This is a genomic window from Bosea vestrisii (assembly GCF_030144325.1).
GTDB classification, from domain to species: domain Bacteria; phylum Pseudomonadota; class Alphaproteobacteria; order Rhizobiales; family Beijerinckiaceae; genus Allobosea; species Allobosea vestrisii_A.
This window is the reverse complement of record NZ_CP126307.1, coordinates 1,072,062-1,182,244: the sequence shown is the minus strand read 5'-3', so window position 1 is coordinate 1,182,244 and position 110,183 is coordinate 1,072,062. Positions and strand designations below refer to the sequence as shown.

General features: G+C 66.5%; 111 protein-coding genes, 1 tRNA gene, 1 other RNA gene and 4 pseudogenes (2 of these 117 cut by a window edge). 77 read left to right on the top strand and 40 right to left on the bottom strand.

Annotated elements, in window-relative coordinates; translation table 11 throughout:
* On the bottom strand, window positions 1-894 hold the 5' portion of the coding sequence (pepT, locus tag QO058_RS05785) for a peptidase T (protein WP_284170969.1). The gene continues 342 nt to the left of window position 1, outside the view; 894 of the gene's 1,236 nt are visible here — the first part of the coding sequence; its start codon is at window positions 892-894; its stop codon lies off the left edge, out of view.
* A gap of 49 nt (window positions 895-943) precedes the next feature.
* Window positions 944-1,660 (bottom strand): fumarylacetoacetate hydrolase family protein, encoded by a 717-nt coding sequence (locus QO058_RS05780; protein ID WP_284170968.1) that lies wholly within the window; start codon window positions 1,658-1,660, stop codon window positions 944-946.
* 170 nt (window positions 1,661-1,830) lie between these two features.
* Here QO058_RS05780 and QO058_RS05775 point away from each other — a divergent pair, with 170 nt between their 5' ends.
* Genes QO058_RS05775 through QO058_RS05760 form a run of 4 tightly spaced genes read left to right on the top strand, consistent with a single transcriptional unit; the run spans window position 1,831 to window position 5,247 of the window.
* The gene (locus QO058_RS05775) at window positions 1,831-2,844 is read left to right on the top strand and encodes an ABC transporter substrate-binding protein (protein WP_284170966.1); all 1,014 of its coding nucleotides are present in this window, start codon (window positions 1,831-1,833) and stop codon (window positions 2,842-2,844) included.
* A complete protein-coding gene (locus tag QO058_RS05770) occupies window positions 2,841-3,641 on the top strand; it encodes an ABC transporter ATP-binding protein (protein WP_284170965.1) in 801 nt (266 codons plus the stop codon). The genes QO058_RS05775 and QO058_RS05770 overlap by 4 nt, the downstream gene beginning before the upstream one ends.
* Window positions 3,638-4,516, top strand: a complete 879-nt coding sequence (locus QO058_RS05765) for an ABC transporter permease (RefSeq protein ID WP_284170963.1) — start codon at window positions 3,638-3,640, stop codon at window positions 4,514-4,516. The genes QO058_RS05770 and QO058_RS05765 overlap by 4 nt, the downstream gene beginning before the upstream one ends.
* Window positions 4,517-4,530: 14 nt before the next feature.
* Window positions 4,531-5,247 (top strand): GntR family transcriptional regulator, encoded by a 717-nt coding sequence (locus QO058_RS05760; protein WP_284170962.1) that lies wholly within the window; start codon window positions 4,531-4,533, stop codon window positions 5,245-5,247.
* Window positions 5,248-5,257: 10 nt separating this feature from the next.
* Here the strand turns inward: QO058_RS05760 and QO058_RS05755 are convergent, their stop codons facing one another.
* A complete protein-coding gene (locus QO058_RS05755) occupies window positions 5,258-6,274 on the bottom strand; it encodes an AraC family transcriptional regulator (RefSeq protein ID WP_284170961.1) in 1,017 nt (338 codons plus the stop codon).
* 72 nt (window positions 6,275-6,346) lie between these two features.
* Here QO058_RS05755 and QO058_RS05750 point away from each other — a divergent pair, with 72 nt between their 5' ends.
* The 5 genes from QO058_RS05750 (at window position 6,347) to QO058_RS05730 (ending at window position 10,507) form a co-directional block, all read left to right on the top strand.
* Entirely contained in the window at window positions 6,347-7,558 is a 1,212-nt protein-coding gene (locus QO058_RS05750) for an MFS transporter (protein WP_284170960.1), read from the top strand.
* Between the two features lie 85 nt (window positions 7,559-7,643).
* Window positions 7,644-8,507, top strand: a complete 864-nt coding sequence (locus QO058_RS05745; RefSeq protein ID WP_284170959.1) for an AraC family transcriptional regulator — start codon at window positions 7,644-7,646, stop codon at window positions 8,505-8,507.
* Between the two features lie 10 nt (window positions 8,508-8,517).
* On the top strand, window positions 8,518-9,228 hold the full coding sequence (locus QO058_RS05740) for an AzlC family ABC transporter permease (RefSeq protein WP_284170958.1): 711 nt from the start codon (window positions 8,518-8,520) through the stop codon (window positions 9,226-9,228).
* Window positions 9,225-9,524 (top strand): AzlD family protein, encoded by a 300-nt coding sequence (locus QO058_RS05735; protein WP_284170957.1) that lies wholly within the window; start codon window positions 9,225-9,227, stop codon window positions 9,522-9,524. The genes QO058_RS05740 and QO058_RS05735 overlap by 4 nt, the downstream gene beginning before the upstream one ends.
* Before the next feature lie 20 nt (window positions 9,525-9,544).
* Complete coding sequence (locus QO058_RS05730; RefSeq protein WP_284170956.1) at window positions 9,545-10,507, top strand: PLP-dependent cysteine synthase family protein; 963 nt, start codon at window positions 9,545-9,547, stop codon at window positions 10,505-10,507.
* Between the two features lie 118 nt (window positions 10,508-10,625).
* On the opposite strand, the gene QO058_RS05725 is transcribed toward QO058_RS05730, so the two are convergent.
* The gene (locus QO058_RS05725) at window positions 10,626-12,545 is read right to left on the bottom strand and encodes an aminopeptidase P family protein (RefSeq protein WP_284170955.1); all 1,920 of its coding nucleotides are present in this window, start codon (window positions 12,543-12,545) and stop codon (window positions 10,626-10,628) included.
* Between the two features lie 300 nt (window positions 12,546-12,845).
* On the opposite strand from QO058_RS05725, the gene QO058_RS05720 reads away from it, so the two are divergent.
* Together QO058_RS05720 and QO058_RS05715 are read left to right on the top strand one after the other, a co-directional pair.
* A complete protein-coding gene (locus QO058_RS05720; RefSeq protein WP_284170954.1) occupies window positions 12,846-13,091 on the top strand; it encodes a hypothetical protein in 246 nt (81 codons plus the stop codon).
* A 59-nt stretch (window positions 13,092-13,150) separates the two neighbouring features.
* Window positions 13,151-13,279, top strand: a complete 129-nt coding sequence (locus QO058_RS05715; RefSeq protein ID WP_284170953.1) for a hypothetical protein — start codon at window positions 13,151-13,153, stop codon at window positions 13,277-13,279.
* Window positions 13,280-13,325: 46 nt separating this feature from the next.
* On the opposite strand, the gene QO058_RS05710 is transcribed toward QO058_RS05715, so the two are convergent.
* Both QO058_RS05710 and QO058_RS05705 read right to left on the bottom strand, forming a co-directional pair.
* On the bottom strand, window positions 13,326-14,273 hold the full coding sequence (locus QO058_RS05710; protein WP_284170952.1) for a 50S ribosomal protein L11 methyltransferase: 948 nt from the start codon (window positions 14,271-14,273) through the stop codon (window positions 13,326-13,328).
* A 178-nt stretch (window positions 14,274-14,451) separates the two neighbouring features.
* On the bottom strand, window positions 14,452-15,207 hold the full coding sequence (locus QO058_RS05705; RefSeq protein ID WP_284170951.1) for an SDR family oxidoreductase: 756 nt from the start codon (window positions 15,205-15,207) through the stop codon (window positions 14,452-14,454).
* Between the two features lie 124 nt (window positions 15,208-15,331).
* Between QO058_RS05705 and QO058_RS05700 the strand changes: the two genes are divergently transcribed.
* Complete coding sequence (locus QO058_RS05700) at window positions 15,332-15,721, top strand: winged helix-turn-helix transcriptional regulator (protein ID WP_284172826.1); 390 nt, start codon at window positions 15,332-15,334, stop codon at window positions 15,719-15,721.
* A gap of 9 nt (window positions 15,722-15,730) precedes the next feature.
* On the opposite strand, the gene QO058_RS05695 is transcribed toward QO058_RS05700, so the two are convergent.
* The 4 genes from QO058_RS05695 to QO058_RS05680 all read right to left on the bottom strand — a co-directional run bounded on the left by QO058_RS05695 (window position 15,731) and on the right by QO058_RS05680 (window position 19,765).
* Window positions 15,731-16,027 carry a type II toxin-antitoxin system HicB family antitoxin gene (locus tag QO058_RS05695; RefSeq protein WP_284170950.1) on the bottom strand — a complete coding sequence of 99 codons (297 nt, stop codon included), beginning with the start codon at window positions 16,025-16,027 and terminating at the stop codon, window positions 15,731-15,733.
* Between the two features lies 1 nt (window position 16,028).
* Window positions 16,029-16,223: a type II toxin-antitoxin system HicA family toxin gene (locus QO058_RS05690; RefSeq protein ID WP_284170949.1), complete on the bottom strand. Its 195-nt coding sequence runs from the start codon at window positions 16,221-16,223 to the stop codon at window positions 16,029-16,031.
* A 122-nt stretch (window positions 16,224-16,345) separates the two neighbouring features.
* Window positions 16,346-18,718, bottom strand: a complete 2,373-nt coding sequence (locus QO058_RS05685) for a UvrD-helicase domain-containing protein (protein ID WP_284170948.1) — start codon at window positions 18,716-18,718, stop codon at window positions 16,346-16,348.
* 120 nt (window positions 18,719-18,838) lie between these two features.
* Window positions 18,839-19,765, bottom strand: coding sequence for an alpha/beta hydrolase (locus QO058_RS05680; protein WP_284170946.1), 927 nt, complete (start codon window positions 19,763-19,765; stop codon window positions 18,839-18,841).
* Window positions 19,766-19,917: 152 nt separating this feature from the next.
* Between QO058_RS05680 and QO058_RS05675 the strand changes: the two genes are divergently transcribed.
* Complete coding sequence (locus QO058_RS05675; RefSeq protein ID WP_284170945.1) at window positions 19,918-21,558, top strand: acyl-CoA dehydrogenase family protein; 1,641 nt, start codon at window positions 19,918-19,920, stop codon at window positions 21,556-21,558.
* Between the two features lie 192 nt (window positions 21,559-21,750).
* Here QO058_RS05675 and msrB read toward each other — a convergent pair whose 3' ends face one another.
* Window positions 21,751-22,182, bottom strand: coding sequence for a peptide-methionine (R)-S-oxide reductase MsrB (gene msrB / locus QO058_RS05670; RefSeq protein WP_284172825.1), 432 nt, complete (start codon window positions 22,180-22,182; stop codon window positions 21,751-21,753).
* Window positions 22,183-22,397: 215 nt separating this feature from the next.
* Between msrB and QO058_RS05665 the strand changes: the two genes are divergently transcribed.
* From QO058_RS05665 to QO058_RS05650, 4 genes are all read left to right on the top strand, one after another.
* Window positions 22,398-23,648: a BtaA family protein gene (locus QO058_RS05665; protein ID WP_284170942.1), complete on the top strand. Its 1,251-nt coding sequence runs from the start codon at window positions 22,398-22,400 to the stop codon at window positions 23,646-23,648.
* Window positions 23,649-23,746: 98 nt separating this feature from the next.
* A complete protein-coding gene (locus QO058_RS05660) occupies window positions 23,747-24,364 on the top strand; it encodes a class I SAM-dependent methyltransferase (protein WP_284172824.1) in 618 nt (205 codons plus the stop codon).
* Between the two features lie 46 nt (window positions 24,365-24,410).
* Window positions 24,411-25,208 (top strand): potassium channel family protein, encoded by a 798-nt coding sequence (locus QO058_RS05655; protein WP_284170941.1) that lies wholly within the window; start codon window positions 24,411-24,413, stop codon window positions 25,206-25,208.
* A gap of 102 nt (window positions 25,209-25,310) precedes the next feature.
* The gene (locus QO058_RS05650; protein ID WP_284170939.1) at window positions 25,311-25,904 is read left to right on the top strand and encodes a YdeI/OmpD-associated family protein; all 594 of its coding nucleotides are present in this window, start codon (window positions 25,311-25,313) and stop codon (window positions 25,902-25,904) included.
* Window positions 25,905-25,940: 36 nt separating this feature from the next.
* Here QO058_RS05650 and QO058_RS05645 read toward each other — a convergent pair whose 3' ends face one another.
* Window positions 25,941-26,513: a thioesterase family protein gene (locus QO058_RS05645; protein ID WP_284170937.1), complete on the bottom strand. Its 573-nt coding sequence runs from the start codon at window positions 26,511-26,513 to the stop codon at window positions 25,941-25,943.
* A 153-nt stretch (window positions 26,514-26,666) separates the two neighbouring features.
* Here QO058_RS05645 and QO058_RS05640 point away from each other — a divergent pair, with 153 nt between their 5' ends.
* The 3 genes from QO058_RS05640 (at window position 26,667) to QO058_RS05630 (ending at window position 31,871) form a co-directional block, all read left to right on the top strand.
* Complete coding sequence (locus QO058_RS05640) at window positions 26,667-28,106, top strand: FAD-binding oxidoreductase (protein WP_284172823.1); 1,440 nt, start codon at window positions 26,667-26,669, stop codon at window positions 28,104-28,106.
* A 106-nt stretch (window positions 28,107-28,212) separates the two neighbouring features.
* Entirely contained in the window at window positions 28,213-29,109 is an 897-nt protein-coding gene (locus QO058_RS05635; protein WP_284170936.1) for an AsmA family protein, read from the top strand.
* A gap of 71 nt (window positions 29,110-29,180) precedes the next feature.
* Window positions 29,181-31,871 carry an AsmA family protein gene (locus QO058_RS05630; protein ID WP_284170935.1) on the top strand — a complete coding sequence of 897 codons (2,691 nt, stop codon included), beginning with the start codon at window positions 29,181-29,183 and terminating at the stop codon, window positions 31,869-31,871.
* A 99-nt stretch (window positions 31,872-31,970) separates the two neighbouring features.
* On the opposite strand, the gene QO058_RS05625 is transcribed toward QO058_RS05630, so the two are convergent.
* On the bottom strand, window positions 31,971-32,579 hold the full coding sequence (locus QO058_RS05625) for a LysE/ArgO family amino acid transporter (RefSeq protein WP_284170934.1): 609 nt from the start codon (window positions 32,577-32,579) through the stop codon (window positions 31,971-31,973).
* 92 nt (window positions 32,580-32,671) lie between these two features.
* Here QO058_RS05625 and QO058_RS05620 point away from each other — a divergent pair, with 92 nt between their 5' ends.
* On the top strand, window positions 32,672-33,580 hold the full coding sequence (locus QO058_RS05620; RefSeq protein WP_284170933.1) for a LysR family transcriptional regulator ArgP: 909 nt from the start codon (window positions 32,672-32,674) through the stop codon (window positions 33,578-33,580).
* On the opposite strand, the gene QO058_RS05615 is transcribed toward QO058_RS05620, so the two are convergent.
* The 6 genes from QO058_RS05615 to QO058_RS05590 all read right to left on the bottom strand — a co-directional run bounded on the left by QO058_RS05615 (window position 33,564) and on the right by QO058_RS05590 (window position 36,995).
* Window positions 33,564-33,806, bottom strand: coding sequence for a ribbon-helix-helix domain-containing protein (locus tag QO058_RS05615; protein ID WP_284170932.1), 243 nt, complete (start codon window positions 33,804-33,806; stop codon window positions 33,564-33,566). The genes QO058_RS05620 and QO058_RS05615 overlap by 17 nt on opposite strands.
* A gap of 10 nt (window positions 33,807-33,816) precedes the next feature.
* Window positions 33,817-34,017 (bottom strand): DUF4169 family protein, encoded by a 201-nt coding sequence (locus QO058_RS05610; protein WP_284170931.1) that lies wholly within the window; start codon window positions 34,015-34,017, stop codon window positions 33,817-33,819.
* 7 nt (window positions 34,018-34,024) lie between these two features.
* Entirely contained in the window at window positions 34,025-35,419 is a 1,395-nt protein-coding gene (gene fumC, locus QO058_RS05605) for a class II fumarate hydratase (RefSeq protein ID WP_284170929.1), read from the bottom strand.
* A gap of 16 nt (window positions 35,420-35,435) precedes the next feature.
* Window positions 35,436-36,056 (bottom strand): SspB family protein, encoded by a 621-nt coding sequence (locus tag QO058_RS05600; RefSeq protein WP_284170927.1) that lies wholly within the window; start codon window positions 36,054-36,056, stop codon window positions 35,436-35,438.
* Between the two features lie 163 nt (window positions 36,057-36,219).
* Window positions 36,220-36,605, bottom strand: a transfer-messenger RNA (tmRNA) gene (ssrA, locus tag QO058_RS05595).
* 93 nt (window positions 36,606-36,698) lie between these two features.
* Entirely contained in the window at window positions 36,699-36,995 is a 297-nt protein-coding gene (locus tag QO058_RS05590; protein WP_284170925.1) for a PepSY domain-containing protein, read from the bottom strand.
* Between the two features lie 234 nt (window positions 36,996-37,229).
* Between QO058_RS05590 and thyA the strand changes: the two genes are divergently transcribed.
* Window positions 37,230-38,132 carry a thymidylate synthase gene (thyA, locus tag QO058_RS05585; protein ID WP_284170924.1) on the top strand — a complete coding sequence of 301 codons (903 nt, stop codon included), beginning with the start codon at window positions 37,230-37,232 and terminating at the stop codon, window positions 38,130-38,132.
* A 56-nt stretch (window positions 38,133-38,188) separates the two neighbouring features.
* Here thyA and QO058_RS05580 read toward each other — a convergent pair whose 3' ends face one another.
* Window positions 38,189-39,514: an MFS transporter gene (locus tag QO058_RS05580; protein WP_284170922.1), complete on the bottom strand. Its 1,326-nt coding sequence runs from the start codon at window positions 39,512-39,514 to the stop codon at window positions 38,189-38,191.
* Between the two features lie 183 nt (window positions 39,515-39,697).
* Here QO058_RS05580 and cyoA point away from each other — a divergent pair, with 183 nt between their 5' ends.
* From cyoA to QO058_RS05520, 12 genes and pseudogenes are all read left to right on the top strand, one after another.
* Complete coding sequence (gene cyoA / locus QO058_RS05575; RefSeq protein ID WP_284170920.1) at window positions 39,698-40,780, top strand: ubiquinol oxidase subunit II; 1,083 nt, start codon at window positions 39,698-39,700, stop codon at window positions 40,778-40,780.
* 29 nt (window positions 40,781-40,809) lie between these two features.
* Window positions 40,810-42,810 carry a cytochrome o ubiquinol oxidase subunit I gene (cyoB, locus tag QO058_RS05570; RefSeq protein WP_284170919.1) on the top strand — a complete coding sequence of 667 codons (2,001 nt, stop codon included), beginning with the start codon at window positions 40,810-40,812 and terminating at the stop codon, window positions 42,808-42,810.
* 9 nt (window positions 42,811-42,819) lie between these two features.
* Window positions 42,820-43,449, top strand: coding sequence for a cytochrome o ubiquinol oxidase subunit III (gene cyoC / locus QO058_RS05565; protein WP_284170917.1), 630 nt, complete (start codon window positions 42,820-42,822; stop codon window positions 43,447-43,449).
* Entirely contained in the window at window positions 43,446-43,823 is a 378-nt protein-coding gene (gene cyoD / locus QO058_RS05560) for a cytochrome o ubiquinol oxidase subunit IV (protein WP_284170915.1), read from the top strand. Before cyoC ends, cyoD begins: the two co-directional genes overlap by 4 nt.
* 118 nt (window positions 43,824-43,941) lie before the next feature.
* Window positions 43,942-44,706, top strand: coding sequence for an SURF1 family protein (locus tag QO058_RS05555; protein WP_284170914.1), 765 nt, complete (start codon window positions 43,942-43,944; stop codon window positions 44,704-44,706).
* 103 nt (window positions 44,707-44,809) lie between these two features.
* Window positions 44,810-45,292, top strand: a complete 483-nt coding sequence (locus QO058_RS05550) for a GNAT family N-acetyltransferase (protein WP_284170911.1) — start codon at window positions 44,810-44,812, stop codon at window positions 45,290-45,292.
* A gap of 3 nt (window positions 45,293-45,295) precedes the next feature.
* Window positions 45,296-45,811 carry a dihydrofolate reductase gene (locus QO058_RS05545; protein ID WP_284170909.1) on the top strand — a complete coding sequence of 172 codons (516 nt, stop codon included), beginning with the start codon at window positions 45,296-45,298 and terminating at the stop codon, window positions 45,809-45,811.
* Between the two features lie 168 nt (window positions 45,812-45,979).
* Window positions 45,980-47,151, top strand: a pseudogene (gene hflK / locus QO058_RS05540) (FtsH protease activity modulator HflK).
* Entirely contained in the window at window positions 47,148-48,065 is a 918-nt protein-coding gene (hflC, locus tag QO058_RS05535; protein WP_284170908.1) for a protease modulator HflC, read from the top strand. The pseudogene hflK and the gene hflC overlap by 4 nt, the downstream one beginning before the upstream one ends.
* 20 nt (window positions 48,066-48,085) lie before the next feature.
* Window positions 48,086-48,271, top strand: coding sequence for a DUF2065 domain-containing protein (locus tag QO058_RS05530; RefSeq protein WP_057190973.1), 186 nt, complete (start codon window positions 48,086-48,088; stop codon window positions 48,269-48,271).
* A 168-nt stretch (window positions 48,272-48,439) separates the two neighbouring features.
* The gene (locus QO058_RS05525) at window positions 48,440-49,975 is read left to right on the top strand and encodes a Do family serine endopeptidase (RefSeq protein WP_284170905.1); all 1,536 of its coding nucleotides are present in this window, start codon (window positions 48,440-48,442) and stop codon (window positions 49,973-49,975) included.
* Window positions 49,976-50,115: 140 nt separating this feature from the next.
* On the top strand, window positions 50,116-50,457 hold the full coding sequence (locus QO058_RS05520; RefSeq protein WP_284170904.1) for a DHCW motif cupin fold protein: 342 nt from the start codon (window positions 50,116-50,118) through the stop codon (window positions 50,455-50,457).
* A gap of 3 nt (window positions 50,458-50,460) precedes the next feature.
* Here QO058_RS05520 and serB read toward each other — a convergent pair whose 3' ends face one another.
* Window positions 50,461-51,351 (bottom strand): phosphoserine phosphatase SerB, encoded by an 891-nt coding sequence (gene serB / locus QO058_RS05515; protein ID WP_284170902.1) that lies wholly within the window; start codon window positions 51,349-51,351, stop codon window positions 50,461-50,463.
* Between serB and miaA the strand changes: the two genes are divergently transcribed.
* The 9 genes from miaA to QO058_RS05470 all read left to right on the top strand — a co-directional run bounded on the left by miaA (window position 51,319) and on the right by QO058_RS05470 (window position 59,548).
* Window positions 51,319-52,314 carry a tRNA (adenosine(37)-N6)-dimethylallyltransferase MiaA gene (gene miaA, locus QO058_RS05510; protein ID WP_284170900.1) on the top strand — a complete coding sequence of 332 codons (996 nt, stop codon included), beginning with the start codon at window positions 51,319-51,321 and terminating at the stop codon, window positions 52,312-52,314. The genes serB and miaA overlap by 33 nt on opposite strands.
* 209 nt (window positions 52,315-52,523) lie before the next feature.
* Entirely contained in the window at window positions 52,524-54,287 is a 1,764-nt protein-coding gene (locus QO058_RS05505; protein ID WP_284170898.1) for an acetolactate synthase 3 large subunit, read from the top strand.
* Window positions 54,288-54,424: 137 nt separating this feature from the next.
* Window positions 54,425-55,132: an aspartate/glutamate racemase family protein gene (locus QO058_RS05500; protein WP_284170896.1), complete on the top strand. Its 708-nt coding sequence runs from the start codon at window positions 54,425-54,427 to the stop codon at window positions 55,130-55,132.
* The gene (locus tag QO058_RS05495) at window positions 55,129-55,842 is read left to right on the top strand and encodes a glutathione S-transferase family protein (protein ID WP_284170895.1); all 714 of its coding nucleotides are present in this window, start codon (window positions 55,129-55,131) and stop codon (window positions 55,840-55,842) included. Before QO058_RS05500 ends, QO058_RS05495 begins: the two co-directional genes overlap by 4 nt.
* Window positions 55,839-56,375, top strand: a complete 537-nt coding sequence (ilvN, locus tag QO058_RS05490; RefSeq protein WP_284170894.1) for an acetolactate synthase small subunit — start codon at window positions 55,839-55,841, stop codon at window positions 56,373-56,375. Before QO058_RS05495 ends, ilvN begins: the two co-directional genes overlap by 4 nt.
* Before the next feature lie 20 nt (window positions 56,376-56,395).
* A complete protein-coding gene (locus tag QO058_RS05485) occupies window positions 56,396-57,670 on the top strand; it encodes an FAD-dependent oxidoreductase (RefSeq protein WP_284170893.1) in 1,275 nt (424 codons plus the stop codon).
* Window positions 57,667-57,885 (top strand): hypothetical protein, encoded by a 219-nt coding sequence (locus QO058_RS05480; protein ID WP_284170891.1) that lies wholly within the window; start codon window positions 57,667-57,669, stop codon window positions 57,883-57,885. The genes QO058_RS05485 and QO058_RS05480 overlap by 4 nt, the downstream gene beginning before the upstream one ends.
* A gap of 79 nt (window positions 57,886-57,964) precedes the next feature.
* Window positions 57,965-58,711 (top strand): helix-turn-helix domain-containing protein, encoded by a 747-nt coding sequence (locus QO058_RS05475; RefSeq protein WP_284170889.1) that lies wholly within the window; start codon window positions 57,965-57,967, stop codon window positions 58,709-58,711.
* A 111-nt stretch (window positions 58,712-58,822) separates the two neighbouring features.
* Complete coding sequence (locus tag QO058_RS05470) at window positions 58,823-59,548, top strand: haloacid dehalogenase type II (protein ID WP_284170887.1); 726 nt, start codon at window positions 58,823-58,825, stop codon at window positions 59,546-59,548.
* On the opposite strand, the gene QO058_RS05465 is transcribed toward QO058_RS05470, so the two are convergent.
* The gene (locus QO058_RS05465) at window positions 59,549-60,103 is read right to left on the bottom strand and encodes a DUF924 family protein (RefSeq protein WP_284170886.1); all 555 of its coding nucleotides are present in this window, start codon (window positions 60,101-60,103) and stop codon (window positions 59,549-59,551) included.
* A 144-nt stretch (window positions 60,104-60,247) separates the two neighbouring features.
* Between QO058_RS05465 and QO058_RS05460 the strand changes: the two genes are divergently transcribed.
* The 7 genes from QO058_RS05460 (at window position 60,248) to QO058_RS05430 (ending at window position 64,275) form a co-directional block, all read left to right on the top strand.
* On the top strand, window positions 60,248-60,898 hold the full coding sequence (locus QO058_RS05460) for a TetR/AcrR family transcriptional regulator C-terminal domain-containing protein (RefSeq protein ID WP_284170884.1): 651 nt from the start codon (window positions 60,248-60,250) through the stop codon (window positions 60,896-60,898).
* 34 nt (window positions 60,899-60,932) lie between these two features.
* Window positions 60,933-61,952, top strand: coding sequence for a ketol-acid reductoisomerase (ilvC, locus tag QO058_RS05455; RefSeq protein WP_126109832.1), 1,020 nt, complete (start codon window positions 60,933-60,935; stop codon window positions 61,950-61,952).
* Window positions 61,953-62,141: 189 nt separating this feature from the next.
* On the top strand, window positions 62,142-62,327 hold the full coding sequence (locus QO058_RS05450) for a hypothetical protein (RefSeq protein WP_284170879.1): 186 nt from the start codon (window positions 62,142-62,144) through the stop codon (window positions 62,325-62,327).
* A gap of 28 nt (window positions 62,328-62,355) precedes the next feature.
* A complete protein-coding gene (locus QO058_RS05445) occupies window positions 62,356-62,577 on the top strand; it encodes a hypothetical protein (protein ID WP_284170878.1) in 222 nt (73 codons plus the stop codon).
* A 223-nt stretch (window positions 62,578-62,800) separates the two neighbouring features.
* Complete coding sequence (locus QO058_RS05440; protein ID WP_284170877.1) at window positions 62,801-63,628, top strand: helix-turn-helix transcriptional regulator; 828 nt, start codon at window positions 62,801-62,803, stop codon at window positions 63,626-63,628.
* An 89-nt stretch (window positions 63,629-63,717) separates the two neighbouring features.
* Complete coding sequence (locus QO058_RS05435; protein ID WP_284170875.1) at window positions 63,718-64,098, top strand: DUF1127 domain-containing protein; 381 nt, start codon at window positions 63,718-63,720, stop codon at window positions 64,096-64,098.
* A gap of 24 nt (window positions 64,099-64,122) precedes the next feature.
* The gene (locus tag QO058_RS05430) at window positions 64,123-64,275 is read left to right on the top strand and encodes a hypothetical protein (RefSeq protein WP_284170873.1); all 153 of its coding nucleotides are present in this window, start codon (window positions 64,123-64,125) and stop codon (window positions 64,273-64,275) included.
* A gap of 63 nt (window positions 64,276-64,338) precedes the next feature.
* Here QO058_RS05430 and QO058_RS05425 read toward each other — a convergent pair whose 3' ends face one another.
* Together QO058_RS05425 and QO058_RS05420 are read right to left on the bottom strand one after the other, a co-directional pair.
* Window positions 64,339-64,701 (bottom strand): ComEA family DNA-binding protein, encoded by a 363-nt coding sequence (locus tag QO058_RS05425; protein WP_284170870.1) that lies wholly within the window; start codon window positions 64,699-64,701, stop codon window positions 64,339-64,341.
* Between the two features lie 302 nt (window positions 64,702-65,003).
* Complete coding sequence (locus QO058_RS05420) at window positions 65,004-65,519, bottom strand: DedA family protein (protein ID WP_284170867.1); 516 nt, start codon at window positions 65,517-65,519, stop codon at window positions 65,004-65,006.
* A gap of 223 nt (window positions 65,520-65,742) precedes the next feature.
* On the opposite strand from QO058_RS05420, the gene QO058_RS05415 reads away from it, so the two are divergent.
* Both QO058_RS05415 and QO058_RS05410 read left to right on the top strand, forming a co-directional pair.
* Window positions 65,743-66,612: an ABC transporter ATP-binding protein gene (locus tag QO058_RS05415; protein ID WP_284170865.1), complete on the top strand. Its 870-nt coding sequence runs from the start codon at window positions 65,743-65,745 to the stop codon at window positions 66,610-66,612.
* Window positions 66,609-67,400: an ABC transporter permease gene (locus tag QO058_RS05410; RefSeq protein WP_284170864.1), complete on the top strand. Its 792-nt coding sequence runs from the start codon at window positions 66,609-66,611 to the stop codon at window positions 67,398-67,400. The genes QO058_RS05415 and QO058_RS05410 overlap by 4 nt, the downstream gene beginning before the upstream one ends.
* Here the strand turns inward: QO058_RS05410 and QO058_RS05405 are convergent.
* On the bottom strand, window positions 67,397-68,323 hold the full coding sequence (locus QO058_RS05405) for a LysR family transcriptional regulator (protein WP_284170862.1): 927 nt from the start codon (window positions 68,321-68,323) through the stop codon (window positions 67,397-67,399). The two genes, QO058_RS05410 and QO058_RS05405, sit on opposite strands and share 4 nt — an antisense overlap.
* A 92-nt stretch (window positions 68,324-68,415) precedes the next feature.
* Between QO058_RS05405 and QO058_RS05400 the strand changes: the two genes are divergently transcribed.
* Window positions 68,416-69,387, top strand: coding sequence for a carbon-nitrogen hydrolase family protein (locus QO058_RS05400; protein ID WP_284170860.1), 972 nt, complete (start codon window positions 68,416-68,418; stop codon window positions 69,385-69,387).
* Window positions 69,388-69,488: 101 nt separating this feature from the next.
* On the top strand, window positions 69,489-70,856 hold the full coding sequence (locus QO058_RS05395; protein WP_284170859.1) for a DUF3592 domain-containing protein: 1,368 nt from the start codon (window positions 69,489-69,491) through the stop codon (window positions 70,854-70,856).
* Here the strand turns inward: QO058_RS05395 and QO058_RS05390 are convergent.
* A complete protein-coding gene (locus QO058_RS05390; protein ID WP_284170858.1) occupies window positions 70,853-71,353 on the bottom strand; it encodes a hypothetical protein in 501 nt (166 codons plus the stop codon). The two genes, QO058_RS05395 and QO058_RS05390, sit on opposite strands and share 4 nt — an antisense overlap.
* Window positions 71,354-71,595: 242 nt before the next feature.
* Here QO058_RS05390 and QO058_RS05385 point away from each other — a divergent pair, with 242 nt between their 5' ends.
* Window positions 71,596-72,621 carry an ABC transporter substrate-binding protein gene (locus QO058_RS05385; protein ID WP_284170856.1) on the top strand — a complete coding sequence of 342 codons (1,026 nt, stop codon included), beginning with the start codon at window positions 71,596-71,598 and terminating at the stop codon, window positions 72,619-72,621.
* A 26-nt stretch (window positions 72,622-72,647) separates the two neighbouring features.
* Entirely contained in the window at window positions 72,648-73,169 is a 522-nt protein-coding gene (locus QO058_RS05380; protein ID WP_284170854.1) for a nuclear transport factor 2 family protein, read from the top strand.
* Window positions 73,170-73,265: 96 nt separating this feature from the next.
* Here QO058_RS05380 and QO058_RS05375 read toward each other — a convergent pair whose 3' ends face one another.
* Entirely contained in the window at window positions 73,266-73,901 is a 636-nt protein-coding gene (locus QO058_RS05375) for a cupin domain-containing protein (RefSeq protein WP_284170852.1), read from the bottom strand.
* Window positions 73,902-74,335: 434 nt separating this feature from the next.
* Between QO058_RS05375 and QO058_RS05370 the strand changes: the two genes are divergently transcribed.
* The 6 genes and pseudogenes from QO058_RS05370 to QO058_RS05345 all read left to right on the top strand — a co-directional run bounded on the left by QO058_RS05370 (window position 74,336) and on the right by QO058_RS05345 (window position 80,581).
* The gene (locus QO058_RS05370; RefSeq protein WP_347975932.1) at window positions 74,336-74,752 is read left to right on the top strand and encodes a hypothetical protein; all 417 of its coding nucleotides are present in this window, start codon (window positions 74,336-74,338) and stop codon (window positions 74,750-74,752) included.
* Window positions 74,753-74,888: 136 nt separating this feature from the next.
* Entirely contained in the window at window positions 74,889-75,737 is an 849-nt protein-coding gene (pdxY, locus tag QO058_RS05365; RefSeq protein ID WP_284170850.1) for a pyridoxal kinase PdxY, read from the top strand.
* A 5-nt stretch (window positions 75,738-75,742) separates the two neighbouring features.
* Window positions 75,743-76,864, top strand: coding sequence for an endonuclease/exonuclease/phosphatase family protein (locus QO058_RS05360; RefSeq protein ID WP_284170849.1), 1,122 nt, complete (start codon window positions 75,743-75,745; stop codon window positions 76,862-76,864).
* Window positions 76,861-77,761, top strand: a pseudogene (locus tag QO058_RS31350) (PhzF family phenazine biosynthesis protein). The gene QO058_RS05360 and the pseudogene QO058_RS31350 overlap by 4 nt, the downstream one beginning before the upstream one ends.
* Complete coding sequence (locus QO058_RS05350; RefSeq protein WP_284170848.1) at window positions 77,758-78,483, top strand: NUDIX hydrolase; 726 nt, start codon at window positions 77,758-77,760, stop codon at window positions 78,481-78,483. Before QO058_RS31350 ends, QO058_RS05350 begins: the two are co-directional and overlap by 4 nt.
* Window positions 78,484-78,505: 22 nt before the next feature.
* Complete coding sequence (locus tag QO058_RS05345; protein WP_284170846.1) at window positions 78,506-80,581, top strand: M3 family metallopeptidase; 2,076 nt, start codon at window positions 78,506-78,508, stop codon at window positions 80,579-80,581.
* A 108-nt stretch (window positions 80,582-80,689) separates the two neighbouring features.
* Here QO058_RS05345 and QO058_RS05340 read toward each other — a convergent pair whose 3' ends face one another.
* Entirely contained in the window at window positions 80,690-81,031 is a 342-nt protein-coding gene (locus QO058_RS05340; protein WP_284170845.1) for a hypothetical protein, read from the bottom strand.
* Between the two features lie 82 nt (window positions 81,032-81,113).
* On the bottom strand, window positions 81,114-81,755 hold the full coding sequence (locus QO058_RS05335) for a YoaK family protein (protein WP_284170843.1): 642 nt from the start codon (window positions 81,753-81,755) through the stop codon (window positions 81,114-81,116).
* Window positions 81,756-81,909: 154 nt separating this feature from the next.
* Here QO058_RS05335 and QO058_RS05330 point away from each other — a divergent pair, with 154 nt between their 5' ends.
* From QO058_RS05330 to QO058_RS05310, 5 genes are all read left to right on the top strand, one after another.
* On the top strand, window positions 81,910-82,395 hold the full coding sequence (locus QO058_RS05330; protein WP_284170841.1) for a hypothetical protein: 486 nt from the start codon (window positions 81,910-81,912) through the stop codon (window positions 82,393-82,395).
* Between the two features lie 310 nt (window positions 82,396-82,705).
* Window positions 82,706-84,268: a 2-isopropylmalate synthase gene (locus QO058_RS05325; protein WP_284170840.1), complete on the top strand. Its 1,563-nt coding sequence runs from the start codon at window positions 82,706-82,708 to the stop codon at window positions 84,266-84,268.
* A 366-nt stretch (window positions 84,269-84,634) separates the two neighbouring features.
* Window positions 84,635-86,632 carry a tetratricopeptide repeat protein gene (locus QO058_RS05320; RefSeq protein WP_347976531.1) on the top strand — a complete coding sequence of 666 codons (1,998 nt, stop codon included), beginning with the start codon at window positions 84,635-84,637 and terminating at the stop codon, window positions 86,630-86,632.
* A gap of 155 nt (window positions 86,633-86,787) precedes the next feature.
* Window positions 86,788-88,065, top strand: a complete 1,278-nt coding sequence (locus QO058_RS05315; protein ID WP_284170838.1) for a solute carrier family 23 protein — start codon at window positions 86,788-86,790, stop codon at window positions 88,063-88,065.
* Between the two features lie 187 nt (window positions 88,066-88,252).
* Window positions 88,253-88,328, top strand: a tRNA-Lys gene (locus tag QO058_RS05310).
* A 140-nt stretch (window positions 88,329-88,468) separates the two neighbouring features.
* On the opposite strand, the gene QO058_RS05305 is transcribed toward QO058_RS05310, so the two are convergent.
* From QO058_RS05305 to QO058_RS05270, 8 genes are all read right to left on the bottom strand, one after another.
* A complete protein-coding gene (locus QO058_RS05305) occupies window positions 88,469-88,834 on the bottom strand; it encodes a Csu type fimbrial protein (protein WP_284170836.1) in 366 nt (121 codons plus the stop codon).
* Entirely contained in the window at window positions 88,831-89,439 is a 609-nt protein-coding gene (locus QO058_RS05300; protein WP_284170835.1) for a spore coat protein U domain-containing protein, read from the bottom strand. The genes QO058_RS05305 and QO058_RS05300 overlap by 4 nt, the downstream gene beginning before the upstream one ends.
* A complete protein-coding gene (locus tag QO058_RS05295) occupies window positions 89,430-91,838 on the bottom strand; it encodes a fimbria/pilus outer membrane usher protein (protein ID WP_284170833.1) in 2,409 nt (802 codons plus the stop codon). The genes QO058_RS05300 and QO058_RS05295 overlap by 10 nt, the downstream gene beginning before the upstream one ends.
* Window positions 91,839-91,854: 16 nt before the next feature.
* Complete coding sequence (locus tag QO058_RS05290) at window positions 91,855-92,574, bottom strand: fimbrial biogenesis chaperone (protein ID WP_284170832.1); 720 nt, start codon at window positions 92,572-92,574, stop codon at window positions 91,855-91,857.
* Window positions 92,575-92,683: 109 nt separating this feature from the next.
* Entirely contained in the window at window positions 92,684-93,160 is a 477-nt protein-coding gene (locus QO058_RS05285) for a Csu type fimbrial protein (RefSeq protein ID WP_284170831.1), read from the bottom strand.
* Between the two features lie 317 nt (window positions 93,161-93,477).
* Window positions 93,478-93,984 carry a cupin domain-containing protein gene (locus tag QO058_RS05280; RefSeq protein WP_284170829.1) on the bottom strand — a complete coding sequence of 169 codons (507 nt, stop codon included), beginning with the start codon at window positions 93,982-93,984 and terminating at the stop codon, window positions 93,478-93,480.
* Between the two features lie 134 nt (window positions 93,985-94,118).
* Window positions 94,119-95,141, bottom strand: a complete 1,023-nt coding sequence (locus QO058_RS05275) for an alpha/beta fold hydrolase (RefSeq protein ID WP_284170828.1) — start codon at window positions 95,139-95,141, stop codon at window positions 94,119-94,121.
* Window positions 95,142-95,223: 82 nt separating this feature from the next.
* Complete coding sequence (locus tag QO058_RS05270; protein WP_284170827.1) at window positions 95,224-95,640, bottom strand: organic hydroperoxide resistance protein; 417 nt, start codon at window positions 95,638-95,640, stop codon at window positions 95,224-95,226.
* A 148-nt stretch (window positions 95,641-95,788) separates the two neighbouring features.
* On the opposite strand from QO058_RS05270, the gene QO058_RS05265 reads away from it, so the two are divergent.
* The gene (locus tag QO058_RS05265) at window positions 95,789-96,277 is read left to right on the top strand and encodes a MarR family winged helix-turn-helix transcriptional regulator (RefSeq protein ID WP_284170826.1); all 489 of its coding nucleotides are present in this window, start codon (window positions 95,789-95,791) and stop codon (window positions 96,275-96,277) included.
* A gap of 15 nt (window positions 96,278-96,292) precedes the next feature.
* Here QO058_RS05265 and QO058_RS05260 read toward each other — a convergent pair whose 3' ends face one another.
* Window positions 96,293-97,486, bottom strand: coding sequence for a pyridoxal-phosphate-dependent aminotransferase family protein (locus QO058_RS05260; RefSeq protein WP_284170825.1), 1,194 nt, complete (start codon window positions 97,484-97,486; stop codon window positions 96,293-96,295).
* A 148-nt stretch (window positions 97,487-97,634) separates the two neighbouring features.
* On the opposite strand from QO058_RS05260, the pseudogene QO058_RS05255 reads away from it, so the two are divergent.
* From QO058_RS05255 to QO058_RS05225, 7 genes and pseudogenes are all read left to right on the top strand, one after another.
* Window positions 97,635-98,337: pseudogene (locus tag QO058_RS05255) on the top strand (GntR family transcriptional regulator).
* Window positions 98,338-98,515: 178 nt separating this feature from the next.
* Window positions 98,516-99,499 carry a Bug family tripartite tricarboxylate transporter substrate binding protein gene (locus QO058_RS05250; RefSeq protein WP_284170824.1) on the top strand — a complete coding sequence of 328 codons (984 nt, stop codon included), beginning with the start codon at window positions 98,516-98,518 and terminating at the stop codon, window positions 99,497-99,499.
* Window positions 99,500-99,658: 159 nt separating this feature from the next.
* Window positions 99,659-100,159: a tripartite tricarboxylate transporter TctB family protein gene (locus tag QO058_RS05245; RefSeq protein ID WP_284170823.1), complete on the top strand. Its 501-nt coding sequence runs from the start codon at window positions 99,659-99,661 to the stop codon at window positions 100,157-100,159.
* 9 nt (window positions 100,160-100,168) lie between these two features.
* Entirely contained in the window at window positions 100,169-101,698 is a 1,530-nt protein-coding gene (locus QO058_RS05240) for a tripartite tricarboxylate transporter permease (protein ID WP_284170822.1), read from the top strand.
* A complete protein-coding gene (locus QO058_RS05235) occupies window positions 101,695-104,628 on the top strand; it encodes an FAD-binding and (Fe-S)-binding domain-containing protein (RefSeq protein ID WP_284170821.1) in 2,934 nt (977 codons plus the stop codon). The genes QO058_RS05240 and QO058_RS05235 overlap by 4 nt, the downstream gene beginning before the upstream one ends.
* A 44-nt stretch (window positions 104,629-104,672) precedes the next feature.
* The gene (locus tag QO058_RS05230) at window positions 104,673-106,007 is read left to right on the top strand and encodes a YncE family protein (protein ID WP_284170820.1); all 1,335 of its coding nucleotides are present in this window, start codon (window positions 104,673-104,675) and stop codon (window positions 106,005-106,007) included.
* 231 nt (window positions 106,008-106,238) lie between these two features.
* A complete protein-coding gene (locus tag QO058_RS05225; RefSeq protein ID WP_284170819.1) occupies window positions 106,239-108,611 on the top strand; it encodes a DNA translocase FtsK in 2,373 nt (790 codons plus the stop codon).
* Between the two features lie 9 nt (window positions 108,612-108,620).
* Here the strand turns inward: QO058_RS05225 and QO058_RS05220 are convergent, their stop codons facing one another.
* Window positions 108,621-109,250: a hypothetical protein gene (locus QO058_RS05220; RefSeq protein WP_284170818.1), complete on the bottom strand. Its 630-nt coding sequence runs from the start codon at window positions 109,248-109,250 to the stop codon at window positions 108,621-108,623.
* Window positions 109,251-109,301: 51 nt separating this feature from the next.
* Window positions 109,302-109,613, bottom strand: coding sequence for a hypothetical protein (locus tag QO058_RS05215; RefSeq protein ID WP_284170816.1), 312 nt, complete (start codon window positions 109,611-109,613; stop codon window positions 109,302-109,304).
* Window positions 109,614-109,735: 122 nt separating this feature from the next.
* Between QO058_RS05215 and QO058_RS05210 the strand changes: the two genes are divergently transcribed.
* Together QO058_RS05210 and QO058_RS05205 are read left to right on the top strand one after the other, a co-directional pair.
* Window positions 109,736-109,999: a hypothetical protein gene (locus QO058_RS05210; RefSeq protein ID WP_284170814.1), complete on the top strand. Its 264-nt coding sequence runs from the start codon at window positions 109,736-109,738 to the stop codon at window positions 109,997-109,999.
* 11 nt (window positions 110,000-110,010) lie between these two features.
* Window positions 110,011-110,183, top strand: a pseudogene (locus tag QO058_RS05205) (hypothetical protein) (it continues 156 nt past the right edge of the window).

The window sequence follows — 110,183 nt, the reverse complement described above, 5'->3', positions numbered from 1 at the left end:
CTCGTTTATGCGGCGCTTGCGGGCTTCAAAGCTCTGCCTGTCGAAATCGCGGATCAGCGCGCCGAGCCTGGCCTCGCTGGCATTGGCGGTGATGGTGTTGAACCAGACATAGCCCTCGCGGCCTTCGGTGTTCTCCGGCGTCTGCGCCCTGTCGAAGCGGCTGACGAAGTCCTGCGCCATCAGGACGGGGTTCACCAGCACGCCCTTGGCCGACATCGGATGGGTGCTGACGCCAGTCAGGGTGATCTCGGCGCTGGCCGCGTTGAAGTTCTCGATCACGACTTCGCCGAGCTCGCAGCAGTCGATCGTGTAGGCGAAATCGCAGGGGAAGCGGGCGAGGTCGAGCACCTTGGCGCCGCGCAGGCCGATCTCCTCGTCCGGGACGAAGGCGACGGCGATATCGCCATGCCGGTCCTGCGGGACGAGATTGGCGAGCAGGGTCATGATCACCGTGATCGCCGCCTTGTTGTCGGCGCCGAGCACACTGGTGCCGTCGCTGGCGATGATCTCGGCGCCAGCCCAGTCGCGCAGCTGCGGATGCTCGGCGACGCGCAGCCAGATGTCCTGATCGCGGTTGAGGCAGAGGTCCTTGCCCTCGAAACGCAGCAGCTGCGGGCGGATCTCGGGCGAGAGGCCGGCATCGAAGGTGTCGAGATGGGCGATGAAGCCGATCTTGGCTGCGCCCGGCACCGTGCCGCGCTTCACCGCCGTGACGGTGGCGTGCTCATCGATGACGACGTCGTCGAGGCCGAGCGCACGCAATTCATCGGCCAGCAGTTCGGCGAGGCGCTGCTGGCCCGGCGTGCTTGGGAGCGTCGTCGCCTTGATGTCGCTCTGGCTGGTGACAGCGAGATAGCGGAAGAAGCGCTCGATCAGTTGCTGGCGGATGCTCATCTCGTCGTCCGGGTCGATGGAGAATCGCCGAACGATAGAGCGCTTCGCCTCAGGCTGCGACCGCCGGCTCGCCGATAGTGACGGTGAGCGAGCCGAGCGTCTCGATGCTGCCGACGAGGACGTTGCCGGGCAGCACAGCGCCGACGCCATGGGGTGTGCCGGTCATGATCACGTCGCCCGGTTCCAGCGAATAGTAGTTCGAGAGCGTGGCGATGATCTCCGGCGTGCGCCAGATCATCAGCGACAGGTCGGAATCCTGGCGTGCGGTGCCGTCGACCTCGAGCCTGATGCTGCCGGACGAGGGGTGGCCGACCTGCTCGACCGGGTAGACCGGTCCGCAGGGCGCGGAATGGTCGAAGGACTTCTTCAGCTCCCAGGGAATGCGCGGCCCGTCCGGTGTGTTGAGCAGGCGGCGGCGGGTCATGTCGAGACAGATGCCGTAGCCGAAGATGTGCGACAGCGCCTCGTCCTGCGGGATGTTGTAGCCGCCGGATTTCATTGCGACCATGAGCTCGAGCTCGAAATGGAAGTCGTCGGTCATCGGCGGGTAGGGCACCGTGCCGCCATCCTGCACGACCGCATCCACCGGCTTCTGGAAGATCAGCGGGAAATCGCGCGTCTCGTCGCCACCCATCTCGCGGACATGGGCGACATAGTTGCGGCCGACGCAATAGATTCGCCTGACCGGAAAGCGCGCCGACGAGCCGATGATCGCCAGGGTCGGGCGGGTCGGGGCGGGGACAGCGAGATCTGCGAGCGTGGTCATCGAGCGGCCGTGGCTGGGTGGCGAACAGAGCCAGCATAGGGTGCGCTCATAGCGAGTCCATATAAATCTGCATATTTTTTCTATTTGTATCAGAATATGAATTTAATTTGACACGCCGCCGCGATGATGCATCGTTCTCCCGCTCGCGTCGAAAAACCAAGGGGAACGGGATGAAGCGTAGGCAGTTCATGGCGGCGGCTGCAGGGCTGCCCTTCGCGCTCGCGGCGCCGCAGGCCCTCTCGCAAGCGGTCGACGAGCTGACGATCGTCTATCCGAGCCCGGGCGGGCTCGGCTATTTCGCGCTTTATGCGGCGATCGGCGAGGGCTACTTCGCTGAAGAGAAGCTCAAGATCACGCCGCGCAGCGTCAACGGCTCGGCGGCTGCGATCCAGGCGCTGCTCGCGGGCCAGGCGCAACTCGCCCATCCCGGACCGGGGCCGTTGATGGCGGCGCGCGAGCGTGGCCAGGACCTCGTCTACATCTACAATTACTTCACGCGCAGCCAGTTCAACCTCGTCGTGCCGGAGACCTCCGCCTTCCAGAAGCCGGCCGACCTCAAGGGCAAGGTCATCGGCGTCGGCACCTCCGATGGCGCCGAGGTCGCCTTCGTTCGCTCGATCTTCGATGCCGAGGGCATGAAGGAGGGCGCCGATTACAAGTTCATCACGGTGGGCGAGGGCGGCATGGCGGTGGCCGGCTTCATGCAGAAGGCGATCGACGCCTATGCCTCGGACACCGCCGGCGCAGCGACGCTGAGCCTGCGCGGGATCAAGCTGCGCTCGCTGACGCCGCCGCGCTTCCAGTCCTATTTCGGTAACGGCTATGTCGTTACCCGCAAGTACCTCGACGAGAATCGTGGAATGCTGGAGCGCTTCGGCCGGGCGCTGGTCAGAGGCACCAAGTTCGGCCTCGATCCCGCCAACAAGGCGGCGGTGCTGAAGCATGCGCGCATGGGCAATCCGCAGCAGCTCGAGAACATGCCCTTCGCCGAGGCGCTGATGGAGGTCTATTACCGCCTGACGGCGCCGCTCGATGTCGCCAAGGGCTTTGGCTACAACAACCCCGAGGCCTGGGAGATGTGGCAGAAGACGCTGCTCGCCTCGGGCGATCTCAAGAAGCCGCTCGATGATTTGAGCAAGGCTTATTCGAACGACCTGGTCGCGGCCTGGAATGCGCCGAAATGACACTGGCGGCGACGCAAACGGCCGGGCAGCTCGCCCGGCCGGTCTATGAGCTCAGCGATGTCTCGAAGGTCTATGGCGAAAGCGTCGTCGCGCTGGAGAGCGTCGCGCTGACGTTGCGCCAGGGCGAATTCCATTCGGTGATCGGCTCCAGCGGCTGCGGCAAGTCGACCCTGCTCAAGATCATGGCCGGACTGACGCCGCCCTCGAAGGGCAGGGTGATGCTGGCCGGAACGCCGGTGCTCGGCGCGCGCGCCGATATCGGCATGATGTTCCAGCAGGCGACGCTGTTTCCGTGGCGCACCACCCTGCAGAACATCCTCCTGCCGATCGAGGTGCGCGAGGGCCGTGCCGCGGCCGAGGCCGCTGCGCCGCGTGCGAGGAGCCTGCTCGATCTCGTCGGTCTCAAGGGTTTTGAGGCGACCTATCCCTCGCAGCTGTCCGGCGGCATGGCGCAGCGCGCCGCGATCTGCCGGATGCTGATCTCCGAGCCTAATGTCCTCCTGCTCGACGAGCCGTTCAGCGCGCTCGACGAGATCACCCGCGATTTCATGAACATGGAGCTGCAGCGCATCTGCCGCGAGCGCAACGCCTCCGCCTTCCTGGTGACGCACTCGATCGCGGAGGCTGTGATCCTCTCCGATATCGTCCATGTGATGTCGGCCCGGCCGGGCCGGATCGTGCGCAGCATCGCGATCGACCTGCCGCGGCCGCGTACGCTCGAGATGACGACGCTGCCACAATTCGGCGCCTATGTCGGCGAGATCCGCGGCTTGCTCGACAAGGGGGCCTTCCTGTGAGCGGTGTCGTCGACAAATCAGCTGAAGCACTTCCCGCCGACACGGTCTGGGCCGAGAAGGTCTCGTTCGCCTCGAAGCTGCCGCGCTGGGTCTCGATGCTCGGCCTTCTCGTCCTCTTCCTCGGGCTCTGGCAGGGCGTTACCTCGTCGGGGATCGTCTCGCCGCTGATCCTGCCGACGCCGACCGACACGATCCGCGACATCGGCTTCGTCGGCCGCAACCTCTCCTCAGGCGACTACATGCTGCCGGCCTTCTGGGTCACGGCGAGCGAGGTCGTCTGGGGCTTCGTCGTCGCGCTCGCTATCGGCGTCTCCCTCGGTATCCTGGTCGGCGAGACCAGCTTCGGCGAGCGGGCCGTGATGCCCTATATCGTCGCGATCGACACCATGCCGAAGCTTGCCTTCGCGCCGCTGTTCGTCGCCTGGCTCGGCTTCGGCATCATGTCAAAGGTGGCGCTCGCGGCCTTCATCTCGGTGTTCCCGATCATCGTCGGCACGGCCGCCGGCCTGCACGCGGCGGACGAGAATGCCCGGATGCTGTTCAAGAGCATCGGCGCCTCGCGCCTGCAGACCCTGGTCAAGCTCAAGATCCCGACCGGGCTGCCACAATTCTTCACCGGGCTGAAGATCGCGGCGATCAGCGTGGTCTCGGGCGCGATCGCCGGCGAGTTCCTTGGCGGCGGGGCGGGTTTCGGCGAACTGATCCGCGTCGCCGCCTCGCAACTCGACACGCCGCGGGTGTTCTCGCTGATCATCTATCTCAGCCTGCTCGGCCTCGCGATGTTCGGCCTGGTGTCGTGGCTGCAATACCGGTTCGTGTTCTGGCAGCGTTCGCGTAACAGCATCTCCACCAAGACGCCGCGCCCAGCGGCCTGAACCCGAGAACCCGCATGGCCAAGGCGAGCGAAAAGACCACGCTGTCGACCACGGTCTACCAGAAGCTGCGCAGCGACATCATCCAGGGCGAGTTCCGCCCTGGCGAGAAGCTGCGGATCGAGCCGATCGCGGCGACCTATGGCGTCGGCAGCAACGCGGTGCGCGAGGCGCTGTCTCGTCTCTCGGCGGAGCGGCTGGTCGAACGTTACGAGCAGCGCGGTTTTGCCGTGCCTGCGATCGCGCTCGACGACTGGCGCGTGCTGGTGCGCACGCGCTGCTGGCTCGAGACCAAGGCGCTCGAAGAGGCGATGGCCAATCGCGACGAGCACTGGGAAGAGGGCATCGTGCTCGCCTTGCATCGCCTGTCGCGCTTCCGTTCCGACAAGCCCGAGGAGCGTGCCGGCTGGGAGGATGCACACCGCAATTTCCACCGGGCGCTGCTGGCCAATTGCGGCTCGCCCTGGCTGCTCGAATTCTGCGATATCCTCGCCGACCACGCGGCGCGCTACATCTCGATATCGCACGCCTATGGCGACACGCCGCGCAACGGCCAGAGCGAGCACGAAGCGTTGATGAAGATCGTGCTGAACGGCACGGCAGCAGACGCCTGTGCGCTGCTGGTGGCGCATTACACCAAGACGCTCCAGACCATCGAGGAGCTGTTCGCACAGGGCCGCTTCGCGCAGCTCACCGAGCCTCGCGGCGGGCGCGCCGATGCCCTGATCGACTGAGGGCGTTTGGTCAGGACGTCCCGGGAGGCTGTCCAGCCTCGCCGGACGGCGACGCATCGATCGGCCGTGCCGCTGGCACTGGCGGCTCCATGGCGCGGAAATGGCTCGGCGGCTTGCCGATCACCCGCTTGAAGGCCCGGCTGAAGGAGGCTTCCGAATCGTAGCCGAGGCGGCGGGCGACGGCGGTGATCCGGAGCTTGTCGCGTTCAAGCCATTGCCTCGCCTGGTGCATCTGGACCTGCAGGACATAGCGCGCCGGTGTCTCGCCGACGACACTGGCGAAGCGCTCTGCGAAAGCAGAGCGCGAGGCGTGCATCACCTTGGCGAGGGCATCGACCGTCCAGTCCTCGCCCGGATTGAGATGGATCGCGGCCAGCACGCGCCCGATATCGGGGTCACGCGCGGCGGCGACCCAGCCGGTGGCGCTGCCGCAGCCGCGCTCGACCCAGGAGCGGATCAGGGCGGCGGCGACGACATCGGCAAGGCGGGTGAGGATGCCGCCGGCGCCGACGCGGTCGAGAGCAAGCTCGCATGACATGGTGCCGAGCAGCGCCGGGATGGCGGGCTCGTGCACCGCCATCTCGTGCACCCACATCAGTTCCGGCATCATCCGTAGCATCGGGTGCTGGGCGTCGACGTTGAAGCAGAGGCTGGCGCTGAAGAACAGCGTCGCCTCCCCTTCGCCGCCGCCGCGCGCCTCAGCGATCTCGCCGCAGCATTGCTGGAAGGCGCAGTGCCCGAGCGGCGTCGCCGAGGCGCCGGGCTCGCTGGCCAGCGCATGTTCAACGCCACGTGGCATCAGCACGGCGTCGCCTTGTTCGAGCCGGACCCAGTCGCCCTCGGGCGTGCGCAGCCAGCAGCTTTGCTCGGCCATGAAATGGAACCGCGCTGCGGACTGGGCTGGAAACAGCAGGCACCAGGGCGCGGACATCTGGTAGCGGGCATAGTCGACGCCTTCGAGCCTCAAGCCGCGAAGCATCTCCGACAACGGATCCGGCGCCGATCTTCTGGACGATTGGTCAAGCATGCCGGGTTTTTTAGCATGGAAGCTCCAGGCGGTCACGCCTAACTCCGGTGTCCGATCTTCCTGGAGCGACCTATGTCGGATTCCTTGTCAGCCACAGCCGATGCCGAACTTGTCAGCATCGTGCCCGAAGAGCGCACGGCCGCCTGGCCGGCGGTCTTCGCCCTCTCCATGGGCGTGTTCGCGCTGGTCAGCGCCGAATTCCTGCCCGCCAGCGTTCTGACCTCGATCGCTGCCGACCTCTCGATCAGCGTCGGTGCCGCCGGGCAGACCGTCACGGTGACCTCGCTGGTCGGCGTCGCCGCGGCGATCTTCACGCCGATCCTCACCAGCCGGTTCGACCGGCGCCTCGTGCTCTGGACGCTGTTATCGCTTCTGGCGGTATCGAGCCTGGTCACGGCCATGGCCAACGGCTTTGTCATGCTGCTCGCGGCCCGCTTCCTGCTCGGCATTGCCCTGGGCGGCTTCTGGTCGATGGCGCCGGCGCTGACGCTGCGGCTCGTCCCGGCGCAGTCCGTACCGCGGGCGCTGGCGCTCATCTCGGCCGGCGTGTCGGCCGCCTTCATCGGCGGCGGGCCGCTCGGAGCCTATCTCGACGCGCTGATCGGCTGGCGCATGGTGTTCGGGCTCTCGGCCGGGCTTGCCGGCGTCGCTTTGCTGGCGCTGCTGGTGACGATGCCGGCCCTGCCGCCGCAGACTGCGCCGCGGCTGGGCACGTTGGGTGTCCTGCTCTCGCGCCCGAGCATTCGGCTGATGCTGATCTCGGTCCTTGTCATCATCTCCGGACAGTTCACCGGCTTCACCTATATCCGGCCCTTCCTCGAGCATGCGCCGCAACTCGGCGTCGCGGCGATCACCGTGGTGCTGCTCGGCTATGGCCTCGGCAATGTCGTCGGCAATTTCGCCGGTGGCGCGGTGGCGGGCCGTGGCGTCAAGCTGGCGATCGTCTCGTTCGCGCTGGCGATCGGCGTGCTGGCGCTGGTGATGATCCAGTTCGGCGCCTCGCCGATCGTGGCGGGGATCACTGTCGCACTCTGGGGCTTCGCCTTCGGCTTCGCGCCCGTCGGCTTCCAGACCTGGATGGTGCGCGTCGCGGCCGATCATGCCGAATCGGCGAGCGGGCTCGTGACGGCGGCCTTCCTGGTCGCGATCGCCAGCGGAGCGGTGTTCGGCGGCCTGCTGGTCAACCATGTCGGCGGCCTCGGCCCGATCGGATACATGGCGGTGGCGACGCTCGCCGGTGCGCTCCTGGTGCTCGTCGCCGGCAAGGAGCCGCCGCGTCCCTGAACCCCGACGAATGGCGACGGTCGCGTGATCGTCGCCATCACTTTTCTTCAAGACATGGGGCCGCGGTTCCGCTCTATCTTGCGTCATGGATCTGATCAGCCAAGGCGACGCATTGCTGGAGATGCCGCTCCAGACGGGGGAGCATGCCCGCCTGTTCACGGCGGCGCGTTTCTCCGGGCTGGAATGCCTGTCGGCGAAATTCTCGACCCATACCTATTCGCCGCATGCCCATGAGACCTATGCGGTCGGCACGATCCTCTCGGGCTGCGAGCTCTGGCATGCCCGCGGCCGCACACTCTTCGCCCGCACCGGCGACCTCGTCTTCAACCACCCGCTCGATGTGCATGACGGCGCGCCGAGCGAGGGCGGCTATCGCTACCGGATGACCTATCCGACGATCGAGCTGTTGCGCGAGGTCGCGATCTCGCTCACCGGCGACGAGAGCATCGGCACCCCCTTCTTCCCCGAACCGACCGTGCAGGATCCGGAGGGCTCCGCCCTGTTCTCCGAAGCGCATCGCGCACTGGAGGAAGGCGGAGATGGCCTCGCCGGCGAGGAAGGCCTGCTGCGCGCCTATGGCTGGTGCCTGTCGCGCCATGCCGACCTCTCGATCCGCGAAGTCGGGCGCGAGCACGGGCCGATCTCGCAGGCCAGGGAACTGCTCGAGCAGCGCTATGACGAGGACCTGTCGCTGGCGGACCTCACCCAGCGCTCGGGCCTGCCGCGGCATCACCTGATCCGGGCCTTCCGGCACGAGACCGGGCTGACGCCGCATGCCTATCTCGTCGATGTCCGCATCCGCCGCGCCAGAGAGCGGCTGCGGCGCGGCGAATCCCCCGGCGCGGTCGCGGCCGCTACCGGGTTCTGCGATCAGGCGCATCTGACCCGCGCCTTCAAGGCGAGGCTCGGCGTCACGCCGGGCGTCTTCCGCGCCGCCCATCACGGCTGATGGACACAAGATGAGTTGGAAAGATGAAGCCCGGGCCGGGCTCAACGACATCTGGCCGGCTGCGCTGGCGGCCGTGCCGATCGGCCTGCTCTTCGGCGCGCTCGCTGCCGGCAAGGGGCTGTCGCCGCTCGAAGTCTTCCTGATGAGCGTGCTCGTCTTTGCCGGCGGAGCGCAATTCGCCGCGGTCGAGCTCTGGGCCAGCCCGGCACCGATCGTCGCGTTGGTGTTCTCGACGGCGCTGATCAATGCCCGCCACATCCTGATGAGCGCCTCGATCGCGCCGAAGCTCACGGGCTTCTCGACCGCCCAGATGTTCGGCGGTCTATATTACATGGCCGACGAGAACTGGGCCCTGGCCGAAAAGCGGGCGCGCACCCATCCGGTCACGCCGGCCTACTGGTTCGCCATGATCGTGCCGTTCGTGCTCGGCTGGCTGACGACCTCGACGACGGGCGCGATCATCGGCGCTGCGCTCGGCGATCCCAAGCGCTATGGCGCCGACTTCGCCTTCACCGCTTTGTTCATCGCGCTGACCGCCGCCTTCTGGAAGGGCCGGGTCACGGCCTGGACGGTGGCTGCCGCCGGGATCGCCTCGGCGCTGGCCTACAAGCTCGCCGGGCCGCCCTGGCATGTGCTGGCGGGCGCGCTCTGCGGCCTCGCCGCCGCCTGGGTCGCCGCCGGCGACCTCGCCGAGAAGCCCGTCGAAAGCCCGGCCGAATGAGCCTCGATCCGATCAATCTCGCCGCCTTCCTCGGCATGGCGCTGGTGACCTATCTCACCCGCATCGCCGGCCTTGCCCTCGTCGGCCGGCTCAATCTCTCGCCGCGGGCGCAGGCCGCCTTCGACGCGATCCCGCCGGCCGTGCTGATCGCGGTGATCGCGCCGAGCGCGCTGGCGACCGGCTGGCCGGAAACGGTGGCGGCGCTGGTCTGCGGCCTCGCTGCAACGCGGCTGCCGCTGCTCGGCGTGGTTGCCGTGGGGGTCGCGACCGTGGTTGCCTTGCGCATGGTGGCCTGAGGCCGGCCGGGAGGACACGCATGCGCCCTGTGATGAATTCCGTGGTCGAGGCGATCGGCGATACGCCGCTGGTCCGGCTCGACCGCCTGACGCGGCATCTCGGCGTCGACGGGACCATCCTCGCCAAGCTCGACTATCTCAATCCCGGCTTCTCGAAGAAGGATCGGGCAGCGCTCGGCATCATCGAGGAGGCGGAAACGTCGGGTGCGCTGAAGCCCGGCCAGACCGTGGTCGAGCTCACCTCGGGCAATATGGGCACCGGGCTCGCCATCGTCTGCGGCATCAGAGGCTATCCCTTCATCGCCGTGATGTCGAAGGGCAATTCCGAGGAGCGCGCCCGGATGATGCGGGCGCTCGGGGCGGAGGTTGTGCTGGTCGACCAGCTTCCCGGTTCGGTTCCCGGGCAGGTCTCGGGCGGCGATCTCGAACTCGTCGATCATGAAGCCAAGCGGATCACCAGGGAGCGCGGCGCCTTTCGCGCCGACCAGTTCCATCGCGACGGCAACTGGCTGGCGCATTACCGCACCACCGGACCGGAGCTCTGGGAGCAGAGCGGCGGCACCATCGATGCCTTCGTCGACTTCATCGGCTCGGGCGGCAGTTATGCCGGGGTGACCAGGGCGCTGAAGGAGTGCAGTCCGACGTTGCGCTGCTACGTGGTCGAACCGGCGGGCGCTGCCGCGGCGGCGGGCGAGGCGGTCTCAAGGCCGGATCACCCGATCCAGGGCGGCGGTTACTCGATGGCCGATCTCGCTTTCCTGAAGGATGTGCCGGTCGATGGCTATCTGCAGGTGACGGGGGAGGAGGCGCGCGAGACGACACGGTTATTGGCGCGCCATGAAGGGATTTTCGGCGGGTTTTCGGCTGGGGCCAATGTCGCCGCGGCGCTTCAGCTGCTGCGCGGAGCCGAGGCGGGCAAGACGGTTTCCGTCATCATCTGCGACTCGGGCCTGAAGTACCTGTCGACTGATTTGTGGGAGTGAGCTCTGAGGAGCACTTCGCTGCGAGGAAGAGCGCGGGGAACCCTCTCCTGTAAGGAGAGGGCAGGGTGAGGTGTAGGCCGTTCGACCAGTGCCAAGGGCGCTTGCCGCTCGGTCGGGTTCAGGCCAGTGTTTTCAGTCCGAACACCTCACCCCTACCCCTCTCCTTACAGGAGAGGGGATCCCGCGCCCGCGCCTTCTCTCGCAACGGCAGACACGCCTGCTCCAGCCAGGCCTTCGCCTCGCCCTCGACCAATGGCGCGAGGTTGCTCCAGACCTGGGCGTGATAGGCGTTGATCCAGGCGAGTTCGCCCTCGTCGAGCAATGAGAGATCGATCAGCGCCCGCTCATAGGGGCACCAGGTCACCGTCTCGAAGCCGTACATGGTGCGCTCGGCGCCGGGGATCTGGCGCTCCTCGACGATGATCAGGTTCTCGATGCGGATGCCGTAGGCGCCTTCCTTGTAGTAGCCGGGCTCGTTCGAGAGGATCATGCCGGGCTCGAGCGGCGTGGTGCCGAGCTTGGAAAGCCGCTGCGGGCCTTCATGGACCGAGAGATAGCTGCCGACGCCATGGCCGGTGCCATGGTCGAAATCGAGCCCGGCCTGCCAGAGCGGGGCGCGGGCGAACGCGTCGAGCTGGGCGCCCGAGGTGCCTTTCGGGAAGACTGCGCGCGAGATCGCCAGATGACCCTTGAGCACGCGGGTGTAGCGATCGCGCATCTCTGCCGTCGGCTCACCGACCGCCATGGTGCGGGTGATGTCGGTGGTGCCGTCCTCGTACTGCCCGCCGGAATCGACCAGGAAGATGCCCGGCTCGATCCGGCGATTGCTCGCTTCGGTGACGCGGTAATGCGGCAGCGCCGCGTTCGGCCCGGCGCCGGCGATGGTGGTGAAGGAGACGTCGCGCAGTTCGCCGGTCTTCAGCCGCTCGGCCTCCAGCGCCGCGACGGCATCGATCTCGGTCAGCCTGCCCTTGGGCGCCTCGCGCGCGAGCCAGGACAGGAAGCGGACGATGGCAGCGCCATCGCGTAAGTGCGCGCGCCGGCTGCCGCTGAGCTCCGCTTCGTTCTTTTTCGCCTTCATCAGGGCGATCGGGTCGGCGCCGGCGTCCGGCGTGCCGCCGGCATCCCGGATCAGCGTCGCGAGCGCGGAGGCGGCCGTGCTGGAATCGAGCCGGACCTTGGCCTTGGCTGCGCCGAGCGCCTTGAGCTGCTGCTCCAATGCCTGCGGCGGGGCGATCTCGCCGAGCGCGCCGATGGCGTCGCCGGCCTCGTTGGTGATCTTCTCCGGCGCGAGGAAGACGGTCGGGCGGCCTTCGCGCGGCACGATCGCGTAGCCGAGCGGCAGCGGCGTGTGCTCGACATCGCCGCCGCGGATGTTGAAGGTCCAGGCCAGCGCGTGTGGGTCGGAGAGGACGAGCGCATCGACCTTGGCCTTGGCCAGCTCCTTCTGGATACGGGCGAGCTTGTCGGCGCTGCTCTCGCCGGCATAGGCGGCGGGATGCGCCTTGACCGCAGCGGTCGGCGGAGCAGGGCGGTCGCTCCAGAGCGCGTCGATCGGGTTCGGCGTCACCGGCACGAGCATGCCGCCGGTCGCGGCGACGGCCTTCTCCAGCTTGGCGACGCCGTCGACGGTGTGGAGCCAGGGATCGTAGCCGAGCTTGCCGCCGGCCGGCAGATTGGCCTCGACCCATTTGTCGAGCGGCGTCTCCTCCATCTTGGTCGGCGTCACTACCGCTGTATCGGTCTGCGCCGCCGATTGGATGGTGTAGCGGCCATCGACGATCAGCGCCGCCTTGTCGGCAAGCACGATGGCGTTGCCGGCCGAGCCGGTGAAGCCGGTGAGCCAGGCGAGGCGCGCCATATGAGCGGGGACATATTCGCCCTGGTGCTCGTCGGCGCGCGGGATGATGAAGCCGTCGAGGCCTTGCTTGGCCAGTGCAGCGCGCAAGGCTGCGACGCGTGGCGCGACCTGCGACGGGTCGCTCGGCTCGGAGAAGGACTGGAAGCGGCAGGCGGCTTTGGATCGCGATTCGGTCATGTCAGGCTCTGAGGCTGGATTTCGGCCATGCTCGCCTCGGTGCCCCTGAAAGGCCAGCGCAAAACTGCCGTCTAGCCCCTGCTCTCGAAGCAGGCGCGCATTGGCTCGCATTTGAGCGGATTGCCTCTTGGTTATGCGGTATGCGCAGTTGTTAACGGATTTCTTTTTTCGTTATGCGTTCTGTGCATGTTGTGCATATGCGAACGTATCTTCTCGCAAGTGCGAAGGCGGCCCATTTTAGTCGCATAAGAGAACGAGGAAGCGACCGGGACTGTCCTTCGTGATCTGAGGAGAGACCCTATGACTTATGTGCTGAATTCCACCGACGTCCTTCCGGCCGCGACCCGCGCCGAGGCGACGGAAACCAAGACCGCCGGCCAGGGCTTCTGGCAGCGCCTCTACGCCGCGATGATCGAGAGCCGCCGCCGTTCGGCGCTGCGTGAGCTGCGCGCCCATAGCTATCTGGTGCGCGAGAGCGAGCTGGTGCTCGGAGGCTTCCCGGCGACGACGCTGCAAAGCGACGCCGAGCTGCCTTTCAACCGCTGACCTTCAAGCGCCGCAGGCCGCCAACCGCGCCGCGCGCTCCAAACAAAGGAACCAAGACCATGATCGCCATCGTCAAGCATGCCTATGATGCCGTCGTCGACGCCGCCAAGTTCGCTGCGGCCGTCTGGCATGATGCCCGCGCTCTGCAGGCGCAGGCCGAAGAGAAGTACGGCCACCTCGGCTTCTGAGCAGTAACGGCGGCGAGACCGTCGCCGTTTGTTCGAAGTCTAGGGCCTAGTAGAGGCGGCGCGGCCTGGCGGCTGCGCCGCCTCTTTTCATGACCAAAGTCGCCCAGCCCTCCCGCGAGGTGCGCCGCGCCAGCGCCAGCCCCTGATGGCGATAGGCCGAGACCACGCCGGCGACGTCCATCTCCAGCAATCCCGACAGGATCACCGTGCCGTCGTCCGACAGCGCGCGAGCGATCGCGGGCGCGAGCTTGCGCAGCGGGCCGGCGAGGATGTTGGCAAAGATCAGGTCGAAATGGCGCGGCCGGTTCGCCTTGGCGTGGCGCAGGCCCGGCGCGACATAGAGGTCGAGCGCCTGCGGCGCGTGATTGATCCTGGCATTGCGCGCGGAGACCTCGATCGCGATCGCGTCGATGTCGCCGGCGACGACCTTGCGCTTGACCTGTTTGGCGAGCGCCAGCGCGAGGATGCCGGTCCCGGTGCCGACATCGATGGCGTTGCGCGGCCGGCGCTTCTTCAATTCGGCGTCGAGAGCCAGCAGGCAGCCGGCAGTGGTGCCGTGATGGCCGGTGCCGAAGGCGAGGGCCGCCGCGATCTCGATGGCGACGTCGTTGATGCGCACCGCTTCGCGATCATGCGAGCCATGGACGAGGACACGGCCGGCGCGGACCGGCTGCAGGCCCTCAAGGCTGGCCGCGACCCAATCCTTCTGGTTGACCGTAGTGAAGGGCGTGGAATCGATGCTGTCACCGACGATCGGGCGCAGCATGTCGCGCACCGCGTCCTCGTCCGGATGCGTCGCGAAATAGATCTCGACTTTCCAGGGCGCGTTGAGCGAGAGCGTAGTGACGCCGGTCTCGACCTCGAAGGCCGAGACGGCGGTCTCGGTCGGGTCGAAGACCTCGCCCAAGAGCTCGGTCAAGGCTCGCGCCTTGTCGCCGCTGGTTTCGAGTTCGAGGACGGTCGCGACCGTCGATGGCAGAAGGCCTTCGCGCATGGCGGGGAATTAGCAGGGCCTATCAGGATTGTCATTCGGTTCGGCTGCCTCCTCCCGGTCGTCCCGGGCGGAGCGAAGCGGAGACCCGGGGCCCATGCCGGAACGGTTCAGGCATGGGTCCCGGATCGGCGCCGCTAACGCGGCTTGTCCGGGACGACCTGCGAGGGGTACTGAGCGTTCAGCCGTGCTGCGCGTTCAGCTGGACGAAGACCGCTGCGATCTGTCCGTTCTCGGCGGCGAAGCGTAGCGGCTTGCAGCGCTCGACGATGATCTCGCCGGAGGCCGGCGCGCTTTCGAGCAGGGCCATCACCTCGGCGATGAACTCCGCCAGCGGCATCGCCGCGGGATCGATCGCCTGCTGCGGGCCGAGCAGTTCGGTCTGGACGTAGGGCGGGGCGATCTCGATGACCTCGACCGAGGTCTTTTTGAGTTGTTCGCGCAGCGCCATCGACCAGGAATGGATTGCCGCCTTGCTGGCGCTGTAGCTCGGCGTCGTCGCCAGTGGCACGAAGGCGAGGCCGGATGAGACCGTGACGATCGCCGCATGCGGCCGGGTCTGAAGATGCGGCAGCAAGGCGGCAGTCAGCCGGATCGGCCCGAGCAGGTTGGTCGCGATGGTCTCCTCGGCCGTGCCAAGAAAATCGCCGGCCGCGACCGTCTCGCTGCGCATGATGCCGGCATTGTGGATGACGACATTGAGTTCCGGAAAGCTTTCGACCGCCTGCCGGGCGAAGGCCGCGACGTCGTCCTTGTCCTGGATGTCGAGCAGGAGCGCTTCCATGCCCGGATTGGCTGTCGTCACTTCGTGGAGGAGCGTCTCACGCCGGCCGGCGATGACGACCTGGTTGCCGGCCTTGTGGAAGGCCTCGGCGAGCGCGCGGCCGATGCCGGAGCCGCCGCCGGTGATGAGGATGGTGTTGCCGGTGATGTTCATCGCAAATCCCTTTTCTGGTTGCGAGACATCAGCTGGCGTCGATACTCTTCAACGGAAAGAAGGCGCCCAGAAGTTCGATACGCACCAAAAGGAGAGTGTCGCAATGCAAGCGATCCGCGAGGCGATGGCGACCATGCACAGGCGCAGCGAGGAGATTCCGCCGGTCTCGAAGGCGGTGGAATCGCTGGTGCGCCAGGTGATCGCGCAGGTGGCAGATAAATGGACGATGCTGGTGCTGGAAGCGCTGGAGGAGCGCGGCACGCTGCGCTTCACCGAGGTCGGACGCGCCGTCGGCGGCATCAGCCAGAAGATGCTGACCAAGACGCTGCGCGAGATGGAGCGCGACGGGCTCGTCGTCCGCACCGTCCACCCGGTGATCCCGCCGCATGTCGACTACACGCTGACCGAGCTCGGCCGCGAGCTTAGCGCTGCGTTCTGTGGCGTGTGGACCTGGGCCGAGACGTACTATGCCGAGGTCTCGGCGGCGCGGCGGGCGTTCCGGGAGCGGGAGTAGGGGTAGGTGCTATTCCGCCGCCGGCTGGAAGGCGAGGCGCGGGGTTGGAATGAGCGCGATCGCGTGGGCCGCCATATCGGCCGCGACTTCGGGATCGGCCTTCAACTCGCTAGGCGTGCGAGGACGCGGAACTGCCTTGCCGTTCCCGACCATCGACTCGATCCAGAGCGCCAGTGCTTCCGGCGCATTCGCCATCGCTTCGTCTAGTGTGTCGCCGGCTGAGAAGCAGCCGGGCAGGTCCGGGAACCAGACGCCGACGGCGTGGTCGGGACCGGCATCCTCGATGATGGCGACGTAGTGGGTCATCTCAATCGCGCGGCCAGCCTGCTTGCTTGTAAATCTTCAACACTAGGCCGGGTCCGAGGGCCTTCTTCGGATGCGGCACGACGATAGTGTCACGTATGCCGGACTTTTTGAAGACATGGTGCGAGCCGGCGATGCGCGCGCATTCCCAGCCCTCGCGTTCGAGGCGACGAATGATGTCGGCGCTGTTGTTGAGCATCGGTGCCTCAAAACAAGTGAATGAGCACCGAACCAGTTATATGAACATTCCCGGACAGTTGTCCCTAAAGCGGGGACAGCTGTCCCCATTGTAGGGACAACTATCCCCAATGAGTGGACCCGCTATCCCGACTTCTGGACGAAGCTGTCCAGCACCATTTTCCTGCCGGCCTTGTCGAAATCGACGGTCAGCTTGTTGCCGTCGACGCTGGCGACCGAGCCGGGGCCGAACTTGACGTGGAAGACGCGTGCGCCGGGGTCGAAGGCCGAGGTTCCCGTCGATTTCGCCGTCAGCTCGCCCTCGATCAGCATCGGGCCGCGCTGGCGGCCGCCACCCGAGCCGAAGCCACGCTGGCCGGCGTCGGAGAAGCCCGAGCCGCCACCCGAATTGAACTTGGCCTTGTTCTCCTGCGCACGCTGCCAGCCCGGCGTCTGGTAGGACGAGCCGAAGCTTTCCATGCGCTCGAAGCGCGAGGCGCCGTAGCCGCCCTGGCTGTAGGCGGTGGGCGCCTGGACGACCTCGACATGCTCCTCCGGCAGTTCGTCGATGAAGCGCGAGGGCAGGCTCGACTGCCAGAGGCCGTGGATGCGGCGGTTCGAGGCGAAGAACAGTTTCAGCCGCTTGCGGGCGCGGGTCAGGCCGACATGGGCGAGGCGGCGTTCCTCCTCCAGCCCGGCGCGGCCGTTCTCGTCGAGCGCGCGCTGGCTCGGGAACAGCCCTTCCTCCCAGCCGGGCAGGAAGACGGTGTCGAACTCCAGCCCCTTGGCGGCGTGCAGCGTCATGATCGAGACGCGCGCCCCGCCATCGCCGCTATCGGCGTCCATCACCAGCGAGACGTGTTCGAGGAAGGCCGGCAGGTCGGGGAATTCGTCGAGCGAGCGGACCAGCTCCTTGAGGTTTTCCAGGCGCCCGGCGGCGTCGGCCGAGCGGTCCTTCTGCCACATCTCGGTGTAGCCGCTCTCCTCCAGCACCAGCTCCGCGAGCTCGCCCTGCTGCATCGCCTCGGCCTTTGCCTGCCAGCGGGCGAAGGCCTCGACCAGCTCGCGCAGCGTTGTGCGGGCCTTGGGCTTCAATTCCTCGGTTTCGACCACGGCTCGCGCCGATTGCATCAGCGAGAAGCCGGTCGCCCGGGCGTGGTTGTGCAGCAGCTGGATGGTGGCGTCGCCGAGGCCGCGCTTGGGCACGTTGACGATGCGCTCGAAGGCGAGATCGTCCGTGGGGCTCACGACGCAGCGCAGATAGGCCATGGCGTCGCGGATCTCGGCGCGCTCGTAGAAGCGCGGGCCGCCGATGACGCGATAAGGCACGCCGACATGGATGAGCCGCTCCTCGATCTCGCGCATCTGCGCGGAGATGCGGACGAGGATCGCGACCTCGGCGAGGTTCTCGCCCTTGGACTGCATCGCCTCGACCTCGTCGGAGATCAGGCGGGCCTCCTCCTGGCTGTCCCAGGCGCCGGTGATGGTGACCTTCTCGCCGGGCTCGTCCTCGGTGCGCAAGGTCTTGCCGAGGCGGCCCTCGTTGCGGGCGATCAGCTTGGCGGCGGTGGCGAGGATATGGCCGGTCGAGCGGTAGTTGCGCTCGAGCCGGACCACGGTCGCGCCCGGAAAATCGTGCTCGAAGCGCAGGATGTTGTCGACCTCGGCGCCGCGCCAGCCATAGATCGACTGGTCGTCGTCGCCGACGCAGGCGATGTTGCGCCGGCCCTGTGCCAGGAGGCGCAGCCAGAGATACTGGGCGACGTTGGTGTCCTGGTACTCGTCGACGAGGATGTAGCGGAAGCGCTCGTGATAGCTCGCCAGCAGCTCCGGATGCTCGCGGAACAGCGTCAGGCAATGCAGCAGGAGATCGCCGAAATCGACGGCGTTCAGCGTTTTCAGCCGGTCCTGATAGGCGGCATAGAGCTTGCCGCCCTTGCCGGAGGCGAAGACGCCGGATTCGCCCGGCGGCACGTCCTTGGGCGAAAGACCGCGGTTCTTCCAGCTGTCGATGAAGCCCGCCAGCATGCGGCCGGGCCAGCGCTTCTCGTCGATCCCTTCCGCCTGGATCACCTGCTTCATCAGGCGGATCTGGTCGTCGGTGTCGAGGATGGTGAAATCGGAGCGCAGATCGACCAGCTCGGCATGGCGGCGCAACAGCTTGGCCGAGATCGAGTGGAAGGTGCCGAGCCAGGGCATGCCCTCGGCAACGGGCCCGACGAGATGGGCGACGCGCTCCTTCATCTCGCGCGCCGCCTTGTTGGTGAAGGTCACCGAGAGGATCTGCGAGGGAAAGGCGCGGTTGGTCGCGATCAGATGGGCGATGCGGGTGGTGAGCACGCGGGTCTTGCCGGTGCCGGCGCCGGCCAGCACCAGCACGGGGCCGTCGGTCGCCTCGACCGCCAGGCGCTGCTCCGGATTGAGCCCCTGGAGATAGCCGGCCGCCGGCTGCGCCGCCGCGCGCGATGCGAGGCCGCCGGGGCGGGGCAGGGGGGCGGAGGTGGTGTTGTCGGACAAGGGATCTGCTTGCGTGATCGTGATTCGTTCACGGTCAATATAGGGGTAGGTGCCGCGGATTGCTCGCCATCACGGATGGTTTTCCGCGATGGCGAGCGGGTCATTGTAAACCCGGCTGCGTCAACGCGCTGGCAGGAGATATCTTAGTCCCTGCGTGAAGCCGCGCGGTGCGACGGAGAGGTGATCCTCGTCGTTCAGGACCACCGATTTCACGCTCAGGCCCGGATACTTCCGGCCGCGCAAGGCTTCTTCCAGGGTCCGGTTGTCGGCGACCATGTCGACGCTCTGGCTGTAGCGCCGGTCGCCTTTACGCTGCGCCTCGTACTCGCCGACATAGAGGAAGACCTTGGCTGGCAGATCGCGGTTCTTGGCGGCATAGCTCGCCTCCAGGCCCAGGGTGTGGCGTTTGTCGTACCAGAGCGACGGGCTGCCGAGGACGTAGCCGCTGAACAGGCCGGGCTCGGTGAAGAGGATTTGCGCGCCGAGCAACGACCCGTAGGAGTGCCCGAGAAAGAGCGCTCTCGCCGGATCGGTGCGGTAGCGCTGTGCGATGAACGGCTTCACCTGATCGCGCAGATAGGTCTGGTAGGCTTGGCCTTGGCCATGGATCGCGCCTGATGGTGCAGTGCTCGGCCCGTTCGGCGTCGGCGTGTAGTCGCGCCGGCGGCTGACCGTGCCGTCTTCGCCCTTGGCATAGGACAGGCCGACCAAGATGAATTCCTCGACCTTGGGGCCATCGAGATTCAGGCGACGGCTGATCTGGCGGATGATCGGGAAGGCATAGTCGGCGTCGGTGACGTAGAGCACGGGATATTTCCGCTGCGGCTCCTTCCCGTAGGACGGCGGCAGGGCGACGAAGACTTGATAGCCCCGGCCTGAGACCGGATCAGGCACGTCCCAGACCTCGCTGTCGGCGATCTCATAGGGGCGGCCTTCGCCCGGCTGTATCTTCACCGCCGATTGGGGCTGGGCTTTTGCCGGGATGACGCCGAGGCTCAAGCCGGCGGTGAATGTGATGACCAGGGTACTCAGGGCGCGTCGCAGCACGTGAAGGCTCTCCGTAGGCCCGCGCCGATGGCGGCGCGCGCGGCGAGGTGCCGGGAGAACTCGGGCGGCAATCGGGCAGGTTCGCAATTCCGGGGCGCCGGCATAGGTTGGTGGTTAATGACGGGGCGGTTCGCGGATTGGAAGGGAAGCTCATGGCCCAGGCATCGCACGCCCATCAGGTCACCAATCAGGTGCCGCCGCTGCAGGACTACGACGCCTACGCCGCCGATCCGGTGCTGAGGGCGGCGGTCGCCGCTTTCGATGCGGGCTGGGCCGATGAGCGGCTGCACGAGGCAGGGCGGACGGTCGGCGCAGCCGAGACGATCGAGATGGCGCGGCTCGCCAACCGGCACGGGCCGGAATTGCGCAGCCATGACCGCTTCGGCAACCGGCTCGATGAGATCGAATTCCACCCGGCCTGGCACGCGCTGATGACCCGCGCCATCGGCCAGGAGACGCATGCGCTCGCCTGGAACAAGCCGGGGCCGGGGGCGCAGGTGGCGCGGGCTGCCTTGCAATATCTCTGGTATGGCTGCGAGAGCGGCATCTGCTGCCCGATCTCGATGACCTATTCGGCCATCCCGGTGCTGAAGCAGGACCGGGCGCTCTGGGCGCAGTGGGGCGCGTTGATCTCCTCGAAGAATTACGACAAGCGCCAGGGGCCTGCCGCGGGCAAGCTAGGGGCGACCGTCGGCATGGCGATGACCGAGACGCAAGGCGGCTCGGACCTGCGCCAAATCCAGACCATCGCCTATGACAACCGCGACGGCACCTATTCGCTGCATGGGCAGAAATGGTTCTTCTCGGTGCCGCATTCCGACCTCTTCCTGACGCTGGCGCGTAATGAAGAGGGCATTTCCTGCTTCGTCGTGCCGGGCTGGCGGCCGGATGGCGAGCGCAATGGCATCGCGATCCAGCGCCTCAAGGACAAATGCGGCAACCGCTCGAACGCCTCCTCCGAGGTCGAGTTTCGCGGCGCGATCGGCCATATGCTCGGCGATCCCGGCCGGGGCCTGCGCACCGGCCTGTCGATGAACCACAATACGCGGCTCGACATCGCCGCCGCGTCCGCCGGTTTGATGCGGCAGGCGGTGATGCTCGCCGGCCATCACGCCCAGCACCGCACCGCTTTCCAGCGCCTGCTGATCGACCAGCCGATCATGCAGAACGTCCTCGCCGACCTCGCCATCGAGGCGGAGGCCGCCGCTTGGCTCGCCTTCCGGCTCTTTGCCGCGGTCGACCGGCAGGAGCAGTCGGAGAGCGAGAAGCTGCTGGCCCGGATCGGCGCGCCACTGGCGAAATACTGGGTGGCGAAGCGCACGCCGGCCGTCGTGGTCGAGGCGCTGGAATGCCATGGCGGCAACGGCTTCATCGAGGAGAACCCGATGGCGCGCCATTATCGCGAGGCGCCGCTGAATTCGGTCTGGGAGGGTTCGGGCAACGTCATCTGCCTCGACGTGCTGCGCTCGCTGGAACGCGAGCCGGGCTCGCTGCAGGCGCTGCGCGCCGAATTCCATGCAGTTTCAGGGCAGGACCGGCGCTACGACGCAGCAGTGCAAGTGCTGGACACAGACCTGCATGAGCTCATCCGCCATGAAGGCCAGGCGCGTCTGCTGACCGAGCGGCTGGCGCTGATGCTGCAGGGCGCACTGCTGATCCGCCACGCCCCGCATGCGGTCGCCGATGCCTTTGTGGCGACGCGGCTCGGCGGGCATTGGTCGGGCCATTTCGGCGACCTGCCGCTGGCGGTTGATGCGGCGACGTTGGCGCGGCGGGCGGTGCCGGAGGTTTGAGGCTCGGACAGCGCGGGGAACCCTCTCCTGGAAGGAGAGGGCAGGGTGAGGTGTAGGCTATTTGACCAGTTCCGCGAGCGCTCACCGCGCGGTCGGGTTCAGGCTAACGTTTCCAGTCCGAACACCTCACCCCTGCCCCTCTCCTTCCAGGAGAGGGGTTCCCCGCGCCTCACTCCCTCTGAACGAGCGCGGTCAGCCCGCTTCCGCCTCGAAATCCATCGCGACGCCATTGATGCAGTAGCGCAGGCCGGTTGGGGGCGGGCCGTCGGGGAAGACGTGGCCGAGATGGCCGCCGCAATTGGCGCAGTGCACCTCGACCCGGCGCATGCCGAAGCTGCCGTCCTCGCTCTCCTCGACTGCGCCCTCCAATGGCTGGTCGAAGCTCGGCCAGCCGGTGCCGCTCTCGAATTTCTTGTGCGACCTGAACAGCTTCTGGCCGCAGCCGGCGCAGGAGAAGGTGCCGGCGCGCTTCTCGAAGTTCAGCGCGCAGGAGCCGGCCCGCTCGGTGCCGTGGCCGCGCAGCACCTGGTACTGCTCCGGCGTCAGCTTCGCGCGCCACTCAGCATCGCTGAGCTGGAAGGGGAAGTCGCGCTCCGGCTTTTCGGTTTTGGCAAACAGATCCATCAGGCCCATGCGAGGCTCCTTTGTGCTGTCTTGTCGGGATTGTCGCGCAGGATATGGGGATTTGTCTTCCTGATTTCATCCTCACGCAATGTGGCCTGTTTCACGTTTGCGTTCGACGGCGACCCGTCTCTTCTCTGCCCACCTGCCGCGTCACCCAACCGTCACGCGACTCCTCTAGTCGGCTCGCCATCGCAACGGGCGCAGACGAGGGCCTCGTGACGCAGACGATCCGCGCGGTGAAGCGCACCACGAATCTCGGCCTGACCACCGCCGTCCACCGCAGCAAGCCGCTCTCGCGTGCCGGCCTGCTTGAACGGATGTTCACGCTCGCCTTCTCCGGCCTAGTCTACCCGCAGATCTGGGAAGATCCGGTCGTCGACATGGAGGCGCTGGCGCTGCAGCCGGACGATCATCTCGTCGCCATCGCCTCGGGCTCCTGCAACATCCTCTCCTATCTCACCGCCGATCCGGCGAAGATCAGTGCGATTGATCTCAACGGCGCACATATCGCGCTTGGCCATCTCAAGCTCGCGGCACTGGCCGAGATCGACGACCATCCGACTTTCCGCCGCTTCTTCGGGCAGGCGCAGTCGAAGGCCAATGTCGAGACCTATGACCAGCTGATCGGGCCACGGCTGGACGCGGTCAGCCGGGCCTATTGGGAGGGGCGCAACCTCGTCGGTCGCCGACGGATCGAGCTCTTCGCCCGTAATTTCTACCGCTACGGTCTGCTCGGCCGCTTTATCGGCACGGGGCACTTTCTTGCCCGTCGGCTCGGCTGCGACCCCAGGGTCATGCTGCAGGCGAAGACGATGGAGGAGCAGCGGGCGCTGTTCGAGCAGCATCTGGCGCCGGTCTTCGACAAGAGGCTGGTGCGCTGGCTCGTGCGCCAGCCGGCTTCGCTCTACGGGCTCGGCATCCCGCCGGCCCAGTACAAGGCGCTGGCCGCCGATGGCGACGCCGGGATCCGCGCGGTCCTGCGCCACCGGCTGGAGCGGCTCGCTTGCGGCTTCGACCTCAAGACCAACTACTTCGCCTGGCAGGCCTTCGGCCGCGGCTACGGGCCGGAGCCGGACGCGGCGGTGCCGCCCTATCTGGAGCAGGGTAACTTCGAGACGGTGCGGGCCCGCGCAACCAGAGTCGCCTATCATCAGAGCGCGATCACCACCTTCCTCGAAAAGCAGCCGGCCGAGAGCTGTAACGGCTTCGTGCTGCTCGATGCGCAGGACTGGATGAACGACGCCGAGCTGACGGCGCTGTGGACTCAAGTGACCCGCAGCGCTGCGCCCGGCGCGCGCGCGATCTTCCGCACGGCTGCCGACGAACGCCTGCTGCCCGGCCGCGTGCCGGAGGCGATCCTGTCGCAATGGCATTATGACGAGGCGCGCAGCCGCGAGCTCGGCGCCCGCGACCGCTCCTCCATCTACGGCGCCTTCCATCTCTACGTTCGCAGGATGGCCGCGTGATCGACGAGTCTGGAGCTGGATCTAAGCGAAAAACCGGTTCCCATTTTTTCGCATCCAGCTCAGGCAGCGGGACGGACGCCGCCGGTCTGATGGACCAGATGTATCGCTTCCAGCGGCACATCTACGACGCGACCCGGAAGTTCTACCTGCTCGGGCGCGATGGGCTGATCGCGGAGTTGAAGCCGCCGCCGGGCGGCGCGGTGCTGGAGATCGGCTGCGGCACCGGGCGCAACCTGATCAAGATCGCGCGGCGCTATCCGCAGGCGCGTTGCTACGGGCTCGACGTCTCCGAAGAGATGTTGCGCACGGCGCGCGAGCAGGTGGTGAAGGCGGGGCTCGCCGATCGGATCACGCTGGCACAGGCCGACGCGACCAGCTTCGATCCGCAGGCACTGTTCGGTCGCGCCGGCTTCGAGCGGGTGGTGATCTCCTATGCGCTTTCGATGATCCCGCCCTGGCGGGAGGCGCTCGCCGAGGCCGTGCGCGTCGTCGCGCCGGGTGGCTCGCTGCACATCGTCGATTTCGGCGATCAGGCGAATCTGCCCGCGCCGTTCAGAGCGGTGCTCAATCGTTGGCTGGCACTGTTCCATGTCACGCCACGCAAGGATCTCGACGCGGTGGTGACCGGACTCTGTGCCGAGGCCGGCGTCATCGGCGGCACCACGCGGTTGTTTGGCGGCTATAGCGTGCAGGCCGTGGCAATCAAGCCGGCTTGAGCGCCGGGGCTGGACGCTGCCGCCATCGCGCTGCTACGCCAGCAGGATGAGTGATACCGCCGACGGCGAAGAGAGCAGCGACGGACGTCCTTTGCGCGACCGGCTTCGGCAGCTCTATCACGGGCGGACCCCGGCGGCGCTGCGCTTCCAGGTCGCGACGCTGATCATCGATCTCCTGATCATCGGCTTCTTCATCGCGACGCCGTTGCTGCGCGATCGGCCGGCATTCCTCTGGCTCGACTATGCGGTCGCGATCATCGTCGCCGCCGAGATCGCGGCGCGCTTCCTCGCGTCCTCGAACATGCTGCGGCTGCTGCGCCAGCCCACCATGCTGCTCGACCTCTTCATCCTGGCGACGCTGCTGGCGCCGCAATGGCTGGAAAATTTCGGCTTCCTGCGCATCCTCCGGCTCTGGTCGCTGTCGCAGCGCGGGTTGATCTGGGCGCAACTGCGGCAGACGCGTTTCCGCGACTGGGAGGACGTCGCCAAGGCTCTGGTCAACCTCGTGACTTTCCTCTTTGTCGTCAGCGGCTTCGTCTACACCTTCTTCTTCATGAGCCGGCCCGGGCTGGAGGGCTATGTCGAGGCGCTCTACTTCACCGTCGCGACGGTGACGACGACCGGTTTCGGCGACATCACCTTGCCGGGGATCGCCGGCAAGGTGACCTCGATCGTGGTGATGATCATCGGCATCTCGCTGTTCGTGCGGTTGGCGCAGGCGGTGTTCCGGCCGCACAAGGTGACCTTCCCCTGTCCGGAATGTGCTCTGCAGCGGCACGAACCCGATGCCGTGCACTGCAAGGCCTGCGGCCACCTGCTGAAGATACCGGACGACGACGAGTGATCGGCGGGCCCTGCCGGAAGCTGGGTGCTGACATGAGCCAGCCACTTTGACGCCTAGAGGGTTACTCGGCTTTCTGGTCAGACCGTGGATTTTGGAGCGATAATGGCGCCGGTGAAGATCGATCCTGAAAAGGTCCGGGAATTCGAGGATGCGTCAAGCTTCTACGACTGGCTTGGCAGCAACCACGACCAGGCTGACGAAGTCTGGATCAAGATCCACAAGCTCTCGTCCGGCTTGCGGTCGATCACGCCCAAGGAGGCGATCGACGTCGTGCTCTGCTGGGGCTGGATCGACGGCGTCAGGAAAGGCCTCGACGAGCGCAGCTTTCTGCAGCGCTACAGTCCGAGGGGCGCCAGAAGTATCTGGAGCCAGATCAATGTCGACAATGTCGCCCGTCTGATTACGGAAGGGCGCATGACCAGACACGGCCTGATGCAGGTCGATGCAGCCAAGGCCGACGGTCGATGGGCGCGCGCTTATGGCGCCGGCCAAAATCTGAAGATCCCCGACGATCTCCAGGCGGCGATCGACGCAGAGCCCTTGGCCAGGGAGATGCTATCGAAGCTGAGCGGACAGAACCGCTTTGCCCTGGCGTTTCGTGTCCACAATCTCAAGACCGAAGCCGGGAGAAGGAAGAGGATCGCGGCTTTCGTCGAGATGCTCAAGCGCGGCGAGACGATCTACCCGCAGCGCTAGGTCCGTTGGCGGACGGGGCTGGATTGCAGATCCGGCCTAGTGCCGCGTCTCGGTTTCGCGCTCCGCTTCCTGCGCCTCGACCGGCGCGCCGAGCGTGATCGCACTCTTCTCCGGCATGCCGATCATCCGGCCGACTGTCGCCGGCCGCGGCATACGAGCGTGCGCCGCCTTCATGATTGCGAGATTGGCGAGGATGTCGGCCGGGAAGGGCGTGACCTTGCGATCGGTCAGGTCGACATGCAGCGACAGGTTCTCGGAGGTCGAGGCGAGCCAGCCTTCGCTCGCATGACGCATTTCGAGATAGTAATGCAGGCGCTTGTCGTCGAAGGCGATGAGTTGCGCGGTGACACGTACGAGGTCGCTGGCCGTCAACTCGCGCTTGTAGAGCACATGGCATTCGGCCGAGAAGAATGAGGCCTTGCGCGTCTCGACATAGTCCTGGTTCAGGCCGACAAGCGAGAAGACCTCGTCGACCGCGCGATCGAACAGGACGTGGTAATAGGCCATGTTGAGATGGCCGTTATAGTCGATCCATTGCGTCTCGACCCGCATCGGGGACGAGACGAAGGGAGCGAAGAACAGGGCGGTCGTGCGAATTTCGTTCGGCATCGGCGCCTCCTTTCGTCCTTTGTCTCATCGATGCGTGGGCAGCTCTGCGCCGCCGCCTCTTGCCCGGCGCGGGCGCGGCGCGTGAAAACAACACGAGCCGCTGCTTCATAGGCCGAACCATTCCAGACTAGGCGAAGTTCTCCAGCCATGACAATGCCTTCAACCGTTTCCGTGCCTCAGCCCACCCCTGCTCGTAGTGCAGACCTGCCGCCGTCACCGCAGGCCATTGCCGCGATAACGCGGGAGCTGGCGGCGCTGTTCGGCAACCGGCTCGTCACCAGCCTCGCGGTCCGGCAGCAGCATGGCCACACGCTGACCTGGATTCCGAACCAGCCGCCGGACGCGGTCGTCTATCCTGAGAGCACCGAAGAGGTGGCCTCGATTGTGAAACTCTGCGTCAAGCATGGGGTTCCCGTCATCGCCTTCGGCACGGGGACCTCGCTGGAGGGGCATGTGAACGCGCCCTTCGGCGGCGTCTGCATCGACATGAGCCAGATGAAGCGCGTCCTTGCCGTCCATGCCGAGGACCTCGACTGCACGGTCGAGGCCGGGGTTACTCGCAAGGAGCTGAACGAGCATCTGCGCGACCAGGGCCTGTTCTTCCCGATCGATCCCGGTGCTGATGCCTCGATCGGAGGCATGGCGGCGACGCGCGCCTCCGGCACCAATGCCGTTCGCTACGGCACGATGAAGGACAATGTCATCGCGCTGACCGCGGTGATGGCCGATGGTGCCATCGTCAAGACCGCGAGCCGGGCGCGCAAATCCTCGGCCGGCTACGATCTCACCCGCCTTCTCGTCGGCTCGGAAGGCACGCTCGGCATCATTACCGAGGTGACGCTGAAGCTGCACGGCATTCCGGAAGCAGTCTCGGCCGGCGTCTGCGCGTTCCCCTCGGTGAAGGCGGCTTGCGATGCAACGATCATGACGATCCAGTCCGGCCTGCCGGTCGCGCGGATCGAGCTGGTCGACGATGTGATGATGCGCGGCGTCAACCTGCACTCCAAGCTCGGCCTGCCGGAGACGACGATGCTGTTCGTCGAGTTCCACGGCTCGGAAGAGGGCGTGAAGGAACAGGCCGAGCGCTTCGGCGAGATCGCGGCCGAGTTCGGCGGCGGTTCGTTCGACTGGGCGACGAGGCCGGAGGATCGCTCGAAGCTGTGGCAGGCCCGGCACGACGCCTATTGGGCGGCGCGGGCGCTGCGGCCCGGCGCGGAATCGGTCGCGACCGATGTCTGCGTGCCGATCTCGCGGCTGGCCGAGTGCGTCGACGAGACCAAGCGCGACATCGAGGCCTCCGGGCTGATAGCGCCGATCGTCGGCCATGTCGGCGACGGCAATTTCCATACCCAGCCGCTGGTCGACCTCGCCGATCCAGACGAGGTCGCGCGCTGCGAGGCCTTCATCGACAGGCTGGTCAAGCGGGCGCTCGCCATGGGTGGGACCTGCACCGGTGAGCACGGTGTCGGCCAGAAGAAGATGAAGTATCTCGAGATCGAGCACAGCCCGGCCGCGCTTGCGGTGATGCGGCTGATCAAGCGCTCGCTTGATCCGCAGAACATCCTCAATCCCGGCAAGATCATCGCCTTGTGACATCCAACCGCGCTCCCGGGCGGTATTACCCACAAGAATGTCGTGATCCTGCCGCGACTTGCGTGCATGATCGGGCCGTCGACATATTGAGGATTGATGCAAGAGCGTGCGTGAGGCCCTGACCTTCCTGGCCGGGCTGCTCGTCGCGGCGTTGCTGGCCGCGCTGTTGGGGCCGGGCTTCGTCGACTGGCGCGAGTACAGGCCCCATTTCGAGCAACGCATCGGCGCCGCGCTCGGCGTGGAGACGCGCGTCGCCGGCGAGATCGGGCTGCGGCTGCTGCCGTCGCCACGGCTGGTGCTGGGCCAGGTGCGCCTTGGTTCCGGTGAAAGCGGAGCGAGCAGCGCCAGCGTCGAGACGCTGACGGCCGAGCTCGCTCTGGCGCCATTGGCGCGCGGCGAGTTCAGGCTGGTCGAGGCCGAGGCCGATGGGCTGACGCTGAACCTCGTCGTCGACGAGGCCGGCGCGATTGCCCTGCCGGCGCGCCAGGGGACGGGCCTGCCGAGCGAAACGGCGATCGACCGGCTCGCGATCAGGCGGGCGGCCGTGATCTGGCGCGAGCCCGGCAAGGCGGCGCAGATGCTGGCACCGATCTCGGTCGATGTCTCCGCCGTCAGCCTGCATGGACCCTGGCGTGTCGAAGGGGAGATTGCCGGCTCGTCCGTGCGCTTCGTCACCGGCGCGGTCGAAGCCGATGGGCGGTTGCGTACCAAGGTGTCGGTCACCGGCGAGCAGACGCAGTTCGGCTTCGACGGTTCGCTGATCCTGCCGGCGGCCGAGAGCAAGGTTCGGCCCGCGCTCGAAGGCGGTTTCACGATCGCACCCGGCGGTGCCGTCAGCCTGGCGGGACGGGTGAGCGGTGACAGCCGCCGCCTTGATTTCTCCGCGCTTGCCGTCGAGATCGCCGGCGGCGCCGCGCGGTTGGAGGGCGAAGGCTCGTTCAATCCGGGGGCGGTCAGGGCAGCGTTCAGCTCAAAGCACGCCGGCTCGATGCCGATGCGCTGATCGAGGCACTCGCTCAGCGGCCGGGCTATGAGCGCGCCTTTCAGGCACTGCCAGGCGCGCTCGACCTTTCGTTGGACCTCGACCAGATCGCCTGGCGCGGCGAAGATTTCAGCGGCTTTGCCCTGCGCGGGAAGCTCGACGAAAGCGGACTCGACGCGGCGAACGCTACGGTCAAGATCGCCAATGCCCTTCTCGAAGCGCGTGGCGCGCTCGATGGCCAGGGCTTTCGCGGCACGGTCGAGGCTAGGGCGCCGGATGCGCGCCGGGCGGCCCTTGCCCTGGCGCGGCTCGGCGTCGAGGCCGGACTGGCCGACAGCTTCGCGGCCTTGCGCAGTTTCGATGGCACGGCGGCATTGGACTGGAGCAATGAGCAACTCGCGGTCACGCGCCTGACTGCGCGGGCGGGCTCGGGCCCGCGCCTCGAGGGCTCTGGCGCACTCACCTCCGGCCGGCTCGACGCCAAGTTGACCCTGAACGGGCTCGACCTCTCGACCTTGCCGCCGGGCGACAGCCTGAATGCGCTCACCGGCCGGCGCGACCTGGCGCTCGACCTCACTTTGAATGGCGCGCGCTATCTGTCGGCGCCACCGGGCTCGGCCCGGCTTGCGCTGACCCGCCAGGGCTCGGACTGGCGCCTCAGCCGCCTGGCTGTCGACGGCTTCGGAGGCGTCAAGGTCGAGGGCGAGGGCGCCTTGCTGCCGGGTGGCGGCGAGATCGCCGGGCGGGTGCGCGCACCGCGCTTCGCGGCGCTGACAGCGCTGGCCGGCCCCTTGCTGCCGGAAGGGCTGCGGCGCGTATGGCCGCGGATCGAGGATGGGCTTGCCGGCATCGACGCCGGCTTCAAGCTGGCGCGCGCCTCGAACGGAGAAACCAGCGTCATCGCCGAGGGCTCGGCCCAGGCCGGGCGCTTGGCACTCAACGGCAAGCTCGACGCTGCCGGCCAGTGGAGCGGCGGCGATGTAAAACTTTCGCTCGACGACCGGCGCCGCGCCTTTGCCGCCTTTGGTCTGCCGCGCCCGGCGCGTGGCGGACCCGGCGAGCTTACGCTCGGCTTCGGCGCAGCCGGGCCGGTCGGCTCGCTTGCCGGCCCGGGGCTGATGCTCGTGCTCGAAGGCGCAGGCGATGCGGCGCGGCTGAGCCTCCAGGCCGATGGGCCGGGGCAGGTCTTGCCGGAAGGGCTGGCTCGGCTGGTCCCGGATGGAGTGCTCGATGCGCATGGGCGCGTATCCTTCGGCGAGGGGGCCAGGCTCGACGATCTTGTCGTTAACGCCGGCGGCAAGGCGGCGCGCGGCGCGCTGAGCTTCTCGGCCGAGCGCGGCATTGGCGGGAAGCTCGACCTGCCGTCGCTCGCACTGCAGCCGGTTCTTGCGGCCGTGCTCGGCCAGGCCCAGCCGGTTAGTGGGAGTCAGTGGTCGCCGAGCCGCTTCCAGGGTGCCACGACCCTGGGTGAGATCAGGCTGGCCGTCGGCGCCGATCGGTTCGAGCTGACCGACAAGATCGCGTTGTCCAAGGCTCGCTTCGACCTCTCGGCAGGGCCTGATGGGCTCACGCTCGACAATCTCCGCGGCAGCCATGCCGGCGGCGAGATCAGTGGGCGGCTCACGCTGCGCCGGGAAGGTGGATTGGCGCAGGTCGCAGGCAAGCTCGGCTTGGCCGGGCTCGACCTTTCCGCGCTGACCAAGGGCGCGCTCACCGGCAAGCTCACCGGCAGTTTCGAGGCCGGCGGCTCCGGCGAAAGCCCGGCGAGGCTGATCGCGGCGCTCGGCGGCGCCGGCTCGATCAGCGTCTCGGGGGCCGGCATGGCGCGTTTCGATCCCTCTGCGATCTCGAAGGTGATCGCCGCGACGGGCGAGGATGCTTCCGAGAGCGAAACGGACCGTCTGCAGGACCGGATCGGCGAAGCGCTGGAGAAGGCAAGCTGGCCTCTCGGCGACGTCACCATTCCCTTCACCCAGGCGGCCGGCGTGCTGCGCGTCTCGCCCGTCTCCGTCGAGCGTGCGGGCCTCCGGGCCGAGGCGACCGGGCTGGTCGACTGGCGGGCGATGACGACTGATCTGCGCCTGAATCTTCGCCCGCTCGGCGCGGCTCCGAAAGGCTGGCCGGAGCAGTTGCCGCAGGTCGGCGTCGCCTGGCGCGGGCCGCTCGAGGCGCCAAGGCGCGAGACCGATGTCGGGGCGCTGTCCAATGTCGTGGCAGCGCGGGCGCTGGCGCGCGAAATCGAACGGGTCGAGGCCTTCGAGGCGGACCAGCGCGAGCGGGCGATGAACGTCCGGCGCCTGCGGGCCGAGCGCGAGTTGCGTGAGAACGAACGCAAGCTGGCGGAATTCCTGAAAGCCGAGGAGGAGCGCCGTATCGCCGAGGAGAAGCGGGCGGAGGAAGCGCGCAAGGCCGAGGAGGCAAGGCAGGCTGAGGAGGTCCGCAGGGCGGAGGCTGCGCGCAAGGCCGAAGAGGCAAGGCTCGCCGAGGAGGCGCGCAAGCTTGAGGCTGCAAAACGGCTGGAGGACGCGCGCCGCGCCGAGGAGGACCGCCGACGGGCGGATGAAGACAGGCGCAGGGCCGAAGCCGAGGAGCGGGCGAGGCAGGCTGCGATCCGGGCCGCGATCGAGGGGCGGCCTGGGCCGATGATCCTGCAGGGGGCGCCGCCCTCCTATATTCCAGGCGATCCGTATGTCAGGTCACGCAGCGAAGCTCCGCCGCTGCCGCCGCCTCTCGATATCCAGTCAGTGCCGCGACCGCTGTCGCGCTCGCCCTTGCAGAACTGATTCAAGTCGCTGGCAAACTGAGTTAAGCGCGTACGAGGCTGATTCAATCTTCTGGCACAAGGCGCTGGAATAGCAGGGTTTTCGCCGGCAGCCGGCCGATCAGCTAGCCTGGAGTAGCTTGAACGCGATTGCCCACATGGTGGCGGCGACGATGCCGTCGAGAATCCGCCAAGACCTCGGATCGGCGAAGAGCGGGCGCAGCCAGCGGGCGCCATAGCCGAGCCCGAAGAAGAACAGGAACGAGGCGGTCATCGCGCCGGCGGCGAAGACCAGTTCCTGCCCGGGAAACTGGCTGGCGATGCTGCCGATCAGCAGCACCGTGTCGAGATAGACATGCGGGTTGAGCCAGGTCAGCGCAGCGCAGGTGACGAGGCTGGCCGAGAGGCTCGCGCCGCCGCTGGCCCCGACCGCCAGAGCCTCGGATGAGCGCAGGGCCGAGAGCAGGCTGCGCGCGCCGTACCAGATCAGGAAGGCGGCGCCGCCATAGCGCAAGGCGGGTTCGAGCAGGGGTAGCATCGCCGTCGCCTGCCGCAGGCCGACGACGCCGGCCAGGATCAGGACTGCATCTGAAAGTGCACAAACCAGACAGATGGCGAAGACGTGCTCGTTCCGCAGGCCCTGCCGCAGCACGAAGCTGTTCTGGGCGCCGATCGCGACGATCAGGCTAAGGCCCATGGTCAGGCCGGTGACATAGACGGAGAGAGGCATGAGCGACGGTCCTGTTTCGTCGCCCTGCCTAGGCGCTGAAGTCGCATTAGTGTAGTTAAATATCGTTATTCCGATTAAGCAGAGCTAATGTGATGCTTGACTATCCCGCGTTGCAAGCCGTCTCGCTCGTGGTCAGGACCGGCAGTTTCGACAAGGCGGCGCAGGCACTGAACGTCACGCCCTCGGCGGTCTCGCAGCGGGTCAAGCAGCTCGAGGAGCGGCTGGGGACGGTGCTGATCATCCGGGGGCAGCCCTGCACGGCGACCGAGCGGGGCGAATGGCTCTGTCGCCATATCGAGCAGGTCGGCCTGCTCGAAGGCGAACTGATGACGCGGCTGCCGGCCCTGGCCGAGCCGGACCTGCCGCAGCAGCGCGTCACCCTGCGGATCGCCACCAATGCCGACAGCCTCGGAACCTGGTTCCTTGGCGCCGTCGCAGCTTTCACGAAGCGCAGCCCGCATCTGCTCGACATCGCCGTCGACGATCAAGAGCATACGGCCGAGTGGCTGCGGCAGGGGCGGGTGCTCGCCGCCGTGACGGCGCTGGAGAAGTCCGTCCAAGGCTGCCGCGTGATCCCGCTCGGCTCGCTCCGTTATCTTGCGACGGCGAGCCCGCAATTCATGATGCGCCATTTCGCCGAAGGTGTGACGCTATCCGCGCTGGCGCAGGCGCCGTCGCTAGTCTTCAACCAGAAGGACCGGCTGCAGAGCCAGTGGATGGAAGCTGCCTTCGGTGAAAGCCCCGGCCATCCCGTGCATTGGGTGCCGTCGACGCAAGGCTTCGTCGAGGCGAGCCTGCTCGGCATCGGCTGGTGCGCCAATCCCGAACTGCTGGTGAGGGACCATATCGCCGCCGGGCGACTCTGCGAGCTCATGCCCGGCACGGCGCTGGACATACCGCTGTTCTGGCAGGTCAACCGGATTGCGGCCGAGCGGCTGACGGATCTGACGCGCGCGGTCGTCGAGACGGCGCGACGCCTGCTCGTCAATCCGCGGGAGTGACCTTCACCGTTTCGGCACGCCCGCGATAATGGGCGAGTACGCGCAGGCGAAGTGCCGAGGAGAGGTTGAGTTCGCCCCGGCCGGAATCGACCTCCACCACCAGGCTGGCGATCGGCCGCTTCTCGGCGGCCGCGATCTCCTTCAGCGCCTCCCAGAAGGGCTCTTCGAGCGAGACGCTGGTGCGATGGCCGGCGATGGCTAGGGAGCGCTTGCGCAGGCCGCTCATGTCTTGCCGCTCACGCCTCGTCCTTGCCGTCGGGCTCGCCGGAGAGGCGATGGCCTTCGAGGCGGCGTTCCGCCTGCGCCTTCTCCGCCTCGGTCAGCTTGCGCTCGGCCTTGGTCCGGCCGAACTCGATCCGGTTCTGCGCAGCCTGCGCTTCGGCGCTCGCCCGGTCGCGGGCCTTGCGGGCGCGGCGGAGATTGACGATTTCGGCCATGGCCGCCTCAACCTGGGCTGAGCATATCTTCGGCGACGACGGTCTTGTCGAAGAGCTCGGCGTCGACGCCGGCCTTCAGCGCTTCCTCGCGCAGGGTGGTGCCGTTGTGATGGGCGGCCTTGGCGATGCTGGCGGCCTTGTCATAGCCGATCGCGGGGGCCAGCGCGGTGACCAGCATCAGCGAACGGGAGAGCAGCTCAGCTAGGCGCTCGCGATTGGGCTCGATGCCCTCGACGCAATTGGTGCGGAAGCTCTCGGCGGCATCCGCCAGCAGCCGGGTCGATTGCAGGAAGGCCTGCGCGATCACCGGCTTGAAGACGTTGAGCTCGAAATGGCCCTGGCTGGCGGCGAAGGCGACGGTCGCCTGATTGCCGTGCACGCGGGTCGCGACCATGGTCAGCGCTTCGGCCTGGGTCGGGTTGACCTTGCCCGGCATGATCGAGGAACCCGGCTCGTTCTCCGGCAGGCTGATCTCGCCCAGACCAGAGCGGGGGCCTGAGCCCATCAGGCGGATGTCGTTGGCGATCTTGAACAGGTCCATGGCGAGCGCGGTCAGCGCGCCGTGGCTGTAGGAGATGGCGCCGTGGCTGGCGAGCGCCTCGAACAGGTTGTCGGCGGTGCGGAAGGGCAGGCTGGTCAGCTTGGCGACCTCGGCCGAGAAGGCCTTGGCGAAATCGGGATGGGCATTGAGGCCGGTGCCGACCGCGGTGCCGCCCTGGGCGAGCGCCAGAAGGCCGGGCAGGGTCTGCTCGATGCGGGCCATGCCGAGCTCGATCTGCGCGACATAGCCGGAGAATTCCTGCCCGAGCGTGACCGGGGTCGCGTCCTGGAGATGGGTACGGCCGATCTTGACGAGGTCGGCGTAGGCCGCGGCCTTGGCGGCGAAGGCATCCTTCAGCCGGCCGAGCGCGGGCAGAAGCTCCTGCGAGACGGCGAGGGCGGCGGCGATATGGATCGCGGTCGGGAAGCTGTCGTTCGAGGACTGACCCTTGTTGACGTGGTCGTTGGCGTGGACCGGGCTCTTCTTGCCGAGGCCGGCACCGAGGATCTCGTTGGCGCGGTTGGCCAGCACCTCGTTGACGTTCATGTTTGACTGGGTGCCGGAGCCGGTCTGCCAGACGACGAGCGGGAAATGCTCGTCGAATTTGCCGGTGAGCGCCTCGTCGGCAGCCTGGACGATCGCGGTCTCCACCTTGCCGTCGAGCAGGCCGAGCTTCGCATTGACCGTGGCGGCGGCCTTCTTGACCAGGACCAGCGCATGCACCAGCGGCAGCGGCATGCGCTCGGCCGGCCCACCGATCTTGAAGTTCTGCAGCGAGCGCTGCGTCTGCGCCGCCCAATAGCGGTCGGCGGCGACATCGATCGGACCGAAGGAATCGGTCTCGCTGCGGAATCCGGTCATAGGGAGTCCTTAGGTCTCAGGTCTTCTTGCGGAAGGCGTCGAGGCTGACAACCTGCGCGCCGCCTTCCTCCGCCTCGGCCGTTTCCTGGTCGGCCGGGGTGTCGGGCTTGCCGGCCTCGTCCGTTTCGGCGGCCTTCGACCTGGCGGCGGGCAGCGCCTTTGCCGGCGCCTTGGCCGGGAGGGCAAGCGGCGTAGCTGACGCGACGCTCGGCTCGGAGCCAGCGCCACGCGGGCCCTTTACCGGTGCGGGCGCCTCGCTTGCGGGCGCTTCGCCGGCTGCGTCCTGCGTCTCGAATTTCAGGCCGAACTGGACCGACGGATCGAAGAAGGTGGTGATCGCGTCATAGGGGATCAGCAGCCGCTCCGGCACGCCGGAGAAAGAGAGACCGACCTCGAAGGCGTGATCGCTGACGTTCAGGTCCCAGAACTGGTGCTGGAGCACGATCGTCATCTCGTCCGGATGCTTCTCGCGCAGGCGCTGCGAGAGCCGCACGCCGGGCGCGGTCGTCCGGAAGGTGATGTAGAAATGATGGTCGCCCGGGAGCCCGTCGCGGCCCGCCTCGGACAGGATCTTGCGGACGACTCCCTTGAGCGCGTCCTGCACCATCAGGTCGTAGCGGAGAATATCCTTGGTCATCGCGTCCGGATTCCGTTTCCGCTCCTCTAGATCACGCCGCGACCGGAGGGAAGCGCCCCGAAACGAAAAAACGTGACCAATTCCATTAGTTTAGAGCGCCTCTCATGCAAAAGAGGCCAGCTGCTTCCGCTGCCCGATACTGCTTCGCAGGTCCAGGCAGAAAAGTGGAGGCTTCTGTTGCCAGGCGCCTCCGAGCCCCGCCTTACGCGGCTAAACGCAAGGGCTTTGGTTTGGGAACCAGCACCGCTTACGCGGCGACAGCAACCCGAGCATTGTTGTCGTTGGCAACTATGCTTTTGGCCCGATAACGGCGGAACCATGCCGAGCAAAAGAACGACCTTTACACCCTCGTCGATCCTATTTCGCCCCCGCCGCAGCCCTGCAGCCTGGAGGCTGCAAGTCCCTGCCGCTCGCGCCGCAGGGCTGTGGTGGAGGCGCCGGGTACCGCCCCCGGGTCCGAAAGGCTTATTCCGACGTCCGTTTATCGCCATAGCCGACCTTGCGGACGGCAAGCGGAATATAGGGACTGAGTGCGCGCGGGGAAAGAGAGCAGAACGCCGTCCCGGCTAATTTCTGCGGAGGCGGCGCAGAAACCACAGGGAGAGCCCCACAGCCTGCGCCGTTTCCGAACAAAAGATGCGATCAGGGCGCTGCCGCGCCGCCGATCACCGAGCCGTCATAGGCGTTGAGGTCGAGAGTCACCTCGACGCCGCCCTGGGCGCGCCCGGCGATCTCCCAGCGCCAGTCGGCGAGGGCGATTTCCTCGATATGGACGAGGCCATGTCTGAAGGCGATGGAGCGGGCTTGCGCCTCGCTGATCCTCGGCGCGGTGGCGGCCGCCGGGCTATGGGGTTTGCTCTCGGCCCAGGCCGAAGCCGAAGCCTGCCCTGCCAGGCCCACTGCCAGAAGCAGTGCGGCCAGCATGGATAGTCTGGTCATGATACGGTCCTCATCAGCCGGGCTTTTGATGGAGCATCGGATCGTTCCGGAAACCGGAAGCCACCTTCGTCCGATGCCCCAAGCGCAAACCCGAAGCGCCCCTTCTGTTCATCAGGCATTCAGATTGGGGCGGCCTCGCGGCATTGCAATATCCTGGCTGTTCACGATCCCTGTCATTATCGTGAGAGCTGTGGGAGAAGCTGCGCCGACAGAGCCGGAATCGTGGAGGCGGAAGTGGTCCGCAGGCATCCAGAGCAGCAATATCTCGACCTCGTCGATGAGGTGTTGAGCCGCGGTGACGAGAGGATCGACCGGACCGGGGTCGGCACGCGTTCCATCTTCGGAGCCATGGCCCGCTTCGATCTTTCGGACGGCACGGCGCCGATCCTCACCACCAAGCGCGTCTACTGGAAGATCGCGGTGAAGGAGATGCTGTGGTTCCTGACCGGCCAGACCAATATCCAGCCGCTGGTCCGCGAGAATGTGCGGATCTGGACCGACTGGCCGCTCGCGACCTATCGCCGCGAAACCGGCGAGGACATCTCGCAGACGGATTTCGAGCGGCGCATCGCCGAGGATGACGGCTTCGCCGCTCGCTGGGGCGATCTCGGCCCGGTCTATGGCAAGCAATGGCGGCGCTGGCTTGGCGCCGACGGGCGCGAGCACGACCAGATCGCCGATCTGATCAGGACGCTGCGCAACAATCCGACCAGCCGGCGCATGCTCTTCCATGCCTGGAACGTGCCGGAGCTGAGCTCGATGGCGCTGCCACCTTGCCACATGGTCTACCAGTATCACGTGACCAGCGACGGCCGCCTCAATTCACTCTGCTACCAGCGCTCGGCCGACCTGCTGCTCGGGGTTCCCTTCAACTGGGTCGGTGCGACGGCGCTGCAGCTGATGATCGCCCAGCAGGCCGGTTTGCAGCCGGGCGACCTCGTCTGGTTCGGTGGCGACGTTCACCTGTACCTCAACCATCTCGAGCAGGCGCAGGGACAGTTGGAACGGGAACCGCGCCCGTTCCCGACGATGCGGCTGACCCGCCAGGCCGCCAGCATCGACGACTACCGGATCGAGGACTTCGAGGTGGAGGGCTATTCGCCCCACGCCGCCATCAAGGCCGACGTCGCGGTCTGATCAGACGACTCTGCTGCCCCGATGCCGGCAGCAGCATTGATCGCGATGCGGCTGCGTCACTCGTAGCGTGCTTCCGAGCGCCGATCGATCGCCAGCGCTGCCAGCGTGCAGATTGCGCCGGAGAGCAGGTAGATGCCGACCCAGGCGAGGCCGAACGTGCTCGACACCGTCAGCGCCACCAATGGCGCGAAGCCTGCGCCGAGCAGCCAGGCGAGGTCGGAAGTCAGCGCCGCGCCGGTGTAGCGGTATTGCGTGCCAAAGCTGCTCGCGACCGCGCCGGCGGTCTGGCCATAGGCGAGGCCAAGCAGCCCGAAGCCGATGATCACATAGATCGTCTGCCCGGCCAAGCTGTCGCCGAAGAGCAGCGGGGCGACGATGCTCGACAGGCTGAAGAGCGCGATCATTCCACCGGAGAGCAGCAGCGTGTTGCGGCGCCCGATCTGGTCGGCGACCAGGCCGGAGGTGACGATCGCACCGGCGCCGACCACGCCACCTGCCGCCTGCACCAGCAGGAACTCCGCGACCGAGCGATCGGTGAAGAGATTGATCCAGCTGACCGGGAAGATGGTGACGAGGTGGAAGAGCGCAAAGCTCGCCAGCGGCACAAAGGCGCCGAGGACGATCGTGCGGCCATGGGCGCGGATCAGCTCCGATACCGGCATCGGCACGAGTTCGCGCGTTTCCATCAGCTCCGCGAATTCATGGGTCGCGACCATGCGCAGACGGGCGAACAGCGCCACGACGTTGATCGTCAGCGCGACGAAGAAGGGATAACGCCAGCCCCAGCCGAGGAAATCCTCCTTCGAGAGCGCGCCCTCGAAATAGGCGAAGAGCCCGGCGGCGAGGATGAAGCCGAACGGGGCGCCAAGCTGCGGCAGCATGGTGTACCAGCCGCGCCGGTTGGCGGGAGCGTTGAGCGCCAGGAGCGAGGACAGGCCGTCCCAGGCGCCGCCGAGCGCGATGCCCTGCAGCAGGCGGAAAGCGGCGAGGATGACGCAGGACCAGATGCCGATGGTCGCATAGCCCGGCAGGAAGGCGATGGCGGCGGTCGAGCCGCCGAGGAGGAAGAGCGCGACGGTGAGCTTGGTCGCCCGGCCGTAGTTGCGGTCGATCGAGAAGAACAGCACGGAGCCGATCGGGCGCGTGACGAAGGCGAGCGCGAAGATGCCGAAGCTGTAGAGCGTGCCGGTGAGCCGGTCGACGAAGGGGAAGACCAGCTCGGGGAAGACCAGCACGCAGCCGAGGCCGAAGACGAAGAAGTCGAAATATTCCGACGTCCGCCCAATGATGACGCCCAGCGCGATGTCGGCGGGGCTGACATGGTCGCGCCCGTGCTCGTCCGTCAGGTGCCCCGATGAATGGCTCGCCGCGTCAGCGCTCATGACCGCGAATTCCTAAGCTGGCGGGCGTACCGGAGAACCGGGCTTGCCCGCGCCTCGTGCAAATGGATACGGTGGATAGAAGCGACCCGTCAAACTGCCGCAATGAGACAGATTGTCTTATGTGCGGTGCGAAAGAATGGACATAGACAACGGCTGTTCCCCGATAGGGAGGTCTTAAGTCTCTTGCGGATCTTTCGACTTTTAACGGTTCTACCGATCCTCGCCCTGCTTGGCGGGTGCCAGATGGTGCTGCTCTCGCCATCGGGCGATGTTGCGTTGCAGCAACGCAACCTCATGCTCGCCTCCGTGGCGCTGATGCTGCTCGTCATCATCCCGGTGATGGCGCTGACGATCTTCTTCGCCTGGCGCTACCGCGCCTCGGCCAAGGCAACCTATCATCCGGAGTGGAACCATTCGCTGCCGCTTGAGGTGGTGATCTGGTCGGTGCCGCTGCTGATCATCGTCGTCCTGGGCGCGATGACCTGGATGGGCACGCATCTGCTCGATCCCTATCGCCCGCTCAACCGCATCGCCGCCGGCAAGCCGGTGGTCGAAGCGAGAGCAGGTAGTACCGGGATCAGGAAGCAGCCGCTGGTGATCCAGGTCGTGGCGCTCGACTGGAAATGGCTCTTCCTCTACCCGGCGCAGGGCATCGCCTCACTGAACGAGGTGGTGGCGCCGGTCGACCAGCCGATCGAGTTTCGCATCACCTCGTCCTCGGTGATGAACTCGCTCTTCATCCCGGCGCTCGCCGGCCAGATCTACGCCATGCCGGGCATGCAGACCAAGCTCAACGCCGTGATCAATCGCCCCGGCGAGTTCGAGGGTTTCTCCGCCAATTACAGCGGTGCCGGCTTCTCCGACATGCGCTTCCGCTTCCGCGGGGTCGACGACAAGGCTTTCGGGGAGTGGGTGCAGGACGCGATCCGGGGCGGCAGCACGCTCGGGCGCGACGAATATCTCGTGCTGGAACGGCCGAGCGAGCGCGAGCCGGTCCGCTATTTCCGCGACATTCCGTCGGATCTCTTCACCGCCGTCCTCAACATGTGCGTCGACCGCGCCAAGATGTGCATGCGCGACATGATGGCGATGGACGCCAAGGGCGGCGGCGGCAAGGAGGGCATCCATACCGTCGTCGCGCTCGAATACGACAAGAGCGTGCGCCGTGGCGGGCAACCGCTGCCGCCGCGCCCGTTCGTGACGGCGATCTGCACGCCGACCGACGTCTATGGCGCTGCGGGCATGCCAGCCCGCGCCTTCAATTAACCTGACCACGCCGGCGAGCCGGGGGACCGATGACCTCTTATCCGGACTGGTGGAAGCTGCTCTTCGGACGCTTCACCCTCGAAGCGATCCCCTATCACGAGCCGATCCTGATCGTGACTTTCGCGGCGGTCATCCTCGGCGGGCTCGCGCTCGTCGCGCTGGTTACCCGGCTCAAGCTCTGGGGCTATCTCTGGCACGAATGGTTCACCAGCGTGGACCACAAGAAGATCGGGATCATGTACATGATCCTCGGCGTGATCATGCTGCTGCGCGGCTTCGCCGATGCGCTGATGATGCGCGGCCAGCAGGCTATCGCCTTCGCCGGCAATGAGGGCTATCTGCCGCCGCACCATTACGACCAGATCTTCACCGCCCATGGCGTGATCATGATCTTCTTCGTGGCGATGCCGTTCGTCACGGGGCTGATGAACTATGTCGTGCCGCTGCAGATCGGCGCGCGCGACGTCGCCTTCCCCTTCCTCAACAATTTCAGCTTCTGGATGACGGTCGGCGGCGCCGTTCTGGTGATGGCCTCGCTCTTCATCGGCGAGTTCGCCAAGGTGGGCTGGCTCGCCTATCCGCCGCTGTCGGGGGCCGCCTACTCGCCCGGGGTGGGTATGGACTACTACCTCTGGGCGCTGCAGATCGCGGGCATCGGCACGACCCTGTCCGGGGTCAACCTGATCGCGACCATCGTCAAGATGCGCGCGCCCGGCATGGACCTGATGAAGATGCCGATCTTCACCTGGACGTCGCTGTGCACCAACGTCCTGATTGTCGCGACCTTCCCGATCCTGGCGGCGACGCTCGCGCTGCTGACGCTCGATCGCTATGTCGGCACCAACTTCTTCACGAACGATCTCGGCGGCAACCCGATGATGTACGTGAACCTGATCTGGATCTGGGGCCACCCGGAGGTCTACATCCTGATCCTGCCGCTCTTCGGTGTCTATTCCGAGGTTGCCTCGACCTTCTGCGGCAAGCGCCTCTTCGGCTACGCCTCGATGGTCTATGCGACGGTTGTCATCACCATCCTGTCCTACCTGGTCTGGCTGCACCACTTCTTCACGATGGGCTCGGGCGCCAGCGTGAACTCGTTCTTCGGCATCACGACGATGATCATCTCGATCCCGACGGGCGCGAAGATCTTCAACTGGCTGTTCACGATGTATCGCGGCCGCATCCGCTTCGAGCTGCCGATGATGTGGCTCCTCGCCTTCATGATCACCTTCGTCATCGGCGGCATGACCGGGGTCATGCTCGCGGTGCCGCCGGCCGACTTCGTGCTGCACAACAGCCTGTTCCTGATCGCCCATTTCCATAACGTCATCATCGGTGGCGTGGTCTTCGGCGTCTTCGCCGGCATCGCCTACTGGTTCCCCAAGGCCTTCGGCTTCAAGCTCGACCCGTTCTGGGGGCATCTCTCGTTCTGGTTCTGGGTGATCGGCTTCTACGTCGCTTTCATGCCGCTCTACATCCTCGGCCTGATGGGCGTGACGCGGCGCCTCAGCCGCTTCGAGGATCCCTCGCTGCAGATCTGGTTCGTGATCGCGGCGTTCGGCGCGGTGCTGATCGCGCTCGGCATCCTGTGCTTCCTGATCCAGATCGGCGTCAGCATCCTGCGCCGCGAGCAATTGCGCGACACGACCGGCGACCCGTGGGAGGGGCGCACGCTGGAATGGTCGACCTCCTCGCCGCCGCCGGCCTACAACTTCGCCTTCACGCCTATCGTGCATGACCTCGACACCTGGGCCGACATGAAGAAGCGCGGCTACCAGCGCCCACTCACGGGCTATCGGCCGATCCACATGCCGAGGAATACCGGCGCCGGCCTGATCATCGCCGGGCTGGCGACGATCTGCGGCTTCGCACTGATCTGGTACATCTGGTGGCTGGCGGCGCTCTCCTTCGTCAGCGTGATCGCGGCCGTGATCATCCACACCTTCAACTACGACCGCGACTTCCACATTCCGGCCGATGAGGTCGTGCAGGCGGAAGATGCGCGCACCCAGCTTCTGGGCCGGGCCTGAGGGGTGATGATGGCTAAGGCGACAGCGCAGACCGCGAACGGCGTTCCGGCGTTCTACGTCACTGAGGAGGAGCACGCGCACCCCGGCGGCTCGACGATGCTCGGCTTCTGGCTCTATCTGATGAGCGACTGCCTGGTCTTCGCGGTCCTCTTCGCGACCTATGGCGTGCTCGGGCGCAACTATGCTGCCGGGCCGTCTGGCGCCGACCTGTTCGACCTGAAGCTGGTGGCGGTCAACACCGCCATGCTGCTGTTCTCCTCGATCACCTACGGCTTCGCGATGCTGGCGATGGATAAGGGCCGGCAGGCGGCGATGCAGGGCTGGCTCGTCGTCACGGCGCTCTTCGGCCTCGCCTTCCTCGGGATCGAACTCTACGAGTTCGCGCACCTGATCCACGAGGGCGCGACGCCGATGCGCAGCGCCTTCCTGTCATCCTTCTTCACCCTGGTCGGCACGCACGGGCTGCACGTCACCTTCGGCCTGATCTGGCTCGCGATCCTGATGACGCAGGTGTCGAAGCACGGGCTGATCGAGGCCAACCGGCGTCGCCTCATGTGCCTCTCCATGTTCTGGCACTTCCTCGACGTCGTCTGGATCGGCGTCTTCACCTTCGTCTACCTGATGGGCGTGCTGAAATGAGCCAGAACCACGCCGAGGTCCACGACAACCACCAGGACGGGCACGACTCCCACGGCGCGTCCCATGGCAGCCTGCGCGGCTACGTCACCGGCTTCCTGCTCTCCGTGGTCCTGACCGCGATCCCGTTCTGGCTCGTCATGAACGACGTGCTGGCGAACTCGACGCTGACCGCGATCGTGATCATGCTTTTCGCCGCCGCGCAGATCGTCGTCCACATGGTCTACTTCCTCCACATGAACGGCCGCTCGGAAGGCGGCTGGTCGATGATGGCGCTGATCTTCACGATCATCATCGTGGCGATCGCGCTCACGGGCTCGCTCTGGGTGATGTTCCACCTCAACGCCAACATGATGCCCGACCTGCACAAGATGTGAGAGCCGTTTGGCACCTCTCAACCCTCATCCTGAGGAGGCCCGCAGGGCCGTCTCGAAGGATGCTCCAGTTGGTTCCGGAGCCTCCTGGAGCATCCTTCGAGACGCCATTCCTGATGGAATGGCTCCTCAGGATGAGGGCTGTGAGAGTTTTCAGAAGCGGCGACACGGCGGTGTCGCACGGGTCATCTTCATCGCCGGGCTCTGCCTCGCCACCCTGGTCTTCGCCGGCCTCGGCATCTGGCAGGTCCAGCGGCGGAGCTGGAAGCTCGACCTGATCGCCCGTGTCGAGCAGCGTCTCAAGGCCCCGCCGGTCGCTGCGCCAGGGCCAGCGCAATGGGACGGGGTCACCATTCCAGCGGACGAATATCGCCGCGTCATCCTGCAAGGGCGCTATCTCGATGCACCGGAGACGCTGACGATGGCGGTGACGGAGCGCGGTCCCGGTTTTTGGGTGCTGGCGCCGTTCCGAGCGGATGCCGGCTTCACCGTGCTCGTCAATCGCGGCTTCGTGCCGGAAGGCAAGCGCGGGCTTGATGAAAGACGCAAGGTCGTTGGCGAAGAGGCGAGGGTGGTCGGACTGCTGCGGCTGAGCGAGCCCGGTGGTGGCTTCCTGCGCGCCAACGATGCCATTGCGGGCCGCTGGTATTCACGTGATGTGGCAGTGATCGCGCAGGCACGGCAGCTCGGGCAGGTCGCGCCCTATTTCGTCGATACCGACGCGGCCACCGAACCAGGCCCGCTGCCGCAGGGCGGCCTGACCCAGGTCAGCTTCCGCAATACGCATCTGGTCTATGCGCTGACGTGGCTTTGCCTCGCGCTGATGAGCGCGGGAGCGGCAGCCTATCTGATCAGGGGCAGGTCGGAGGAGCCGTCCGAGAGCTGACGGGGATGCGTGAGCCCATATGTGGGAGCCCCGGTCATGATGTATGCGTGCTCGTTGTTCGCGCCGATTCCATCGGCCGCGTCGCTATAGTCGGAGATGCCGTATGACGCTGACGATCCGCCCTGCGCGGCCCGATGAGGCCGGGCTCGTGCTCGGCTTCGTGCGCGAACTCGCGGAGTACGAGAAGCTGCTGCATGAGGTCGAGGCCAACGAGGCCGATATGGCTGCGGCTCTTTTCGGTCCGGAGCCTAAGGTGTTCTGCGACATTGCCGAATGGGACGGCGCCCCGGCGGGATTCGCGATCTGGTTCTACACCTATTCGACCTTCACCGGTCGCCACGGCATCTGGCTCGAGGACCTCTATGTCCGGCCGGAGCACCGCGGCCGCGGTATCGGCAAGGGGCTGATGGTGCGCCTGGCGAAGCGCTGCCTTGACGAGGGGCTGTCGCGTTTCGCTTGGTGGGTGCTGAACTGGAACGAGCCGTCGCGGGTGTTCTACCGCTCGATCGGCGCGGTGGCGCAAAGCGAGTGGACCGTGAAACGGGTCGACGGCGAGGCGCTGCGCAAGCTCGCGATTGGAGGCTGAGCCGTGGCGAACCTACCAGTCGTCCTGATCGCGGCGATCGCCGAAAACGGCGTGATCGGCCGCGACAATCAGCTGATCTGGCGGCTGAAGACCGATCTGCGCCGGTTCCGTGAGCTGACAATGGGCTGCCCCATCATCATGGGGCGCAAGACCTACCTGTCGATCGGCAAGCCGCTGCCGGGGCGCCAGACCGTCGTGCTCTCGCGCGATCCGGCCTTCGGGCCGGACGGCGTCTATGTCGTGCCCTCGCTCGATCAGGCGCTCGCAACGTCGCAGGGGCTCGGCAAGGCGATGGGGGCGCGCGCTATCATCGTCGCGGGTGGCGGTGAGGTCTATGCCCAGGCGCTGCCGATCGCGGATCGGCTGGAATTGACCTTCGTCCACGCTCGTCCGGAGGGCGATGCGGTGTTCCCGGACTTCGACCGTGCGGCCTTCCGCGAGAGCGTCCGCAGCGAGCATCCGGCCGGTGCGGATGACGAATTTTCCTTCGCGTTCGCGACCTTCGAGCGGGCCTCCTGAGCCGCCGAATGGGGAGCTGCGACGAAGGGTCTACGACCAAAGGGGCTTGCGTCGTTGACGAATCCGTGGCCGATGCCCAATTCAACGCGCATTGCGCCGTCTGGCGCTGACAGCGTTCTGCCGTTCAGCTATGCACGGTCGAAGCAAAGAGTGAGGAACGGCTGAGGCATGCCTTGGAGTAACCAGAGCGGTGGGAGCGGCGGCAGCAGCGGCGGCGGTGGCGGCCCCTGGGGCCAGCGCGGTGGCGGCGGCAATGGTGGCGGCCCCTGGGGCGGCGGCGGGCCTTCGGGCGGCAACACACCGCCCGATCTCGAGGAGATCATCCGGCGCGGTCAGGACCGGCTCAAGAATTTCCTGCCGGGCGGCAATCTCGGGGGCGGGGCCTGGTCATCGGCGTCCTGCTGTTGATCTTCGTCTGGTTCATGACGGGCTGGTACATCGTTCGTCCGAACGAGGTCGGCCTCAATCTCCGCTTCGGGAAGTTTATCGGCAAGACCGGCGAAGGCCTCAACTACAACTGGCCCTATCCGATCGGCAGCGTGGTCAAGCCGCAGGTGACGAACGTCATCACCACCGAGGTCGGCTTCCGGACGGTCGAGTCGGTACGGGCCTCGCGCCAGACCGATGTCGCCGAGGAAAGCCTGATGCTGACCGGCGACGAGAACATCGTCGACATCGACGTGATCGTGCAGTGGCAGATCGATCCGGCCGCGCCCGAGAACTATGTCTTCAACATCCAGGACCCGCCGGGCACGGTGAAAGCCGTCGCCGAGAGCGCGATGCGCGAGATCATCGGCCGGCGCAACATCCAGCCGGTGCTGACGACCGATCGTGCCGCGATCGAGACCGAAGTGCGCCAGCTGATGCAGGACACGCTCAACACCTACCGTGCCGGCGTGCAGATCCGGCTGGTGCAGTTGCAGAAGGTCGATCCGCCGCAGCAGGTCATCGACGCGTTCCGCGACGTCCAGGCGGCGCGCGCCGACCAGGAACGCCTGCGCAACGAGGCGGAGACCTATGCCAACCGCGTCGTGCCGGAATCGCGCGGCCGGTCGGCGCAGCTCATCCAGTCGGCCGAAGCCTTCAAGGACCAGACCGTCAACGAGGCGCTCGGCCAGATCAGCCGCTTCAACTCGGTCTATGAGCAGTACAAGCTCGCGCCCGCCGTCACGCGCGAGCGGCTCTTCCTCGAAACCATGGAACGCGTCTTCGGTGGCATGGATAAGGTGATCCTCGACCAGAACGGCTCCGGCAACGGTGTCGTGCCCTACCTGCCGCTCGGCGAGCTCGGGCAGCAGCGCCGGCCGGCTGGCCAGGCTCAGCAGGGAGCGGTTCGATGAACGGCATCCTTCGCGTCGGCCTGCTGGCGATCATCGCCATCGCCGCTGTCGTCTTCTATGCCTGCACCTTCGTCGTCAGGCAGACCGACTCCGCCATCGTGCTGCGCTTCGGCGCGGTGCGCACCGTCACCACGACGCCGGGCCTCTACCTCAAGCTGCCGGCACCGTTCGAGCAGGTGGTCTTCCTCGACAACCGCATCCTCGACCTCGACCTGCCGGCGCAGGAGATCATCGCCTCGGATCAGAAGCGGCTCGTGATCGACGCTTTCACGCGCTACCGCATCTCCGATCCGCTGCGCTTCTACCAGGCGGTCAACAACATCCCGCGGGCGAATTCGCAGCTCGCTTCGGTCGTCAACGGTAATGTCCGCTCGGTTCTCGCCGAGGCGACGTTCACGTCGATGGTGCGTAACGATCGGTCGCGGCTGATGAACCGCATCCGCGACGACGTGAATCGCGAGGCTGCTCGCTTCGGCATGACCGTGGTCGACGTCCGGTTGCGCCGTGTCGACCTGCCGGCAGCCAACTCGCAGGCGGTGTTCCAGCGCATGCAGACCGAACGCCAACGCGAGGCGGCGGAAGCGCGCGCGCTCGGCGGCCAGCAGTCGCAGGAGATCCGGGCGAAGGCCGAGCGTGACGCGATCATCATCGTCGCCGAGGCGCAGCGGAAATCCGACGAGATCCGCGGCCAGGGCGAGGGCGAGCGCAATCGCATCTTTGCCGAGGGCTTCGGCAAAGATGCGGAGTTCTTCGCCTTCTACCGCTCGATGCAGGCCTATGAAGCCAGCCTGAAGTCCGGCGATACGCGCATGCTGCTGACGCCGGACTCGCCGTTCTTCCGCTTCTTCAACGATCCGTCCGGCAAACGCTCCGGCGCGGCAACCGATGCGGCCCCGGCCGCGCCCAAGCCCTGATCCATGACCGAGCGCTGCGTATGACAGATTTCCTCGCGGCGCTCGGTCTGGTCTTCGCCATCGAGGGATTGCTTTTCGCCTCTATCCCCGAGATCGCCAAGGAGGCGCTGCGCAGCGCCTCCGAGACTCCCGCCGAGCGAATGCGCCTGATCGGCATCGTCTCGGCCGTCGTCGGCGTCGGTCTGGTCTGGCTGGCCAGAAGCTGACCAGGCGCCTCAAAGCCATTTTTCGGACGATCACGGCGTTATGACGCAATCTTGCGTCGCCCTTCCGCCGCATTTTGGCGTTCTTAAGTTGCGTTCGGATTCCGGCTGCGCTGCAATGCCGTCAAGGCCGATCACTTGGCGCGACATCTCATGATCATGAGGACATCGATGGCACTCACACATTCCCATGCCTACCGTCTGGCGCGGGTCGCGGCTGTCGCCGGCATGGCCTTCGCGACGGTGCCCGCGTTCGGCCAGGCGACACCTGGGCCGGTCCAGGCCGTGCCGCAGGTCCATGGCACCACCATCTCGCTGGCCGATCTTGCCGAGCGGGTGATGCCGGCGGTGGTCAACATCGCCGCGGTGACGACCAGCGAGACCCGCGGCCGCAACCTGCCGCAACTGCCGCAGCTCGGCCCCGACACCCCGTTCGGCGACCTGTTCGAGGAATTCTTCAACCGCCGCGGCCGTGGCGGCGAACAGGGTCAGAACCAGCCGCCGCAGACACCCCAGCAGCGCCGGTCGCAATCAGCCGGCTCGGGCTTCGTGATCGACGCGTCGGGCCTCGTGGTGACCAACAACCACGTCATCGGCGATGCCAACGAGATCACTGTGGTGTTCAGTGATGGCCTGCGCCTCAAGGCCGAGGTCGTCGGCAAGGACACCAAGGTCGACCTGGCCGTGTTGCGGGTGAAGCACGACAAGCCGCTGCCCTTCGTGAGGTTCGGCGACTCCGACAAGGCGCGCATCGGCGATCCCGTCATGGCAATCGGCAACCCGTTCGGCCTCGGCGGCTCGGTCTCGTCGGGTATCGTCTCGGCCCGCAACCGCGACATCAACCAGGGTCCCTACGACACCTACATCCAGACCGATGCGGCCATCAACAAGGGCAATTCGGGCGGTCCGCTGTTCAACATGGCCGGCGAGGTGATCGGCATCAACACCGCGATCCTGTCGCCGACCGGCGGCTCGGTCGGCATCGGCTTTGCCGTACCGTCCTCGCTGGCGACCAACGTCGTCGATCAGCTCAAGGAATTCGGCGAGACCCGCCGCGGCTGGCTCGGCGTCCGCATCCAGAACGTCGATGACGCCACAGCGGAGGCGCTCGGCCTCGGCACGGCGCGCGGCGCGCTGATTGCCGGCATCGACGAGAAGGGCCCGGCCAAGCCGGCCGGCCTCGAGATCGGCGACGTGATCGTCAAGTTCGACGGCAAGGACGTGAAGGATTCGCGCGAGCTGCCGCGCATCGTCGCCGCCACTCCAGTTGGCAAGGACGTGCCGATTCAGGTCATGCGCAAGGGCAAGGAGCTCGCCAAGACGGTCAAGCTCGCCCGGCTCGAGGATGGCGAGAAGGTCCAGCAGGCCTCAGCCAACAAGCCGTCGGGCGAAGCTGCCAAGCCGGCGACCGCCTCGGCGCTCGGTCTCGAATTCTCGGCCCAGAACGAGGAGCTGCGCAAGCGCTACTCGATCAAGGACGGGCTGAAGGGCGTCGTCATCACCAAGGTCGACAGCAACTCGAACGCCGCCGACAAGCGCATCCTCGTCGGCGAGCTCGTGGTCGAGGTCGGCCAGGAGGCGGTGAACTCGCCCGAGGACGTCACCAAGCGGCTCGATGCCCTGAAGAAGGAGGGCAAGAAGTCGGCCCTGCTGCTGGTCTCGAACGCCCAGGGCGAAGTCCGCTTCGTCGCGGTGACGATGAGCTGACCGCTCCTCATCGATGGATCAACGAAAAGGCGGCTTCCGGGCCGCCTTTTTGTTGTCGCTGATCGGGGTCATCAGGTTTTTGCGTTGGAACCGCGGTCACGGCTCCGACATGGTTCCGGACCCAATCAAAGAGGCGTCCCATGCGGATCAGCGACATTCCCTTCGGCACGACCGACTGGTCTTCCGTCGAGCCGGAGCATTTCCCCGGAGAGGAGGGCGAGGCGACCTGGCGCACTCGGCGCTTCGGACCGGCGGAGAATCCGATCCGCGTCAGGATGGTCGAGTACTCGGCGGGCTATGTCTCGGACCACTGGTGCGAGAAGGGGCACATCCTGCTCTGCCTCGACGGCGAGCTCGAGACGACGCTGGCAGATGGCCGGGTCATGCTGCTGCGGGCTGGCATGAGCTATCAGGTCGCCGACAATGCGGAGCCGCACCGCTCGCGCGCGCCAAAGGGCGCGCGGCTTTTCATCGTCGATTGAGTTTCAGGACCTGACGATCTCGTCGCCGCGATAGCCCTGCGCGTAGAGCAAAGCGGTGAGGTCGGCATGGTCGAGGCGGGCATCGGCCGCGGCTGCGACCGCCGGCTTGGCGCGATAGGCGACGCCGAGCCCGGCCTCGCCCAGCATGGCGAGATCGTTGGCGCCGTCACCGACGGCGAGCGTCGCCTCGTCCGGCAGGCCGAAACGGGTGCGCAACTCGACCAGCGTATCGAGCTTGGCCTGCTTGCCGAGGATCGGCTCGGCGACCAGCCCCGAGAGCAGGGCGCCTTCGCCGAGCAGGATATTGGAGCGGTGCTCGTCGAAGCCGATCGTCCGGCTGATCGGGCCGGTGAAAACGGTGAAGCCGCCCGAGACCAGGGCCGTGTAGCCGCCATGGGCCCGCATGGTGCGCACCAGAGCGCTGCCGCCCGGTGTCAGCGTGATGCTCTTGGCGATGATCTCGTCGACGACGCCGAGCGCGATCCCTTTCAGCAGCGCGACGCGCTCGCGCAATGCCGGCTCGAATTCGAGCTCGCCGCGCATGGCGCGTTCAGTGATGCCGGAAACCTTCTCTTTCAGGCCGACATAGGCGGCGAGCTCGTCGATGCATTCCTGGCCGATCATGGTGGAATCCATGTCGGCGAGGAACAGGCGCTTGCGGCGCGTCGCAGCGGGCTGGACGATGATGTCGACCAGGGCGCCATCGAGCGCCAGCCGCAGCGCCGCTTCGAGCTTGCGCGCATCGTCCGCTTCCGCGAAGAGGTCGGCCGCGATCTCGCCGTCGAGGCGCTCGACCGTCGCCGGAGCGGGCGCGGCAGCGCGCAGGCGGGCGAGCAGCGCATCGCCCAGCAGGGCCTGACCATGGGCGGAGACGAAGGTGGCGACGAGCGTCATGAAGGAGCCGGAAGCGAAGTGAAATACAGCGCGGTGCTCATCGCAGGTCCGACCGCGAGCGGCAAGTCGGCGCTTGCCGTCGCGCTGGCGCGCCGTTTCGGCGGCGTCGTGGTCAATACGGACTCGATGCAGGTCTATCGCGACCTCCAGGTCATCACGGCGCGGCCGACGCCGGCGGAGATGGGCGAGGTCCCGCACCGGCTCTATGGGCACATCGATGGCGCGGTGAACCATTCGGCCGCGGCCTATGCGGCGGAGGTCACGGCGCTGCTGCAGGAACTCGCAGGTCAGGGTGCCCTGCCGGTGCTGGTCGGCGGCACCGGGCTCTACTTCAAGGCGCTGACCGAGGGGCTTTCTGAGATCCCGCCGGTGCCGGACGAAGTCCGTGCAGAGTTTCGAGCCTGGGCGGCGGAGCGCGAGACCGGCGAGCTGCATGCCGAGCTTGCCCTAAAGGATTCGGAGATGGCGGCACGCCTGCGGCCGAGCGATCGGCTGCGGGTGATGCGGGCGCTGGAGGTGTTGCAGGCGACAGGCCGATCGCTGGCGAGCTTCCAGGGTTCGAGGCGGCCGGGGCCATTGTCGGGACAGGACCTGCTCAAGCTGTTCCTCGCGCCGGAGCGGGAGCTGGTGCGCACCCGGATCGACCGGCGCTTCGATGCGATGATGGCGCAAGGCGCGCTCGACGAGGTCGCGGTCTTGCGCGAGCGGAGGCTCGATCCGCTGCTGCCGGTGATGCGTGCCCATGGCGTGCCGGGGTTGATCGCCTATCTCGACGGCCGGCTTTCGCTGGACGAGGCAGTCGCACGCGGCAAGGCCGATACCCGCGCCTACGCGAAGCGGCAGGTGACCTGGTTCCGCCACCAGATGGAAGGCTGGACGGCGGCGTCGCCGGAGGCGGCGCTGGATGTGGCGCTGTCTGCCTGCTCCGGGGGCGCCTGGATTGCCGGCTCTAATCCCGCTTGACCATGCGGCGCTGCTCGTTTAGCGTCCGGCAACTTTCGCTTCGACAGGGCTGCGACATGCGCAAGCTTATTATCGTACAGGTGCGCTGGTAGGGGCCGGTTTAACAACCGGGCGTCCCCGACGCCAGCGCACGCCCAGGCCCCTCGAGGGCCTTTTTTATTGCCTTTTTCCGACCGACACCGACAGACAGACCTCCGTAGGAGACCGTTATGAGCGAGATGATGACCGGCGCCGAGATGGTCGTTCGCGCCCTCCAGGACCAGGGCGTGGAGCATCTCTTCGGCTATCCCGGCGGCGCCGTACTGCCGATCTACGACGCGATCTTCCAGCAGGACAAGGTCAAGCACGTGCTCGTCCGCCACGAGCAGGGCGCCGTCCACGCCGCCGAGGGCTATGCCCGCTCGGCGCCGGGCAAGGTCGGCTGCGTGCTCGTCACCTCCGGCCCCGGCGCGACCAATGCCGTCACCGGCCTGACCGACGCGCTGCTCGACTCGATCCCGCTCGTCGTCATCACCGGCCAGGTCCCGACGCATCTGATCGGCTCGGACGCCTTCCAGGAATGCGACACGGTCGGCATCACCCGCTCCTGCACCAAGCACAACTACCTGGTGAAGAGCATCGCCGATCTGCCGCGCGTTCTGCACGAGGCCTTCTATGTCGCGGCCAATGGCCGTCCCGGACCGGTCGTGATCGACGTGCCCAAGGACATCCAGTTCGCGACCGGCGCCTATAGCCGCCCGCGCGACAACCAGCACAAGACCTATCGGCCGGTGGTCAAGGGCGACCTCAACAAGATCAAGGCCGCGGTCGAGTTGATCGCCAAGGCGAAGAAGCCGGTGTTCTACACCGGCGGCGGCGTCATCAACGCCGGCCCGCATGCCTCGGCGCTGCTGCGGGAACTGGCGCGGCTGACCGGCTATCCGGTGACCTCGACCCTGATGGGGCTCGGCGCCTTCCCGGCCGCCGACAGGCAGTGGCTGGGCATGCTCGGCATGCACGGCACCTACGAGGCGAATCTGGCGATGCATGACTGTGACGTCATGATCAATATCGGTGCGCGCTTCGACGACCGGATCACCGGCCGGCTCGATGCCTTTTCGCCGCACTCGAAGAAGATCCACATCGACATCGACCCGTCCTCGATCAACAAGAACGTCAAGGTCGACATCGGCATCATCGGCGACTGCGCCCATGTGCTCGAGGACATGGTCCGGATCTGGCGCGAGACCTCGCCGCAGATCGACAAGACCGCGCTCACCGCCTGGTGGACGCAGATCGATGGTTGGCGGGCGCGGAACAGCCTCGGCTACAAGCAGTCCGGCTCGGTGATCAAGCCGCAATATGCGCTCGAGAGGCTCTATGAACTGACCAAGGACCGCAACACCTACTTCACCACCGAAGTCGGCCAGCACCAGATGTGGGCGGCGCAGTATCTGCGCTTCCAGGAACCGAACCGCTGGATGACGTCGGGCGGCCTGGGGACGATGGGTTACGGCCTGCCGGCGGCGATCGGCGTGCAGATGAAGCACCGCGACGCGCTCGTTATCGACGTCGCCGGCGAGGCTTCGATCCTGATGAACATGCAGGAGATGTCGACGGCGGTGCAGTACCGGCTGCCGGTCAAGGTCTTCATCCTCAACAACGAGTACATGGGCATGGTGCGCCAATGGCAGGAACTGCTGCATGGCGGGCGCTATTCGGAGAGCTACTCGGCCTCGCTGCCGGACTTCGTCAAATTGGCGGAGGCCTATGGCGGCCACGGCATCCGCTGCTCCGATCCGGCCGATCTCGACCGCGCCATCATGGAGATGATCGAAACGCCGGGCCCAGTGATCTTCGACTGCCTGGTGGCGAAGGAAGAGAACTGCTTCCCGATGATCCCGTCGGGCAAGGCGCATAACGAGATGATCCTGCCCGATTTCGAGGGCGATACCGGCGAGATCATCGACGCCAAGGGCAAGCAGCTGGTTTGATTGGGCACCGTCATGCTCGGGCCTGACCCGAGCATCTCAGGAGGAGTGAGGCGCCAGCCGGCGCCTTCTCGTCCTGAGATTCTCGGGTCTGCGCTTCGCTTCGCCCGAGAATGACGGCTTCGGCATAGGGGAACCGCATGGCGACCATCGGCCTGATCGGCGGAATGAGCTGGGAATCGACGGCAGTCTATTACCGGCTGCTGAACGAGGGCGTGCGGGCGCGCCAGGGCGGGCTGCATTCGGCCGATGTCCTGCTGCACTCGATCGACTTCTCGGCGATCGCCGAGATGCAGGCGAAGGGCGACTGGGACCGCGCCGGGGCGGCGATGGCGGCGAGCGCACGCCGGCTCGAGCAGGGCGGGGCAGTCTGCATCGTGCTGGCCACCAACACCATGCACAAGCTCGCCGATCACATCACCCAGGCGACGAACCTGCCCTTCCTGCATCTCGCCGACGTCACCGCCAAGGCGATCCGCAAGAGCACATCGCGCCGACCGTTGCTGCTGGCGACACGCTTCACCATGGAGCAGCGCTTTTATCGCGACGGGCTCGGCGCCTTCGGCGTCGAGGCGCTGGTGCCGGACGAGGCGGAGCGGGCCGACGTCCACCGCATCATCTATGAGGAGCTCTGCCGCGGGCAGGTGCTGCCGGCCTCGAAGGCGCGCTATCGCGAGATCGTCGCAAGGGCGGCGCGGGAGGAGGGCGCCGACGGCGTCATCCTCGGCTGCACCGAGATCGGGCTGTTGGTCTCGGAGGCCGATTTCGAGCTGCCGGTCTTCGACACCACGGCGCTCCATGTCGAGGCGGCGCTCGACTTCACCCTGGCGATGGAGCAGGCGGCGTGAAGCTGATCATCGCCAACAAGACCCATTCCTCCTGGTCGCTGCGGCCTTGGCTGGTGCTGGCCGAGTTCGGCATTCCGTTCGAGGAGGTGCTGGTGCCGTTCGGGCCGACTTTCGACGATCCGGAGTGGAAGCGCGCCGTTGCCGAGTACACGCCCGCCCGCAAGGTTCCCTCGCTCGTCGACGGGGCGATCGCGGTCTGGGATTCGATCGCCATCATCGAATATCTCGCCGATAAGCATCCCGAGCTGCCGATCTGGCCGCGCGATCCGGCGGCGCGGGCGCTGGCACGCTCGATTTCGGCCGAAATGCACTCCAGCTTCACCGCCTTGCGCGGCGCCTGCCCGATGAACCTCGCCTGGGTGCACCCGGCGCGCGATCGCGGTGAGGCGGTCGCGGCCGATATCGCCCGCGTCACCGAGATCTGGCATGATGCGCGGCAGCGTTTCGGGGCAGACGGGCCTTTCCTGTTCGGGGAGTTCAGTGCGGCCGATGCGATGTTCGCGCCAGTGGCCAGCCGCTTCACCACCTATTCGATCGCGCTCGATCCTGTCAGCGCCGCCTATGTCGAGACCGTACAGGGCACTGCCGGCTTCCACGCCTGGCGCGAGGCCGCGCTGGCCGAGCCCTGGATCGTATCCGAGGACGAGGTCGACGAACCTGTCCTGATCGATTTTCGCCCAAATCTCAGCCGCAGCAAGGCCCAGCGATGAACACGACGCATTACCCGACCGCCCCGACCGCCCAGCCGATCGCCCGCCACACCCTGGCGGTGATCGTCGACAACGAGCCGGGCGTTCTCGCCCGCATCGCCGGCCTGTTTTCCGGCCGCGGCTACAACATCGAGAGCCTCACCGTCTCCGAGACCGAGCACGAGAAGCACCTCTCGCGCATCACCGTCGTCACCTCCGGTACGGCGAATGTGATCGACCAGATCAAGGCGCATCTCGACCGGCTGGTGCCGGTGCATCGCGTCGTCGATCTGACCCTGCAGGGCGAGGCGATCGAGCGCGAGCTCTGCCTGCTCAAGGTCGTCGGCAAGGGCGACTATCGTCTCGAGGCGATGAGGCTCGCCGCCGCCTTCGGCGCGCGCACGCTCGATGCGACGCTGACCTCCTTCGTCTTCGAGCTCACCGGCGCGACCGAGGAGATCGAGCGTTTCATCAAGCTGATGACGGTGGTCGGCCTCACCGAGGTTTCGCGCACCGGCATCGCGGCGATGAGCCGCGGCCCGGAGGCGATGTAGGTCGGTAGGCTGGTTGCGACATGAGTCGCAGCCACGCGATCGCGATCATCGGGTGCGGAACCGCCGGTCTTGCGGCGGCGCTGCTACTCGAACGCGCCGGCCACATTGTCACGCTGGTCGAGCGTTTCAGCGAGCCGCAGCCGCTCGGCTCCGGCCTGATCTTGCAGCCGAGCGGGCTCGCCGTGCTGGATGCGCTCGGGCTTGCTGCGCCGCTGATCGCTGCGGGCAGCCGGATCGACCGGTTGTTCGGGCTGAATGCGGTCACGGGCTCGGTCGTGCTCGACGTGCGCTATGCCGCGCTGAAGCGCGAACGCTTCGGCGTCGGCATCCACCGCGCTGCGCTGTTCGAGATGCTGTTTACCGCCGTGCAGCGGCAACCCATCGCGATCGAGACCGGGGTCGAGATCGTCGATGTCGAGGCGGGCGGCGACGGCAAGGCCTCGCTGCTTGCGGCGAGCGGCCACCGCATCGGCCCGTTCGATCTCGTCGTCGACGCCTCAGGCACGCGCTCAGCCCTGCTCGGCCATGCCGTTCGGCCGGTGGTGAGCGTGCCGTTGAGCTATGGCGCGCTCTGGGCCAATGTCCCGCTTGGCGAAACCGGCTTCGACCGCCATGCGCTCGAACAGCGCTATCGGCGCGCCAGTGTCATGGTCGGAGTTTTGCCGATCGGACGTCATGGCGCAGAGCCGGAGCCGCAGGCGGCACTGTTCTGGAGCCTGAAGACTGACGCGCTCGAAGCCTGGCGCAGTGTCGGGCTGGCCGCCTGGAAAGACGAGGTCGAGCGGACCTGGCCGGCGACCGCGCCGCTGCTCGCCCAGATCGCCGATCCCGAGCAACTGAGCTTCGCGAGCTATCGCCACCAGACGCTGCCGCAACCTGTCGGTCGGCGGCTCGCCTTCATTGGCGATGCCGCCCATTCGACCAGTCCGCAGCTGGGGCAGGGGGCGAACATGGCCCTGCTCGATGCCCATGCTTTGGCCGTGGCGCTCGACGATACTGCCGACCTTGACGCTGCATTGTCCCGCTATGCCGAGCTGCGCCGCTGGCACATTCGGCTTTATCAGGCGGCAAGCCGGATGTTCACGCCGTTCTACCAGTCGGACAGCGCCGTGCTGCCGCTGATCCGCGACAAGGTAGTGCCGCCTTTGGCGCGATTGCCGGGCATCGACCGGATGCTGGCGCTGCTGGTGGCTGGCCTGGTCGGCAATCCGCTGCGAAGGCTGGGGTTGAAGGAACCTGCGATTGCTGGTGAAAGCGATCGCCCGGCACTCACCGGAGAGGGGGTAGAGCGGTGACGATCGGACTGAATGAAATCTCGCTCGGCCTTGGCCTCCTCGGCTTCTCCTGCTTCGCCTGGCCGATTTATCAACGCCTGTCGGGCAAGATCGCGGCCGAGCCGCTCGGCTCGGGTAAAAGCCTGCGCTCGCCACTGTGGTGGATAGGCTTCGTGTTGACCGTTGCGGCGATCTTCCTGCAGCGCATCGCGGCGCAGCAGGCGGCAGGCGGCTGAGGCACGGCAGCGTGCCTCTTGATCGCCTGCGGTAATCGGCGGCAAATGCGCGGCATGATCCCTTGCGCGTGAGCGGGCGATGTCGGTTCATCTCGAAATCCGCAGCTATCGCGGTGGCGACCGCCACCGCCACGACTACAGCCAGATTCTGCTGCCGATGCAGGGCGCGATGCGGCTCGATGTCGAAGGACATTGCAGCGTCGTCTCGAGCCAGTGCGTCGCGATCATCCCGCGCGATCACGAGCACGATTTCGAGCCGACGGCGGATTGCAGCATGCTCATCCTCGATGTCGAGGCGTCGGCCTTCGCCGGCGAGGCGGCGCCTGCCCTGCTGCGCGATGCACTGCCGTCGCTGACGCGGATCGAGCCCTGGCTATGGCGGATGTTCCGCCAGCTCGGCGCCGAGGTTGAAGTCGGCGCCTGTCGAGCCGATGATGCCGCCCACATGGCTCTGGCCGGGCTGCAGCTGGTTGTGCCACGCGCCATGCCCCGGCCGCTGTCGCGCGCGGAAAGCCGCGTCATCGACCTTGCTCGCGATGGTGGGGCGGGGAGCGTCGCCGAGATGGCGCGGACGGCCGGCCTCGGACAGAGCCGGTTTCATGCCCTGTTCCGGGCGACAACCGGGCAGTCGCCAAAGCAATCGCAACTGACCCGGTTGTTCGACGAGGCTGCCGAGCAACTGGCCATGACAGCACTGTCGGTCTCCGAGATCGCCTATGGCCTCGGCTATCAGAACGCCTCGTCCTTCAACCGGCAGTTCAAGCGACGCTTCGGTCTGACCCCATCGGAGTTCCGCGCTGCGAGCCGGAGCGGTGGCCGGGGCTGAATCCGGAAGCGCAGTTCCGGTCAAGTCGTTCGGAGTTTCGCCTCATCACGGCTGTGCCCGCGTTCGCTATGGTCCTGCCATGCAACCCGACATGGACGAGGCTTTCCCCCGATGAAACTCACCGATTTCAAGGTTCTGACCTTCGACTGCTACGGCACGCTGATCGACTGGGAGACCGGGATCTGGAACGCGTTGCAGCCGCTCATAAGCGCCGGCCGGCTCAAGCTCGATCGGGAAGAGGCGTTGGCGCGCTTCGGCCGGATCGAGAGCGAGCTGGAAGAGGCGGGACCGTCGCTGCGCTATTCGACGCTCCTCGCCGCAGTGCATGCGCGCCTGGCCAAGGACCTCGGTGTCTCCATCCATGCCGATCTGAACGAGCGCTTCGGCGGCTCGGTGCCGGATTGGCCGGCCTTCCCGGACTCGGCCGAGGCGCTTGCCTATCTCAAGCGGCACTACAGGCTGGTGATCCTCTCCAATGTCGACCGCACGAGCTTTGCGGCCAGCAACCGCAAGCTCGGCGTGACCTTCGATGCGATCTATACCGCCGAGGACGTCGGCTCCTACAAACCCGATCCGCGCAACTTCGCCTATCTGCTGGCGCATCTTGAGGCCGATCTCGGCCTCAAGGCCGGCGAGGTGCTACACACGGCGCAGAGCCTCTTCCATGACCATGTCCCGGCGGAGCGGGCCGGGCTGGCGCGGGCCTGGATCGACCGGCGCTTCGGCATGGCAGGCGGTGGTGCGACGCAGATCCCCGCGAACCAGCCGAAGGTCGACTTCCACTTCAAGAGCATGGCCGAGCTGGCCGAGGCTCATCGGAAAGCGGTCGGCAGCTGATCAGCCGCTGAAGCCGCCGCCTTCGAGGAAGCGCTGCTCCTCGGTCGAGCTCTGCCGGCCGAGGACGGCGTTGCGGTGCGGGAAGCGGCCGAAATCGCGGATGATGTCGCGGTGGATGACCGCGTACTTGACCGAGTCGTCATCGCCCGAGGCCTCGCTCAGGGCGACGCAGCGCTCCTGGTCGGCGAGATCCTCGGAGTGCATGAAGGGCATGTAGAGGAAGCGCCGCTCGGGATTGTCGAAGGCCTCGTCGAAGCCGCGCGCGATCGCGCGGCCGGCGACTTCGCGCGCGAGCGGGTCGGCCGCGAAGGCGTGGGCCGAACCGCGATGGAGGTTGCGCGGGAACTGGTCGAGCAGGATCAGCAGCGCGTAGACGCTCTCCGGCGTCTCCTCCCACTCCGAGAGCTCGCCCCGCGCGGCCGCATCGACCAGCGGTCGGAAGCGGCTGGAAATCACGGTGTCGAAGGCATCGTCCTTGGCGAACCATTTGTCCGGGCCGGCCTTGCGCCAGAAGGCGAGGACCTCGGCGGCGGCAGGCGGGGTAGGCTGTGTCATGGCAGGCTCCGGATCGGCACTCTCTCGGGGAAGATATAGGTGCCCTGACGGCGTGCGGGCGATGAATTTTCTCCCGCGCACCCTTGCGCCCCGGCAAGTCGTGCGGTAGATGCCAGAACCGTAACGTACGGTACTCTCGGATCGATGAGCGAACCCGCAACCCATAGCCAAGGCGAAGCGCTGAGCGAGCGGCAGCAGGCCGTGCTCGATGCCGTGCTGGCGCTGATGGTGGAGCAGGGCGACCAGCTCACCATGACGGCCGTCGCCCGGCGCGCCAGCTGCTCGAAGGAGACGCTGTACAAATGGTTCGGCGATCGCGACGGGCTGCTGACCGCGACCGTGCAATGGCAGGCGTCGAAGGTCCGGGCCGATAATTACGATCGCCAGGCGCTCGATGCGGCGACGCTGCGCAAGAGCCTGCGCGATTTCGCCGAGAACTGGCTCTCCGTGATCACGAGCCAGACCTCGATTGCGCTCAATCGCGCTGCCATCGGCCACGCCGCCTCGGGCAAGAGCAATCTCGGCGGCATCGTACTGGCGAACGGGCGTTTCGCCATTGGCGAGCGCTTGAAGCCGGTTCTGGAGGCTGGTCGCGCCGCCGGACTTCTCAGCTTCGACGACGCCGAGACGGCGTTCCGTACCTTTTTCGGCCTGGTCGGCCGCGACGTCCAGATCAGGCTGCTGCTGGGCGATGCGCTCGTCTCCGGTAAGGCCGAAATCCAGCGCGACGCGGCGCGCGCCACCGACCAGTTCCTCGCACTTCACGGGCGGCCGAACGCTGCACCGAAAGCCTGAAGCCCAGAATTCAACCCAAGGAAGGACGCATCCAATGCGCGTTTATTACGATCGCGACGCCGACATCAACCTGATCAAGGGCAAGAAGGTCTGCATCGTCGGCTACGGCTCGCAGGGCCATGCCCATGCGCTCAACCTGCGCGATTCCGGCGTCAAGGACGTCATCATCGCCCTGAAGGCCGGCTCGGCCACCCGCAAGAAGGCTGAAGAGGCCGGCTTCAAGGTCATGACCCCGTCCGAGGCCGCCAAGGTCTCCGACATCATGATGATGCTGACCCCGGACGAGCTGCAGGGCGACATCTATCGCGACGAGTTGCACGGCAACATGAAGGAGGGCGCCGCCCTTCTGTTCGCGCACGGCCTCAACGTCCATTTCAACCTGATCGAGCCGCGCAAGGACCTCGACGTGCTGATGGTCGCCCCGAAGGGCCCGGGCCACACCGTCCGCTCCGAGTATCAGCGCGGCGGCGGCGTGCCGACCCTGATCGCGATCCACCAGGACGCGACCGGCAACGCCCATGACCTCGGCCTCTCCTACGCTTCGGCCAATGGCGGCGGCCGCGCCGGTATCATCGAGACGACCTTCAAGGAAGAGTGCGAGACCGATCTGTTCGGCGAGCAGGTCGTGCTCTGCGGCGGTCTGGTCGAGCTGATCAAGGCCGGCTACGAGACGCTGACCGAGGCCGGCTATGCCCCCGAGATGGCCTATTTCGAGTGCCTGCACGAGGTGAAGCTGATCGTCGACCTGATCTACGAGGGCGGCATCGCCAATATGAACTATTCGATCTCGAACACCGCCGAGTTCGGCGAGTACGTCACCGGCCCGCGCATCATCACCGCCGAGACCAAGGCCGAGATGAAGCGCGTGCTGACCGACATCCAGTCGGGCAAGTTCACCCGCGACTGGATGCTGGAGAACAAGGTCAACCAGACCTCGTTCAAGGCGACCCGCGCCCGCTATGCCGCCCATCCGATCGAGGAAGTCGGCGCCAAGCTGCGCGACATGATGCCCTGGATCAAGGCCAAGGCGCTGGTCGATAAGACCAAGAACTGAGGAGCGTTCCCCACTTCGCACGCGGATTCATCACCCTGCGAAGCTGATTCCGGAACCGCTGCCAACCACTTGAAAATGAATGGAACGGGCGCCCGCAAGGGCGCCCGTTTCGCATTGCCGGAGGCCGCGATGGGAACCGCTTTCCGCGGCGGGCGTTTATGCTCCAGTCGATATCTGCAGGAGCGTACGATGACCCATCAGGACGAGCTGAGACACAGGGCGATCGAACGGCTGCATCAGCGCCATGCGCGTCAGGGTCTGGCGGATGTGGCGAAGCCAGCGTCGTGGAACGATCAGCTCCCGGTCCTGCTGCTGAGCGGTTTTCTAGCGGTCACCTTGCTAGCGAGCATCCTGATGCGGGCTATCGGCGGCTGATACGGCTCACAACGAGCGGGAGGCGACGATGCAAGACGACGTCAGGGAGCGCGAGGCGCGCATTCCGGAGAAGGGTGGCGAGCCGATTCCGCCGATGCGGGCGGATGTCCATTCAAACGCTGATCCGGCTGTCGAGACCCCGGTGGAGGCCAGGCAAGGCTTCCTCGATCGGCCCGTGCTGGTCGTCCTGGTCGCCGGGTTGGCGCTCGCATTGGTTGGTTGGGGCGTCGCCGCGATGTTGGCCTACTGAGCCTGCCGCGACCTAACCACGACGACTGAATTCAACGACAAAAAAGACCAAGCTGAACAGATGGAGGCGATGATGACACCGATCCGATCGATGCCTGCGTCCCAGGGTTTTCAGTTCAAGATCGCGCATCTGGCGCTTGGCGCCTCTTTCGCCCTGCTGACAATGGTTATCTTCGGCCTGCTGTAATCCTCCGCGGCGTCAACCGGCGCCGCGAAAGGCAGGCATGTCGCAGTTCTCGGTAAGCAAGCTGCTCGACAGCGAGATCGTGTTGGTGCGCGATATCGTCTGTTCCGGCGAGTGCCGGCATCGCAGCGGCGAGGAATGCGCGCATGCGACCCATCTCGTCTTCCCCTATCGCGGCGTCTTCGTACGCCATGTCGGGCGCGAGGACGTGGTCGCGGAGAGCAACCAGGTCCTGTTCTTCAATCCGCATGAGGGCTACCAGGTCAGCCACCCCGTTCCGGGCGGTGATGCCTGTCTCGATCTGCGGTTTGGTGAGGACGCTCTCCACGAGCTCGTGCCGGCCGAGCTGCTGCGGGAGGGCACGAGCTCCTTCCTGACGCAGCACCGTCGAATCGATCCGCGTGCGCAAGTGCTCGTCGCCTTGCTGCGGCACAGCCTGCAGCGCGGCGTCGCCGAACCGCTCGAAGCGGAGAAGGTGGCGCTGACCCTGGTGCGGAGGGCGCTGGGCGAACGGACCTCGCATGCGGCCGGGGCCTCCATCGGTCGGCGCAAGCTGGTCGACCGGGCGAAGCTCACGATGGCCTCCGATCTCGCCCGGCGCTGGACGCTGGCCGAGATCGCGCGCGAGGTCGGGGTCTCGCCGGTTTACCTCACCCAGGTCTTCGCCCAGGTGGAGGCCGTGCCGCTCTACCGCTATCAGTTGCGGCTGCGGCTGGCGCGGGCACTCGACTTGCTGGGCGAGTATGACGACCTGACCCAGCTTGGGCTCGAACTCGGCTTCTCCAGCCACAGCCATTTCAGCGCGGCCTTCCGGCAGGCCTATGGCCGCACGCCGGCGGAGTTCCAGCGCTCGCTCAATCTCCGCTGACAGAAGCTGTCACTGATCGCGAAAGATTCTGACAGCAGCTGTCAGCCCGAAGGCGTTCTCTGTCGTCATCACAACGACGGAGACAGGTCATGATCAGCTTCATCATCGGATCGGCCAAGCCCGTGCTCGCGGCGGTCGATGTTCTCGGGCGGCTTCTTGACGGGATCAGCCACTGGCTGCAATCGCGCCGCGACTATCGCACCCTCTGCGACATGACCGAGCGCGACCTGCGCGATCTCGGTTTGCGCGACAGCGATCTGCGCGACGCGACGGCCGCTCCATTCTTCGGCGACCCGACCGCGATCATCTCGCTACGCGCCGAGGAGCGGCGCGGCCTGGCGGGTGGGGAAAACGTCGACGAGGTCCTGCGCGGCTTGAGCGCGGGAGCGCCGGCTCGGCAGGCGCGGATCGCTAAAGAATCCGACAGCGCCAGCACGTGTCGGGTGGTCTTTCTCAGGGCGGCCGAATGAGCGGCCCTGAGATGGAGACATGCCATGAGTGGAACTTGTGCAGCCTGCGATTGCGAGCTCGACGAGAACCCGATCAAGGTCACGGTCGGTGGCAATGCGGTCGAGGTCTGCTGCGACGACTGCGCCCAGGCGCTGCGGGAGGCGGATGCTTCGCAGGCGCAGGGCAACGGCAGCTAGCCTGCTGCAAAACGAAAGAGCCGGCCGCGGGAAGCGGCCGGCTCGTCTATTTTTTGATCGGGTTCAGAAGGTAACGTGGTCCTTGATGTCGGCTTCGACATTCGAGGGCAGCACGCTGCGCTTCACCAGATCGTCGAAGTTCTTGAACTTCGCCTTGGCGCGCTCCTCGACGATCTTCTTGGAGCGAGCCTCGCCGATGCCCTTGAGCTGCTCGAGCTCGCTGGCGCTGGCGGTGTTGATGTTGACCTTCTTGGCCTGGGCCTGGGTGGCGGCAGGTGCGGCAGGCTTTGCTGCGGGAGCGGCCGGCGTGGTCACGGGCGCGGCCGGCTTGGCCGGGGTCGTTGGCTGGGTCGCGGTCTGCGCGAAGGCCGGGCCGGCGGCGAGAGCAAGCGCAGCGAGGCTGATGGCGAAACGAGACATGGTCATGATCTCGACTCCTGTAAGTCGTGCCCGGTGGAGCTGGAGCGCGGATGCCGGGCCGTCCGCGCCGCCGCGCCGGTGGTGAACCGGAGGATCCGGTCTCGACGCGATGGCCGGACTTTCGGCCTGCGAGCCTGAACGCGATCTGAGGTGAGCGTTCAGCTGGCGTTGTGCTTTCCGCCGGGTTTTCGCCGCGATTGGCTAGATTGCCGTGCGTCCGAACGGACGCGAAAAAAGCGATCTATCTATTGGTTGTCGCATCGGATTTTTCCGAAAAGTGGAATCCACTTTTCGGTCCGATGCCGGTGCTATTTGCCGGTGAACTGCATCATGTACTCGGAGAAGCGCCCGGCGCCGTAGATCAGGCCGAAGCCCCAGGCAAAGGAGGCGGCGAAGTTCGCCAGCTGGAAGGGCCAGAACGGCATCTTCACGATGCCGGCGACGAGCGCGATCACCGCCCGGATCGGCCCGAAGAAATGACCGATGGCGACGCCGAGCACGCCCCATTTCTCGAAGAAGTCGTGTCCGCGCTGGAGCAAAGCGGGATTGTTGCGCAACGGCCAGTGATCGCCGACGCGAGGGCCGAGGACGAGGCCGATCCAGTAGGAGAGCCAGAAGCCGGAGGCCGCGCCGAGCGCCGCTGCGAGCGAGAGCGGCACGAGATTGAGGCCGGAGGCGCCGGCGATTGCGCCAAAGGCTGTGAAGAAGACGGTCGCCGGGACCAACCAGGAGAGGATCGCGACGCATTCGGCGAAGGCGATGAGGAAGACGATCGGCGCCGCCCAATATTGGTTGTTGCGCATGAACGCGACGAGCTCGTGCATCCATTGCTCAAGCGGGGGGCATGGGCCGGCGATTCTCCTGAGGGCGGCGAACGATGTCGGGAGCGATAGAGCAGAAGCATCGACTTTTCGCTACTACAACCCGTTGGCGGGACCCGGTCTCGCAGGGCGGGTTGCCTTCGCGATCCGATTGCCTAGTGTTCGCGACGAACGGAAATAAGCCGCGCGCGCCGGGATGGCGCCGACGGCAGGGGACGGGATATCCATGGAGTCCAAGGTCAGCCCGCCCGGCAATGCGGGCGCGGCAACAGAACTGCCGGCGGTCAGCCTCGCCGGCATCGACATCACCTTCCATCTCCAGGGCGGCCAGCGCTACCAGGCGGTGAAGAAGATCGACCTTGCCGTCGCGCCGGGCGAGTTCGTCTCAGTGGTCGGGCCAACCGGCTGCGGCAAGTCGACCCTGCTCAACGCTGCCGCTGGCCTGCTGACGCCGTCCGCCGGCAAGGTCACGATCTTCGGCCAGCCGCTTTCGGGCCTCAACCGCCGCGCCGGCTATCTCTTCCAGCAGGATGCGCTGATGCCGTGGAAGACGGCGCTCGACAACGTCAAGGTCGCGCTCGAGCCGATGGGCGTTTCCGACGCCGAGGCCGACAAGCGGGCCCGCGACTGGCTTGGACGGGTGGGCCTGCGCGCCTTCGTCGAGCGCTATCCGCACATGCTGTCAGGTGGCCAGCGCAAGCGCGTGGCGCTGGCGCAGATGCTGATCCGCGATCCCGAGATCCTCCTGATGGACGAGCCCTTTGGGCCGCTCGACGCGCAGACCCGCCAGATCATGGGCAATCTCCTGCTCGATCTCTGGAGCAAGGATCGCAAGGCGCTGATCTTCGTGACGCACGACCTCGAGGAGGCGATCGCGCTGTCCGACCGGGTGGTGGTGATGTCGGCCGGACCCGCCGCCGGCATCGTCGCCGATTACAAGGTGCCGTTGCCGCGCCCGCGCGATATTGCCGAGATCAGGCTGGAGAAGGCTTTCCACGAGATCCACCGCGACATCTGGACCTCGCTCCGGGTCGAGGTCCAGAAGGCCTATGCCATGGGCGAGGGCAAGGAACTGGTCGAGGGAGCCGCGTCATGAACCGCGTCAAGCTCATCGGTTTGCAGATTTTGGTCATGGTCGTCTTCCTGGCGATCTGGCACATCGTCACCACCACCAGCCTGTTTGGCGACATCAAGACGACGCAGTTCTTCTTCTCGACCCCCGGGGAGGTGCTGGCGCGGACCTGGAAGCAGCTCACCGGCGCCGACATCTATTACCACCTCGGCATCACCCTGACCGAGACGGTGCTCGCTTTCGTCATAGGCTCGGCGGCCGGCGTCTTCTTCGGCTTCGCCTTCGCCCGGAACGCGCTGCTGGCGGCGGTGTTCGACCCCTACATCAAGGCGGCGAACGCCCTGCCGCGCGTCGTGCTGGCGCCGATCTTTGCGCTCTGGTTCGGCCTCGGCATCTGGTCGAAGGTGGCGCTCGGCTTCACGCTGGTGTTCTTCATCGTCTTCTTCAACGTCTACCAGGGCGTGAAGGAGGTCTCGCCGACGGTTCTGGCTAATGCCCGCATGCTCGGCATGAACGAGCGCCAGCTCTTTCGCCATGTCTACTGGCCCTCGGCGCTGACCTGGATGTTCTCCTCGCTGCACACCTCGGTCGGCTTTGCGCTGGTCGGGGCGGTGGTCGGCGAATATCTCGGCTCGTCGGCGGGGCTTGGCTACAAGATCCACGAGGCCGAGAGTGTCTTCGACGTCACCGGCGTGTTCTCCGGCATGTTGATCCTGGCGATCTTCGTGATCGTGATCGATTCACTGGTGACGCTGGTCGAGAACCGCCTGCTGGTCTGGCGACCGGGGCAGAGCTCGACGACGACGACCTAATCGCGAGCGGCGCGCCTGCTGCGCCGGGCGCCGCGGGTGGGCGCCGGGCTGGGGCCGGGTGGGCTGGTCTCGATCAATCGCAGCAAGGCGAGCGCGGCCGGGGCTAGCGCGTCCGTCGGCAAGGTCACGGCATGCAGCGTGCGGCGTAGCGCGGGTTCGAGGCGCAAGGTCGCGATCCCATCCGCATCGTCGACGGCGAGCTCAGGCATGATGGTCAGTCCGAGCCCCTCGCGCACCATGCCGAGCAAGGTGGCGTTGTCGCGGACCAGGCAGACGATCTCCGGATGGCTCGCCGCGGCCGCCAGCAATTCCTGAATCAGCGTCTCGCAGCCGCCGCCTGAAAGCAGCATGCGTTGCCCGTCGAGCGCCTTCAGCGAGACGGTGCTGCGCGACGCCAGCGGGTGGTTCGCCGGCAGAACGGCGAGATAATCGTCTGAATAGACCGGCCGAGCGGCGAGATCGGGGTGGGTCCGGCTGGTAATGCCGATCTCGACGATGCCGGCCTGGACCCAGCCGGTCACCTCGGGATCGGTTCCCTCATAAAGTGTCACGGTGACGCGCGGATGCTCGGCGCGCAGGCGCCGCAGCCAGGCGGGCAGCAGTCTGATGGCGGCGCTCTGGACGACACCTATCCGCACGACGCCATTCAATGCCTCGGCCTGGCCGGCACAGCTCGCCAGCCGCGAGACCGCGGCGAGCGCCGCCCGCGCCTCGGCGAGGGCCTTTTCGCCGGTGACCGTCAGCGCCAGGGTGTCCCGGCCGCGCAGTAGCAGCTTCGCTTCGAGCGCCCGCTCCAGCCCGGCAACCGCCTGGCTGACGGCAGATTGCGAGAGACAGAGCCGGTCCGCCGCTGCCGTAAAGCCGCCATGCTCCACCACGCCGGCGAAGCAGCGCAATTGAACCATGCTGACATTAGGAAACATGATCGATCTCTATTCGGCTGATTAATTGGACTGATGGCGAGCGCATGCCTAACCCGGGGACACATGCTGCTCAAGTCAGGGTTGTCCCGAAAATGACTGATACCGAAGCCGGTTCGCTGACCGTTGGCCTTGCCCAGATTGCACCCGTCTGGCTCGACCGGGCTCGGACGCTGGACAAGGTCGTTGCCTGGGTCGAGCGCGCCGCAGAGGCCGGCTGTGGCTTCGTCGTCTTCGGTGAGGCGCTCGTGCCGGGCTATCCCTTCTGGATCGAGCATACCGACGGGGCGCGGTTCGAATCGCCGCTGCAGAAGGAGCTTCACGCGCTCTATCTCGAACAGGCCGTGCAGATCGAAGCCGGCCATCTCGACGCCGTCTGCGCTGCTGCAATGAAGGCTGGCATCGCCGTCATGCTCGGCATCATCGAGCGGCCGGTCGATCGCGGCGGACACAGCATCTACTGCTCGCGGGTTCATATCGCGGCCGACGGGACGATCGCCTCGGTCCATCGGAAGCTGATGCCAACCTATGAGGAGCGGCTGAGCTGGGCGCCGGGAGACGGGCATGGTCTGCAGGTTCACCGTGTCGGGCCGTTCACGGTCGGCGGGCTGAACTGCTTCGAGAACTGGATGCCGCTGTCGCGGGCGGCGCTTTATGCGCAGGGGGAGAACCTGCATGTCGCGCTCTGGCCGGGAAACCTGCGTAACACCGAAGGCACCACCCGTTTCCTGGCGCGGGAGGGGCGCAGCTATGTCCTCGCCGTCTCCGGGCTGCTGCGCCAATCGGACGTTCCGGCCGACCATCCGGCGGCGGCGATGCTCGCCAGTTGCCCGAACGTGCTGGCCAATGGCGGTTCCTGCATCGCCGGCCCGGATGGCGAATGGGTGGTGGAGCCGGTCACCGGGCGCGAGTATCTTCTGGTCGCGCAGCTCGACCACCGCGAAGTCTGGCGTGAGCGGCAGAATTTCGACCAGGCGGGCCACTACGCTCGCCCCGACGTGACGAGGCTGATCGTCGACAGGCGGCGTCAGGGGATGGCTTCGTTTCTCGACGGGGTCATGTCCTAGCCCCTCCGGGCAGGGCTCGCCCGCGGCGACCTAACGTAAGCTCTGCTTGATTCCGGGCGCGAACGAGCGCCATCTTTGCGCTTCCATGTTGAGGGGCGCTCATGGAACTCGATGTTCACGATCGCATCACGGCCGATCCGACGCCTGAGGACATCGCTCGCGCCATCGATGAGCGCGGCGACGATCCCGACTGGTTCATCAACCTCTCCGACGATGACGGCTATGTCGAAGCCGAGCGTGACGAGCGCGGCCGGTTCCGACTGGCCTATCATTCGGGCAAGGCAAGGTTCGATGCCGCCGAGACGGTCGATGCCGCGGCGCTGAAGACGATCTTTCTTGCCTATCTCAGCGGCGACGATAGCTGGCGCAAGAACAAGAACTGGCTGCGCAAGGCGTCGCCGGCCAAGGTTGCCGAAGCTGCCGGCGAGCCGCCGGTCTGGGCGATCGCGGCGGTGGTCGCCTCGCTCGCGCTGATCTTCGTGATCGCGGAAGTGCTGCCGGAGAGCTGGGTGGAGTGGCTGCCTTTCGCCGGGACGACCCTCGGCAATATCGCGCTGATCGCGCTACCCATCGTCGTGATGGTCGCCGCGATGGTGATCAACGCGATGCTCAAGGTGCGGCGCGCCAAAGGCTGGGCGCAGGTGCCGGGGCACATCACTCATTCGCAGATGACGACGCGTCGCCCGCCCGCCGGCAACGAGATAGGGACCGTCGTGAACGTCCCGGCTGTCGCCTACACCTTCAAGGTCGGGGGGCAGGAGTATCGCGGCACGCGCGTCAGCCTCGGGGAGATCAGTGGCAAATATGCCGAGGAGGCGCTGCTGCGCTACCCGCTTGGCGCGGTCGTGACCGTCTTCTACGATCCGGTCGATCCCGGCGATTGCGTGCTGGAACGTGAGGCGCCCAAGGGAGCGGTCAAGGGTTGCGGACTCCTGCTGCTCGTCGTGGCGCTGCTTGGTGGCGGGTTCTACTGGGTGGTGACGCAGGGGGCCGAGGTTCTCAAGGCACGGATGCCGGATGCGGATGTCCCGGTGATGCTGTTTGCCGGCCTGTTCGGACTGGCGGCGCTGCTGTTTTTCGTCGCTCACCGGCGCTATCTCTCCCGCGCCAATGCCTGGCCGGTCACGCAAGGCGAGATCGTCTCCAGCGTCATCGAGCAGCGCCGCTCGACGGAGAATGGCAGGACGAGCACGACCTATCTTCCAGTCATCGAGTTCGGCTACACGGTCGGCGGCAACCGCCTGCACAGCCGGCAGGTGAAGCTCGGCCTGGAGGTGGCGGGATCGGAGAGCTTCGCGCAGAAGATCGTCGATCGCTATCCGGCCGGGGCGAAGGTCGACGTGCACTATGATCCGCAGGACCCGTCGAACGCCGCTCTTGAAAACCCGACGGAGACGAACTGGATTCTGCTCGGCGTCGCGCTCGCCTGCTTCGCCATCGCGCTCTATGCGAGTCGCGCCTTCCGCTAGGAGTCCTGGCCCGGCGGGGCTTCGAGCATCCGTACCAGCTCGGCATAACGCGGCATCAGTTCCTCACGCCGTTGCATGTCGCGATCGAACTGCGCCCGCTTGTCCGCTGCGCCGCTCTCGTCCTGCGCTGCGGCTGCTCCCTGAAACATCTCGTCGAGGGCATGGGCTGCGGCCCGGTCGCTGAGCCAGACGAGCTCCTGCTGCAGCGCCGTGTATTCCGTCATCAGCTTGAAGCGCTTTTCGACCCGGGTCAGCCCAGGCGGGTCGTCGGTGTTGGCGGAGGCGGTGGTTTGATCGCCAGCGTTCGCCCCGGACAGTACGGCCTGGGCCTGTTCCGACAGGTCGAGGATGACGGCGTCACTCTGATCAGGCGCTGCCGGCGCCATCGCGGCGGGCGAGGTGCCTCGACCGTCTTCGGCCGGCGAGCTCGATGACGGTGCGTTTTGCAGGAGCGCAAGCGCGGAAGGCGCAATCCGAGTTGCCACCGCGTCCACCATGACCGTCTCCTGTTCCGTTCGCTCTGGTCGAAAGTCCTTGTCGAGGCGTAGCCGGCAAGCAGTATGCGAGGCCGTGTTTAACGAGCCTTGAATCTTTCGCCTTGCTTCCGCGTCGATCGGTCTCGGCTTCGTGCGTTGCGCGACCTCGTGCCTGCGCTTGCTCAGCTTGCGGCAATGCGCCTATCTTCGTCGCGAAATCGCGCCTTTTTCGAAGCGCGTCATCGATCAACCGGAGGAAACCTATGTTTTTCAATCGCCGCGCGGCGCTCGCTGCGCTCGCCTTCAGCACTGCGCTCGGCCTCGCGCCGGCTTTCGCCCAGAATGCCGAGAAGCCCAAGCTGACGCTCGGTGTCGGTGGCAAGCAATTGCTCTATTATCTCCCGCTGACGGTCGCAGAGAAGAAGGGCTTCTTCAAGGACCAGGGGCTCGACGTCGAGATCAATGATTTCGGCGGTGGCGCCAAGTCGCTGCAGGCGCTGGTCGGCGGCTCGGTCGACGTCGTCACCGGCGCCTATGAGCACACCATCCGCATGCAGGCCAAGGGCCAGGACATCCGCGCCGTGATCGAGCTCGGGCGCTTCCCGGCGATCACGATCGCGGTGCGCAAGGACCTCGCCGACAAGGTGAAGTCAGCCGCCGACTTCAAGGGTTTGAAGATCGGCGTGACGGCGCCTGGTTCCTCAACGGCGCTGACGGCGCAATACGCCATGGTCAAGGCCGGCCTCAAGGCGACGGACGCGCCGATCATCGGCGTTGGCGCCGGCGCCAGCGCGGTTGCGGCGATCAAGCAGAAGCAGGTCGACCTGATCTCGCATCTCGATCCCGTCACCTCGAAGCTGGAATCGGACGGCGATGTCGTCTCGCTGATCGACACCCGCACGGAAGCCGGAACCAAGGCGCTGTTCGGTGGCTCGAACCCGGCGGCGGTGCTCTACCTCAAGAATGACTTCGCCGAGAAGAATCCGGTGACGACGCAGAAGCTCGTCAACGCGCTGATGAAGTCGTTGAAATGGCTGGAGACGGCCAAGCCAGAGGATGTCGCAGATCTCGTCCCGGCCGAGTACCATCTCGGTGACAAGCCGCTCTATCTGACCGCGGTGAAGAACTCGCAAGAGAGTTATTCGCGCACCGGTATCCCGACCGCCGACGCGATGAAGAGCATGTACGACTCGCTGAAACTGCTCGATCCGGAGCTGACTAACTCCAATGTCGACCTGACCAAGACCTTCATCGACTCGTTTGCGAAGAAGGCGGCCGCCGGGTCCTGACCCGGTTTAGCCCGCTCGTCACGCTGATGATGGCGTCGCTTCATAGCGGCGCCATTTTCTTTGGCGGGCCATTCAAAACGCACGCTGGACTTGCGGTTGCCGTGGCGCGAGATTGTGCCGTTGACGCAAGGAGAGGCGACATGATCGAGCGTGCTGCGATCGAAACCCTCATTCGGGATGCCTATGCCGCCCGTCATCGCGGCGATCTCGATGCGCTGATGGATTATTTCCACCCAGAGTGCAGCTACCGCCTCGCGGGAGGGCCGCAGGCCGCCGAAGTCTTCGTGCAGCCGGATGGTTTAGAAGCTGTCCGCGAGCAGATGGCTGGGCTGATTGCGACTTATGTCTTCAGCAATATCGAGGAGCTGGCGATGACGGTCGACGGCGAGACGGCCACCCTGCACTGGCGCGCCGACGTCGCATGCAAGCCGACGGGCCGCAGCGGTTCTTTCGAGATCATGGACGTCTTCACCGTCTCCGATGGCAAGCTGAAGAGCGTCACGCAATTCACCGACACTGCCGGCGTGGCGCGGCTGAGCAGCGTCTGAGGCGAGGCCGATAAAGCCCCACCATCGCTCGTGTGGCGGGCGATGGCGGAGCGCGTCAATCGCCGGGCTGCGGGCTCCCCCGAATGGATCGGCCTTTCAGCCCCGTTTGCCGCCGACCGAGATGAAGGCCATGAGGCAGGGTTCCGGCAGCGGGTTGCGCCAGCGATGCCGGGTGCCGTTCTGCACGATGCAGTCGCCCTGGCGCAGATGGACGGTTTGTCCGTCGTCCAGTTCCAGCGTCATCTCGCCACGAACCACGACCCCGTAGTCGATGGTGTCCGAGGTATGCATGCCCGGTGCGCTGAGGTCGAAATGCTCGCCCATGCGCGGGACCTTCTCCGACATTTCCTCCAGCGCGCTCTTGAAGGTCACGCCGGCTGGCGGTTTCCAGCCCTCGGGCCGCTTCGGCGGATAGGAGATGAGGCGGAACATCGTGCCGCCGGGGCCGGGAAAGGCGACCGTGCCTTTCAGCATCGGATCGGGTTCCAGGCCGGTCAGCTGCGGCACGCCCTCGGTCATGTAGAGTTCGTAGAAGGTCAGCCCCGGATTGGAGTCGATCTCCACGACCTTGGACGTGACGTCGAAGGATTTGAACACCGACTTGCCGGCTGCATCGCGGCCGGTCAGCGCCCGCTTCGGTGGCGGCAACTCGCTTGAATCCTTGGCCTCGACTGATGATGACGCTGCCGCCAAAGCGCTGCCGCCGACCATGGCGGAGAGCGCCTGGAGCAAGCGACGCCTATCGCTGCCTTCGGCTTGTTTTTTATCTTCTGAGGATTTGTTCTTATTTCGTGATTGCCAGAACCAAGAGAATTTGCCCATTTATCTTCTCCATCAATCTTATTTCTTGGTATTTATTTGCCTTCTCACCTGCTCGATAAAATTCGTTGAGGAAATGTCTCACGATGTTTGTTGTGGTAAGGAACTCAAGCCGGCACAAGTAGACCTTAGACGCAACGAGACCTCATGTACCCGATCGGATGCTGGCGGACGCTCACGGGAAGAACGAGGCGAGCCGTATTGAGTCGGCATGGCAATGTATTCGCCTGGTAGTCGGCTCAATTGCGCCCGACTAAAGTTCAATTGTTTTGTGTTCGAACCCGGGCGGATATTGTGACGGCTTCTGCTGGCGGCATGGTCCGGCAGCCAACGACAAGAGCGCCCGCATGATGCCGAACCCCGCCGCGCTGTTCGCCGTCGTCATCCTGATCCTTCCGATGGGCTATCTGCTGCTGGCCGCGCCAGGTTTCCTGTTCGTGAAGCTCGACATTCTGCCTGTCGCCCGGCTTCTGCGCATGATGTTCGGAGCCTATTTTCAGGTCTTGACCATCGCCGCCATCGTCGGAACGCTGGTTTTCGCCGTGACGGGTCGATGGACCTTCGTCATCGGCGTTGCCGTGCTGGCGTCCACGCTCATGGCACGCCGCTGGTTCCTGCGACGGATGGACGGCGAGATTGACGCCTGGCCCACCGATGTCGGCCGCAGGCTGCGCCGGCTGCACTATGGCGGCATGGTGTGCAACGCGATCCAGCTCGCCGTCGTCATCGTCAGCGCTCCCTACATCATGGGCACGACGGCCTGAGGCGGCTTGCCGAGCGAGGGCTGCGACAGGTCCCCGCGCGCCGCGCTGATCGCTCCCATCACGGCTTTCGATTGGCGCGGGCCGCACCAGCCGCTAGGTTCGCCGCGTCGTGTCGTCGAAGGCTGGCCTACCGCTCATGAACATCCTCTCGATCCAGTCCCATGTCGCTTATGGCCATGTCGGCAATGCCTCGGCCGTGTTCCCGATGCAGCGCCTCGGCGTCGAGGTCTGGCCGATCCACACCGTGCAGTTCTCGAACCACACCGGCTATGGCGCCTGGAAGGGGCAGGTCTTCGATGGCGCCACCATCGATGAGCTGATGGCGGGCATCGGCGAGCGCGGCGTGCTCGGCAGATGCGACGGCGTGCTCTCCGGCTATATGGGCTCGGCCGATATCGGCCACGCCATCCTCTCGGCGGTGGCGAAGGTGCGCGAGGCCAACCCGAAGACGATGTACTGCTGCGATCCGGTGATCGGCGATGTCGGCCGCGGCGTCTTCGTGCGGCCGGGCATTCCCGAATTCATGCGCGAGCAGGCGGTGCCGGCGGCCGACATCGTCACGCCGAACCAGTTCGAGCTCGAGCTGCTCACCGATGTCGAGGTCAGGACGCTGGCCGATGCACATCGCGCCGTCGAGGCGCTGCGCGATGCCGGGCCCAGGGTCGTGCTCGTCACCTCGCTGATCACCAACGAGACCCCTGACGATGCGATCGACCTGATGGCGGCGGACGGGCAGGGCACCTTCCGGGTGCGCACGCCGAAGATCGATATCAACATCAACGGCGCCGGCGATGCGATCGCGGCACTGTTCTTCGTCCACTATCTGCGCGACGGCTCGGCCGCGAGTGCGCTCGGCAAGGCGGCGTCCTCGATCTACGGCCTGCTGAAGCGGACCAAGGAGGCCGGCTCGCGCGAGATCCTGACGGTGGCAGCGCAGGACGAGTTCGTCACGCCCTCGCAGCTCTTCGCGCCTGAAGCGGTCTGACTGGTATGAAGCTTCGCCTCGGCACCTTCAATGTCGAGAACCTGCTGACGCGCCACCGCTTCGAGCCGGGCGGACGGACCGAGACGGCGGCGGCGATGTCGCTGTTCCATTTCCCGCGCGCCGATGAGCGCGACGCGGTCGAGCGCTCGCTCGCGGTCGCGCTCGAGGACGACAAGCGCCAGATGACGGCGCTCGCCATCGCCGAGGCCAATGCCGACATCTGGATGCTGCAGGAGGTAGATTCGCTGGCGAGCCTGCAAGCCTTCTTCGCCAATTACGTCCACCGCATCGCCGACCATCGCTACGGCCATTTCACGCTGCTCGACGGCAATGACCGCCGCAACATCGATATCGGCTTTGCCGCAAGGCGCGACCTGGTGCAGCCGCAGCAGGTCACGGTGCGCTCCTACAAGGGCATGAGCTTCGCCGATGCCGAGGCGTTCTCGCCCGAGGTCGCCGCCTTCGGCATCGAGCCGCGCGACAAGGTCTTCGCCCGCGACTGCCTCGCGGTTGAGCTCGATCTCGGCGATCGGCGGCTGACCCTGTTCGGCTGCCACCTCAAATCGATGAACAATGGCCGCGACGACGGCCGGCAGGCGACCTTGCCGATCCGCCGGGCCGAGGCGCTGGCAGTGAGGAAGATCATCAAGGACTGGTTCGGGCCGGGCTGGCGCGAGGCGAACTGGGCGATCCTCGGCGATCTCAACGGCTACCGGATCGGGCTCGGGCCGCTGGCGGCGCCGGTCGATGAGGGCGACAGCGGCATCGAGCCGTTGCTCGAGGATTTCGCCGTCGACCCGATGGAAAGCCTGCCGCCGCATGAGCGCTGGACGCATTTCCGGCGCTACTGGTCGGAGGAACGCCAGAGCCTGATCGACAGCCATATGCCGCTCGACCATATCCTGCTCTCGCCGGCGCTCGCTGCGGCCAATCCGAACCCGGCGATGCAGATGATCCGGCGCGGCCTGCCTTATCGCGTCCCGCTCGATCCGCGCGAGGCAGATCGCTCGATGGCGAAGCTCGCTCTGACCCATGACCGCTATCCGCGCGTCGGCTGGGACCGGCCCAAAGCCTCGGATCATTGCCCGCTGACGATCGAGCTTTCGATCCCGAAGGAGACCGCATGAGCCGCCGCTTCGTCACGCTCGACGTGTTCACGACCCGGCCGCATGCCGGTAATCCGCTCGCCGTCGTACTCGACGCTGAGGGGCTCGACACCGAGGCGATGCAGACCATCGCGCGCGAGTTCAACCTGTCGGAGACGGTGTTCGTCGCGCCGCCGGCCGACCCCGCTCATCGCGCCGCGATCCGCATCTTCACGCCCGGCCAGGAACTGCCCTTCGCCGGTCATCCGACGGTCGGCACCGCCGCGCTGCTGGCGCTGCGTGATGCGGCGGACGGGCGGGCGGCGGACAGGCTCGTGCTGGAGGAGAAGGTCGGTCCGGTACCCTGCGTGATCGCGCTCGGCAATGCGCGCAGCGCCCGCGCCATCTTCACCTTGCCGAAGCTGCCGGAGCAGATCGCGCAGCCGGTCGCTGAGGCGGCGCTGGCGGAGGCGCTTGGGCTGGACGTGGCCGATCTTGGCTTCGAAGGACATCGGCCGAGCGCCTTCTCTGCGGGCGTCGCCTATACGACGGTCCCGCTCGCCAGCCGCGAGGCGGTCGCAAAGGCGCGCGTCGCCGAAGCGTTCGAGCGCGCGATGGCGGGGGGCCCAGAACGGCAACGCCTTCGTTTATTGCCGCGACACGGAGGAGGCGGGACATCATTACCATGCCCGCATGTTCTGGCCGGAAGCCGGCGTGACCGAGGATCCGGCGACCGGCTCGGCCGTTGCCGCCTTCGCCGGCGCGATCATGGCGTTCGACCAGCCGAGCGATGGCGAGCACCGCTTCGTCATCGAGCAGGGCTACGAGATGGGGCGGCCTTCGCAGATCGAGCTGACGCTGACGGTCGAAGGCGGCGCGCTGGCCTCGGCGACAATCGGCGGCGCGGCGGTGGTGATGAGCGAGGGCGTGCTGCTGTGAACGGCAATGGCGTCATCGACGGCGAGATCGTCGGGCTCGATCGCGTCGAGGCCAGGATCGAAGCTTTCGACTGGGCTTTTGCCCGCGAGCGCGCCGACGAGATCGCCGCGCATTGGGCCAGGATCAGCGCCGGCAAGCCGGCGATGTTCAACGGCCGCGTCATGCTGCAGCACCGCGGAGCGATCGAGGACGGCGTGTTCCATGCCGGCTATTTCGAGGCCGACTACGCTGCCTTCATGAGCTGGCGCGATTTCGGCCATCCCGGCCCGGTGCTCCGCAATGGCTTCGCCATGGCGGCGCTGCAGGCGGTCGATGGGGCTTTCCTGCTCGGCCGCATGGGCGATCACACCGCTAATCCAGGGAAGGTCTATTTTGCCGCCGGCACGCCGGACAAGGAGGACGCGCGACCCGACAGCACGCTCGATCTTGCCGGTAGCGTCACCCGCGAGCTTTGCGAGGAGACCGGGCTCACGCTCGACGAGATCTCGGTCGAGGAGCGCTGGACGGCGGTGATCGTGCCCGGCCGCGTCGCCTTCATGCGGCCGGTCGCGGTTTCCTGGAGCGCCGAGGAAGCCCGCGCGCTCATGCTGGAGCGGATCGCAACGCAGGCGGAGCCGGAGCTTTCCGACATCGTGATCGTCCGCAATCTCGCCGATTGTGCGGCTTACGACATGCCGCCCTTCATGACGTCCTATCTCGTCCATATCTTCGGGCGGGATTGACCCTTACCGATCGAGGTTGCCGATGGCCGATGCGTCCGATGTCCTGAACCTGCCTGCCGGCAATCCCTTCGGGCGCGCCTGGGAGACGCCGTTCGGCCTGCCGCCGTTCGCGCAGATCACGCCCGAGCACATCCGCGAGGCCTATCCGGCGGCGCTGGAAAAGCACCGGGCCGAGATCCAGGCGATCAAGGCCGAAGCTGCGGCGCCCGACTTCGCCAACACGGTCGAGGCGCTGGAGCGCTCGGCGCGCGGCATGAGCCGGCTCGGCGGCGTGTTCTACAATCTCGCCGGGGCCGACACCAACGAGGCGCTGCAGGCGATCGAGCGCGAGATGTCGCCGGTGATGTCGCGGCACTGGTCGGCGATCATGATGGATCACGAGCTCTTCGCCCGCGTCGACGCCGTGTTCGCGCAGCGCGAGAGCCTCGGGCTGAACGAGGAGCAGCTCCGCCTGCTGGAGCGGACGCATCGCGGTTTCATCCGCTCGGGTGCGAAGCTCGAAGGCGAGGACAAGGCCAGGCTCGCGGCGATCAACGAGCGGCTGGCGGGCCTCGGCACCAGCTTCGGCCAGAACCTGCTCAAGGACGAGGCGAGCTATGCGCTGATCATCGAGGACGAGGCCGATCTCGACGGCCTGCCGTCCTTCGTCGTCGCAGCGATGGCGCGCGCCGCCGCCGATCGCGGTCAGGACGGCAAGCATGCGGTGACGCTGTCGCGCTCGATCATCGAGCCGTTCCTGACCTTCTCGACGCGACGAGACCTGCGCGAAGAGGCGTTTACCGCCTGGAGCAAGCGCGGCGAGAATGGCGGGGAAACCGACAACCGCGCCATCGTCGCCGAGATGGTGAGCTTGCGGGCCGAGAAGGCCAAGCTCCTGGGCTTTGCGACCTTCGCCCATTTCAAGCTCGACGATTCGATGGCGAAGACGCCGGAGAACGTGCGCAACCTGCTCGAACTGGTCTGGAAGCCGGCACGGGCCCGCGCTGGGCAGGAGGCGGCCGATCTTGCCGCGCTCGCCCAGAGCGAGGGCGAGAATGCGCCGATCCGCCCCTCAGACTGGCGCTTCTATGCCGAGAAGGTGCGGCAGAAGACCTATGCGCTCGATGAAGCTGTGCTGAAGCCCTATCTCCAGCTCGACAGGATCATTGCCGCCGCCTTCGACACGGCCGGCAAGCTGTTCGGGCTCTCATTCGTCGAGCGGCCGGAGCTCAAGGGTTATCACCCGGACGTGCGCGTCTTCGAGGTGAGCGAAACCGCGAGCGGCCGGCATATCGGCCTCTTCCTCGGCGACTATTTCGCCCGCGCCTCGAAGCGTTCCGGCGCCTGGATGAGCGCCTATCGCGGCCAGCGCAATTTCGATGGCGAGGTCCGGCCGATCATCGTCAATGTCTGCAACTTCGCCAAGCCCGCGGAGGGCAAACCGGCGCTGCTCTCGATCGACGATGCCCGCACGCTCTTCCACGAGTTCGGCCATGCCCTGCACGGCCTGCTCTCGGACGTGCACTACGGCTCGCTCGCCGGTACCTCGGTCTCGCGCGATTTCGTCGAACTGCCCTCGCAGCTTTACGAGCACTGGTTCCTGACCAAAGAGGTGATGCAGCGCTTCTGCCTGCACGCCGAGACGGGCGAGCCGATCCCCGACGCACTGATCGAGAAGATCAAGCGCGCGCAGACCTTCAACCAGGGTTTTGCCACGGTCGAGTACACCTCCTCGGCGCTGGTCGATCTCGCCTTCCACTCGCTGGAGGCGCCGGCCGAGGTCGATCCGCTCGCCTTCGAGGCGAAGGAGCTGGCGCGGATCGGCATGCCCAGCGAGATCACCATGCGCCACCGCACGCCGCATTTCAGCCACGTGTTCTCGGGCGACGGCTATTCGGCCGGCTATTACAGCTATCTCTGGTCGGAGGTGATGGACGCCGATGCCTTCAACGCCTTCATCGAGGCGGGCGACGTCTTCGCTCCCGAGGTTGCCGGCAAGCTCAAGCACTACATCTATTCCGCCGGCGACACGCGCGATCCGGCCGAGGCCTATACGCTGTTCCGCGGCCGTCTGCCGACGCCGGACGCACTGCTGGAGAAGCGGGGGCTGGCGGCGTAGCGCGAAGGCGTCATTTCCGGGCGGAGCGAAGCGCAGACCCGGGAATCTCAGGATCAGCTAGCTGGTTTCCGAGATGCTCGGGTCAAGCCCGAGCATGACGTGCTGGTTTCACGGATACCCGAACTTCGTCCGTGTCGCGCGGATCTGGGAGATCGCTCCGCCGTCATTGCCGGCGGCGCAGCTCTTGCGGGCGGTGTCGATCTCGGCGCTGACGCGGGTGTGGACGCCCTTGGTGGTGTGGCCGGTCTGCAGATCGTTGTCCATCACCGCCTGGAACCGGTCGACCTCGCCAGAGCAGCCCGTGCCTGTCGGCATGCGGAAGGTGTTCGGCGTGACACCGGTCGGCGCCTGCTCGGGCGAGGGGGCCGGCGGCGGCCCGCCAGACGGCGTCTGGCACGCAGCGAGCAGCAGCGCGGTGAGAGCCGGCACGAGGATCGATGTGGTGCGCATGGACAAGGCTCCGGCGGGTCGGACGCGAACCATGGTCGATTCCGCCTCCGAGGCAAAGCCTCCTCGCAAGCAGAACGGCTGCTCAATCCTGACTGGGCATGAAGAGAGCGATGAGGGTGAAGAAGCCCGCCGCCGCGACCGCCAGCCAGATCGAATGCGAGCCGACTTGGCCATGCGCGAAAGCACCCAGGAGCGCGCCACCGAGCAGGCTGAGCCAGAGCACGAAGTGGCGCAGGAAGGCGAGCTTCGGCCGGCCGAGCAAGGCGCCGGCGAGGCGCTGCCCCATCTTGACCAGCGTGCCGGTCATATAGGTCAGGCCGATCGTGACTTCGCCGTCGCGCTGGAAGACGGCATTCTCGGCGCCCATGGCCAGCGCGAGGATACCGGCGGCGGCGATGCCCGGCCCGATGCTGTAGAGCCCGGCCGAGAGGGCGAGCGCCAGCGTGACGAAAGCCAGCACCGCGGCCTGGCGCCGCTGCCCGCCGAAATGGCCGGCGAGCGAGCCGCAGACCACGCCGAGAACGAAGAGGGCGATGATCATGCCGGCCAGCAGGATGCCGTCGATGCGGCCCTCCGCCAGTTCGATGCCGAGGCGGGTGGTATTGCCGGTCATGAACGAGACGAAGAAGCCGCCGAGATTAAGGAAGCCGAGCGCGTCGACGAAGCCGGCCAGCCCCGAGAGGCCGATGGCGAGCCCGATGGCAGGGCGATCGTAGCGCAGCATCGAGACGGCACTCCGGTTATGTGGGCCGGCCCCCAATGCGCCATAGTCGGCCGAATCGCGTCATCAGATTAATCCACACATCTCATCCGTCATTCCCGCGCGCTTGGGCTCTGCGCACTTACTCCCGTCACATTTCGACGGAACGCTGGCCGCCATGACCCTGCTGCACACCACCGAGCTCGAAATCTTCGCCGACTACTTCCAGTTCTATTTGCAGGACGAGGCGGTCAACGAGGATTGGGGGGCGTTCTGGACGGACGAGACGGTGGAGCGGATGCTCGCTGTCGGCGAGTGCTCCGTCGGTATCGCCACGGCGCGGAACATGAATGTCCCGGTCGTGGTTTCGGTCCATGACGCGGCGCCGGAGGCCGATTTTGGCGAATGGGAGCTGGTCAACGAGTGCTCCTTCCGCGTGCGCTCGGGCCAGGTGATGGTGATCGGCTGCACCGAAGGCTCGCCGCAGGAGCGTGCGCGGTTTTCGCTCGCGCCTGGACCCTACCGGGTGCGGGTCTCCTATGTCGGGCTCGACACGCTGAGCGAGGACGGGCTGGAGGGCGACGATTTCTACCGGCTTCAGGTCTGGCCGGCGCCACTCGCCGAGACGAGCACGCTGAAGGAACGGGCAAGCGCTGCCGGTTGACCTTGCGCACGAACGTTCAAGACCTCCCAGGCTTGCCTTCCTAGGCTGCGATCCGGTAGACAGCTTCCGTCGAGAAGAGGATCGTTCGTGGCCGCATTCGCCACCCATGCCGAGAGCCAGAACCGCGCCACTGCGCGGACGGCCGGCATGCGCGCTCCTTCGCTCCTTGGTCAGCTGCTTCTTCTTACCAGCCCCTGAGGGCCGGCCGGGCACATGTGCCTGGGCGCTCAGGGGATGACGGGAACATAAGCTTCAGACCTCGCGCCCCAGCCCGAACCGATGCGCGGCGCGCCGACCAAGGACAAGATCCATGAGCAATCCCAGCAACACCGTCTCCGCCAAGGACCGGGTTCTGATCTTCGACACCACCTTGCGCGATGGCGAGCAATGCCCCGGCGCGACCATGACCTTCGAGGAGAAGCTCGAGGTCGCCGACATGCTCGACGCGATGGGCGTCGACATCATCGAGGCCGGCTTCCCGATCGCCTCGGACGGCGATTTCGAGGCGGTCTCGGCCATCGCCGGCCGGATCCGGCGCGCGACGGTGGCCGGCCTCGCCCGTGCGATTCCCGCCGACATCGCCCGTGCCGGCGAGGCGGTGCGCCATGCAGTCAGGCCGCGCATCCACACCTTCGTTTCGACCTCGCCGATCCATCTGCAGTACCAGATGCGCAAGAGCGAGGAGGAGGTGCTGGAGATCATCACCAGGACGGTGACGCAGGCGCGCAACCTGGTCGAGGACGTCGAATGGTCGGGCATGGACGCGACCCGCACGCCGATCGACTATCTCTGCCGCGCGGTCGAGACCGCGATCAAGGCCGGCGCGACTACGATCAACCTGCCCGACACGGTCGGGTACGCCACGCCCGACGAGTATCGCGCTATGTTCAGGGCGGTGCGCGAGCGCGTGCCGAATGCCGACAAGGCGATCTTCTCGGCGCATTGCCACAATGATCTGGGGCTCGCTGTCGCCAATTCGCTGGCGGCGGTCGAGGGCGGGGCGCGCCAGGTCGAGTGCACCATCAATGGCATCGGCGAGCGCGCCGGCAATGCGGCGTTGGAGGAGATCGTGATGGCGCTGAGGGTGCGCGGCGACGTCATGCCCTACGACACCGGCATCGACGCGACCTATCTGATGCGCGCGTCGAAGGCAGTCTCCAGCGCCTGCTCGTTCCCGGTGCAGTACAACAAGGCGATCGTCGGCCGGAACGCCTTCGCCCATGAAAGCGGCATCCACCAGGACGGCATGCTGAAGCACCAGCAGACCTACGAGATCATGACGCCGGCCTCGGTCGGCGTGACCAAGACCTCGCTGGTGATGGGCAAGCATTCCGGCCGCGCCGCCTTCCGCTCGAAGCTGAAGGAGATGGGCTACGAGCTCGGCGACAACCAGCTGGAAGACGCCTTCACCCGCTTCAAGGCGCTCGCCGACCGCAAGAAGCATGTCTACGACGAGGATATCGAGGCGCTGGTCGACGAGAATCTCGCCACTGCCCATGACCGGGTGAAGCTGGTCTCGCTGACGGTGATCGCCGGCACGCGCGGCCCGCAGCGCGCCATGCTGAAGCTCGACATCGACGGCCGGGTCGCCGCCGAAGAGGCCGAGGGCAACGGCCCGATCGACGCCGTGTTCAATGCGGTCAAGGCGCTGGTCCCGCATGAGGCGATGCTCGAGCTCTATGACGTCCACGCCGTCACCGAGGGCACCGATGCCCAGGCCGAGGTCACCGTGCGCCTCGGTCAGAATGGCGCGGCGGTGACCGGCCGCGGCGCCGATCCGGACACGCTGGTCTCCTCCTGCAAGGCTTATCTGGCGGCGCTCAACAAGCTGGTCGCCCGCGGCAGCCGCGTACACGCGCAGGCGGCCGAGTAGCTTCCAGACTTTGCCTTCGATGAGCCGGTGTGCCGCGCTGTGACCCGCGCGGCACACCGGCTCATTTTTTTGCTTCCGGCATGGAACAAAGTCTGGATTCGTAAAACAGGTGTCGCTCTCATGTGCGTGGGGATCTCCGCGAGACAATCTCGATGAAGCTGCTGCGCCTGCTGCCGATGGGCGTTCTGGCCGTGCTGAGCGTGCAGCCCGTCGCGGCCTATGCGCCCGCCGCCGTGCCGGAGCAGGCCGAGCGCGCGCAGGAACGCGTCCGTTTCTGCATGGGCGCGATCGAAGCCGGGGGCAGGGAGCGACGCGCCGCCTGCGATGAGGCCCTGAGCAGCGAATTCAACCGCACCGTCCGCGCCGATCTCCTCGCCAGCCGCGGCTGGCTGTCCGGAAGCCGAGAACGCTCTCAACGAGGCCCTGCGCGATTTCGATGCGGCGCTCAAGGCGGTGCCGAATCACCTGGCTGCCTTGCGCGGCCGAGCACACACCCTGTCCGAGCTCGGCCGGCATGCCGAGGCCGCGACGCTGATCGAGCGGGCGATGGTCCTTGGCGGGCGCGCGACGCTGCTCGCCGACCGGGCCCTGCTGCGCGAGCGCGCCGGCAATGTCGCCGGAGCCCGCGCCGATCTCGACGGAGCGATTGCGCTCGATCCGTCCAACAGCTGGGCGCGGGGCACGCGGGGACGGTTCCTGCAGGTCGAGGGCGAGCACGAAGTGGCCCTTGCCGATTTCGACGCTGCGCTGGCGATCGAGCCGGAGGTCACTTCCTATCATTATCGCCGCGGGGTCTCGCTCGCTGCGCTGGCGCGGCCGCGCGAGGCAATCGCTGCCTTTGACCGTGCCTTGCGGCTGGAGTCGACTGTTGCCCAGGTCTGGCTCGAGCGCGGGCGCGCCTTCGAGGCGCTCGGTCATGATGGGCCGGCGCTCGCCAGCTACGAGCGGGCGCTGCGTCTCGATGCGCGCCACGAGGCGTCGCTGTCACGGCGCGCCTTTCTCCTGCAGCGCACAGGCCGGGTTGAGGAGGCGATAGCCGCCTACGATCGGCTGCTCGCGGTCCAGCCGCACGCCGCCTTCGGTCTGAACAATCGCGCCGGCCTGCTCGCCGGGCTCGGCCGGCGCGAGGAGGCGCTACGCGATCTCGACCTCGCCATCACGCTCGTCCCCGGCGACGGCAACGCGCTGCGCAACCGTGCGCAGCTGCTGTTGACGCTCGGCCGCAACGACCGGGCGCTGCGCGATCTCGATCGGGCCGGGCCCGGCCGTGACACCGGAGCCTGGCATGGCATGCGCGGCGATGCGCTGCTCGCGCTTGGCCGGCCGCTACCGGCGCTGGACGCCTATCGCGCCGCACTCGCGCTGAGACCGCAGGATCGCGCCACGCTGTTCGGATTCGGGCTGGCACAGGAAGTCCGGGGCGACCGGAGCGCGGCGGCCGCCGCCTATGGCGCGCTGCTCGCGGTCGATCCTGAGCATGAAGGCGCGCTCGAACGCCGCGAGGAGCTTTTGCCCGCGCTCGGCCGCTCGATCGAGGCTTGGCCGTCACGCTTCGCGGGTTTGTTGCGGAGCGCGAGCGACGCCTATGAGCGGGAGCGCGAGGCGGTGCAAGACGTCTATCGCGCGCTGCGGCCGCAGCCGGTTCCTGTCTCGCCAGCCCCGTCGAATCCGCTCGCGCTGCTCGATGTGGCCCTTGCGCTCGACGCCTTCGATGTGCCGCGCCTGATCCGCCGGGCCCAGTTCAGCATCGGCCAGCCGCAGCGCGAGGTGCAGGCGCGGGCTGATCTCGCCACCGCGTTGCTGCTCGAGCCGGAGAATCCGGCGGCGCTGGTCCAGCGCGCCCGGCTGAACTTTCGCGATGGTGCCTATGCCGCGGCCCAGGCCGATGCCGAAGCGGCGCTGCGTAGCGAGCCGCGCTCCGTCGAGGCACTGTTCCAGCGGGCGAGGGCGCTGACAGTGCGCGGCCAACTGAGCGCTGCGCTGAAGGCCTATGACGATGTCGTTGCGGTCGCGCCTGCCAATGTCGCGGCCCTGCTCAATCGTGCGCTGCTGCTGCAGCATGCCCGCGAATATGATCGCGCACTGGCCGATCTCGATGCGGCCGTCGCGGCCAACCGGACCGATCCCGATGGCTGGATGGCGCGGGCCGCGTTGCGGACGGCACTTGGGCAGACCGAAGCGGCAATCGCCGATTTCGACCGGGCGCTCTCGCTCGACGCCCGCCTCGGCCAGGCCTGGTATGGCCGAGCCATCGCGCATCAGCGCCGTGGCGACAGTGGCGAGGCGGCTGCCGATTTCGCGCGTGCGCGAGCGCTCGATGCCCGGGTCGACGAGCGCTATCGGGCCTTCGGCGTAGCACCCTGACGGGCGGGCTTCTTCACGACTAGCCTATCGGCCGCCGATTTGCGCCGTTGCGCGCTGTTTGCGGTGGACGGCGCGCGCTGTTCGCTTGGCGCAGGCCTGATTCTTGCCACTATTCCGCTCCGTGCGCGTAGGCGCGGTGGCTGGGAGCGGGGACGATGGCTGGCTATTTTCCGAACTGGACGCTGAAGACCTCGGGCGACGTTATGCCGGACGAGCGCCTGCCGACCGGGCAGACGGTCATCGCCGGACTGCAGCACGTCGTCGCCATGTTTGGCGCGACGGTGCTGGCGCCGATCCTGATGGGCTTCGACCCCAACGTCGCGATCTTCTTCTCGGGAATCGCGACGCTGCTGTTCTTCGTCATCACCGGCGGGCGGCTGCCGAGCTATCTCGGTTCCTCCTTCGCCTTCATCGGCGTCGTCATCGCTGCAACCGGCTATGCCGGCAGCGGCCCGAACGCCAATCTGCCGGTCGCGCTCGGCGGCATCATCGCCTGTGGCGCGGTCTATGCCGCGATCGGCCTCCTGGTGCAGGGCGTCGGCACGCGCTGGATCGAGACGCTGCTGCCGCCGGTGGTGACTGGCGCGGTCGTCGCCGCGATCGGTCTCAACCTGACCGCGGTCGCGATGAACATGATCTCGGCGAGCCCCTACACCAAGTGGATCGCGCTGTTCACGGTAGTGGCGGTCGCGCTGATCGCGGTCTATGGCCGCGGCCTGGTGCAGCGCCTGCCGGTGCTGATCGGCGGGCTTGCCGCCTACATCCTCTATGCCGCGACGGCGACGAGCTTCGGCGCACCGCCGGTCGATTTCGGCAAGGTCGCGGCGGCGGCCTGGTTCGGCCTGCCGAACTTCGTCGCGCCGGTGTTCGAGCCCAAGGCGATCGCGCTGATCGTGCCGGTCGCGATCATCCTGGTCGCGGAGAATCTCGGGCACATCAAGGGCATCTCGGTGATGACCGGGCGCAATCTCGACGGGCTGATCGGGCGCGGCTTCTTCGCCGACGGCATCGGCACGATGATCGCCGGCTCCGGCGGCGGCACCGGCGTCACCACCTATGCCGAGAACATGGGCGTGATGGCGGTGACGCGGGTCTATTCGACGCTGGTCTTCGTCGCCGCCGGCATGATCGCCATCCTGCTCGGCTTCTCGCCGAAATTCGGTGCGGTGATCGGCACGATCCCGGTCGCGGTGCTCGGCGGCCTCGCCGTTGTCGTCTTCGGCCTGATCGCCGCGACCGCCGGCCGGATCTGGGTCGAGAACAAGGTCGACTTCGCCCAGCCGAAGAACCTGCTGACGGTGGCGACCGCGCTGATTCTCGGTGCCGGCGACCTCAAGCTGCCGATCTTCGGCTATGAGCTCGGCGGCATCGGCACGGCGACCTTCGCCGCGATCGCGCTTTACCATCTGCTCAACCGCCGCGCCGCGGCCTGAGGGCGGAAAAAGGGCCTGCCGCGCGCTTCGCGGCAGGTCTTTCCAGGGTCTTGCACACAGGCCGTCTGATGGCCGCGAGACCTGTTTGCATATTTCTGTCGCAAACAGGTGGACAGGGGCAGGGGTGGTTGCTATACGCCCGCCTGCCGACGCGCTCCGTCGCTTCGGCAACGTCTTCGTGGCGTATGGGTGATTAGCTCAGTTGGTAGAGCAGCTGACTCTTAATCAGCGGGTCGTAGGTTCGAGCCCTACATCACCCACCACGGAACCTCTTGAAATCGTTGGATGCCTGGACCTGAGTGCTTGATTGCGCTCGGGACGGCTTTGGCTCTTTCGCCCTGGCGTGGCTGCGATCTGCAGAGTCCGGAGACTAGCTCCTGTTCGGCGAACGCGGCCGCTGCACCTAGTACACGACCGTGGCGACGATGGTGTCGGTGTACAGGCCGGGAGACGGCGTCGTCTGCGACGGGACGCGGCCGTGAATGGTGACGGCTTGAGCCAGGCCGGTGCCTGTCCCGACCAGCGTGTCGACCCCCGGTGTGCTGCCGAAAGGCAGCGTTCGGCCGCCATCGCGGTAGAGTCCATAGGTGACGAACTCCGCACCTTTCGACATGCGCCGCTGCGCCGGGTTCGTTGCGCCGGTGAGGCCGCCGTCCAGCCCGACCTGATAGGCCGTTCCGTTGGTGCAGGTCGGCGTCAGGTTGCTCGCGACATCCCGAGCGCTGCCGAGAATGCCGGCCGAACCGAAGTCGAGCAGGTTCGTCGTCACCCGGCAGGTCGGGGGACATTGGCGGTCACGGTGAATGTCGTGGTTCGTGAGTTGGTCAAGAGATTGCAGCCGAGCAGGAACGACAGAAGCCCGTAGCGGATGCGGGCCTCAAGGCCGGTGAAGGTGCTCGCATAGGCCAGCGGGGCCACGGTCGGCTGGCCGCCATAGACGCGGCCGGTGATGGTTTCCACATGGCTGCCGGTTCCTCCGGCCGTGAGCACCATGTTAAAGCCGACCGGGTTGGCCGCGCCGCCGGCCCAGGTGCTCGAGCCCCAGGGCGTCATGCCGGTCGCGTAAAGGCCATAACGCAGCTGCTGGGCGCCATTGACCATGAAGCGGCTCGTCGCATCGGTCGCGCCGCCGGAGCCGGGGCCGAGGTCGATGCAAACCCCGACGAGCTGCAGCGGCAGGCCGGAGCAGTTGACGGTCGCCGTCGCCGTGGCATCGACCTGGGCATTGGCGGTGACGTCGATCGGGTTGAAGATCATCGGCGTGACGCTCAGCGTGCAGGACTGGGCCGCGACATGCCCGGTTGCCGCGAGCAGGCAGGCCAGCATGAGCATGGCGCAGACCATCATGCGACAGAGCAGGGACCTTACCGGCATGGGATCGGCCCGATCGTGATCTGAGTTCCCTCCTGGGGCGCGAAGGGGAAACGCGCGCTGCATTCGCCATCGGCGAGGCGGATGCGGATTTCGTTGTCGACGCCGAGGTGCTCGACGAACGCGCGCCCGTCATACCCCACGGTGAAATCCGGGGCCGGGTTGGTGACGCCACGCAGGCCCGGCTGGAGCGCGCCGGGCACGCCCGCCGGCAAGGGCTTGCCGTCGCGCCCGTGGAGAATGATGATCGCGGCGTTGGTCGCCGAGCGGACTGCGAAATCGACGACGACACCGGCCCGGTCCGGCGGAGCTGCGACCTCCTGGGTCGTTTCCGCCAGGGCGGTGACCGGCAGTCCGCGCGGATCGATCGAGATGCGATTGGACTGGTAGGAGCGCAGATTGGGGATCAGCGCCGTTCCGTTGGCGCCCGTGCGCGCCACGACACGGTTCTCATGCAGAACATCGACATCGGGGGCGCCGACTTTGGCGATGGCGAAGGCATCGTCGATCCGGTTGGCGAGGAAGAGGCCGCCGCCAGCCGCGACCAGCGCGCCGTCGAGCTGCGCCGTCCCCGAGACGCGCCCCGCGCCCTGCTCGACGCCGCCCTCGACCTGGCCGTAATTGCCGCGATAGGCGAGCGACGCCGAGCGGCGGCGCTGGTAGCTGGCGCCTTCGACGTCGCGCAGGCGCCAACCGATACTGCCCGGCTCCTGTCCGATCGGCTTGGCGATGTCGGCGGCGAGCGCCCAGGCGCCACCGGACCGGGTGAAGCCGGACGAGGCGGTGATATTGCCGCCGAACGGGAAAGACAGGCCGGCGAAGATGCCCGCAGTCCCGCGCGTCGCCAAATCCGCGAAGACGGTGGCGTAGAATGATCCACCCAGAGGGAGGGGGCGCGAGTAGCTCGCATTGACGATCCGGCTCGAGCGGCCGCTGGCCTCCTTGAGATGGGCGAAGCCGAGATTGAGCCCACCGCCGAGCAAAGGTGCGGGGAGGCCGATCGAGATGCGCTCGACTGCGCGCGGCGGAAGCTGCAGCCAGGACCAGGCGTGCGGATCGTTGGCGGTGCGGCTTGGCAGGTCGAAGGCGAGCGTGCCGAGCGCCGTCGGCGAAGCAGTGGCCGAGGCGAGATCGTGATAATTGCCGAAACTGCGCTGGCTCGAAGCGAAGAAGGAGATGTCGCCGAGGCGGGTCTCGAAGGCGAGGTAGGCAAGGCCGCCCGTCGCGCCGTCTCGCCAACTGCCGGCACCTGCTGCGCTGACGATGCCGAGCGATCCGAGCCCGAGCACGGCGCCGGCCCCGGCATTGCCGAAGCTGCGCGCGCCTTCGCCATGGGCCATCAGCGTGACGCGGTCGCTCAGCCCGTAGCGTACGCTGCCCGAGCCTGCGGGCTGCTCGGCATAGAGGCTTGAACGCAATCCGTATTGCAGGCGCGGCATGCCGATCTCGGCGGAAAAATCGCTCAGGCCCGGCCGCAGCAGCTTGCTCGAGACCGCGAAGGGCAGGGTGGTCTCGGTCTGCTGGCCGGCTGCATCGCGCACGACGATACTGGCATTGCCGTTACCGGAGAGGATGGGGACGTTGTTGATGCGGAATGGGCCCGAGCCGACATCCTGCGACACGGTGCGGATGCCGTTGACGAAGACATCGACCGTGGAAGGCACGGCAGCGCTGCCGTCGATGCTTGGCAAGGGCAGGGTGACGAGATCGGGCCGCAGCCCGAAATTGCGCTGGATCTGCAGGCCTCCGAGGCGGACCGGACGCGTCCAGGGCAGGCCGCCGGAGATGGTGTCGCCGGCCCGATAGCTCAGCAGCGTGGCCGGATCGGAATAACTCCAACTGGTATCGAGCCGCAGGATGTCGGCCTTGTCCGTGGCGAGCGAGCGGTTGGCGACGATCCCGGTCTGCGACAGCACGCCGAGCGGGCTGAAGACGCGCCCGTCCAGATTGGCCGAGAGGCTGGGATAGCGCCAGAAATCATAAAACCGCGCCCCACTCGAACTGCCGAGGAGGGTATAATTGAGCACCGCGCCGGTTGCCGACCTGCCTGCGCCGGGCGCTGCGTCCGGTTGTGGCGTGGCATCGTAGATCTTCGCCATCCGGAGCCCCACGGGCGCCTGCAAATCGATCCGCTGTGCGGCCTCGTCATAGCGGTGGCCCAGGCCGGGAATGGCTGAGAGCGGCACGTCATCATCGGGCCGGAAATGCTGCGGGACCTTGATGCCGATCTCCTCGAGTTCCTTGCGGCGGGCCGAAAGGGCACCCGTCCCGTTCTGATGGAACGCGCCGATGAGGCCGACGGAATAGCCACCAATGGAGACATCGAGCTGAAGCTCCCGTACCGCGCCCTCGGCTGCCACATCGCCGCGAAACACCAGGAACAAGCCGGCATTGACGAGCATGACAACGAGCCAGCCGCTAGGGCGCCGTTTGAACGAGCGCGGTCGCATTGAAGGGACCGATTTCGCTGGAGCCGCTGATCGAGACCTTGCTGCCCGGGCGTGGCAAGACCCCCGAGGCCGGCAGTGGCCAGCTCATCGTGCCCTGTCCGAGCGAGTAGCCGACCAGCCCCTTATTGACGCCAACGAGGTTGCCTGATGTGTCGCGGATGCTGACGGCAGAGAGCCGCAAATGGATGTCACCACGGTTCCTGGCGCTGAGCACGAGGCGCTGGCCCTGCTTGCTGATGCCCCAGCTGACATCGGGCGCAGACGTGCCGCGGCTTGCGAAGAAGACCGGGACGACATGGCGCAGCACGAGCGAGACCGTGCCGGTGCGTTGCTGCGGTTTGGGCAGTTCATCGATGACGAGGCGATAAGCTTCCTCGCCGGTCACAGCCTGCTTTGCGGTCCGGACGACGCGCACCGTGTAGTCCTGGCGCGCGCGCAGATCGACGATCGGTGGGCTGGCGACGATGTCATTGGTCGGTTCGAGGCGCTCCTCGCCGCCGGTTTGAACCCAGCGATAAACGCGGATTTGCGCCGTGATGGGCTGGGTGTCCGTGTTGCGCAACGTGATCGTCGTGGAGGCCCCCGGGGCGGGCACGCTCAGCAGGACAGGAGCGACCTGCAGGGAGGCGGCAGAAGCCATCGGTGCTGGCAGGCAGCAGGCGATGGCCAAGGCGAAGCCATATCTCATCGCATCCTCCGTTGATGGCGACGGGCGCAGTTCGCCGTTGGCCACGGGGTCGTGGCCTGCCCGAGCTGAATGCTTGAAGAGCTCCTGGCGCCGGCAATGCCGGCAGCGGTCAGTAGGTGACGGTCACGGTGATCGTATCAGTGTAGAGAGCCGGACTCGGTGTCGCTTGCGCCGGCACCCTGCCATAGACGGTATAGGCTTGCGTCGAGCCGGATCCTGCTCCGACCGAGGTATCGGTGCCGATCGTTTCGCCCCAGTTCAGTGTCCGGGCGGGATCGCGGAACAAGGAATAGTTCACCGTGCCACCGGCACCGCTCATCTGCCGGGTCGTCACGGCGCCGCCATTAAGGCCGGCATTGAGGCTGATATTGTAGGGCGTGGTCGCCGTGCACTGCACGGTTATCGTGCTGGTGCTATCGATGTTCGTGGCGAGGACGCCGACATTTCCGAAGTTCATGTCGGTAGCGCTGGCGATCGTGCAGGCTGCCTGGATGTTGATCTGAACCTGGAAGGTGCCCGTCGCGGTCGCGGCATTCGCGTCGCCCGCCAGCATGCCGCTGAACAGCAAGATCCACGTCGAGCGCATGCTTCCCTCCATTTTCGTCAGCGGCGGTCAGTCGTGGCCGTCTCTCTCATTGCGCGTGCTTGAGGTCAGAGAATGGGCAAATGTGGTTAACGAAATGTTATCGGTAGGCAATTCGATTTCTGAGAACCTACGCATGCAGTCCATGCTTTTGTTTTGATCCTGTTTTTGAATTTTGAACTGCTTATTCTAAGGCTGAATTTCCATAGTAACGTTAGGTAAGATCTAAGCACGATGTGAACGCGCGCATCCGAGCCGGCGGCGTGCGCCGGCTCGGATGCAGGTATCGATTTGGAGGAACGTGTCGCGCCCCGATCGCCTCAAGCGGCGAGGCCGCCCTGCGATGCCTTGTCGCCGCGCAGTATGTTGCGCAGCTGATAGGCCAGCGCCACGGGCGCCGGGAAGCGCTTGCGGCAGAAGGCGATCTTGCGGACGTAAGAGTCGATCCGCCAGGTCGCCCAGGTCTTTCCGGCGAAATAGGCGATGTCGCCCTGGCGCAGCGTGCGCTGCGAGCCGTCCTGCGCGGTGACGTGGACCTCGCCTTCGAGAATGATGACGGTCTCGTCCCAATCGAAGAACCAGCGGAACTCGCCGGCAGTGCAGTCCCAGAGGGCGGTCGAGGCCGCCTCGTCCTTGCTGCGTGAATGCAGGGCAACGCGCGCGACGGGATCTCCGGCGATAATCCAGGATGGCTCAATCGGGGCGGGCGTCATCGGCAAGTCGTCGGGCGCGCCCGACACGAGCGGCGCCTGCTCGACCGGTGCGACCAGCGGAAGCTGCCGCAGCATCATCGCGGCGGCGCCGGCGAGCATCATCTTCAAGGCCATCGATCCCTCCCCAATATCGCGTGGATCATAGGGGAGGAGGGGTAAAGTCGGCCCTTCGGAAATCGCTCGCATTTGTCGGCATCTGGAAACGGCTCGGGTAACCATCCCGAGCCGCAATCCACACAGGTCTTCTTTCAGGTCTTATCGACTGCGATGATGGCCTCCGCGAAAGCGGCCGGCGCCTCCTGCGGCAGGTTGTGGCCGATGCCGCCATCGAGCGTCCGGTGCCGATACCAGCCGGAGAACTTCTTGGCATAGGCTGCAGGATCGGGATGCGGTGCGCCATTGGCGTCGCCCTCCAGGGTGAATGTCGGCACGGTGATCACCGGTAATGCCGCCAGCTTGTTCTCCAGCGCATCGAACTGCGGCTCGCCCTGTGCCAGGCCGAGGCGCCAGCGGTAATTATGGATCGAGATCGCGACATGGTCGGGATTGTCGAAGGACGCTGCCGAGCGCGCGAAGGTCGCGTCGTCGAACTTCCATTTCGGGGAGGCGGTCTCCCAGATCAGGCGGGCGAAATCCCGAGTGTTCTTGGCATAGCCGGCCGCGCCCCGCTCGGTGGCGAAATAGTACTGATACCACCACTGCTGTTCGGCCTTGGGCGGCAGCGGGGCTTCGTTCAGCTTCTGGCTGCCGATCAGATAGCCGCTGACCGAGACCAGGCCCTTGACGCGCTCGGGCCAGAGCGCGGCGACGATACAGGCCGTGCGGGCGCCCCAGTCGCAGCCGCCGAGGAGCGCCTTCTCGATCTTGAGCGCATCCATCAGCGCGATGACATCGACGGCGAGCGCAGCCTGCTGGCCGTTGCGCGGCGTCTGCTGCGAGAGGAAGCGGGTTCCGCCATAGCCGCGCAGAGAGGGCACGATCACGCGATAACCCTTGGCCGCCAGCAGCGGCGCCACGTCGACATAGGTGTGGATGTCGTAGGGCCAGCCATGCAGCAGGACGACGACCGGGCCGTCTGTCGGGCCCTGCTCGGCATAGGAGACGCTGAGCACGCCGGCCTCGACCTGCTTGAGCAGGCCGAAGGATGACAGCGCTGCCGGCGCCGCCAGCGCTGGCCGGCTCAGGCCGAGCCCGGCCGCGGCGATCGCGGTCGCCATGGCGCCGACTAAGAGGCGGCGGCTGGGATCGATGGTTTCAGGGGTCTTGGTCATGGCGGGATGCCTTCTGCGCGGGGCGATGACTGGAGAGGGAGGGCGCCGGCGGAGATCTCCACACGGCGCCATCCGGTGCGGCTCAGACGAGGTTGATCTCGACCTCGATGTTGCCGCGGGTCGCCTTGGAGTAGGGGCAGGTCTGGTGCGCGGCATCGACCAGGGCGCGAGCCGTGTCGCGATCGAGCCCCGGCAGAGCGACGTTGAGGCGGGCCTGCAGGAAATAGCCGCGCTGGCCATGGCGCAGGTCGACCTCGGCATCGACCGCCGTCTCGGCGGGAACCGCAACCTTGCGCTCGCGTGCCGCCAAACCGATCGCGCCGATGAAGCAGGCCGACCAGCCGGCGGCGAAGAGCTGCTCGGGATTGGTGCCGGTCCCCGGGGCGCCGGGCGAAGTCAGGTTGACCTCGAGACGGCCATCCGAGCTGCGGGCGGCCCCGTCGCGGCCGCCGGTGGTGTGGGTGCGGCCTGTGTAGAGAACCTTGTCAGTCTGGGACATGTCGAGCTTCCTTCTGTTTTTAGATCGGACGCGATCTAATCGGGTGCGGCCTTATATGTGAAGCTCGGAAGCGATGTCAACTCTTCCGATTTAATCGGATGCGATGTATATTGAGGGAATGATGACGCATTCACGACGAGGCCCGGCCATGCCCGCTCCGACTCCGAACCGCCCGAATGTCCCCCGGCTGGCGGATTTCCTTTGCTTTGCGATCTATTCGGCCAACCTGGCCTATGGGCGCGCCTACAAGCCGATCCTCGACGAGCTCGGGCTGACCTACACCCAGTACATCGCGATCATCGCACTGTCGGAGGAGGACAATCAGAGCGTCGGCGGCCTCGGCGAGAAACTGTTCCTTGAGTCGAACACGTTGACGCCGATCCTGAAGAAGCTGGAAGCGCTCGGCTATATCCGCCGCCAGCGCGACTCGGCCGATGAGCGCCAGGTGCGCGTCAGCCTGACGCCGGAAGGCCGCAAGCTGCGCGAGAAGGCGCTGCCGATGAACCTGGTGGCCGCTGCCGGCCTCGGCGAGGATTTTCCGGTGGTGCAGAAGGCCGTGGTCAGACTGCGCAGCAACCTGCTCAAAGTGGCGCGGGGCCAGCCGGCACAGCCGGCTGGCGCGTCTGTTTCGAAGTAAGGTCTGTCTCAGTCTTCAGGCGACGGCCGCGACCTTCGCCGCGTTGCTTGGCTCGCGCCCTTCGAGATCGGCCATGGCTGCTGCGACGCCGCCGCTGCGATGCGGCACGCCTGCAGCCGCAAGGCCCATCTCGACACCGGAGAGGGCGCCGAGCAAAGCGAGTTCGTTGCACTCGCCGAGATGGCCGATGCGGAAGACCTTGCCGGCGACCTTGCCGAGGCCGGAGCCGAGCGAGATGTTGAACTTCTCCAGCGCGATCTTGCGGAAGCGGTCGGCATCGTGGCTCGGCGGCATCAGCACCCCGGTCAGGACCGGCGACTGCTCGGCCGGGTTCTCGCAGAGCACTTCCAATCCCCAGGCCTTGACCGCGGCACGGCAGGCACTCCCGAGGCGCTGATGGCGGGCGAAGACCTGGTCCAGCCCTTCCTCCTGCAGCATGGCGAGCGCCTCCTTCAACCCGTAGAGGAGGTTGGTCGCCGGGGTGTAGGGGAAGAAGCCGCCGGCATTGATCCTGATCATCTCCTCCCAGTCCCAGAAGGAGCGCGGCAGTGTGTTGCTCTTCGAGGCTGCGAGCGCCTTTTCCGAGACGGCGTTGAAGCCGAGGCCGGGCGGCAGCATCAGTCCCTTCTGCGAGCCTGAGACGGTGACGTCGACCTGCCATTCGTCATGGCGGTAGTCGACCGAGGCGAGCGAGGAGATGGTGTCGACCATGAACAGGGCCGGGTGGCCGGCGGCGTCGATCGCCTTGCGGATCTCGGCGACGCGGCTGGTCGCGCCGGTCGAGGTCTCGTTGTGGACGACCATCACCGCCTTGATCCTGCGGGCCCTGTCCTCGGCGAGCCTCGCTTCGATCGCAGCGGGGTCGGCGCCGCGGCGCCAGTCGCCGGGGATGAACTCGACCTCGATGCCGAAGCGCGTCGCGATATTCTTCCACAGCGTCGCGAAATGCCCGGTTTCGGCCATCAGCACGGTGTCGCCGGGCGAGAGCGTGTTGACGATCGCCGCTTCCCAGGCGCCGGTGCCGGAGGAGGGGTAGATCACCACGGGGTGAGTCGTCTTGAAGACGGCCTTGCTGCCCTCCAGCACCGTCTTGCCGAGCGCTGCGAACTCGGCACTGCGATGGTCGATGATCGGCATCGCGGTGGCGCGCAGGATCCGGTCCGGAATCGGGCTCGGGCCGGGAATGTGCAGGAAGTGACGCCCTTGCATGATGTTTTTTTCCTCCCAGGGGGCCGGGCGCTATTGCGCCGCTGGTCGATATTTTGCATTCATTTTTTGAAAGATCAATCGCCTTCTGGTATACTGATTACGTGCAATCGGGCTCGACAGCGGGCTCGAGCCGACTTAGCGATGATGCATGAGCGAGCCATTTCTCGATACCATTGATGGGCGGGGCCCGGCGCCAGCCGAGGCTGCGAAGCCGGTTGCGTCCCTGCACGAGGGGCTGCTCGTCGCGCTGCGCGACTTCATCGTCGAGGGCAATCTTGCCGATGGCGCGCGCGTCCCGGAGCGGGCGCTGTGCGAGCGTTTCAACATATCGCGCACGCCATTGCGTGAAGCGCTCAAGGTGCTGGCGGCGGAAGGGCTGATCGAGCTCCTGCCCAATCGCGGCGCGCGGGTGCGCCAGCTCAGCCCCGAGGATATCCGCGAGCTCTTCGACGTGATGGGTGGGCTCGAGGCGCTGGCTGGACGACTGGCTTGCGAGCGGATTTCGGAGGCCGAATTCACCGAAATCGAGCGGGTGCATCACGAAATGTACCGGTTTTACCTGCGCCGCGACATGCATGGCTACTTCCATTGCAACCAGGCGATCCACCAGTTGATCGTCGCCGCGGCCGGCAACGCGACCCTGGCTACGACCTATGCCGGCTTGGCCGGGCGAATCCGGCGGGTGCGCTATTCGGCCAATCTCGCCAAGGACCGCGACCGCTGGGGCGAGGCCATGCGCGAGCATGAGGCGATCCCTAGATGCGCTGCGCCGGCGTGCCGGCTCGGAATTGTCTGACATTCTATTCGTGCATCTGCGCAACAAGCAGAAGGCGGCGCAGGCTTCAGCTTAATTGCTATCGGGCCCGCGCTGCCGGCAGTGGATGACGAGGCAGCCCAGTTCTCGCCGACGATCGCACTGCAAAAATCGTGGTCATTTTTTATTTCTGAAATTTTGGATTGAATGCAAAATTTTTTGATCTAAGGTTCCTCCACGGCGCCGTCAGAGCGCAATCATCGGGAGGAGCGATCATGAAGCAGCACTGGTTGGCCGCGACCGCAATTATGGCTGCCGGCATCGGACCCGCAGCCGCCTGGGAGCCGACGAAGCCGATCGAGATCGTGGTGCCGTTCTCGGCAGGCGGGGCCTCCGACCAGATGGCGCGGACGATCCAGGGCATCATCCAGAAGCAGCAATTCACCAAGCAGCCGATCATCGTCGTCAACAAGCCGGCTGCCGGCGGCGCCGAGGGCATGCTCGACATCCAGAAATCGGCTGGCGATCCGCACAAGCTGATCACCACCTCGAGCGGCATCTTCATGACGCCGATGGCGACCAAGCTGGCGCTGAACTGGACCGACTACACCCCGGTCGCGATGCTGGCGCAGGATTCCTTCCTGCTCTGGGTCAACGCCAAGGCCCCTTACAAGAATGCCGGCGACCTGATGACGGCGGCCAAGAGCGCCAATCCGGCGATGAAGATCGGCGGCACCTCGTCCAAGCGCGAGGACAATCTGCTCGTCTTCGCCATGGAGAAGCAGGGCGGCACCAAATTCGCCTACATCCCCTACACCTCCGGCGGCCAGGCCTCGACGCAGTTGTCGGGCGGGCATGTCGAGGCCACCACCAACAACCCGGCTGAGGATCTCGCCAACTGGCGTGGCGGCGCCACGCGTCCGCTTTGCGTCTTCGCCGAGCAGAAGATGGCCTATACCGAGAAGGTCGCGGACGGGCAGTCCTGGGCCGACATCCCGACCTGCGCCTCGCAGGGGCTGAATGTCAGCTACCAGATGCTGCGCGGCATGTTCATGCCCGGCAAGGTCAGCAAGGAGCAGCAGGCCTTCTATGTCGACCTGTTCAAGAAGGTCTCCGAGACGCCGGAGTGGAAAGAGTACCTCGCCCGCAATGCACTGGCGGCGGATTATCGCGACGGCGAAGCTTTCGTTTCCTTCCTGAAGGCTGACGAGGCGAAGCACGAGAAGCTGATGACCGAAGCCGGCTTCATGGCGAAGTGAACGGCTCGACGCGACGTAAGCCTTTGCCGCCTCCAGTCCGGGTCATCCCGGGCGTAGCGAAGCGAAGACCCGGGATCCATGCCGGCACGGTTCAGGCATGGATCCCGGATCAGCGCCGCTGACGCGGCTTGTCCGGGATGACATGGGAGGGGACGGATAATGTCGAGCCCTAGCGAAACCGAAACACCCGAACGCGGCATCTCGCGCCGGCCGGTCGAAATCGCCACGGCGCTGCTGCTGATCGGGCTCGCGGGAATCGTCCTCTACGACTCGCATGGCCGCGGCGCCGGCTGGGATGGCGGCCCACAGAACGGCTTCTTCCCGGCTCGCGTCGGCTGGATTTTCCTCGCCGCCTCGCTCTTCATCCTCTGGCAGTCCTTCCGCCGGCCGGACGGGGTCTTCGTCACCTATGAGCAGTTGCGGCAGGTCGTCAGGGTGCTGGGGCCGCTCGTCCTGTTCGTGGCGCTGATCCAGCCGCTCGGGATCTATGTCGCCTCGGCGGTCTTCATTGTTGCCTTCATGGGGGTGGTCGGCACTTCGCGCTGGTGGTCGATCGGGCTGACGGCACTGCTCGTGCCGGTCGTGTGCTTCTGGGTCTTCGAATTGCAGTTCCGCGTGCCCCTGCCGAAGGGTCCGCTGGAAGCCATGCTCGGCTATTGAGGGTAAACGATGGACGACCTCTCCTCGCTCATCGCCGGCTTCCAGGTCGCGCTCTCCTGGCACAATATCGGCTTCATGGCGGTCGGCGTCATTCTCGGCATCATCGTCGGGGTGCTGCCGGGCTTGGGTGGGCCGAACGGCGTCGCGATCCTGCTGCCACTGACCTTCGGCATGGACCCGACCTCGGCGATCATCCTGCTCTCGTCGATCTACTGGGGCGCGCTGTTCGGCGGCGCGATCACCTCGATCCTGTTCAACATCCCGGGCGAGGCCTGGTCGGTCGCGACCACCTTCGACGGTTATCCGATGGCGGTGCAGGGCAAGGCGGCGGAAGCGCTGACTGCCGCCTTCACCGCCTCCTTCATCGGCGCGCTCTCCGGCGTGGTGCTGATCACCTTCGTCGCGCCGCTGGTCGCGCAGTTCGCGCTCAAATTCGGTCCGGCCGAGTTCTTCGCGGTCTTCCTCCTGACCTTCTGCTCCTTCATCGGCATGGGCCGCGAGAACCGCGCCAAGATCATCGCCTCGCTCTGCATCGGCTTCCTGCTTGCCGCTGTCGGCCTCGATTCGATCTCCGGCGACCTGCGCATGACCTTCGGCTCGACCGAGCTGATGCGCGGCTTCGACTTCCTGATCGTCGTCATTGGCCTGTTCGGCGTCAGCGAGATTCTGCTGACGGTCGAGGAGGGGCTGGTGTTCAAGGGCAAGCAGGCCAAGATCGACCTCAAGGTCGTGCTGCGGACCTGGGCCGGCCTGCCGCGCTACTGGGCGACATTGGTGCGCTCGGCGATCGTCGGCATGTGGATGGGCGTGACGCCGGGCGGCGCCATCGCCGCTTCCTTCATGGGCTACGGCCTCGCCAAGCGCTTCTCGAAGCGAGGCAAGAATTTCGGCAAGGGCGAGATCGAGGGCGTGCTGGCGCCCGAGACCGCCGCGCACGCCGCCGGCACCAGCGCGCTCCTGCCGATGCTGGCGCTCGGCATTCCCGGCTCGGCGACCGCGGCGGTGCTGCTCGGGGGCCTGCTAGTCTGGGGGCTGCAACCCGGGCCGATGCTGTTCGTCGAGCAGAAGGAATTCGTCTGGGGGCTGATCGCCTCGATGTATCTCGGCAATCTCGCTGGGCTGATCATCGTGCTGGCGACGGTGCCGCTCTTCGCCGCGATCATGCGGATACCGTTCTCCTTCGTCGCGCCGGTGATCCTGATCGTCTGCGCGATCGGCGCCTACACGATCTCGAACTCGATCTTCGACATCTGGCTGATGCTGATCTTCGGCGTCGTCGGCTATGTCTTCAAGAAACTCGACTACCCGCTCGCCCCGATGATCCTGGCGCTGGTGCTGGGCGATCGGGCAGAGGACGCCTTCCGTCAGGCACTACTCGGCTCGGGCGGCTCGCTCGGTGTCTTCTGGGCCAACGGGCTGGTCACGACGCTGGTGGTACTCGCCTTGCTGCTGCTCTGCTGGGGCCCTGCCAGCGATGCGATTGCGGCACTGCGCGGCCGCGGTCGGAGCGAAGCAGAACCCGCAGAGGCTGCCCGATGACGCAGGCCGCGCTGCCGCGCCCGCACAGCCGCAATCTCGGCTTCGAACGCAAGCTGTCGCAGGCGCTGGAAGGGGAGGTGCGCTTCGACGCCTTCACCCGCGGGCGCTACGCCACCGACGCCTCAATCTACCAGATCGTGCCTGAAGGCGTCGCCTTCCCGAAGAGCGAGGCCGACATCGCGGCGGCGCTGACGATCGCGGCCGAGCACGGCGTCCCGGTGATCGCGCGCGGCGGCGGCACCTCGCAGAACGGCCAGCCGATCGGCGATGCGCTGATCCTCGACATGAGCCGGCATTTCAACGCGATCCACGACTACGACCCGACCTCGCGGACGGTCTCGGTCGAGCCCGGCATCGTGCTCGAAGCGCTGAACGGCCACGTGAAAAAGGACGGCCTGTTCTTCCCGGTCGAACCCTCGACGGCGAGCCGCTGCACCATCGGCGGCATGGTCGGCAACAACTCGTCGGGCGCGCGCTCGCTGCGCTATGGCAAGATGGTCGACAATGTCGTCGCGCTGAAGGCGATGTTCCATGACGGCGAGCCCTTCGCGCTCGGCGAGGGGCCGGTCGGCGACAACGCCTCGCCGCGGGCGCGAGCGCTGATGGAGACGATGCTGGCGCTGGCCGACCGGCACCGCGACGAGATCGAGGCGATCTTCCCCAAGGTGCAGCGGCGCGTCGGCGGCTATAATCTCGACGAGTTGATCGTGCCCCGGCCGAACCTGTCGCACCTTCTGGTCGGCTCGGAGGGCACGCTCGCACTGACGACGCAGGCGACCTTGAAGCTCTCAGCCTTGCCGCAGCACCGCGTCATGGGCGTCTGCCATTTCCCGAACTTCCGCGCGGCGATGGAGACGACGCAGCATCTCGTCGCGCTCGGGCCGGTCGCGGTCGAGCTCGTGGACAACAATGTGCTGGTCCTGGGCGCCGACATCCCGCTCTTCGTGCGCACGCTCGCCGATATCACCAAGGGCAAGCCGAACTGCCTACTGCTGGTCGAGTTCGCCGGCGACGACCTCGCCGCTCTGAAGGGCGACCTCAGGCGGCTCGAACAGTGCATGGCCGATCATGGCTTTCCCGATGCGGTGGTCGAGGTCGTCGAGCCCGCGCGGCAGAAGCCGGTCTGGGACGTCCGCGAAGCCTGCCTCAACATCATGATGTCGATGAAGGGCGACGGTAAGCCGGTCTCCTTCATCGAGGACTGTGCCGTCCCGCTCGAGCACCTCGCCGACTACACCGACGCGGTCACCGCCCTGTTCGAGCGGCACGGCACGCGCGGCACCTGGTACGCCCACGCCTCGGTCGGCTGCCTGCATGTCCGGCCGATCCTCAACATGAAGACGGAAGCCGGGGTGAAGGCGATGCGCGGCATCGCCGAGGAGGCCTGCGAGCTGGTGCGCCGCTTCAAGGGCTCGTTCTCGGGCGAGCATGGCGACGGCATCTCGCGCTCGGATTTCGTCGAGCCGATGTTCGGCGGACCGCTGACCCGCGCCTTCGAGGCGGTCAAGGACGGGTTCGATCCGGACAACCGGCTCAATCCCGGCAAGATCGTCCGGCCCTACCATATGGACGACCGCAGCCTGATGCGCTTTGCGCCGGGCTACGCCACGCCGGTGCCGGCCGAGACCGCGCTCGACTGGTCCGACTGGGGCGGGCTCGGCGGCGCGGTCGAGATGTGCAACAACAACGGCACCTGCCGGAAGATGGCCGGCGGCACGATGTGCCCGTCATATAGGGCGACGCGGGACGAGCAGCACCTAACTCGCGGGCGCGCCAATACGCTGCGGCTCGCCATCTCCGGTCAGCTCGGCGAGGAAGCCTTCACCTCGCCGGAGATGAAGCAGACGCTCGATCTCTGCGTCTCCTGCAAGGGCTGCAAGCGCGACTGCCCGACCGGCGTCGACATGTCCAGGATGAAGGTCGAGTTCCTGCATCACTACCACGCGAAGCATGGCCTGCCGCTGAAGGAGCGCTTGATCGCCTTCCTGCCGCGCTATGCGCCGGTGGCCGCGAAGCTCGCGCCGTTGATGAACCTGCGCGACCGGATCCCGCTTCTGGCCAAGCTAAGCGAACGCTGGCTCGGCTTCTCGGCGCGGCGTTCGCTGCCGGTCTGGCGCAAGCCGTGGCGCGAGGCGGCCATGCCATCCGACCCCTCCGTCGTGAAGGGCGATGGCCGCGACATCGTGCTCTTCGGCGACACCTTCAACCGCTATTTCGAGCGCGAGAATCTGGAGGCGGCCGAGCGCGTGCTGCTGGCCGGTGGCTATCGCTTGCATCGTGTTGCGGCTGCTGGGGGAGGCCGGCCGCTCTGCTGCGGGCGCACCTTCCTCTCGGCCGGGCTGGTCGACGAGGCCCGTGCCGAGGCGCGGCGGACCCTTGACGCACTCGCGCCTTTTGTTGCCAGGGGCGCGCGGATCGTCGGGCTCGAACCCTCCTGCCTGATGAGCTTCCGCGACGAGTTCGGCGCACTGCTGCCGAAGGCCGAGGTCGAGCCATTGGCCAAGGCGGCGCTGCTGGTCGAGGAACTGCTGGCCGCCGACATGGCCGCGGGCCGGACCAGCCTGCCATTGCGCGACCAAAGCGGGCGCGTCGCACATCTGCACGGGCACTGCCACCAGAAGGCCTTCGACGCGATGGGCGCGGTCGAAAAGACGTTGCGCGCCGTGCCGGGCCTCGAGGTCAAACCGATCGAATCGAGCTGCTGCGGCATGTCGGGCGCATTCGGCTATGGCGCCACGACGATCGACGTTTCCCTCGCCATGGGCGAGCTCTCGCTGCTGCCGGCGGTACGCAAGGCGGCCAGCGATGACCTGATCGTCGCCGACGGCACGAGCTGTCGCCACCAGATCCATGACGGCGCCGGCCGCGAGGCGGTGCATGTCGTCAGGGTGCTGGACGAGGCGCTGAAGGAGCACGGCACACCGACATAGAGAACGACAAGCCCGGAAAACGGGGCAACAGAGGGAGGACGAACATGCTGCGGACGACGCTTCTCAGGACTACCCTGACGCTCTGCGCCATAGCAGGTGCGCAGCAGGTCATGGCGAAAGACTATTTCCTTGCCAGCGGACGCTGGGACAATGTCGTCCTGGTCATCGATCTCGAAAAGGCGATCGACCCCGCCAATGACGGGACACCAAAAGCCGTCGTCAATCGCCTGCGCGTCACGCCGGACATCCAGGTCGACGGCAAGACCGTGGTTTCGAGTGGCCAGCCGATCTCGATCGCGATAGCGCCGGACTATCGACGGGCCTATGTCGTCAATCACTCCGGCCGCACGGCGCCGGAAGCGGCAGCGGCCTTCCAGCATGGCCATGCCGGCACGGTAACGGTCGTCGATCTCAAGAAGGCGCTCGATCCGGCGAGCAACGGCACGCTCGGCGCCGTCGAAGGCTATATCGAGACCGGCGGCTTCGGCCCGACGGGCTTTGCCATCGCCGCCGACGGCAAGCATGCGGTCCTTGCCCATGCCGAGCAGGAGGGCGACGAGGATGGCGGGCGCCATCTCAGCATCGTCGACCTCTCGACCAACAAGGTTATCCGCAAGGTCGAGCAGGCCTTCGGTAAGCCCGGCTTTCCCTGCCCGCCCAATCCGATCCCGCATCGCGCGCCCGATCCGAAATTCGGCTGCTTCCCCGACACCAACGGCGTCACCATCAGCCCGCTCGGCGGCGGCACGATCTTCGGCGCCAATGGCGGCACCGACGACATCACGGTGATGAGCTTCGCCAAGGCGATCGCCGGCGAGAACGGGGCGGAGATCGCGCGCATCCCGGTCCAGGCCGGTGGCTTCGGCATCTCGACCAGCCCGGACGGCAAGCTCGTGGCCCATGCCTCGCGCGAGAACGCCCAGACCGATACGCCCGGCAACACGGTCAGCATCGTCGATGTCGAAAAGGCGCTGAGCGATCCCGGCAAGGCCGAGGTGGCGCGTGTGCTCGTCGGCACCGACGACAAGGCGACGCCGACGCGCCCGTTCGTCGCGGCCTTCCTGCCGGACGGCAAGCGCATCCTGTCGACCCAGTTCCGCTCGAACAACATCGACATCATCGATGTCGCCAAGGCGCTCGCCGGCCAGCCCGCGACAATCAAGCGCGTCGAATTGAAGACGCCAGGCGGCGAACCGTCGCGGCCGCGTGGCATCGCGATCACGCCGGACGGGAAATACGCGGCGATCACCGGCGCGCCGAAGGGCAAACCCAACTCCAGCGTCGTCTGGATCGTCGACCTGGCGAGCTATGAGGTGAAGGGTCGCGTCACCGAAATCGGCAATGAAAGCTACATGATCGGCGCCTTCCAGGCCGACTGAGAGCGACGGGCACAGGCCACGATCCACAGCTATCTCTGGCTCGAGTTCAGGGGGCGTTAACCCTGGCCCGGTACCTCTCGATGCTCAGTCGAGTGAGTGTCGGGCCAGCGTTGATCCATGCGTCGAATCCATCGCAATCTCCAGGCGAACAGCGCCTCTCCTGCCGCTCGGATCTCGGATCAATTATCTGATTTCGCTGAGATTTCGGCGCCGACTCCGGTCGATCGCCGCGTGTCTGGAGCAGAGGTTCCGCCGGGGCCAGTCCGCTACGGGCGCACCCCCGACAAGGTCCGCCGGCAGGAGGTCGAGCGCGTCGCTGCCGAGGTGCCGGCTCCGCTGCCCGAGTCGGTGCCGGAAGCGCCTGTCGATCCCGGTCGCGTCCGCTATTGGCGGACCCCGCGGCACATGCTCCAGCAGGTCTGGGGAGGTGCCTCGGCCGAAGCGCTCGTGCCAGAAGAGCAACTGCAGGTCGAGGCCGAAATGGCCGGAGAGGGCGACGGTGCCTTGATCACTCCCGCGGTCGACGTGCCGCTGCCGGAGGAGAACCCGGTCGAGGTTGTCGCGACCCCGTTCGCCTTCCTCTCCGACGCCGCCTTCTGGGAGTTCATCCCGGATGCCGAGCAGGAGGACGACGCCGCGTTCGAGGCCGCGCCACCGGTTTCCGCAGCGAAGGCGCCGCTGGTGACGGCCCAGCCGGTCACGCTGGCGGCAGCGGCTGAGCCGGTGCGTGCCGCGCCTGCTCCGGTCCCGGCGGCTGCATCGGCGACGATGACGTTCGGCTGGACGCAGCCTTATCGTTTCGAGCTGAGTCTGACGCCGCCTGCTCTACAGGTCATTGCCCCGCTTCCGGTGCCGGCCGCTCGGGCTCCCGCGCCGAAGGCACAGGCTCCGGCGCCGCGCCGCAGGATCATGGGGCAGCTTGCTCCCGCTGCTGCTCCAGCCCTTGCACCGGTGTCGAGGGTCGCCGAGACGGAGGCCGCGCCTGCTTCAGCGCAGTCGAAGGTTTCGGTCGTGCCTGCGGCGCCAAAACTGCGCGCGATCGCTCCGCAGCCCAGACCGACCGCCTTTCATGGCTTCGAGCTGCCGCCGATCGAATTCCTGGCCGAGCCGCCGCAGATCGCGGCAACGATCCCGATCGAGCTCATCCAGCAGAATTCCGGCCTGCTCGAAGGGATTCTGGAGGACTTCAACGTCCGTGGCGAGGTCGTTCAGGCCTGCCCCGGCCCGGTCGTGACGTTGTACGAGCTCGAGCCCGCGCCCGGGACGAAGAGCTCCCGCGTCATCTCGCTCGCCGACGACATTGCGCGGTCGATGAGCGCGATCTCGGCGCGTGTCGCGGTGGTGCAGGGCAAGAACGCGATCGGCATCGAACTGCCCAATGCCAAGCGCGAGACCGTCTTCCTGCGCGAGCTCCTGGCCAGCCAGGACTTCGAGGGTACCAAGCACAAGCTGGCGCTCTGCCTCGGCAAGACCATCGGCGGCGAGCCGGTGATCGCCGACCTTGCTCGCATGCCGCATCTGCTCGTCGCCGGCACCACCGGCTCGGGCAAGTCGGTCGCGATCAACACCATGATCCTGTCGATCCTCTACCGGCTGAAGCCGGAGGAGTGCCGGCTGATCATGGTCGATCCCAAGATGCTCGAGCTCTCGGTCTATGACGGCATCCCGCATCTGCTCACCCCCGTCGTCACCGACCCGAAGAAGGCGGTGGTCGCGCTGAAATGGGCGGTGCGCGAGATGGAGGAGCGCTACAAGAAGATGTCGAAGCTCGGTGTGCGCAACATCGACGGCTTCAACGTCAGGGTCGGCGAGGCCTTGGCCGCCGGCGAGGTCATCACCCGCACGGTCCAGACCGGCTTCGACAAGCATTCGGGCGAGGCGATCTACGAGGAGGAGGCGATGGACCTGTCGCCTCTGCCTTATATCGTCGTGATCGTCGACGAGATGGCCGACCTGATGATGGTCGCCGGCAAGGAGATCGAGGGCACGATCCAGCGCCTGGCGCAGATGGCCCGCGCCGCCGGCATCCATGTCGTGCTGGCGACGCAGCGTCCCTCGGTCGACGTGATCACCGGCACGATCAAGGCGAACTTCCCGACCCGGATCTCCTTCCAGGTCACCAGCAAGATCGACTCGCGCACCATCCTCGGCGAGATGGGCGCCGAGCAGCTGCTCGGCCAGGGCGACATGCTCTACATGGCCGGCGGCGGCCGGATCACCCGCGTGCACGGGCCGTTCGTCTCGGACGCCGAGGTCGAGAAGGTCGTGGCGCATCTGAAGACGCAAGGACGCCCGGACTATCTCGACGCGGTCACCGCCGAGGAGGAGGCCGCCGGAGCCGAGGACGAGGACGGGGCGGTCTTCGACAAGAGCGGCATGGGCCAGGCCGAGAGCGACGACCCCTATGAGCAGGCGGTCGCGGTCGTGCTGCGCGACAAGAAGGCCTCGACCTCCTACATCCAGCGCCGCCTGCAGATCGGCTACAACCGCGCCGCCTCGATCATGGAGCGGATGGAGAACGAGGGCATCGTCGGACCGGCAAACCACGCCGGAAAACGCGAGATCCTCGTCGAAGCAGGAAGAGCACGCGAAGACGAGGACTGAGGCGCGGGCTCAGTCCGGCCAGGACAGCAGGATCTCGTAGGCCGTCGGCTTGACCAGGCGCATGTCCGGGTCGGACGAGGAGAATTCCTTGTCGCCCGAGAGCCGGTCGAGCGCCTTCACATCTGCGCCTTTCGGATAGCCGAAGCGGACCGTCAGCTTGCAGCCGGCGAAGGCTCCGGCGAGCTTGCCGCCCTGCCAGTCGGCGGCGGTGCCAGAATAGTCCCAGTCGAAGCCGAGGATGCTGAAGGGCTTGCCATTGGCGCCCTCGACCATGGCGAGGGCCGTGCCGATGGCGAGGCGCTCGCCTGCCGGCCCCGCGACTGCCCAGCCCGAACCCTCGCGGACATAGATCGTGCCGGGACCGCGGCGCTTGGCTCCATCGCGCCAGATCAGTTCGAGTCGGCGCTTACGGTTCTTGGGATAGAGGATGGCACCGGCTGCCTTCTCGCCTTCGCCGATCTCGATGCGGGCGCGCTGGACGTTCTCCGCGCCGAAGGCTCGGATCAGCGCAGCTTCGTCGGCATTGCGGGCGAAGGGGCCGTTGCAGGCGAGCAGATCGGCCGTCTGTGCCCCAGCCGTCACGGCCGAGGCGAAGAGCGCGACCGTCGCAAGTCGCAAGGCGAGAGCCAGCCTGTTCATGCGACACCATCCCCCTGCCGTCGGCGGCGAGTGCAGATGGCGCCACCCGCGTCAGACCTTGGGAGGCTTTGAAGCACGATCGAAGACGGGTGTCGCCTCGGTCTTACCGGCCGGGTCCTGCCCGGTCGGGATGTCCTCGGCCGCGTGGCGGACGGCCTCCTCCTGTTCCGTCAGCCCGTCCATGGTGTCGTTGGCATCGCTGCCGGCGTCATGGACATTGGTTTCATCGCTCGCCCGACGGCGATCATTGATCGGTGTCTCCTGATCCGGACGGACCGAGGCGTCCTCTGGACGCACCGGGTCGTTCGGGATGCGCTCATCGAGCAATGCAGGATTCTCCCGCGGCTTTCCATCGTGCGGCATGATTCTGCTCCGTTGCTGAGGGCCTACCGAACCAAGCTGCGAGCCGCGGCATTGTTCCGCGCGGCCTGCCGCGAACCTTCGCGAGGGATGAGCGTTTGTGAAGGCATGCAAGGAGTGCCCTCATGACAGCGATCCATCAAGCCGGCGGACCGCCGGGCGGCGTGCCGACCAGCCCGACGCCGCCACCGGAATTGCCGCCGATGAACCCAGGCGAGGTGTCGCCGGCGCCGCCGATCGAGAACCCGCCGGACAATGAGCCGAACGGCATCCCGAACGACCCGCCGCCGGAACTGCCGCCGAACGCGCCGCCCGAAGGGCCGCCGGCAACGCCGATCGACCTGCCGCCGGCGCGCGATCCGCGCGAGCCGCAGGAGCCCAGGCAGTAAGGGAACGCATCATGGATGAGGAACTCGCCGGCATGACGCCGGAGCAGTTGATCGCTGAGGTGAAACGCCTGCGTGCCGGCATCCGCGCGCATCGCGATTCATCCGGGCACGACCTGTGCTGGCATCACCCGCAGCTCTGGAGGCTGCTGCCCGAGCCCATCGAGCCGGAGATCGCGGTGCCGCC

Excerpts from the sequence above, each read along its gene's own strand:
- QO058_RS05250 (WP_284170824.1), top strand. The coding sequence starts at position 98,516 with ATGAAGCAGCACTGGTTGGCCGCGACCGCAATTATGGCTGCCGGCATC.
- QO058_RS05405 (WP_284170862.1), bottom strand. The coding sequence starts at position 68,323 with ATGTTTCCTAATGTCAGCATGGTTCAATTGCGCTGCTTCGCCGGCGTG.
- QO058_RS05220 (WP_284170818.1), bottom strand. The coding sequence starts at position 109,250 with ATGAACAGGCTGGCTCTCGCCTTGCGACTTGCGACGGTCGCGCTCTTC.
- QO058_RS05555 (WP_284170914.1), top strand. The coding sequence starts at position 43,942 with ATGGCTCCTCAGGATGAGGGCTGTGAGAGTTTTCAGAAGCGGCGACAC.
- cyoC (WP_284170917.1), top strand. The coding sequence starts at position 42,820 with ATGGCTAAGGCGACAGCGCAGACCGCGAACGGCGTTCCGGCGTTCTAC.
- cyoD (WP_284170915.1), top strand. The coding sequence starts at position 43,446 with ATGAGCCAGAACCACGCCGAGGTCCACGACAACCACCAGGACGGGCAC.
- QO058_RS05360 (WP_284170849.1), top strand. The coding sequence starts at position 75,743 with ATGAAGCTTCGCCTCGGCACCTTCAATGTCGAGAACCTGCTGACGCGC.
- QO058_RS05530 (WP_057190973.1), top strand. The coding sequence starts at position 48,086 with ATGACAGATTTCCTCGCGGCGCTCGGTCTGGTCTTCGCCATCGAGGGA.
- QO058_RS05660 (WP_284172824.1), top strand. The coding sequence starts at position 23,747 with ATGTATCGCTTCCAGCGGCACATCTACGACGCGACCCGGAAGTTCTAC.
- QO058_RS05335 (WP_284170843.1), bottom strand. The coding sequence starts at position 81,755 with ATGCTGCGCTACGATCGCCCTGCCATCGGGCTCGCCATCGGCCTCTCG.
- QO058_RS05420 (WP_284170867.1), bottom strand. The coding sequence starts at position 65,519 with ATGCACGAGCTCGTCGCGTTCATGCGCAACAACCAATATTGGGCGGCG.
- QO058_RS05450 (WP_284170879.1), top strand. The coding sequence starts at position 62,142 with ATGACCCATCAGGACGAGCTGAGACACAGGGCGATCGAACGGCTGCAT.
- QO058_RS05710 (WP_284170952.1), bottom strand. The coding sequence starts at position 14,273 with ATGCGCGAAGGCCTTCTGCCATCGACGGTCGCGACCGTCCTCGAACTC.
- QO058_RS05325 (WP_284170840.1), top strand. The coding sequence starts at position 82,706 with ATGAGCAATCCCAGCAACACCGTCTCCGCCAAGGACCGGGTTCTGATC.
- QO058_RS05245 (WP_284170823.1), top strand. The coding sequence starts at position 99,659 with ATGTCGAGCCCTAGCGAAACCGAAACACCCGAACGCGGCATCTCGCGC.
- QO058_RS05580 (WP_284170922.1), bottom strand. The coding sequence starts at position 39,514 with ATGAGCGCTGACGCGGCGAGCCATTCATCGGGGCACCTGACGGACGAG.
- cyoB (WP_284170919.1), top strand. The coding sequence starts at position 40,810 with ATGACCTCTTATCCGGACTGGTGGAAGCTGCTCTTCGGACGCTTCACC.
- QO058_RS05600 (WP_284170927.1), bottom strand. The coding sequence starts at position 36,056 with ATGACCAAGGATATTCTCCGCTACGACCTGATGGTGCAGGACGCGCTC.
- QO058_RS05725 (WP_284170955.1), bottom strand. The coding sequence starts at position 12,545 with ATGACCGAATCGCGATCCAAAGCCGCCTGCCGCTTCCAGTCCTTCTCC.
- fumC (WP_284170929.1), bottom strand. The coding sequence starts at position 35,419 with ATGACCGGATTCCGCAGCGAGACCGATTCCTTCGGTCCGATCGATGTC.
- QO058_RS05230 (WP_284170820.1), top strand. The coding sequence starts at position 104,673 with ATGCTGCGGACGACGCTTCTCAGGACTACCCTGACGCTCTGCGCCATA.
- QO058_RS05240 (WP_284170822.1), top strand. The coding sequence starts at position 100,169 with ATGGACGACCTCTCCTCGCTCATCGCCGGCTTCCAGGTCGCGCTCTCC.
- QO058_RS05235 (WP_284170821.1), top strand. The coding sequence starts at position 101,695 with ATGACGCAGGCCGCGCTGCCGCGCCCGCACAGCCGCAATCTCGGCTTC.
- QO058_RS05780 (WP_284170968.1), bottom strand. The coding sequence starts at position 1,660 with ATGACCACGCTCGCAGATCTCGCTGTCCCCGCCCCGACCCGCCCGACC.
- QO058_RS05640 (WP_284172823.1), top strand. The coding sequence starts at position 26,667 with ATGCCTTCAACCGTTTCCGTGCCTCAGCCCACCCCTGCTCGTAGTGCA.
- QO058_RS05410 (WP_284170864.1), top strand. The coding sequence starts at position 66,609 with ATGAACCGCGTCAAGCTCATCGGTTTGCAGATTTTGGTCATGGTCGTC.
- QO058_RS05290 (WP_284170832.1), bottom strand. The coding sequence starts at position 92,574 with ATGAGATATGGCTTCGCCTTGGCCATCGCCTGCTGCCTGCCAGCACCG.
- serB (WP_284170902.1), bottom strand. The coding sequence starts at position 51,351 with ATGACGCTCGTCGCCACCTTCGTCTCCGCCCATGGTCAGGCCCTGCTG.
- QO058_RS05625 (WP_284170934.1), bottom strand. The coding sequence starts at position 32,579 with ATGCCTCTCTCCGTCTATGTCACCGGCCTGACCATGGGCCTTAGCCTG.
- QO058_RS05615 (WP_284170932.1), bottom strand. The coding sequence starts at position 33,806 with ATGAGCGGCCTGCGCAAGCGCTCCCTAGCCATCGCCGGCCATCGCACC.
- QO058_RS05430 (WP_284170873.1), top strand. The coding sequence starts at position 64,123 with ATGAGTGGAACTTGTGCAGCCTGCGATTGCGAGCTCGACGAGAACCCG.
- QO058_RS05210 (WP_284170814.1), top strand. The coding sequence starts at position 109,736 with ATGACAGCGATCCATCAAGCCGGCGGACCGCCGGGCGGCGTGCCGACC.
- QO058_RS05655 (WP_284170941.1), top strand. The coding sequence starts at position 24,411 with ATGAGTGATACCGCCGACGGCGAAGAGAGCAGCGACGGACGTCCTTTG.
- QO058_RS05525 (WP_284170905.1), top strand. The coding sequence starts at position 48,440 with ATGGCACTCACACATTCCCATGCCTACCGTCTGGCGCGGGTCGCGGCT.
- QO058_RS05470 (WP_284170887.1), top strand. The coding sequence starts at position 58,823 with ATGAAACTCACCGATTTCAAGGTTCTGACCTTCGACTGCTACGGCACG.
- QO058_RS05435 (WP_284170875.1), top strand. The coding sequence starts at position 63,718 with ATGATCAGCTTCATCATCGGATCGGCCAAGCCCGTGCTCGCGGCGGTC.
- QO058_RS05740 (WP_284170958.1), top strand. The coding sequence starts at position 8,518 with ATGAGTTGGAAAGATGAAGCCCGGGCCGGGCTCAACGACATCTGGCCG.
- QO058_RS05265 (WP_284170826.1), top strand. The coding sequence starts at position 95,789 with ATGCCCGCTCCGACTCCGAACCGCCCGAATGTCCCCCGGCTGGCGGAT.
- msrB (WP_284172825.1), bottom strand. The coding sequence starts at position 22,182 with ATGGATCTGTTTGCCAAAACCGAAAAGCCGGAGCGCGACTTCCCCTTC.
- QO058_RS05650 (WP_284170939.1), top strand. The coding sequence starts at position 25,311 with ATGGCGCCGGTGAAGATCGATCCTGAAAAGGTCCGGGAATTCGAGGAT.
- QO058_RS05395 (WP_284170859.1), top strand. The coding sequence starts at position 69,489 with ATGGAACTCGATGTTCACGATCGCATCACGGCCGATCCGACGCCTGAG.
- QO058_RS05445 (WP_284170878.1), top strand. The coding sequence starts at position 62,356 with ATGCAAGACGACGTCAGGGAGCGCGAGGCGCGCATTCCGGAGAAGGGT.
- QO058_RS05280 (WP_284170829.1), bottom strand. The coding sequence starts at position 93,984 with ATGGCCTTGAAGATGATGCTCGCCGGCGCCGCCGCGATGATGCTGCGG.
- QO058_RS05610 (WP_284170931.1), bottom strand. The coding sequence starts at position 34,017 with ATGGCCGAAATCGTCAATCTCCGCCGCGCCCGCAAGGCCCGCGACCGG.
- QO058_RS05330 (WP_284170841.1), top strand. The coding sequence starts at position 81,910 with ATGACCCTGCTGCACACCACCGAGCTCGAAATCTTCGCCGACTACTTC.
- QO058_RS05425 (WP_284170870.1), bottom strand. The coding sequence starts at position 64,701 with ATGACCATGTCTCGTTTCGCCATCAGCCTCGCTGCGCTTGCTCTCGCC.
- QO058_RS05590 (WP_284170925.1), bottom strand. The coding sequence starts at position 36,995 with ATGACCAGACTATCCATGCTGGCCGCACTGCTTCTGGCAGTGGGCCTG.
- QO058_RS05520 (WP_284170904.1), top strand. The coding sequence starts at position 50,116 with ATGCGGATCAGCGACATTCCCTTCGGCACGACCGACTGGTCTTCCGTC.
- QO058_RS05500 (WP_284170896.1), top strand. The coding sequence starts at position 54,425 with ATGGCGACCATCGGCCTGATCGGCGGAATGAGCTGGGAATCGACGGCA.
- QO058_RS05270 (WP_284170827.1), bottom strand. The coding sequence starts at position 95,640 with ATGTCCCAGACTGACAAGGTTCTCTACACAGGCCGCACCCACACCACC.
- QO058_RS05700 (WP_284172826.1), top strand. The coding sequence starts at position 15,332 with ATGGCGACCATGCACAGGCGCAGCGAGGAGATTCCGCCGGTCTCGAAG.
- QO058_RS05475 (WP_284170889.1), top strand. The coding sequence starts at position 57,965 with ATGTCGGTTCATCTCGAAATCCGCAGCTATCGCGGTGGCGACCGCCAC.
- QO058_RS05370 (WP_347975932.1), top strand. The coding sequence starts at position 74,336 with ATGATGCCGAACCCCGCCGCGCTGTTCGCCGTCGTCATCCTGATCCTT.
- QO058_RS05695 (WP_284170950.1), bottom strand. The coding sequence starts at position 16,027 with ATGACCCACTACGTCGCCATCATCGAGGATGCCGGTCCCGACCACGCC.
- QO058_RS05745 (WP_284170959.1), top strand. The coding sequence starts at position 7,644 with ATGGATCTGATCAGCCAAGGCGACGCATTGCTGGAGATGCCGCTCCAG.
- QO058_RS05275 (WP_284170828.1), bottom strand. The coding sequence starts at position 95,141 with ATGACCAAGACCCCTGAAACCATCGATCCCAGCCGCCGCCTCTTAGTC.
- QO058_RS05715 (WP_284170953.1), top strand. The coding sequence starts at position 13,151 with ATGATCGCCATCGTCAAGCATGCCTATGATGCCGTCGTCGACGCCGCC.
- QO058_RS05390 (WP_284170858.1), bottom strand. The coding sequence starts at position 71,353 with ATGGTGGACGCGGTGGCAACTCGGATTGCGCCTTCCGCGCTTGCGCTC.
- QO058_RS05675 (WP_284170945.1), top strand. The coding sequence starts at position 19,918 with ATGGCCCAGGCATCGCACGCCCATCAGGTCACCAATCAGGTGCCGCCG.
- QO058_RS05465 (WP_284170886.1), bottom strand. The coding sequence starts at position 60,103 with ATGACACAGCCTACCCCGCCTGCCGCCGCCGAGGTCCTCGCCTTCTGG.
- QO058_RS05505 (WP_284170898.1), top strand. The coding sequence starts at position 52,524 with ATGAGCGAGATGATGACCGGCGCCGAGATGGTCGTTCGCGCCCTCCAG.
- QO058_RS05705 (WP_284170951.1), bottom strand. The coding sequence starts at position 15,207 with ATGAACATCACCGGCAACACCATCCTCATCACCGGCGGCGGCTCCGGC.
- QO058_RS05460 (WP_284170884.1), top strand. The coding sequence starts at position 60,248 with ATGAGCGAACCCGCAACCCATAGCCAAGGCGAAGCGCTGAGCGAGCGG.
- QO058_RS05315 (WP_284170838.1), top strand. The coding sequence starts at position 86,788 with ATGGCTGGCTATTTTCCGAACTGGACGCTGAAGACCTCGGGCGACGTT.
- QO058_RS05620 (WP_284170933.1), top strand. The coding sequence starts at position 32,672 with ATGCTTGACTATCCCGCGTTGCAAGCCGTCTCGCTCGTGGTCAGGACC.
- ilvN (WP_284170894.1), top strand. The coding sequence starts at position 55,839 with ATGAACACGACGCATTACCCGACCGCCCCGACCGCCCAGCCGATCGCC.
- QO058_RS05485 (WP_284170893.1), top strand. The coding sequence starts at position 56,396 with ATGAGTCGCAGCCACGCGATCGCGATCATCGGGTGCGGAACCGCCGGT.
- QO058_RS05385 (WP_284170856.1), top strand. The coding sequence starts at position 71,596 with ATGTTTTTCAATCGCCGCGCGGCGCTCGCTGCGCTCGCCTTCAGCACT.
- QO058_RS05415 (WP_284170865.1), top strand. The coding sequence starts at position 65,743 with ATGGAGTCCAAGGTCAGCCCGCCCGGCAATGCGGGCGCGGCAACAGAA.
- QO058_RS05295 (WP_284170833.1), bottom strand. The coding sequence starts at position 91,838 with ATGCTCGTCAATGCCGGCTTGTTCCTGGTGTTTCGCGGCGATGTGGCA.
- QO058_RS05760 (WP_284170962.1), top strand. The coding sequence starts at position 4,531 with ATGGCCAAGGCGAGCGAAAAGACCACGCTGTCGACCACGGTCTACCAG.
- QO058_RS05260 (WP_284170825.1), bottom strand. The coding sequence starts at position 97,486 with ATGCAAGGGCGTCACTTCCTGCACATTCCCGGCCCGAGCCCGATTCCG.
- QO058_RS05345 (WP_284170846.1), top strand. The coding sequence starts at position 78,506 with ATGGCCGATGCGTCCGATGTCCTGAACCTGCCTGCCGGCAATCCCTTC.
- QO058_RS05645 (WP_284170937.1), bottom strand. The coding sequence starts at position 26,513 with ATGCCGAACGAAATTCGCACGACCGCCCTGTTCTTCGCTCCCTTCGTC.
- QO058_RS05380 (WP_284170854.1), top strand. The coding sequence starts at position 72,648 with ATGATGGCGTCGCTTCATAGCGGCGCCATTTTCTTTGGCGGGCCATTC.
- miaA (WP_284170900.1), top strand. The coding sequence starts at position 51,319 with ATGGGCGGAGACGAAGGTGGCGACGAGCGTCATGAAGGAGCCGGAAGC.
- QO058_RS05550 (WP_284170911.1), top strand. The coding sequence starts at position 44,810 with ATGACGCTGACGATCCGCCCTGCGCGGCCCGATGAGGCCGGGCTCGTG.
- QO058_RS05750 (WP_284170960.1), top strand. The coding sequence starts at position 6,347 with ATGTCGGATTCCTTGTCAGCCACAGCCGATGCCGAACTTGTCAGCATC.
- pdxY (WP_284170850.1), top strand. The coding sequence starts at position 74,889 with ATGAACATCCTCTCGATCCAGTCCCATGTCGCTTATGGCCATGTCGGC.
- QO058_RS05440 (WP_284170877.1), top strand. The coding sequence starts at position 62,801 with ATGTCGCAGTTCTCGGTAAGCAAGCTGCTCGACAGCGAGATCGTGTTG.
- QO058_RS05755 (WP_284170961.1), bottom strand. The coding sequence starts at position 6,274 with ATGCTTGACCAATCGTCCAGAAGATCGGCGCCGGATCCGTTGTCGGAG.
- QO058_RS05735 (WP_284170957.1), top strand. The coding sequence starts at position 9,225 with ATGAGCCTCGATCCGATCAATCTCGCCGCCTTCCTCGGCATGGCGCTG.
- QO058_RS05285 (WP_284170831.1), bottom strand. The coding sequence starts at position 93,160 with ATGCGCTCGACGTGGATCTTGCTGTTCAGCGGCATGCTGGCGGGCGAC.
- hflC (WP_284170908.1), top strand. The coding sequence starts at position 47,148 with ATGAACGGCATCCTTCGCGTCGGCCTGCTGGCGATCATCGCCATCGCC.
- QO058_RS05775 (WP_284170966.1), top strand. The coding sequence starts at position 1,831 with ATGAAGCGTAGGCAGTTCATGGCGGCGGCTGCAGGGCTGCCCTTCGCG.
- QO058_RS05720 (WP_284170954.1), top strand. The coding sequence starts at position 12,846 with ATGACTTATGTGCTGAATTCCACCGACGTCCTTCCGGCCGCGACCCGC.
- QO058_RS05690 (WP_284170949.1), bottom strand. The coding sequence starts at position 16,223 with ATGCTCAACAACAGCGCCGACATCATTCGTCGCCTCGAACGCGAGGGC.
- QO058_RS05770 (WP_284170965.1), top strand. The coding sequence starts at position 2,841 with ATGACACTGGCGGCGACGCAAACGGCCGGGCAGCTCGCCCGGCCGGTC.
- QO058_RS05215 (WP_284170816.1), bottom strand. The coding sequence starts at position 109,613 with ATGCCGCACGATGGAAAGCCGCGGGAGAATCCTGCATTGCTCGATGAG.
- ilvC (WP_126109832.1), top strand. The coding sequence starts at position 60,933 with ATGCGCGTTTATTACGATCGCGACGCCGACATCAACCTGATCAAGGGC.
- QO058_RS05730 (WP_284170956.1), top strand. The coding sequence starts at position 9,545 with ATGCGCCCTGTGATGAATTCCGTGGTCGAGGCGATCGGCGATACGCCG.
- QO058_RS05300 (WP_284170835.1), bottom strand. The coding sequence starts at position 89,439 with ATGCCGGTAAGGTCCCTGCTCTGTCGCATGATGGTCTGCGCCATGCTC.
- QO058_RS05340 (WP_284170845.1), bottom strand. The coding sequence starts at position 81,031 with ATGCGCACCACATCGATCCTCGTGCCGGCTCTCACCGCGCTGCTGCTC.
- QO058_RS05400 (WP_284170860.1), top strand. The coding sequence starts at position 68,416 with ATGACTGATACCGAAGCCGGTTCGCTGACCGTTGGCCTTGCCCAGATT.